Here is a 114,067-nt window from a genome sequence, read left to right as displayed (position 1 = left end):
TTTTGCAACGGCTATTCGCGACAACGATGCGCTGACGCTGAAGGACTCTCTTCGCAATATCGATCTCTTGATCATCGACGACATGCAGTTCCTGCAAGGTAAGATGATCCAGCACGAGTTCTGCCATCTCCTGAATTCCTTGCTCGACAGTGCAAAGCAGGTGGTCGTCGCGGCTGACCGCGCGCCCTGGGAGCTTGAATCTCTCGATCCGCGTGTTCGCTCGCGTCTTCAAGGGGGCGTTGCCATTGAGCTTGATGGCCCTGATTACGAGATGCGGCTTGAGATCCTGAAGCGCCGGCTTGCTGCTGCGCAGCAGGAGGATCCTTCCTTGGACATCCCGCTCGATATTCTTTCGCATGTTGCCCGCAGCGTGACGGCAAGCGGCCGTGAACTTGAAGGCGCCTTCAACCAGCTCGTCTTCCGCCGGTCGTTTGAGCCCAATCTCAGCATCGAGCGGGTCGATGAACTCTTGGCTCATCTGGTCGGTGCGGGTGAACCTCGCCGCGTCAGGATCGAGGACATCCAGCGCATCGTGGCTCGTCACTACAATGTCTCGCGTCAGGAGCTGGTTTCGAACCGGCGCACCCGCGTCATCGTCAAGCCGCGCCAGATTGCGATGTATTTGTCGAAGACGCTCACGCCGCGGTCGTTCCCGGAAATCGGCCGTCGCTTTGGCGGTCGCGACCACACGACGGTTCTGCATGCGGTGCGTAAGATCGAGGAACTGATCTCCGGCGACACGAAGCTGTCGCATGAGATCGAGCTTCTGAAGCGCCTCATCAACGAGTAGCAGTCTGCATATTGCTGAATGATGAGCGGCGTTTGCGCACTTGATTGAGTGCGCAAACGCCGCTTTTATTTATTTTATCCGATCTTTGTTCGCTTCGTTCGACAGGCATGAACTGCGCAACGCGCTGAAGTGTGCTTTTTCATCTCGACAATGGATAAGGCATGGCCGCTGCTCATCGGTTTTTCACCCGCAATTTGTCCGAATCTAGATCAGTGCCTCAATCACAGCGAGCAGCGCTTTCCCACAAGCCCTAGGCGACGCACCTATGCCGGACGCGTTTTCCTCCGTACTTCTTCAGGGCCGCAGAAATGAGGTCCCCGCATCTGCAAATGCAATCGCTTAGACGTCGGCACGAGTGGCGCGAGAGCATATGCCAATAAATTCAAAGAAGTAGTCTGAGAGTGATGAGCGCCCGTGCAAATGGTACGGATGCGTGGAAATTCGTCTTGCTCAGGAATGATAAAGGGATATCTAAATTAAAATATACTATAAAAGGAAGTATAGATTCATTTCAGCAACCTACTTTAAGTAGTTATTCGGATTAGACATTAAAAAGTCATACTATTACAGTTATAAAAGACGTGATAACGCCTATGATTGTTTATTGATTCTTAATTACTCGGATGCTTCAAACAGAACTGTGGCGATAAAAGTATTTTAGGTTCAGCCGATACTCTCTCGCCCACCGCTTCAGGCATCCAAACATCATTTTGAGAGGTCTGGATGCTGCTGCATAAATTCCCCAAAAGCAGATTGATGGACGTGAATATGTTTTGGATCGGCAAGGCGCTTGGGCCGATCGAAGCTGCCTCCATGCGCTCCTTCCTTCAATCAGGACACCGCGTCAATCTGTTTACGTATGGCGAGGTAGAGGGCGTCCCGAAAGAGGTGTCGCGTCATGAAGCGAGCGCTCTGTTGCCTTGGGGCAAGGCTCGTAATCTGAGATATGGCAAAAACGGCTCCTATGCTCTTGCGGCCGATTATTTCAGGCTGAAGCTCCAACGCGAGGGGCTGGGCTTTTGGTCCGATGCAGACATGATTTGCTTGAGACCCATCGCGTTGAGCGGCGATTACATTGCAGGCCGACAGGACGATGAGTTCATCAACAACGCCTTCTTTTACATGGATAGGCATCATCCTCTGCTGACGGAGCTGCTTGATCTATTTGAGCGCGACGACATTCCCGAATGGTTGAGGATCAAGGCCTGGAGCCGCTTCAAGATCCGTTTGCACGTCCTGGCGGGTCGCCCCCTAGCATCCATGATGCCTTGGGGAACGCATGGCGTTACGGCCTTTACCAAACTTTCGAAGAAGCTCGGGGTCGAACCGCTCGCCCCAGCCGCTTTTTATCCTTTGCATTACCGGGATGCCGAAAAGCTTTTGGATCCAGCTTTTGACGTTGATAGCGTCATCACACCGCAATCTTATGCCTTGCACCTGTGGAATGAGGTCATAAAAAAGCACCCCTCATACAGCAAGCCGCCTTCAGGCTCGTCGCTGGACAAGCTTTTGATCCGTTTCGGTGAAGAGACTTCAAGGAATTCGGCAATCGCCAATGTCTGAAATGAAAGAAAAAGATCTTGCCGGCGACGTGACGCGCGCGACCGTACGCGCTTCCATGTGGACGGTCGCTGCAAGGTGGGCTGTGCGCGGGCTATCCTTGGCAAGCACGATCATTCTGGCGAGACTTCTTGCGCCCAGCGACTTTGGAACCTTGGTGGTTGCGATTCTTGTCGCCGGGTTGCTCGACGCATGCTCGCAGTTCGGCTTCAACGAATTGCTGATCCAAAAGCAGACGGACGATGAAGCCTATTATCACACGGCTTGGACGCTGAATGCCATTCGAGGCCTTTTGATCTTTTTGATCCTGGTCCTGATCGCGCCCTCTGCCGCCGCTTTCATGAATGAGCCCAATGCCACGGGATTGATCTATGCGGTGTCGTTTATCTCACTGCTGGATGGTTTTGGCAGCACGAAGATCATCACCATTCAAAGGGACTTTAAGTTCTCGATCTATTTCACCCTGCAGACCGCCGAAAAGGTGCTGACGTTTATTTTGACGATCGGCGCGGCCTACGTTCTGCACAGCTACTATGCCTTCGCTTTCGGATTGGTCGCAGGTGGGATCTTTCGTCTCGTGACATCCTACATCGTGGCGCCGATGAAAATCAGGCTCTCGTTCCTTCATTTTGGCGAGGTTTTCCAGTTTTCGCGATGGATCATCGCGAGCAACATCCTGCTTTATTTTTCCCAGAACTGGGATGCAGCGATCGTTGGAAAGAATCTCAGCGCAGACCAACTGGGGCTCTATAAGGTCAGCAAGGACATCGCAATCATTCCGGCCGCCGAGACGATGGGGCCTCTCTCGGTCGCGCTGTTTCCTGCCTTCGCGCATTTGCGAAACGACATCGAGGGGATGCGGACCCTGTTTTATCGCTGGCAGTCCGCCACCCATTATATTCTCATTCCGGCCATTGTCGGCATCGCTTTGACGGCCAACGAACTGGTGCCGGTCATGTTGGGCGACAAGTGGCTGGCCGCGACGCTCTCCATCAAGATCGTGTCGATCGCCTATGCGGTGAACGTCTTCTGGCTTTGGCCCACGCCGATCTACAGCGCCATCGGCCGACCAAACCTCGCTCTTTATGAGCGTGTGATCTCCGTCCTCGCCGTGCTCGTCATGGTCACGCTCGGCGTCTACTATTTCGGCCTGCTCGGCGCGTCTTCAGCCTTAATTGCTGCCAATATCATCACGGCCTCCGCCCAATATGTCATGTTGCGGCGCATCATGAAGATCTCCATCCAGGAAACCTTCGTACAGAACTGGCGCGCCTATGTGGGGCTCGCAGCACTTATCGTCGCCGTTCAGTCGGTGGCAGGCCCACAAAATGCAGTTCTTCTGTTATCGCTGAAGGTCGTGATAGGTGTGCTTGTCTATGCCGCCGTCTGCTTCCTGCTTTGGCTGTTGCGTGGAAGACCGTCTGGCTTTGAGGCTTTGGCTCTCGACCTTTCCGCCAAGTTCTTCACCAGACTGGGCCTTAGGCCGCGGGCCTTATAATATTTTTCAGGCCCGGAGCTCTACGGCCATCTCTGCTGAGGCAGTTTGAGTGCAGGTGGTCTGTCGTCAGCAGGCGAGGTCTGCGACGACGGAATCGAGAATGAGCATGCCTGAGGGCGTGCAGCGCAGCCGAGAATTGCCGATGCGCTCGACAAAGCCGTGGGACAGCAACATCTCTTCTCGCCTTGGATCGAGGTCGCGGCCGGAAAGCTGTTGCCAGCGCGCAAGATCGACGCCCTCGCGAAGCCGCAGGCCCATCAGCAGCAATTCATCTGCTTGTTCATCATAGCCAAGCCGTTCCTGATCGATGATCCCGTGGCCATGCTCTTCCACAAGCGAGAGCCAGGCTTCCGGGTTGCGCTCCGTGGCGGTGGCAATCTTTTCCGACCCCCGTGACAATCGGCCATGTCCTCCCGGCCCTAAGCCTGCATAGTCGCCATAACGCCAATAGGTGAGATTGTGACGGCTTTCTGCGCCGGGTTTGGCATGATTGGAAACTTCATAGGCCGGTAAGCCATTGGCCGCCGTAATCGCCTGCGTCGCTTCATAGAGCAGAGCGGAGTGATCGCCATCGGGAACGATGAGCTTGCCGGCCTTGTGCAGACCGTAAAACGGCGTGCCTTCCTCGATGGTCAATTGGTAGAGCGAAAGATGATCGACCGCATAAGACATGGCCTCGATCAATTCAGCCTCCCAGTCAGCCACCGTCTGGTTGGGCCTGGCATAGATCAGGTCGAACGACATGCGCGGAAAAATCTCGCGGGCGAGCCGGATGGCTTTCAGGGCATCTTCGACATTGTGCAGGCGACCGAGAAATTTCAGATCCCGGTCATTGAGAGCCTGAACGCCCAGCGACACACGATTGACCCCAGCAGCACGGTAGCCACGGAAACGCTCTGCTTCCACGCTGGAAGGATTGGCCTCCATAGTGATCTCGATACCGTCTGGAACATGCCAATGTTCCGCAATCGATTGCAGAATGGTGTCGACCGTCTCCGGCTTCATGAGTGACGGCGTTCCGCCGCCGAGAAAGATGCTCGTGACGGTTTTGGGGCCGCTCATCTGCCGGGCAACCGAGATTTCCTGCTGGAACGCCCTGGCAAAGCGTTCCTGATCGATGGCCTGATGCCGTACATGGCTGTTAAAGTCACAATAGGGGCACTTAGCGGCACAAAATGGCCAGTGGACATAGACACCAAAGCCGGGATCGCCCGTGTCCTTTAACAAGCCGCCGTCTAGCACCGTATCTTGCGGCATATCCAGAATATCCACTGCTCGTTCAAAGCTCCAGGCAGGTCTCTACAAAGATCTTGAAGGCCCGCGCACGATGCGAAAGAGCGACGGGATCGCCGGGCCGCCAACCATGCTTTTCCTCCGCACTCATTTCGCCGAAGGTTCGTTCATGACCGAGAGGTTGAAAAACGGGATCATATCCAAAACCCTGCGTGCCTCGCGGCGGCCAAACGACCAGACCTTCGACCTCACCCCGAAAAAACTCAGTATGGCCGTCCGGCCAGGCAAGGCAAAGCACACTGACGAATCGTGCCGTCCGCTGTTCCGGCTTCGTTGCGCCGGCATCCTGCAAAGCGGTTTCGACCTTTTGCATCGCCATCGCGAAGTCGCGCGTGCCGTCCGCCGTCTCGGCCCAATTGGCGGTGTAGACGCCGGGTCGGCCACCCAGCGCATCGATAACGATCCCGGAATCATCCGACAAAGCCGGCATCCCGGCGGCCTTGGCCGAGGCGAGTGCCTTGATGGCAGCGTTCTCTTCGAAGGTCGTTCCCGTTTCGTCAGGTTCGGCGAACTTCAGCTCTGCGGCAGACTTTGCCGAAAACCCGAGAGGTCCAATGAGATCTTCGATTTCACGGATCTTGCCGGCATTGTGACTGGCGACAACGATTGTTTTGGTATCGAGTTTGCGCATTCCAGTTCCTATACGATGCCCCAGATGCGGGCTTCAGCGCATTCCAGGCTATTGCCGGCCGGGTCGCGGAAATAGATCGACCGGCCGCCATTTGGCCATGATACGCGCGATTCAATGAGAATGCCCGCAGCTTCGAGCCTTATTGCAATCCGATCGAGGTTTTCGGCCGAAACGCGAAAACATATATGCCCCTGGCCTCTTGTGCCGTGAGGAGGGACCTGAAGCGCATCTTGTTCCGGCGGCTTCACCGTTTCGTTCGGATTGAAGATCAGCAGCATACCGTTGCCGCTGCGGTAGAAGACATGTCTATCGTCGGCGCGGCTGACTTTCTCAAGCTCCAGAATATGTCCGTAGAAATTTTCCGCCGCATCGAGATCTTCGGCATAAAGCGCCGTCTCCAGAATGCCTTCCAGCATGTCCCGCATCAGCCAATTGCCTGCTTCTGCAGATCGACCAATTCACGGATACCCGCCTTTGCCAGGCCCATCAATGACGAAAACTGATCTTCGCTAAAAGGCGCGCCCTCGGCCGTTCCCTGGATTTCCACGATACCGCCGGCCCCTGTCATGACAAAGTTCGCGTCCGTTTCTGCCGCAGAATCTTCCAGGTAGTCGAGATCGATGACAGACTGTCCTGCAAAGATACCGCAAGAGATTGCTGCAACGTGGTCCTTCAAGACCCGATCGATCTTGATCATGTTGCGGTTTTCCATCCACTTCAGGCAGTCGTGGAGCGCGACCCAGCCGCCGGTGATCGAGGCCGTGCGGGTTCCCCCGTCAGCCTGCAGCACATCGCAATCGATCGTAATCTGCCGCTCACCCAATGCTGTGAGGTCGACGACTGCGCGCAGCGAGCGGCCAACCAGGCGCTGAATTTCCTGCGTACGGCCGCCTTGCTTGCCGGCGGCTGCCTCGCGCTTAGTCCGCTCGCCTGTCGCACGGGGCAACATGCCATATTCGGCAGTGACCCAGCCCTTGCCGGAATTGCGCAGCCACGGCGGCGTTTTTTCTTCCAGGCTTGCGGTGCACAGCACGTGCGTGTCGCCAAATTTGACGAGACAGGAGCCTTCGGCATGTTTGGCAAAGTTGCGCTCGAACGAGACTTTGCGCATTTGGTCGGTCTTTCTGCCTGATGGCCGCATCCGTCGTCTCCTTATTTCGTTGCGTGCCTTCTACGATTGAGCGCGTTCATTTGCAAATTCCCTTTTCATCGGCGGCCGCGAATGACTATATTTCGTGGAAACAACAAAAGGAGTTCCAAAGGCCTCATGGGTTTTAGAACGACGCAGGGTTCGGAGACTGTGATTCCGCTGGACGAGCGCTCAAGGGAGATCTTTCGTCGTATCGTTGAAGGCTATCTGGAAAACGGGGAGCCGCTCGGTTCGCGCAACCTTTCCCGCCTCCTGCCCATGTCGCTCTCGCCGGCATCCGTGCGCAACGTGATGAGCGATCTCGAGGAATTGGGCCTCATCTATTCCCCTCATATCAGCGCCGGGCGTTTGCCGACGCAGATCGGTTTGCGCTTCTTCGTCGATGCCTTCATGCAAGTCGGGGACCTTTCGCCGGAAGAACGGGCAACTATCGACCGGCAGATGCGGATCGACGGGCGTGATAAGCCTCTTGAATCGGTGATGAACGATGCCAGCAGCATGTTGTCGGGCATTTCGCGCGGTGCGGGCTTGGTCATCACGTCAAAAAGCGATCCGGTTCTCAAACATGTCGAATTCATTCGGCTCGAGCCAACGAAAGCGCTCGCCATTCTTGTCGGTGACCATGACCAGGTCGAAAATCGTATTATCGAGCTGCCGGCCGGAACGACGTCGGCGCAGCTCGTTGAGGCCGCCAACTTTTTGAATGCCCACATGACGGGGCAGACCTTGTCCGAGTTCCGGCAACAGCTCAGTCGGCTCAAGGACGATGTGCGCCGCGAGCTCGATACGTTGTCCCAGGAACTGATCGAGCGAGGGATTGCTGTTTGGGCCGGAAGCGCTGAGAAAGAAAAGCCGGCCCAACTGATCATCCGCGGCCGCGCCAATCTTCTGGAAGGGCTCGACGGCGCTGAAGATATTGATCGCTTACGCATGCTGTTCGACGATCTCGAACGCAAGGATAGTCTGATCGAGCTCCTCAACTTGGCCGAAAGCGGATCCGGAGTACGCATCTTCATTGGCTCGGAGAACAAGCTGTTTTCCCTGTCCGGTTCCTCGCTGATCGTTGCGCCCTATCGCGACGAGGATGAGCGGATCGTTGGCGCCGTTGGCGTGATCGGGCCGACGAGGCTCAACTATTCGCGCCTCGTTCCCATGGTGGACTATACGGCGCAGCTTATTTCACGCCTGTCGAGAGGCGGGCATTAGCGTCAATTTCACGCTTGTTCCGTCTTCTTGCTCACGCGGACTTGATTTTTCGAAAATGAAGCTCGATATCGGGCCCAACCCCTTTGACATCTGATAACCGGAGAGCGTCATGACTGACGAAACGACGAAAAACGGACCTGATGCCGCCGCGGCGGAAGCTGCAGCCGACGCGGCCGCGAACGTCGAGCAAGAAACTGCTGCACAGGAACCTGAGGCGGCGAGTGAACCCGATCCGCTGGATGTCCTGAAAGCGGAAAATTCCGAACTCCGCGATCGCTATCTTCGCCTTGCTGCCGAGATGGATAATTTGCGTCGGCGCACCGAACGCGACGTGAAGGATGCAAAGTCCTATTCCGTCGCAGGTTTTGCACGCGACATGCTGGCGGTTGCCGACAATTTGCGTCGTGCGCTTGATGCTATTCCCGCTGAGGCAAAGGAAGCTGGCAATGCCGGTCTTCAAAGCTTGATCGAAGGCGTAGAGATGACGGAACGCTCGATGTTGGGCGCCCTTGAGAGACACGGCGTCCGTCAATTGGACGCTGTCGGACAGAAGTTCGACCCGAACTTCCATCAAGCCATGTTCGAAGTGCCGAACCCGGATGTGCCGAACAATACGGTCGTTCAAGTCGTCCAGGCCGGATACACCATTGGCGAGCGCGTGTTGCGCCCCGCCATGGTCGGCGTCGCCAAAGGCGGCCCGAAGATCGACCAGGATGCGGGCAACTCCTACCTCGATCAGAAAGACGCGTGATCATTTAAGATCAAAGCAAGCTTAAAGCCAGAGCGCGATCCGGCGAGCCCGGCTCGCGCTTTTTTCGTAACGGCTCGTCAGATCCGGGCAAATCGCTCGATCAAAAGATCAAAGAAGCCGTCCGCATCGACGAACCGCATCACCTTGGCATTGCGCTTGCGATCGGTGACATGCCACCAGTCGACGACGGTCATGCCTTCAGTGAGTTCCGACTTAGTTTCAATTTCGACATTGCACTCACGTCCGCTGAACAGCTCAGGTTTCAAGAGATAGGCAATGACGGTCGGATCATGCAGTGGCCCGCCGTCCGAGCCATACTTCTCCACGTCGAAGCGCTCGAAGAATTCGAGCATCTCCACCATGGCCTTGGCTGGCGGCGTTCCAATCTCCGCCATCCGGCCTACGCGGTCCTTGCGGGTGAGAAGCTGATGTGTCACGTCGAGCGGCATCATCACGATCGGGACCCCAGATCGGAAGACGATATCGGCAGCTTCCGGATCGACATAGATATTGAATTCCGCAGCGGGCGTGATGTTGCCCCCTTCAAAAAAGCCGCCGCCCATCATGACGAGTTCCCTGATGCGCGATACGATGTCCGGTGCCTTTTCAAAGGCAAGGGCGATATTCGTTAAAGGCCCAAGCGTGCAGAGCGTGACACTCCCCTCTTCCTCGCGGCGGATCGTATCAACGATGAAATCGACGGCATGGCCTTGCTGAAGCGCCATGGTCGGCTCCGGCAGAACAGGACCATCGAGACCCGTTTTTCCGTGCACATGCTCGGCGGTCACCAGTTTGCGCTTGATCGGCTTGTCGGCCCCGGCAAAGACTCTCGTATCGGTGCGCCCGCAAAGTTCGCAGATGATGCGCGCATTGCGGCTCGTATAAGAAAGCGGCACATTGCCGGCAACAGCCGTAATCCCGAGTATCTCGATTTCGCTCGGGCTGCCGAAGGCCAGCATGATTGCGGCTGCATCGTCCTGACCGGGATCCGTATCGATAATGATCTTCCGCAAACTGCTCATAGTTCTCACCCTTTCATCGATTTCAACGCAGCCACGCCATGCATGATCATCTTGATTGAAAGGCACCGAAGCCTTTGTCAAGGCGCGCTTCCTGAAAGGGATATCTTGCGCTGGCGACTCAAGCTTCCCATATTGGTCCGGTCTGGATGCTTGCAGAAAGGTCCGGAAAGGTCGCTTGGATCAAGGACTTGAAAAATGAGCCGTATGACACCTTTTGCCAGCCCGCTGCTGCTGGGCTTCGACGCCATGGAAAAGACGCTTGAGCGGATTTCCAAAGCGAGCGACGGATATCCTCCGTACAATATTGAACGCGTTTCTGCAAATCCTGAAACAGGTGCGCCTGAACGGCTTCGCATCACCTTGGCCGTTGCAGGCTTTTCCGAGGATGAGCTTGAGGTCACCACCGAAGAAAACGAGCTTGTCATTCGCGGGCGTCAATCTGACCAGACCGAACGCGATTACCTTTATCGAGGTATCGCATCGCGCCAGTTCCAGCGCATATTCGTGCTTGCCGATGGCATTCGCGTTTTGGGTGCAAGTTTGAAAAATGGCTTGCTGTCGGTTGATCTTATTCGACCCGAACCGGCACGTATGGTGAAGAAAATTAACATTTCAGTTCCACAGTAGGACGATGGTTGCATTTGCGCCGTCCGATGCATAGTCGATCGCCGTGGTGGCGACGCTATGCGGGAAACAAAGAATACTGCGCCGGTGTTTCGGCGCAGATGTCCCTCTGGTGGAGGTGAAGGAATGTTGATGAAACACGCAAATGCCGGTCTGACCAAGGCCGAGCTCGCCGGAATTGGCAATGGAGAGGTTGCCTATATCCGCAAAATCCGCACAGAAGACGTATCCCGTTGCTTTCCTGAGGCTCCGGATATCGAACCAGGCGTCGATTTGTGGGCCCTGTTCGGCGCAGATGGCACGCCCATCCTGCTGACGGATAATCGCTCCAGCACCTTCTTCAAAGCGGCAGAGGACGAACTGAAAACTGTCAGCCTGCACTAATTCTGATATTGCGTGCGAATGAACGCGGCGGTCTCTCGCCGCGAGCATTTTGCGCGGCGATCGCGCAGCATAAGGCGTGGTGCCCTCAAGTTTCAGGGAGATGACCGTATCAGCCAACGTGTGAGCGATGTGAGATCGTCAGCAACAAAGTCCGCGGCCCTTGCTGCTTCCTCATGGCGAAGAAGGGCGGCCCACGGACCGCGACGCAGCCAAACAGCTGTCATTCCTTCTTGTTTTGCAGGCCCAATGTCATTGACCGGATGGTCGCCGACATAACATATTTCCCTTGGTAGAAGGCCGCTTTCCTGCGTAATACGGTTGAAAAACTCCAGGGACGGCTTTTGAAAGCCCCATCTTCCAGACGAACCGACAAGATCAAGCTTGATGTTCATGCTGGAGATGCACGTCTCGCATTCTGCTGGCTGATTGCCGGCAATGCCGATCTTGAAACCGGCGGTTCGCAGGTCCGATAAGCACGCCGCAACATCAGGATAGAAATCCTCGGCAACGATCTTGTACGTCCAGCCCGACGCCGAACGTCGTGCCACAGCCTCTGGGTGGCTGATCTGAGCAAGAAGCGGGAAAACCTCGCGATGCGAGCGACCGGTGGCAATCATCCCGCCAAGAACAGCGGAAAAAGTAAATTCCGGCACCCCGAGCCAAGCAGCCCATTCGCGCCAGTGCCGTGTTTCGTTGACGAGCGTTTCGCCGACATCAAAGACGATGAGCTTGATCATGCCGAGATGTCTATCCCAAAAACGATCAGCCCGGCGGACTATTGAGCAAAGCTTGAACGTATCAGAGGCGACGGAATGTCAAATAGGCAGAAGAGCGACCTTCACGCCTTGCCTTGGCTTCATAGCGCGTGCTCGGCCAGTTCTCGTAAGGTGTCAACCAGTCGGCAGAGTTGCGCGCCATCCATTCGAAGCCCTCATGGGCGTCGCACTTCAGCAAGGTCCAGTTAACGTAAGTATCGATGTCCGATGCAAAGCAAAAAAGCCCGCCCGGCTTCAGGACGCGGTGGAAACGATCGAGGTTTGTCTTCGAGACAAACCGGCGCTTCCAATGTTTCTTTTTCGGCCAGGGGTCGGGGTAAAGCAGATCGATATGATCGATCGAATTGTCCGGTAGCCAATCGAGGAGTTGCGTTGCATCATCGTCATAGACGCGCAGATTGTCGAGGCTATGAGATTCAGCCGATGCCAGCAGCTTCTGCATCGAATTGACGAAAGGCTCAACGCCGATGAAACCGGTGCGAGGCAATTCGAGAGCGCGATGGATGAGATGCTCGCCGCCGCCAAATCCGATTTCGACGCGCACATGTTCGACATCGGCGACGAACAGCGTTTCGATCTGTCCGGGCGATGGCTCGGACAAATCGATGCGGAAGCGTGGGAGTAGCGTTGTGAGCTTTTGCGCCTGTTGATCACGCAGAGCTTTGCCTTTGCGGCGACCGAAGAAAGCTTCGGTCGCGCGCCCACGACGCTCCATATCCGTCATGCTGCTTCCTTGGTCTTCACAGCTTCCTTCAGGGCCTTTACGAGATCGGTCCGTTCCCATGCAAAGGAGCCGTCACGGCCTGCCTTGCGGCCGAAGTGGCCATAGGCGGAGGTCTTTGCATAGATCGGCCGGTTAAGATCGAGGTGTCGACGAATGCCCGTTGGCGACAGATCCATATTCTTGCGGATTGCTGCTTCCACCTGATCCTCAGACACCTTGCCGGTTCCGTGCAGGTCGACATAGATCGACAGCGGCTGTGCAACGCCGATCGCATACGAGAGCTGGATCGTGCACTTGTCGGCAAGGCCGGCGGCAACCACGTTCTTGGCAAGATAACGCGCCGCATAGGCAGCCGAACGGTCAACCTTCGTCGTGTCCTTCCCGGAGAAGGCACCGCCACCGTGCGGGGCTGCGCCGCCGTAGGTATCGACGATAATCTTGCGGCCTGTGAGGCCGGCGTCACCGTCAGGGCCGCCGATGACAAATTTACCGGTCGGATTGATGTACCATTTGCAGCTGTCCGAAATCGGCAGATCGGCCAGAGCCTCTCGAATGTAAGGCTCTACGACCGCACGGACTTTCTTGGAGTCCCAGCTATCATCGAGATGCTGTGTCGAAAGAACGATCGAAACAACTTCAGCGGGCTTGCCGTCGGCATAGCGTACTGTAACCTGGCTCTTGGCATCGGGGCCGAGCTTTGCGACCTCTCCGTCGCCCTTCTTGCGCGCGGCGGCGAGAAGCTGGAGGATACGATGTGAATAGTAGATTGGAGCCGGCATCAGTTCCGGGGTCTCGCGGCAAGCATAACCGAACATGATGCCCTGGTCACCAGCGCCTTCATCGCCTTGCTGGTCGGACGCGTTGTCGACGCCCTGTGCGATGTCGGCAGACTGCGAATGCAGGAGCACGTCAATCTTGGCCGTCTTCCAATGGAAGCCGTCCTGCTCATAACCAATGTCCTTGATCGCACGGCGAGCGGCGGTCTTGAACTTGGCAGGATTGATGACGTCGTTGCCGTTCTTGTCCTTTTTCATAAGGCTGGGAGGCAGACGGACTTCACCGGCGATCACGACCCGGTTGGTCGTGGCCAAGGTTTCGCAGGCAATGCGCACCGACCATGGATTAACGCCCGTCTTTACCGCTTCCCGATAAACCAGATCGACGATCTCGTCTGAAATACGGTCGCAAACCTTGTCAGGATGACCTTCGGCTACGGATTCACTGGTAAAAAGATAATTTGCGCGCATTCCGGGATTTCCCTCAAAGAACAAAAAGCACCGCTGTAGGTACCGACTCCCGAAGTAAAATACAAGGACATAAATATATCTTTATATCAATCGCGGGTTTCCGATCTTCCTTGCTATGGTTGGATAAGTTCGTGGCCGTATGGTTGACAGAAGATTTCATGCGCATCGCACGCTCCCGGCAGGAAAGATCGCAGTGTTTCCAGCGCATAAAAAAAGCCGGTCCACGGTGTGGGCCGGCTTAGGAGAAAGAGCGCAGGAGAAATAAGCACCCGCGGTGGGTGTCAATCGGTCTCTGCCTCTGTGCCCAAAGCTTTCACAAGTTCCACGATGCGACGACGCACCTTGGGGTCGTTGATCTTGAGAAAGGCCCTGTTGAGCTGCAGTCCTTCGGAAGAGGACAGGAAGTCTACGACATGATTTGATCCGCTCGGACCGTCGGTCTGAGCGTTCATCATCTCGGAGGTTTCGCCGGGCGCGTTTTCAAAGAAAAAAGAAACCGGAACACTCAAAATGCTTGAAATATTCTGCAAACGGCTCGCGCCGACGCGGTTTGTGCCTTTTTCGTATTTTTGAATTTGTTGGAACGTGATCCCAAGGCTTTCGCCAAGCTTTTCCTGGCTCATGCCAAGCATTGTACGCCGAAGCCTAATCCGACTGCCGACATGAATGTCAATGGGATTTGGCCTCTTCTTATTTTCAATCATTTGTGGTGCCCTAGCAGTAATATGAACATGAGAGGAAGGGTCATCCATATGCGTGATTACCTTTTCCCGTGGCCAGCAGGACCCCCGGGCCTGCCTAGCACTACAAAATCACTATGCAATTTTAGGGTATTTTGGTCAATTCGCTCTCGAAATAAACCCGAAACGCCCGAGCAGTGCTCCAACCGTCAAAAAGACTTCAATCAACCCAAAATTGAGTCCACGATTGGTGTTGAGAGAGTTGGGCGCCGATAATCCCCTCAAGGTTGCGTCTGCATAGCCTGTCTCGTTCAGCGGCAAACCTGTTGATATCTCGCCGTACTTATCGACAAGGGCCGAAATGCCGTTGTTCGCATCGCGAATCAACGGCAACCCCGTCTCGACGGCTCTCAAACGCGCCTGCAGAAAGTGCTGATACGGTCCCGGCGTATCACCGAACCAAGCATCGTTCGTTACGTTCAAGATGGCGTTGGCCTGCTGAATTTCAGGACCAAATTCACCGGGAAAGATCGCTTCGTAGCAGATGACAGGGTAAAGCTTCAGGCCGGACGGAAGGGTCAGAAGATGCCGGCTCGCCGCAGCGGAAAACCCGCCAGGTATCTCCACGATGTTTCTGATGCCGAAAGCATCGAGCAGGTTCTCGTAAGGCACGTACTCCCCGAACGGGACAAGATGGACCTTGTCGGACGCGCTCAAGATCTGGCCGCGCCCATCGATGACATAGATGGAGTTGTAGTAGCGCGCCGGGGCGCCGGGCATCGGTTCTTCGACACGTACCGCACCGGTGATCAAAATTTGATTGTCATCCAGCGCATCGGCAATCATCGTCAGCGCGTCCTTATTATCCGTCAAGATAAAGGGTAGGGCGGTTTCCGGCCACACGATGATATCGGGCTTGCGCCCGCCGTTTGCCGGTTGTGCCGTGGATAGTTTTAAGTGCTTTTCGAAGATGGCTTTCCGGTCAGCATCTGTGTCCATTTTATCGGACTGGTCGATCGACGGCTGAACCAGCCGTATGACGGTCTCGCTGCCGGATTCATCTGATTCCGGCTTTGCGGCCAGATGAAGCCTGAAGAAACCGTAGCCGATATGGGCCGCGAGCAGGATCACGGCCACGGTCATTCCAACACGGACCCCTTGCCGCGTCCACAACAAGGCAGGGGCAGAAAAGACGAAAACCGCCAATGACGTAATGCCAAGGATCCCGACCAAATGGGCCGACTGCATCATGATTGGAATTGGCGTCATCCCATAGCCGATCATGTTCCAGGGAAAACCCGTCAGTATGAAACTGCGCAGCCACTCGCAGATCCCGAAAGCTGCAGCAAGCGAAGCGATGCGGCCGGCGCCCTCCGACCAAAATATGCGCGCCAGCATCGCTGCGAGCCCATAAAAGATCGCCAGGATCGCTGGCAAGCCGAGGATCGCGAGGGGTAGCGCCCAAAGAAACTCATCGGCATCGATCAGCAGGGCATGTCCCAGCCACCAAAGTCCCGCCACGAAATAGCCGAAGCCGAACAGCCAACCGGTCGAAAAGGCTGAGCGAAGATTGCCGAACGCACCGCTGTTGGGCGCGGCAGCCGTGCCATCCATCAGCCAGACCAGCAAGGTAAAAGAGACGAACATGGCGGCAAAAAAGCCGATTGGCGGTAGGGCGAGGACACCGACAGCGCCCGCGAAGATGCATAAAAGTACCCTCTTGGCTCCCCAAGCAAGGATTACCCTATCAGACAGCCGCCGCATCCTCGCCCCTTCAAGATCGAATCATTTTGGCCGCAGTCTTTCAAAAAACCGGTCGTTTGTCCTCAACTCGGGATCTGTTGCATGGACGTGCCTCTACTTGCCGCATAATGCGCGACCGCCGGACGGTTGAGCCGAGGCAAGCAAAACAATCTGCACAAATCTTGGCAAGAAAAATGCCGCTCCAAGGATGAAGCGGCATATGATGATTGAACGAACTGCCTCGCCGGACGTCTCTTGGCAAGGACGACCAAGCTAGTTGATCGTCGGACGTGAGACCTTGTCTTCCGATGCGGCGAGGTCGGCTTCCGGTTCGCCGGAACCTTGATTTTCGCCTTCCACCTTCGCTCGGCGACGCAGGATGGCATGACGCTTGCGGATAATGCGCACGCGTTTGATCCGTCTTGGATCGGCATCGAGAATATTGAACTCGAAATCAGGCACCGCCTGCACGACTTCACCACGCACCGGAATACGGCCAAGTTCCGAAAAGATCAGACCGCCAAGCGTGTCGACGTCGTCGATTTTGTCGCTGATATCGAAATCGGGGCCGATAGCCTCGGCGATTTCCTCAAGCTCGACACGCGCATCGGCGACGAAAATATCGTCGGAAACGCGTTTGAACATGACTTCTTCGTCGTCATGCTCGTCGTCAATATCGCCAACGACCATTTCGACGATGTCTTCGTGAGAGGCCAGTCCGTCGGTGCCGCCATATTCGTCGATTACGAGCGCCATCTGTGTTCGGTTTGCCTGCATGCGCCGCAGAAGGTCTGACGCTAACATCGAGGGAGGAACAAACAGAATTTTTCTGATGATGCCGGCCTCGACGAGCGTCTTCTGCAAGTCGACTCGAGCCAGATCAAAATCGGCCTTCGGTGTGCGCGGCGCGCGCACCGGCTTCGGCGCCACGGTTTCGCCCACAACCTTTTCGGCTTGCGCACCATTAGCTTTGGTCGCCCGGCCTCGCCTTTTGTTGCGTGCCTGCCGGGCGATGTACGACATCAGGTCGCGAATATGGACCATGCCGCGCGGATCATCGAGCGTTTCGGAGTAAACCGGCATACGTGAGCGCCCGCTTTCTTCGAACAGGATCATCAATTCGCCGATAGTGATATTCTGCTCGACGGCTTCGATGTCGGCCCGGGGCACCATGACGTCGGCCACGCGGACCTCCCGAAAACGAAGGATATTGTTGAGCATCGCCCGCTCTTCGGGCGAAAAGGCGTCGTCACCGGTTGAGGTGGCCATCAAGGCGTCAGCAAGATCCTCACGAATGCGAGATCCGTGCTGTGGACGCAGGATGCGGGCCGCGCGTGCCCAGAAAGAGGTTGATTTACCGGGTTGCCGGCTACTACTGCCAACCTCATCAGAGGAGGCTTGATCGGATTCCCGGCCTTCAGTCGCCGGTTTGATGGTAAAGTCGCTCATGGTTCCATTTTAAGGTCTTGACCCTCGTATGGGTCAGATAGGCCGAGTTCCGCGAGAATGCGAGTCTCCAGCCGCTCCATAATCTCGGCTTCGGCATTATTCATATGGTCGTAGCCGAAGAGATGCAAGAAACCGTGCACCATTAGATGCGTCAAATGATCATCGAAGCTCTTGTCCAGCTCCGCGGCTTCGCGCTCCACGGTTTCCCGGGCAATAACGATATCGCCAAGCATAGGCCCGGGCTTTTCTCCAGGCGCAATCGGAAAGGCGGGAAAAGACAGGACATTGGTCGGTTTGTCCTGCCCGCGCCATTCGGTATTGATCGCGCGAATGGACACGTCATTCGTAAAGACAAGCGAAAGCTCAGGCGAGACATCAGGAAATTTTTGCTTTTCCTGGAGCCTCAGATGACCGGCAGCTGTCTCAAGGACCTTTACGGCCATCGCTTGAAGATGCTCTTCCGGTGGCCAGCCATCTTCTTCGATGCTCAGCTGAATGTCGAGAAGCGCCATCAGCTCTCTCCGGCGCCGCCCTCTGGACCGCCGATCGGCGTAGCGTCATAGGCACGCACGATGCGCGCGACGAGCGGATGACGCACGACATCGGCATCTTTAAATCTGACCACCGATATACCCTCAACGCCGGAAAGAAGCTGAAGCGCTTCGACCAATCCCGACTTAACGCCGCGCGGCAAATCGATCTGGCTCGGATCGCCGGTAACGATCATTCGGGCATTCTCGCCAAGACGCGTCAGAAACATCTTCATCTGCATGGACGTGGTGTTCTGAGCCTCGTCGAGAATGACGGCGGCATTGGCAAGGGTACGACCACGCATGAAGGCCAGAGGTGCAATTTCGATGACGCCAGCAGTAATTGCGCGTTCGACCTTGTCGCCAGGGATCATATCGTAGAGCGCATCGTAGAGCGGACGCAGATACGGGTCGACTTTCTCCTTCATATCACCTGGCAGGAAGCCGAGGCGCTCGCCTGCTTCCACGGCGGGCCGAGACAGAATGATCTTTTCAACTGCGCCACGTTCCAGAAGCTGGGCTGCATGGGCAACCGCAAGATAGGTCTTGCCGGTACCGGCCGGTCCCACTCCGAAGACGAGTTCGGATCGCTCAAGCGCGCGGATGTAAGCGTCCTGGGTCGGCGTGCGCGCAACGATCGTCTTCTTGCGCGTGGAAATCTGTCCCATCGTCAATTTGGCTTTTTTCTCCATTGTTGGCAGGCTCAGCTGATCGTCAGCCGCGACTGCCATGCGGATGGCGCCTTCCACGTCGGATCTTTCGACGCTGCCGCCTTTTTGCAGGCGATCATAGAGGTAGTCGAGAGTGCGTCTGGCCTGATTGGTGGCCACGATATCACCGGTAATGACCACCGAATTTCCTCGGGCGCGAGCATCGATATGAAGGCGCTCCTCGAGTAGTTTCAAGTTTTGGTCGAACTGACCGAACAACTCGCTCGCAAAGCGATTGTTCTCGAACGTCAGGACGAATTGGTTGGCGTCGGGCGAATTGCGGGAATTGCGCGGTGATGAAGAAACCAATTCCTGTCCGTTCAAGCGGTCTTGCTCCTCGATTAGGCTCCCAGCGGTTCGGCGAACAGACTGTTCGTTCCGATTCCCGTGATTCGCACTTTAATAATCTCACCGATTTGAGATGCTTTTGCATCAACATTCACGGACTGCAGCCAGGGAGAGCGCCCAATAATTTGGCCAGGCATCCGGCCGGGCTTTTCGAGAAGCAGGTCGATTTTTTTACCAACGCAAGATTCGTTGAATTCGCGCGTCTGCTTCAGAAGAAGCGCTTGCAACCGATCCAGCCGCTCTGCCTTTTTCTCTTCCGGCACTTGGTCCTTCAAATCCGCGCCGGGCGTTCCTGGCCGCGTCGAATATTTAAAGGAGTAGGCTTGCGCATAGCGCACCTCCTCCACAAGCCGCATTGTATCCTCAAATTCCTGATCTGTCTCCCCAGGAAAGCCAACGATAAAATCGCCTGCCATGGCGATGTCAGGCCTTGCCTCGCGGATGCGCTCGATTAGCCGCAGATATTCATCCGCGGTGTGCCGTCGGTTCATTGCCTTGAGAACCCGGTCGGCTCCCGCCTGGACCGGAAGGTGAAGATAGGGCATTAAGGCGCGCAGCTCGCCATGAGCGGCAATCAGCCGGTCATCCATGTCACGCGGATGGCTCGTCGTATAGCGAAGGCGAGCAAGGCCGGGAACGTCGGCGAGGCGATAAAGGAGGTCGCCCAGGCTCCAGGCTTCGCCTTTCGGGCCAGTTCCATGCCAAGCATTCACATTTTGGCCGAGAAGAGTGATCTCTCGCACGCCTGCCGCAACCAACTGCTCAGCTTCGGCGACAATTTGATGAACCGGGCGAGAGACTTCAGAGCCGCGCGTATAGGGCACGACACAGAAGGTGCAGAACTTGTCGCATCCCTCCTGAACGGTCAAAAAGGCCGTAACGCCGCGCGCCCGGATCTTTGTGGGTTCAGCCGCCGGCAGGTGCTCGAATTTATCTTCGATCGCATAATCGGTATCAACGATCCGCTCACCTTGCCGGGCCTTTCGCAGGGCTTCGGGCAACCGGTGATAAGTCTGCGGGCCGATGACGACATCGACTGCCGGCGAGCGGCGAAGAATTTCCTCACCCTCGGCTTGCGCAACACAGCCCGCGACACCGATGACGACGTCACGACCTTCGCCGGCCTTGCGCTTCTTCATATCGCGCAGGCGCCCGAGCTCTGAATAGACCTTGTCAGCCGCCTTTTCACGGATATGGCATGTATTCAGCAGAACAAGATCCGCATCTTCTGGATCGCTCGTCGGTTCGTATCCGTCACGCGCGAGCGCATCGCTCATCCGGGTGGAGTCGTATACGTTCATCTGACAGCCGTAAGTCTTGATATAGACTTTGCGGCTGTTCGAAAGGGGCGTCGCGGACGCCTCGTTGATGGTTGTCTGGTCGGTCATGGCGGCTATGTATCGTTTTTTCAGGGCTAGAAAAACGGAAATCTGCTGGAGCCGGTGCGAAAGATGCCGAATCCCGAGGGCAGTATTTCAGTCATGTCAATGGTGCGCGACCCCGTAGCATGTTCACAAGCATGCCGTTGATGCGCTGTGCGATCGTGGCACTCACCGCTTTGCGGTTCGAATCCTTTTTGTATTCAATCGCATCGCCGAAAGCGACTTCAACGTCGATGGCGCCGTGGCGCAGGATTTCCTTGAGGTGGGGCCACATCTCTACGTCTCCCGGCCAGGCGGCTATAGGCCGGTGATATTTTCCCATCGGCAGTCCCTGGACACGCGTATAGGCGACGGCAACAGGTTGAACGGCAACGAAAGCACCTTTGGCCGGAGGAATAGCCATGGCTGCTGCCCCGAACAGCGAGGACTTGACCTCGAGAAGGCGGTTTCCATCCGAGGTCGTTCCCTCCGGAAACAGCACCACGATCTCACCTGCCGCCATACGAGAGGCAATTTCGCTCGCTTGCTGACCCGTCTTGCGCTTTTCCTCTCGCACGATGAAGACGCTTTTCTGCAGTTTTGCCAGCGTTCCGAAGATCGGCCAGCCACCCACCTCGATTTTGGCGATAAAGGCTACATCGGCCACGGCCGATAGAACGAGAATATCCATCCAGGAGGAATGATTGGCGCACAGCATTAACGGACGGCGGTGATCGGGCGAGCCATGAACGTGAATGCGGATCCCCAGACTGGAGCAGACGATGCGATGCCAATAGCGTGGCAAATAGCGCCGCAGACGCCAGTCAAATCGCAGAGCCAACAATTGCCAAGGCATCAGCAAAAGGCTGGCAAGACAAATGATGATCCCTGCAAAGGCAACGCGCACCCACGCAATCAAGAATGAGACTCCTGCACCGGCATGGGATCAGGCTTCATCCTTCTTGAGCGGCACGCCATAAAGTTCGAGCCGATGATCGATCAGCTTGAAACCGTACTCGCGGGCAATCCGCTCTTGCAGCGCTTCGATTTCCGGTGAGCGAAATTCTATAACGGCACCGGTTTTGAGATCGATAAGATGATCGTGATGTTCCTCGGGTACCGTTTCATAGCGAGAGCGGCCATCGCGAAAATCGTGTCTGGCAATAATGCCTGCATCTTCAAAAAGCTTGACCGTGCGATAAACGGTGGAAATGGATATGCGAGCGTCTACCTTGACCGAGCGACGATAGAGTTCTTCGACATCAGGATGATCTTCGGATTCCTCGAGAATCCGAGCGATGACGCGGCGCTGATCGGTCATGCGCATGCCGCGTTCCGCGCAAAGCTCCTCAAGGGTCTTGGTCGCCTCAGTCATGTGAACTTTCGCTCGTCCTTCGTTCAAGAAGGCACTAGCGAAGAACGCGGCGCATGACAAGCGCGGTGGAGACAGCACCACTGGCATCCTTGTAGTAGCCCTTGCGTTCTCCCACCTTTTCAAAACCAAGGCGATGATAGAGGCCGAGCGCGGCGACATTGCCGGCATCGACCTCAAGAAAAATCGTCTCAGCACCCCTTGATCGGACTTCCCGAAGCGCGGCCTGCATCAGACGCCAGCCGAGCCCGCACCGAGCGACCTTTGCCTGAACGGCAAGCGTCAGGATTTCGGCTTCGCCAGCAGCTTCCCTGCACAAGACGAAGCCTGGCAATGGCTTCTTCAACAGCGCGTTCGTCTGCCGTGCAACATAGCCGAACACGCCTTCCTGGCTAAGCAGGCCGTGGAACTCACCGTCTCCCCAGCCGCGTGCAAAGCGTTCCGCATGCAGTGCGGCGATCGCAGAGCAATCCGCCTTGTCGATAGGGACGATTTCAAACTCAGGTTTTAGTGTCAGATAGGCTTCCAGCATGCTTCACACTCGCGCAACTGCGAAGCCGTCTTGCGGTTTTGCATCGGGTCCTCGCAGATAAAGTGGCTTCGGCTTTTGCAAGACCGGCGCGACAGCGCCAAGTCTGGCAACCACCGAAATTGGAAAGCGGTCCAGATGGTCAACGCTTTCATCAGGGCGCAAGAGAGAGGTGGCCGATCCAACGATTTCGCCATCGAATCCGTCGACCAGTGCTTTTGCCTCATCGAGAAGAACAGCCCGAGGCGCGCTTACGGCAACACCGTCGGGGCTAAATTGCTGAAGATAGATTTCGCCGCGCTTTGCGTCCATCGCGGCAATGACCGGTCGTCCGGGCTTTTCATCAAGACGCGCTGCAGCCATTGTTTCGAGCGTGGTAACGCCAACGGCTGGCACTCCAAGCGAAAGGGCAAAACCGCGAGCAGCAGCGACGCCGACCCGAATGCCCGTGAACGAGCCTGGTCCAACCGTCACTGCAATCCTGCCGATAGCCGATGGCGCCATGTCCGCAGCGTCGAGCACGCGGTCAATGATGCCCATCAAATGTTCGGCATGCCCCTTACCGATCATATCCGATGCCTCCCCCAGCATCGCTTTGCCGCCGCTGTCGTAAAGCGCGGCGGCGCACGCCACCCCTGCGGTATCGAGCGCCAAAATGATCATGTCACAAGTTTCCGAATGATTCATTGACGCTTGTCATAAATCGACAAAACCGAACCGCAGATGAACGGGCGGCTTTATCGATGATCAGGCAGCGATGACTTCCTGCACTTCGGGCACGAAATGGCGCAGAAGGTTCTGCACGCCATGCTTCAGTGTCGCTGTGGACGATGGGCAGCCCGAGCAGGAGCCCTTCATATTCAGATAGACCTTGCCGTCGCGATAACCCCGAAAGGTGATATCGCCGCCATCTTGCGCAACGGCCGGGCGAACGCGCGTGTCGAGAAGTTCTTTGATGGTAAGAACGATCGATTCATCGCCATCATCGAAAAACTCGTCGCCGGCATCGAGATCCTCGGACAGACGCGAAGCTTCGCCCATAACGGGCTTGCCTGACATAAAGTGCTCCATGATGGAGCCGAGAATGGCCGGCTTCAGATGCTGCCATTCCTGGCTTTCCTTGGTCACGGAGATAAAATCGTAGCCGAAATAAACACCGGTAACGCCGTTGATTTCGAAAAGGCGCGCTGCCAGCGGCGAGACCTTGGCCTCTTCGGCGCTACGGAATTCGGCCGTTCCGTTTTCCATCACCACACGACCCGGCAAGAACTTTTGCGTGGCCGGGTTCGGGGTCGTTTCCGTCTGGATGAACATAACTTTCTCCGTGTCGGCCGGAAGCTTTCGGCCTCTTTAGAATCTTTAAAAAGAAGATAAAGCCAACGCCGCTTCTATTCAAGATATTTATAGTCAAGAATCCATCACGATGTCTGGTTTCGCGGGCATTCCTACTCAGGCCAATGCGTCAAGTTCCTCATTGGTCAGTGTGTCGGGAAGGATCGTGACCGGAATTGGGAAAGTGGCTGCTCGCCCGGCGACGGAGGACACCAAAGGGCCGGGGCCATCTTTGGCAGAGCCGGCAGCCAGAACGAGAACGGCGATGTCGCGATCTTCTTCGATCAGCGCATTGATTTGTTCGGTCGCCTTGCCTTCGCGGATTACCGTTTCCGGCTCGATGCCGGCCGTTTCGCGAACCGATTGGGCCGCCTTTGCGATAATTGCTTCGGCTTCTTCGCGCGCTTCCGCCCGCATGATCTCTTCCACTCCCAGCCACTGCTGGAAGTCGCCTTCCGGGATCACATAGATCAGGACGAGGCCACCATTGGAATTTTTAGCGCGTCGTCCTGCATAGTGGACGGCTCGTTGACACTCGGGCGTTCCATCGATCACAGCGAGGAATTTTCGTCTGTGACCTTCAAGGCGGGAAAGTCGTGTTGAAACCATGGCAGCAAGTCTGACATTCGTTCTTGCCGCTGGCAAGGGGAGGCGCAGCCTTCCGGCTGCGGCCGGAAGGCTGGTTTATCAGGTCAAACGTCTGCTCTCAGGAAAGGAAGCCGACGATGTCTCGCACGTCCTTCATGACCGCCTCTGCCCGTTCGCGCGCGCGTTCGCCACCTTTGCGTAGGATCGCGTCGATATGGGCGGTATCGTCCATCAAGCGGCGCATCTCGCTCGTGATCGGCGCCAGATGGTTGACTGCAAGATCCACGAGCGCCGGCTTGAAGTCTGAGAACTGACGCCCGCCAAATTCCTGTAGGACATCCGCCTTCGTCTTGTCGGAGAGCGCAGCGTAGATGCCGACAAGATTGTCAGCCTCCGGGCGACCTTTCAGACCCTCGATTTCGGACGGTAGGCCCTCCGGGTCGGTCTTCGCCTTGCGGATCTTTTTGGCGATCGAATCGGGATCGTCCATCAAGTTGATGCGCGAAAGATCGGATGGGTCGGACTTCGACATTTTCTTCGTCCCATCGCGCAGGCTCATGACACGCGGCGCAGGGCCGTCGATCAGGGGCTCGACCATTGGGAAATATGCATGGACCGGCTCATCGCCGACAGTGATATCCGTGCCAAGTCCAGCCTCCCGAATGCGATCTGCATAATCGAGGTTGAACTTCATTGCGATGTCACGGGCGAGTTCCAGATGCTGCTTCTGGTCGTCGCCGACAGGCACATGCGTGCCGCGGTAAACCAGAATATCTGCCGCCATCAGGCTCGGATAGGCGAGAAGACCGAGCGAAGCGTTTTCGCGGTCTTTGCCGGCTTTATCCTTGAATTGCGTCATGCGCATCATCCAGCCGATTCGGGCGACGCAATTGAAAACCCAGGCAAGCTCGGCATGCTGCGGAACCGCGGCCTGATTGAAGACGACATGTTTTTCCGCATCGATGCCGGAGGCGATGAAGGCCGCTGCGATCGAGCGCGTCTGTGCCTTCAGATCCGGATGCACCAGTTGTGCCGTGATGGAATGCAGATCGACCACGCAATACATGCAGTCATTGCCGTCCTGCAGGGCAACAAACTTTCTGATAGCGCCGAGATAATTGCCGAGATGGAGGTTTCCGGTCGGCTGGACGCCGGAGAAAACGAGCTTTTTAAATTCGCCCATGTCATTTGTCCTTGTCAGGCTTGTGGAGGGCCCCAGGCCCAATGGGCCATGTTGCTGGCGGCGTCTAAGCACGCGGTTCTTGGCGGATCAAGAGGCAGATCTATCGCTATGTTCGATAAGGTCCCATTTGTTTCCATAAGGATCTCGGAAAACGGCAACTGTGCCATAGGCTTCATGACGCGGCTCTTCGAGGAAGTCTACGCCCTTGGCGACCATCGCTCTATAATCGCGCTCGAAATTATCGGTCGATAGGAAAAAGCACACGCGGTCGCCGCTCTGTCGGCCTAAAGCAGTTTTCTGCGCGGACGTTGTCGCTTCGGCGAGCAACAATGCTGCGCCGTTCGATGTCGACGGCTTGACGACCAGCCATCGCTTATCTTTTGCCAGCGGTTGATCCTCGACGCAGACGAAATCCAGCATATCGCAATAGAAGGATTTTGCCGCGTCATAATCGTCAACGAGGAGCGTCACGAGAAAAAGCGAGCGATCTGGCATAATTTTCTCCGCGAAAAATTCAGTGAGAAAGGTTGCACGTCCGCCGTTGCATTAACGATTGTGTAGCTTTTGGCTAGTCCCGAAGTTGTTGAAAACAATGAGTCAGTTGGTAGCATTTACTAATAATTCCGCCACGCATTAAGGAAATTGGCGGAAACGTGCCGTGTTGGTCACGAATCGAAAGCAAAGAATTTCATAAAATTGCTACATTTGAGATGATTTTGCCGATCCATCGGCTGGTGGGCATTGAGCTCTGCCAGATCCCGCAGAGTTGTTTCAATCTCTGAGATGGCTCCGCTTCTTGAATAAAGCACGAGTGACATCCTGCCAGTCCCCTACTGTCGGGCATGGCTGCCTTGTGCCCGCATGAAGGACTTATGTAATGCGTCGTTTTGTTGCTGTGGCTGTCACCGCCCTCCTTGCCCTTTCCTCCACTGCCAATGCAGGCGAAGGGAAAAGTTTTAGAGCAAAACTTCCCACCCATACGACATCCGCCGCCTATAGCGTCCAGACGGTCAGTGTTCGCACCGGCTGCTTTTCGGAAGAACTTGAGGGAATTCTCGTCCATATTGCAGCCAAAACGGGACGCAAGCCTATCGTTACCTCCGGATACCGGCCGCATGCCAGCCGCGCCCATTCGCAACATCGCCACTGCGCCGCTGCCGATATTCGCGTTCCAGGCGTTTCCGAAAAGACCGTCATCGCTGCGGCAAAAAGTGCCCCCGGTATTGGAGGCATCGGCCGCTATTGCAATGGCATCATTCATGTCGATACCGGCCCGCGCCGCACCTGGGTGGATTGCTGATCCGGGGGCAGCGCGGTCATCGATCAAGCGGAACGAGCAGCGATGCGCAGACTGCGGCTTATGAAGAAGCCGTCTTGCGACCACGCTTTAAGTTTCGCCTGATCATGCCGATATCCGCGCCACCGATGGCGAAAGCTGCGACGAAATAGACCAGCATCGAAGCGACAATGATCAAACCAAGTGCTGAGACCTTGGTCAAAAGGCCGCTGGACGAGGCAAGCCATGGCGCAAGAACATGACGTAAATAGATAATGACGCCGCCCATGATGGCAGATGCGATCATCAGCAGCAGTGTCCGCTTCGCCAGCGCCCATTCCCAGGCGAGATGCCCGCGCCTCAGAAGCGTCGTGAACAGAAGCAGCGTGCTGATCCAGCCGGCCGTCGCCTCCGCGACAGCAATGCCTGGTGCGCCGAGGAAGGGGAATAACGTCAGTGCCGTCGCACAGTTGACGCCGACTGCGACGGCGGAAAAGCGCATCGGCGTCTTGGTATCTTCGCGGGCGTAGAAACCGGGCTGAAGCGCCTTGATTAGCACGAAGGCGGGGAGGCCGATACCATAAATCGCAAGGATTGCCGCCACGACGGATGTGTTTTCTGCCTTGAAGGCGCCGCGCTCGTAAAGCACGCGGATGATCTCGTTGGACAGCAGGAAAAGCGCGAACGCGGCCGGTATCGTCAAAAACAGAACGAATTCGATCGATCGATTTTGCAGATTGCCAGCTTCTTTCAGATTGCCGCCTTTGAGCGCGCGGGATAGCTCCGGCAAAAGAACGACACCAACGGCAACGCCCACCACACCGAGGGGAAGCTGATAGATGCGGTCAGCATACTGCAGCGCCGCAATCGCTCCTTCCCGTGAGGATGCGATGGCTTGGCCGATCATCTGATTGATCTGGGTAATACCCCCGGTCACAGCGGCCGGAACAGCCAAAAGAAGAAGCCTGCGGACATTCGGTGTAAAGCGTGGAAAACGCAGGCCGATGCTCATGCCGGCATGCAATACGCCCATATAGACGACGGCAAGCTGCAAGATGCCGGCGGCCAGAACGCCCCAGGAAAGATACCAAGCCGTGTCGAGCGGCGGGGCGCCTGTGTAAAGGGCATAAAACAGCGCGCCGATCATCACGACATTCAGGAACACCGGCGCCACGGCGGCCGCAAAGAAGTGATGCAATGAATTGAGCATACCGCTCATCATGGCGGTCAGCGACATGCACATCAGGTAGGGGAACATCACTGCCGCCATGCGGACCGTGATGGAAAATTTTTCCGCATCATCCGCAAATCCCGGCGCGATGATGAACCGCACCAAGAGCGGCATGGCGAGTTCCATCGCGATCGTGAGGATCAGCAAGACGGAAAACAGAACGCCAAAGACTTCTTCGGAAAATCGCTTGGCACCCTCGGTGCCATTGGCCTCTATTTCCTTGGCAAACAGTGGAACGAATGCCGCATTGAATGCGCCTTCGGCAAAAAGCCGGCGAAATAGATTGGGAAAGCGGAAGGCGGCATAAAAGACGTCTGCCATGGGGCCGGTGCCGAGTGCAGCAGCCATCAACGTTTCGCGTGCGAAGCCGAAGATGCGGCTCCCGAGGGTGGCGCCACCCACGGTCATGAATTTCTTGGCAAGGCTCATCAGCGGGAATCCGTCATCATTATGAAGTTTGGCCAGTCTTGGAGCTGGCCGTGATCGTGGCCGGCTTGAGAGCAGGCATTGCTGTTGCCGAGGCTGTGCGGCTGCGCTCTTCATCGGCTTCATCACCAATAACGGCTTTCAAGCGCGTCATGATATTGGCGCGGCGGCTGTCGCCAGAGACTTTCTGGCCGACGAGATCGGTCACGTAGAAGGTGTCGATCACCTTTTCGCCGAAAGTTGTGATGCGGGCAGACTGGATGTCGAGCGACAAATCGGCGATTGCCGCAGTCACTTCGGACAGGAGACCGGGGCGGTCAAGGCATTCCACCTCGATGACGGTGAACTTGTTCGACAGGCTATTGGTGATGCTGACGGACGGCGGTACGATAAAGGCCTTGCTCTTGCGGGCCTTCTTGGCGCGCGTGGCAATAACTTCTGGTAGGCGCTTACGCCCAGACAGCACGTCTTCGATCATACGGCTGATCGTTGCGCCGCGCCGCAACTCGTCCTCGTCGTTCGGAAACTCGCGGCTGACATGGATCGTGTCGAGAGCGCGTCCGTCGGATGTCGTAAAGATCTGCGCATTGACGATATTGGCGCCGGCAGCCGCGCAAGCCCCTGCGATCACCGCCAGCAAGCGCGGATGGTCCGGCGACAAAATGGTGATTTCTGTGATTGCTCGGAAACTGTCGGTCCTAACCTCGGTCGATAGAACGCGCCCCGCCTCATCTGTCGCCCGCAGAAATTTTGCATGGCGAACCTGATCTTCAAGTGGAACAGACAGGAGATAGGGCTCGTAGTGAAGCCGCGTATAGGTGCTACGGTCTTTCTCTGACCAATCAGACAAGGCAGCGTAAAGCTCCTGCGATGCAATCGCTGCGCGCTCCTTGCGAGAGGTTTCCGAGAAGCCGCCGCCCAGGAGTAATTCGGTTTCATAATACAGCGTTCTGATCAGCTGGCCTTTCCAGCCGTTCCATACGCCGGGACCGACCGCCCTGATGTCGCAGACGGTCAGGATGGTAAGCATCTTCAAGCGTTCGAGCGATTGGACCCGATCGGCAAAGTCGATGATCGTCTTTCGATCCGTCAGATCGCGGGTCTGCGCCACCATCGACATGATCAGATGTTCTTCGATCAACCAGACCACGGTTTCGGTTTGCTTATGGGAAAGGTCGAAGCGAGCACAGAGTTTGCGTGCGACGCGAGCACCGGCAATCGAATGATCCTCAAGACGGCCTTTGGCGATGTCGTGAAGGAGCACGGCAACATAAAGCGCGTCTCGGTCTTCGATAGTCGGCATGAGCTTATTGACGAGCGGATGCAGGTCATCGGCCTTACCCTTGTCGATTTCCGCAAGCACGTCGACGGCGCGGATCAAATGTTCGTCCACCGTGTAGTGGTGATACATCGAAAACTGCATCATCGCGACGATCTTGCCGAAATCGGGGATGAAGCGTCCGAGAACGCCTGCCTCGTTCATCCTGCGCAGCATCAGTGCTGGGTCATGACGCGAGGTCAGGATCGACATGAAAAGCCGGTTTGCCTCCTCGCTTTCGCGCAGTGTGTTGTCGATCAGGCCAAGAGAACGGGCAATCCGCTTGAGCGCTTCGGGATGAAATTCCAGTCCATGGATATCGGCAATGTGGAAGAGCTTGATGATGTTGACGGGATCGCGCTTGAAGACCTCCGGATCTGCCGGTGCAATGCGACCGCGGTCATCGACGAACTCGGTTGCGCCGGCAATCTTGCGCGCGCGATGTGCAAACCGGCTGATGACGCCGGTAATTCCAGGCGCAGACTTTGCCTGCTCATCTTCCAGTGCCGCGCAGAGAATGCGCGTTAGATCCCCGACATCCTTTGCGACAAGAAAATAGTGCTTCATGAAGCGCTCGACGGCGGAAAGGCCCGGACGCGAGTGATAGCCGAGCGCAGCAGCAATTTCGGGCTGAATATCGAAGGAAAGCCGCTCTTCCGCCTTGCCGGTTACAAAATGCATATGGCAGCGCACGGCCCAAAGAAAATCGTCTGCCTTGCGGAAAAGCTGCAGTTCCTGTTTCGACAAGACGCCGCGATTGACGAGTTCAGCGGCGCTGCGCACGCGGTAGTAATATTTTGAAATCCAGAAAAGGGTGTGCAGGTCGCGCAGGCCGCCTTTGCCCTCTTTGACGTTGGGCTCGACGAGATAGCGTGTATCACCGGCTTTGCGATGTCGCTCATCTCGTTCGGCAAGCTTCGCAGCGACGAATTGCGGCCCGGTCCCGGCGACGATTTCTTTGTCGAAACGCGTTTCCAGTTCTGTGGCCAAGGCTTGGTTGCCGCAGATATAGCGCATTTCCAGAATTGCCGTTCGAATGGTCATGTCGCTCTTCGACAGCGCAATGCATTCATTGATCGTGCGCGTCGCGTGCCCGACTTTAAAGCCCATATCCCACAGGATATAGAGCATGAATTCAACGGCCTTATGGGTCTCTTCGCCCGGATTGGGCTGAAAGATGAAAAGTAAGTCGATATCAGACCCCGGCGCCAGCGTGTTTCGTCCGTAACCGCCAACGGCTGTGACGCAGAATGTCTCGCGCTGTTTGGGAAAGACATGCTGGGTGGTAAAATCGAAAAGGACTGTCAGGATTTGATCCTGCAGCCAGGATATCCGCTGTGCGCAATTAAGCCCGCTTCCGTCTGTGAAGAGCAGATCGTGGATCTTCTTGCGGCCTTCGCTGCTCGCTCTTTTCAGAAGCGCCAAAAGATCGGCACGAAGCAGGTCCGGCCGGTTACGATTTGCCGCTAGTGCGGCCCCGCATTGCTGCTCAAGGTAAGCTCTGTCAATCAAGCCGGAGAAGTCGATATCGCTGCTGGCCATCCGCGCGCTACGGTCCTGTTCTCGCGACCGGTCGCGACCGATCTGATGTTTCGTCAGCATGCGCTATAGTCCCTTCCGGTGGCCATTGACACGCGGTTTGTAACGCATGAACCTTTAAATTTGGCGAAACGGTGTTGTACTGCTGGGAAAGAGTAATTTCACCGGATAGGCGCGGTGCCTTCCACGTCCCTTACATGCCTTAAACGACATGGTTCTAAAAGGATTGTCGGCCTTACCAAGGCACCCGATATCAGGCAGCTTCGTCGCGCGCGCAAACCTCATGTAGGATATCGAAGGTCTCGCGTTTGATCTCATCCAGCGTTAAGGCGTCGCATTCGCGATAGCCAGCCTTTGCGACAGCGCTCGCCAATTCCAGGATCGAAAAACAGGACGATGTGATGCGCAGCCTCGAATAAGGCATGCCCCAGCTCAACTCTCCGCGATCTTCTTGTGGGATTTTCTCCAGCATCTGCAGGACAGACACAGCACTTGCAAGCTTACTGGCTTCCAGTTCAAGACGCTCAATGAACATTGTGTTGTTTCCCGCAAAATCCCCGAAAAGGAGCTATCGGAAAGGGAGCGACTTTGAAAGCCTGCCAGGTGCCCGCCGCTCTCTTTTCCAAAGCTCATCTTTGAGCGCAAGTGCAGTTTGTCAGGACAACAAGGATTTTAGACGATAGAGCGTTTCCATCGCCTCGCGCGGCGTCATGTCGTCGAGATTGAGGCTCTTCAATTCCCCCTCCGCCTTCGAGGGTGCCGCGCGTGCCGCCTCTTGGCGACGCACGGCAACCTGGAACAGCGGAAGATCGTCGATCAATTGGCTTGCCGGATTTTTTCGATCAGCATCTTCCAGCCGCGAGAGCACGTCGCGTGCACGCGCCACGACGCTGTCGGGCAGCCCCGCGAGCCGTGCGACCTGGATACCGTAGGATCGATCCGCAGCCCCAGGCCCGACCTCATGCAGGAAGATCACATCGCCATCCCATTCCTTGACACGCATTGTCGCGTTCGCGAGGCGATCAAGCTTTTCTGAAAGCGCTGTCAGTTCGTGGAAATGGGTGGCGAACAGGCCACGGCAGCGATTGACTTCGTGCAAATGCTCGACAGCGGCCCACGCAATCGACAATCCGTCGAAGGTTGCCGTGCCGCGGCCGATTTCGTCCAGAATGACCAAAGACCGGTCGCTCGCCTGATTGAGAATGGCGGCCGTCTCGACCATTTCCACCATGAATGTCGACCGTCCGCGTGCCAGATCGTCCGAGGCGCCAACCCGCGAGAAGAGGCGGTCCACGATCCCAATATGTGCCGAACCGGCGGGCACGAAAGAGCCCATCTGCGCCATCACGGCGATCAAGGCATTTTGCCGTAGAAAAGTAGATTTACCGCCCATGTTGGGGCCTGTCAGCAGCCAGATGGCCCCGTCTTTGCCATTCTGCGCTGGGGATAGATCGCAATTATTCGCGACGAAAGGGCCAATCGATTGACGACGAAGGGCTTGCTCCACGACCGGATGGCGCCCCGCTTCGATCGCAAACATCTTGGAATTATCGACGAGTGGTCGGCTATAAGCCTGTTCTTCGGCAAGAACGGCAAGGCCGGCCGAAACATCGATAACTGCGAGTGCCCGTGCACCAGCCTTGATCGCCTCAGCCTCCGATACGACGGCCGAGCGCATCTCCTCGAAAGCCGCGATCTCGATGGAAAGCGCTTGCTCTGCAGCGTTGGCAATACGGCTTTCAAGATCGGCAAGCTCTGTCGTGGTAAACCGCATGGCGTTCGCCATCGTCTGACGATGAATGAATCGGCCCTTTGCCTCCGCGCTTTCAGTCAAAGGGCCTGCCGTTCCTGCCGTGACCTCGATGAAGTAGCCAAGCACGTTATTATGTTTGATCTTCAGGGACTTTACGCCGGTCCCTTCGGCATATTGCAGCTGCAGGCCTGCAATGACGCGTCGCGATTGATCTCGCAGAGCGCGCGCCTCGTCCAGATATGCATCTGCGCCATCGCGCAGAAAACCGCCATCGCGCTTCAATAATGGTAGTTCCTCGCCGAGCTTTTCCTCCAGCATCTGCCAAAGCGGGTGGGGCAGGGCCTTTAACTGCTCCCGCTCTTGCGCCAGTTCTTCGGGAAGGAGAGCTTCGCCCAGAAGGCCGGCAATCTCTCTTGCCGCTGCCAGCCCTTGGCGAATGGCGGCGAGATCGCGAGGGCCGCCGCGGTCAAGCGCCAGGCGAGACAATGCACGCGGCATATCCGGGACTTGCTTGAGCCGCACACGCAGATCGGCGACAAGTGAAGGCTCTTCGAGAAGAAAGCCGATGGAATCGAGGCGGCAGCCGATTTTTACCGGATCGGTCAGGGGTGACATTAGCCGCTCTGATAGGAGACGCGCCCCGCCGCCCGTGACTGTCCGATCGATTGCCTTTAGAAGAGTGCCGTCGCGTTCGCCGGACAGCGTTCTGGTCAATTCCAGATTGGCCCGGGTCGCCGGGTCGATGAACAAAGTGGATGCGCCACTCTCGCGCTCAGGCCTGCCGAGCGGCGGCCTTTCGCTGATCTGCGTTTTCTCGACATAGGCAACGGCTGCTGCAGCTGCCGACAGCTCGGCCCGCGAAAAGCCGCCAAAACCATCAAGCGTGGCCACGCCAAAATAACGCGCGATACGCTCGGCGGCGGTTGCGCTGTCGAAGAGGACCGCCGGCTGCGGCGTGGCGACCCGCCCAATCACATCGAGAACAGGCCTCAATTCAGGATCATGGAAAAGCGTGTCGGGCAAGATGAGTTCGCGCGGATCGATGCGCAGGATATCTGCCAGCAGTCGCGAAAGCTCGGTTTCGGCAAGGCGGAAGACGCCTGTAGAAATATCGATCCAGGCAAGCGCAAAGGCAGGCTCGCTCGCACCGCGGATCCGCGACAGCGTCATCAGGTAGTTCGATTCCGATGGAGAAAGCAGCTTTTCCTCGGTGATCGTTCCCGGCGTAACCAAGCGGATGACGTCGCGCCGCACGACGGATTTAGAGCCGCGCTTCTTGGCTTCCGCCGGATCTTCCACCTGTTCGCAAACGGCAACGCGGTACCCGCGGATGATCAGTTTTTGCAGATAGTCGTCGGCAGCGTGGACAGGCACGCCGCACATCGGAATATCCTGACCCATGTGCTGGCCGCGTTTCGTCAACGTAATGCCAAGCGCGCGGGAAGCCTCGACGGCATCTTCAAAGAACAGCTCGTAAAAGTCGCCCATGCGATAGAACAGCAGCGAGTCCGGGTTGTTCGCCTTGATCTCGATAAATTGCTCCATCATAGGCGTCGCCTGCGCACGGCTTTCTGGTGTCGCAAGTTCGGATGCCGAGAAGGCTTCAGTGGTCATATCGATGCGCGCGTTCAAAGGTTCGAGGCTTTTCCAAAAAAACAGGTGCCAACCCTACCTGCGGCTGTCTATAGATGACAACCGCTATTGGGGGAGGGGTGAGGCTTCCCCACAGAACTTGGAGGAACTATGGCCGATATCGAGAAGAAGGACCGTCCTATCCGCACGGTGACCGACAGCGAGGCGCTGGAATTCCACGCCATGGGTCGTCCCGGCAAGCTGGAAATCACGCCAACGAAGCCGATGGCAACGCAACGCGATCTATCCCTCGCTTACTCGCCAGGCGTTGCAGTTCCGGTCAAGGCAATTGCTGCCGATCCGGCCACCGCCTACGACTATACGACGCGGGGAAATATGGTGGCAGTCATTTCCAACGGAACGGCCATTCTCGGTCTTGGCAATCTTGGCGCATTGGCGTCCAAGCCGGTCATGGAAGGCAAGTCGGTGCTCTTCAAGCGATTTGCCGATGTCGATTCCATCGATCTTGAGATCGACACGGAAAATGTCGATGAATTCGTCAACTGCGTTCGTTTTCTTGGTCCTTCCTTTGGGGGTATCAATCTGGAAGACATCAAGGCGCCCGACTGTTTCGTCATCGAAAGCCGGCTTCGCGAATTGATGGATATCCCGGTTTTCCATGATGATCAGCATGGCACAGCCATCATCGCGGCAGCCGGATTGATCAATGCGCTTGCTCTCACCGGCCGTGATTTGAAAACGACGAAGCTCGTCTGCAATGGGGCCGGCGCCGCAGCGATTGCTTGCGTCGAGTTGATCAAGGCGATGGGTTTTGCGGCTGACAATATCATCCTGTGCGACACCAAAGGGATTATCTATCAAGGCCGCGTCGAGGGTATGAACCAGTGGAAGTCGGCACATGCGGCAAAGACGGACCTGCGAACGCTGCAAGAGGCGATGAACGGAGCAGATGTCGTCTTCGGTCTGTCGCAGAAAGGCGCGTTCAGCGAAGAGATGATCCGCTCGATGGCGCCGCGCCCGATTATCTTCGCGATGGCCAATCCAGATCCGGAAATTACGCCCGAGGAAGTTGCACGTATTCGCGACGATGCCATCATGGCGACTGGTCGCTCCGACTATCCGAACCAGGTCAACAACGTACTCGGTTTTCCCTATATCTTTCGTGGCGCACTCGATGTGCGGGCAACCACCATCAATGATGCCATGAAGGTTGCAGCAGCGCGCGCTCTTGCCGACCTTGCGCGTGAAGATGTGCCCGACGATGTCGTTGCTGCCTATCAGGGCAATCGCCCTCATTTCGGTCCGCAATACATCATTCCCGTGCCGTTCGATCCCAGACTGATTTCATCCATTCCCGTTGCCGTTGCAAAGGCGGCGATCGAAAGTGGTGTCGCGCAACGTCCCGTTGCTGACATGGAGGACTATGCCCGTTCACTCTCGGCGCGCCGCGATCCGATCGCAGCGACGCTGGCCAGCCTGTACGAGCGCGTACGCCGTCGGCCGAAGCGAATGGTGTTTGCCGAAGCCGAGGAAGAGCAGGTCATGCGCGCCGCCATGTCCTATGCCAACCAGCAGCTCGGAACGGCTATCCTGCTTGGGCGCGAAGATCTCATTCGTGCGACAGCCGAGCGCGCCAATCTCGATCTGGAACGGCCGGGCATCGAAATCGTCAACGCGCGTATCTCCAACCGCGTTGAGGCCTATATCGACTATCTCTACGCCCGGCTGCAGCGCCAGGGATATCTGCATCGCGACGCACAGCGCCTCATCCATACGGATCGAAACCACTTTGCTGCCACGATGGTGGCGCTCGGCGATGCCGATGGCATGGTGACGGGGATCACGCGCAACTATTCGACCGCGCTTCAGGACGTGCAGCGTTGCATTGATCCGAAACCTGGGCATCGGGTCATCGGCGTCTCGCTCGTTCTCGCCAGAGGACGCACGGTATTTGTCGCCGATACGGCCGTGCACGATATGCCGACAGCCGAGGAATTGGCGGATATCGCCGTTGAAGCGGCAGGGCTTGCGGCACGTATGGGCTATCGGCCAAGAGTAGCCATGCTGGCTTACTCGACCTTCGGTCACCCGCAAGGCGAAAGATCCGATCGGGTGCGCGAGGCGGTCAAAATCCTCGACAGCCGGCGGCTCGACTTCGAATATGACGGTGAAATGGCCGCGGATGTCGCGTTGGATCATCGCAAAGCCACGGAGCTTTATCCCTTCTGCCGTCTCTCGGGACCAGCCAATGTGTTGGTAATGCCAGCCTTTCACTCGGCTTCCATCGCCACCAAGATGCTGCAGGAATTGGGCGGCTCGACGGTGATTGGTCCGATCCTCGTCGGATTGGACAAGGCCGTTCAGATCACGGCGACGGGATCGAAGGATTCCGACATCGTCAATATGGCGGCTATCGCAGCTTACGGCGCCGGCGCCTAAAGCGGCAAAAACAAAGAAAATCAAGAGGGGGCCCGATGTCTCGCCCCTCAGATTTTCGCGTTAATCGCTTGCGTCTCAGCCGCCCCGCCCATATCCTAGAGGCTATCGTCATCGACCCAATGGGCCAAGCTTGTATCTCGAAATTGTCATTGTCATCTTGCTCACCGTGATCAACGGTGTGCTTGCCATGTCTGAACTCGCGGTTGTTTCTGCTCGCGCCGCTCGTCTCAAAGTTCTTGCCGATCAAGGTAGCCGCGGAGCAACGCAGGCGCTAAAACTGGCCGAAGACCCTGGACGTTTTCTGTCTTCTGTTCAGATCGGCATCACTCTGGTCGGCGTGCTTTCAGGCGCTTTCTCAGGAGCCACGCTTGGATCCCGTCTCAGCCACTGGCTGACGATGCAGGGGCTCTCCGAGAATGCCGCAGATGCGCTCGGCGTCGGTTCCGTCGTCGTTGCGATTACCTATCTATCCCTGATCATCGGCGAACTGGTTCCCAAGCAGATCGCATTGCGCGCACCAGAAGCCGTCGCGGCACGCGTTGCACCGGCCATGGTCTTCCTGTCTCGCCTTGCTCTTCCGCTGGTCTGGCTGTTGGATACATCTGGCAAGCTCGTCCTGCGTCTGCTTGGCCAGTCCGGCAAAACAGCCGACGGCGTGACGGATGAGGAAATCAAGACGGTTTTGGCCGAGGCCCAGAGCGCCGGCGTGATCGAAAGCGAAGAATCCGCGATGATCTCGGGCGTCATGCGGCTTGCCGACCGTAGCGCTCGCGCTTTGATGACACCGCGCCGCGACGTCGAGGTCATCGATCTCGAGGATTCCTACGAGGAAATCACCGTCCAGCTTCGCAAGACGGAGCATTCGCGCCTTCCTGTTCGCCGCGGCAGTTCGGATGAGGTCATCGGCGTCCTCTTTGCAAAGGATTTCTACGATGTCCTGACTTCGGGCGGCAAGGCGAACATTGAAGGGCTCGTTCGGGAAGTCCCAGTTGTCTCCGATCTCTCCAATGCGACGCAGGTCATCCAGACGCTACGCCGATCGACTGCCCACATGGTGCTGGTGTATGATGAATACGGCCATTTCGAAGGCGTCATCTCGTCCGGCGACATCATGGAAGCGATCATGGGCGCTTTCCAGGAAGGACTCGGCGAAGAACCTGGGATCGTTCGTCGGCCGGATGGTTCCTATCTTGTCTCGGGGTGGATGCCGATCGACGAATTCGCGGAGTTCATGAACCTGCGCCTTGACGACGATTTGGAATACCAAACGGTAGCCGGTCTTGTTCTGGAGGAGCTCAAACATCTACCAGAGCTGGGCGAGACTTTTGACATGGAAGGCTGGCGCTTTGAGGTCATCGACCTTGATGGGCGTCGCATCGATAAGCTTTTGGTGACACCGTTGGTCCAGCCGGAAACTGACGGCGCCGGCATATGACATCCCAACTCGGTCTGAAGTGCGAGCGGTCAAAGGAGCTCGCTCTTCGATAAAGAAACGATGTGAGGCGCTTCGCGCCTTACCAGGCGCCTCAACGGTACTCAGATCTTCCCCGATACCGCCGCAACCGTAATGTCGGCCGCCGCATTTGTCTGTCTGCACTCAGCTTGCAAAGCGGCCGGCATCGACGCCATAGTAATTCAGATAGCGATCGGAAATGCGCGCAATCGGCAGGACGATGAGCACGTCGGTCGTGTTGAACGCCTTGTCGATCACGGCATCCGATCCCACGGATGCGCCCAGGCGCAGGTATCCCTTCACCAAAGGCGGCAAAGCAGAGAGCGCTTTCTTCGCGTTGATCTCCTCTGCTGGCATCAGGTTCATGCTTTCGGCGAGTTCAGGGCGCGCCTTGACGGCCCACTCATCCTTGGCTGCCACATTGTGGTAAAGAAACGAGAGCGCCAACGCATGCTCTGCTGGATCGATGCCGGGGAAAGAGGCACAGCCAAACATCGCGCCCATGCCGAATCGCAGTGCATAGGCCCAGTTGCCCTGCCAGAGCAGCTCAAGCGTCCGCTTGCTGCGATATTCGGGCAGAACGCACGAACGGCCGAGCTCCATGAAGCGTGTTTCGGGGTGGCGCGCCAGAAGCGGCTGGATATCGAATTCGGAAGCCGAGTAAAATCCGCCGTTCGCCACGGCGATTTCCTGCCTCAGAAGGCGGTAGGTGCCGACGATCTGATCTTCAGTATCGCCTTCGATCGAGCGATCAAGCACCAGTAGATGGTCGCAAAAACTGTCATAGGCATCGAAGTCGCGTTGGCGGCGCATGGCGTCCTGCGGCAACTGCGCTTTCATTTCGTCCACAAAGACACGATAGCGAATGGCCTGCGCAGCATCGACTTCACGGGCAGTGCGCGCCAGTCTCGTTTCAAAATTCCCTATGCGGCCGAGAACGTCGCTGTCGGCGCCAGCTGCGCCTGTTGGGGACAGGGCGGCTCCGCGGTTAAGGTCACGATCAAGAATGTCAACTGACATGGCGCTTCTCCGGTTGCCGGCTCATGACACGCCATAAACCACTTCTCTACGACAGGAAAGTGACATTTGATAAGCAAGAAGCGTGCCGATCGACATCATTTAACGCGCTTGTGCGCGCGGGACCGAAACCGCTGCAACTGCTCGAACCTCCGTGAGCAGTCTCATCGGATCGACGGGCTTTACAATGACGCGGTTTGCTCCGTTGAGCAAGACTTGTCTGCGCGTTTCGTCGCGTGTGTCCCCTGTCAGTACGATAATCGGAAGGTGGGGCAACGAAAGCCGACGTTCGTGAGAGCGTAGCCGGCCAAGAATAGTTTTGCCGTCGCCGCCGGGCATGGAAAGATCCGTGATGATGATATGCGGGCGCATCGTCGGGTCATCCGTGAGCGCAATGTCAAGAAGACTTTCAAAATCAGCAACATGACGGATCTTATGGCCGGCCTTTTCCAAGATCGCCTTTGCGAGGATGGCATTGATCGGATCATCTTCCCCGACCAGAATATCCAATCCTTCCTCAATGTCCTGATGTGGCGGCACGATGGCAAGACCGGGCGCAAGATCGGTCGTAAGATCGCGACGTTCTACGCCGTGCATGCGTCCACGCAGGACATCGATGAGGGATTGTTCCCGCAAAGGCCGAATCAGCCAGGCATCGAAGATATCGGGCGAGTAGGCGCTTCGCTCTTCCGGATTGACGAGAAAGATCTTGCGCAGAGGTGTTCCGGGCACAGCAAGTTTCTGGCCGGCAAGATGGGCCGTGAATTCACTGGATGATCTATGGTCGACGATGAGATCGGTGGCGGGCGTTCCATTGCCCGACATGGTGTCGAGAAGCTGCTTTGCAGTGCGACCATCGGCAGCGAAATGACAGGTGCCACCAAGTTGTTGGATGGTTTCGGCAATGGCCGCCGCACCGGGACCTTCCGGTGCAAAAAGAATGACGTTGCTCGAACTGAGAAGACGGGGTCTGTCTTCATCGGCTTTGCGACGGATTCCCGATTGATTGATCGGGAAGCGGATTGCGAACGTGCTCCCTTTGCCTTTTTGGCTGATAACCGTAATCGATCCGCCGAACTCCTGGATGATCCGTGCCGAGATGGATAGTCCAAGACCCGTGCCGTCACGTTTGGATGTTAGCGTACCCGCCTGTTCGAATTCCTCGAAAACGCGCTCTTGTTCTTCCGCGGTCATCCCAGGGCCTGTATCGATGACGTCGATTGTCAGCGCCTCGCCGGCGTCCATGCCGACGCGTACGAGAACGCCGCCCTTTTTCGTGAACTTGACTGCATTACCCACAACGTTGAAGAGAACCTGACGCAAGCGCGCCACATCAAAGTCAAGCCTTTCGGGGATCTCCGCGGCAAAGGTTGCGCCTATTTCGATCTGCTTGTCGTGCGCACGATGGGCAAGCATCTCGACAACGCTCTCCAGCAAAGCGCGTGGCGATTCCAGACTTGTGCGCAGGTTGAAGCGACCAACTTCGATAGTCGAAAAGTCAAGCAGGTCTTCAACGAGCTGCGTCAATGCGTAACCCGACTGACGGATGCTGGTCAGATAACTTTCCTGCTCCCGCGTCAGCCGAGTTTGGGCCAGAAGATGTGTCATCCCCAAAATGCCCGAGAGTGGCGTGCGGATTTCATGGCTGACCGTCGCCAACAAACGCGATTTGGCGGCACTGTGGAACTCCGCCTTGCGGCAGGCCTCTTCCACGGCAAGAACTGCGGCCCGCTCGCCCGTTACGTCGCGCGCAACGCTTTGGATAACCAGTTTTCCCGTGATCTCGTTGCGTGTGATGACATCGTGCCAGTCAAAAATCCGCTGTCCGTCCGGAGTGGAAATCTCGACATGATAGCGATGAGGTTCTCCGCTCGGTCGAAAGGCGATGCCGATTTCCTCGCAGGTCAGTCCGACAGGGCGCAGGCAACCAGTGAGTTGTCGGAACGTCTCATTGGCCGCAACAATGCGCTGGTTCGTCCCGCGCGTGACGGTAATGTCACCCAGGACGTCATGGATCCCGGCGAAAAGACGGACGTTCCCATGATCGAACTTGGTTTCCGCGATGGCCGCTGCCTTACGATGCTTCGTATCCAGGAGATACAAACTGATTGCGATGGTTGAGCCTACGATTGACGCGGCGGCGATGATGCTAGCCGCTACCGCGGCCGAAAAAAGTGCAAGAAGCAGAAGGGCGCCGAACGCGATCCCGAAGCCGCCGAGCCAACATGCCGCGACCTTCGGGACGAAGCCGCGCCCGATGGTCAAGCGTGGTTCAACCAATTCAAGCGGGGATGCCTCGGCCTGTTGTCCGAAAGCCTTCCGAAATTTTTCTCGCAGAGAGGCATAGGTCATCATGGCTTTGCTATAACACAAAGCCCGTTCCCATTATCTTTGAGAGAAGCCTATAATTTTACTGATCGGCTTTTTTCGTTTTGATGAGTTCGTCCAGGATCACGGCGCCAGCACCAATCGTGATGAAGCTATCGGCCAGATTAAAGACGGCGAAGGACCAAGTTTCGGTATGGAAGAGGACGTAATCAATCACATGGCCGTACGCGAAACGGTCGATCAAATTGCCAAGTGCCCCCGAGATAATCAGCGCGTACCCGAGATGGGCAAGGTGCCGATCCTTGGCGGTGTGCCGCCACATCCATAAGACAAAGCAGACAATGACGATACGCAGACCAACGATAAACCATCCATGCGCATCGGACAGCATGGAGAAGGCGACGCCGAGATTGTAGGTGCGGTAAAGCGCCAACATCGGAATGACCGGCACCGCTTCCTGCAAGGGCAAAAGGTGGTCGACCGCAACCTTGACGATCTGGTCCAGAACAACCGCTATAAGAACAAAAATGAAGATCGGCGCTGGACGCGAAAGAAGCGCTATCCTCGGCGCATCAGCCGATCGATCGCCGTTGTCGTTGATTTTATCAGTCATGAATCCTCAGAAAGCGAAAGAAGGTGACGCCGTGCTTCAAACAGCATCACGCCGCTGGCCACAGCCAGATTGAGCGAATCGGCGCGCCCTTGTTGGGGAATTCGCGCCAAGGCATCGGCTTGTCGGGCAAGCGTTTCGGGTAGACCGGATTGTTCGTTGCCCATCAGAAGGACCGTCGGCTTTTTTCGATAGTCAATACGGCGATAATCGATCGCCCCCGCAAGATGCGTCGCTACGAGATAGGCACTTACTTTCTTTTTCCAAGTGACAAAGTCCTGCTCGCTGGCGCGCGCGATCTTCACGGCAAAGATGGAGCCCATCGTCGCACGTACCGTTTCAAGCGAAAAAGGATCTGTCGTTTCACCAACCAGGATAACGCCTGCCGCGCCCGCAGCATCGGCCGTCCTGATGATCGTACCAAGATTGCCGGGATCGCGCACACGATCGAGGGCAATCCATGTGTCATCCGCTTCGAGCGTGATGTCGCTGAGGTTTGTCCACTGGCTCTGAAAGATGCCAACTACCATCTGCGGATTGTCACGCCGCGTGATCGCCGACAGTACCTTTTCACTGACCTCAAGCACAAGTCCGCCGGCGGCAACGGTCTTGGCCGCCATTTGCTCCACAAGGGGCTTGCCTTTGGCTGCCTTTGCATAAACGAGCGTGCGGATCGACCATCCCAGCTCCATGGCATCGATGATCAGCTTCAGGCCCTCGGCCATGAACGTGCCGGTCTCCTCGCGCGACTTTTTGGCCGAAAGCGCCTTGATGTCCTTGATGATGGGGTTTGTCAGCGACGTGATTTCTTTGACCTGCCCGACACGGCGCGGGCCATCGCGGTAATCCTGGTTCATGCCGGCACCCAGCGAGAAAAGAGAGAAGTCGAAAGAGCACGCCCGCGGCTATTGCCGTCCGCCCCGGTTTCCCGGATCACCAATTCGCCTGACTCGACAACGCCGCCAGCTCCGCGCATCGTCTCGCGCATGAGTTCGTGGATGGAGTAGAAGCTGGCGCGGATCGAATAGGCCGTCAGTACAAGGCCCAGAGCCTTGGGATCGAGCAAGTTGCGGCATATATCGAGCATAAGGGGGAGGTGCTCGAAAAGATGCCAGACCTCGCCATTTGGGCCTCGGCCAAACTTCGGAGGGTCTGTCAAAATGATATCGTAACGATGCCCGCGCCGCTCTTCGCGCAGAATGAACTTCATCGCGTCCTCGCAAATCCACCGGATCGGCTTTTTATCGAGGCCCGATAGCGCCTGATTCTCGCGCGCCCAGCCGATTGCCTTCTTTGACGCATCGACATGGGTCACCTCCGCGCCGGCGGCTGCCGCTACCAGAGAGGCAACGCCCGTGTAGCCAAAGAGGTTTAAAACTTTGAGCGGCCGGCGTGATTGCTCGATCTGCTCGCTCATCCAACGCCAATGAACGAGCTGTTCCGGGAACACGCCAACATGGCGAAACGAGGTAAACCGACCAAGGAAATCGACGCCCAGGAGTTGAAGCGGCCAGGTTTCACCGAGCGCCTGGCGAGGAAAACGCCAGCGTCCCGTGCCTTCTTCGTCCACGTCGCCGGTAAAAACCGCGTCGACCTTTTCCCACATATGCGCGGGCAGGCTGGGTTGCCAAAGTGCCTGTGCCTCAGGTCGAACGATGAGGTAGTCCCCGTATTGTTCAAGCTTAAGGCCATTGCCGCTATCGATGAGGTTAAAATCCTTCTCGCCCGCCGTTTCCAGAATAATGGGAACACGCTCCTGAGGAACGGGACCCTGACGCTGCGAAAGGATGCGTTCCGCAACCGCTGCGGATGATTCTATTTTTTCCGGGGGCGCAGATTTCTTCTGGGGCGTGACGGCCGCTTTCTTGCTGCGGCCGTCTTTTCGTCCTCTGTCGGACGCCGCCCCCGGTCCCGGCATTTTGCCGTTCCGGTTCTCTTTCTGCTTCAAGGTCTCACTCGCCTCTTGATTTCGCTTTTCAATGAGCAAATAGCATCCTGTCTTACCTTGGCAAAGCGCTTTTGGCTGCTGCGGTCATGACGGTGTCGCAGGAGGAGGCCTCATGGATATCACGGGCGGTGAGTTTGACGGCGAGGAGCGCATTAATGCGCCGCGGCTTACAGTGTGGGCTTGCCTGAACGATCCGGATCTTCTGCGTGAGTGCATTCCGGGCTGCCGTAGCCTTGAATGGATATCGGACAATGAGCTTTCTGCCGCGATCAAGATCAGTTTTGGGCCGCTATCGGCAACGTTCAAGGGCGTGATCACACTGTCCAATGTCGTCCCCGGTCGAAGCTACACCCTTTCTGCCGAAGGCAAGGGCGGACTGGCCGGCTTTGCCAAAGGGGCTTGCGATGTCGACCTGGTAGACGATGGAGATGATACGCTCCTGCGTTACCGGGCGCGGGCTGAAGTGGGCGGGCGAATAGCAAAGCTTGGCATGCGCCTCGTCGATTCCACGTCGACAGCACTTGCATCCCGTTTCTTCTCCGATCTGAACGAAGCCATCATGAAAAGGGTTTCGATGTGATTGAGGCAGATAAAGACATTAAAGCTGCAGCCCCATCCATATTTGTCAGGCCTGCGGTTGAACAAGATTGTCAGCGTCTTTGCGACATCTATCTCGCGGTGCGCCGTCAAACCTTTACGTGGGTCTCGCCAGACCATTTCCGGCGCGACGATTTCCTCATGCATTCCAAGGGCGAAGAGCAGCTTATCTGCGAGGTAGATGCGAGTGTCGTCGGCTTCATCTCCGTCTTTCGGCCAGAGAACTTCATTCACATGCTCTTCGTCATGCCAGCTTTTCAGGGGTACGGCGTCGGTGGCGCACTCCTTGCGGCTTTGCCAGGTTGGCCGCAACAGTCTTACCGCCTCAAATGTCTCGTCAAAAACCAGCGCGCCCGCGGATTCTACCTCTCGAAAGGCTTCAAGGTAACCGGATCGGGCGCATCGACTGAAGGCGATTATGAAGAACTGACCTTTGCAGGTCAGCCCTAACGGACAGCGCTTTCAGTCTCAACGTCGCCGTGTTCATAGAAATTGCGAATGATCGCCCAGGCTTCCTCAGCCGTATCCACAAAACTGATCAAATCGAGATCCTCCGGAGCGATCGTCCCGAATTCCGCCAGGGCAGCGAAGTCGACGATCCGGTGCCAGAACTCTTTCCCGAACAGGATAAGTGGCAGTCTTGCCATCCGGCCAGTCTGAATGAGCGTCAGGCATTCGAAGAACTCGTCCAGAGTTCCAAATCCGCCCGGGAAGACGGTAATCGCCTTGGCGCGGACCATGAAGTGCATTTTGCGAATGGCAAAATAGTGGAAGTTGAAGCTGAACTCCGGTGTGACATAGGGGTTTGGCGCCTGCTCGTGCGGCAAAACGATGTTGAGGCCGATGGAGGGGGCGCCTTCATCCGCAGCGCCGCGATTTCCTGCCTCCATGACTCCAGGGCCGCCGCCGGTCACGATCACATATTCGCGGAAGTTGAAGCGCGCTGAATAGCGAGAGCACAGCTGCGCAAATTTGCGAGCCTCATCGTAATAGACCGAAGCTGCCTCCAGATTTTTCCGCTGAGTTTCGTTGCGCGCAGCCCAAGCGCTTTGCCCGGGAGCTGGAATACGCGCGCCGCCGAACATCACGACCGTCGAGGTGATACCTTTTTCCGATAGGAACATTTCCGGCTTCAAAAGCTCGAGCTGTAGCCGAATCGGCCGCAACTCCTCACGGCAAAGGAATTCTTCGTCGGCATAGGCAAGACGATAGGCTGGAGAGGCGGTTTGCGGCGTTTTTGGCACGGCCTCCGCACGAGCCTTGTCCGAACTGCTCGTTTTTAGCGGATCCCAGACGCCGTCTTTGCGCCGCATGCCGCCATTTCTTGCCTTTGCCATTTCCATGCCTTTCATGCGAGTGTGCCCGTGGGGCAGGTCGCCGTTCCAGTTCACTATCTTCGGAACGGAAAATCGTTCCATTTCGCTCGCGCTTGCGATACAGCAAACGGCGTCCGACCACTACTCGTCCGTCCAAGCTGCTTGCCTCGATCATAACGTTCGACATTTAAGGATTTCCGATGACCGCCAGCGATATTTCCTCTCTTGAGAAAACGATTGAAAACGCCTTCGATAACCGCGATGGCATCAACACGTCGACCAAAGGTGAAGTTCGCGACGCAGTGGATGCGGCGCTTTCATTGCTGGATTCGGGTGAGGCGCGGGTTGCGGAGCGTGGACATGACGGCGCCTGGACGGTCAATCAGTGGCTGAAAAAGGCTGTGCTTCTTTCGTTCCGGCTCAACGACATGGATGTTGTCAAAGGTGGGTCCGGCAATTCTACCTGGTGGGACAAGGTCCCCTCGAAATTCGAGCATTGGGGTGAGAATCAATTCCGCGCCGCGGGCTTCCGTGCGGTGCCAAATTGTGTAGTGCGCCGCTCTGCCTACATCGCCAAGAATGTCGTGTTGATGCCTTCCTTCGTCAATCTGGGTGCTTATGTCGATGAGGGCACGATGGTGGACACCTGGGCAACGGTCGGTTCCTGCGCCCAGATCGGCAAGAATGTCCATCTGTCCGGCGGTGTCGGGATTGGCGGCGTTTTGGAGCCGATGCAGGCCGGCCCGACCATTATCGAAGACAACTGCTTTATCGGTGCGCGTTCTGAAGTCGTCGAGGGTTGCATCATCCGCGAAGGCTCTGTGCTTGGCATGGGGGTCTATATCGGTAAGTCGACGAAGATCGTGGACCGCGCGACGGGCGAGGTCATGTACGGCGAAGTGCCGCCCTATTCAGTCGTTGTTGCTGGCTCCATGCCGTCCGGCAGCGGTGTGATGGGCAATGGCCAACCCGCCCCGCATCTTTACTGCGCCGTGATCGTCAAGCGCGTGGATGAGAAGACGAGGTCGAAGACCGGGATCAACGAACTTCTCCGCGATTGATCTTGAGGGATGGCAAGCCCTGATCGGTTTGCCATCGACCTGCCACTCCCGTCGCATAAGATCCTAGGTCATGACGATTACCGATCCCGTCCTCAATCTCCAGACTCTCATCCGTTGCCCATCGGTTACTCCGAACGAGGGCGGCGCCCTTACGGCCTTGAATGATATGCTCGGCTCCCTCGGTTTTTCGGTTGAGAGAATGACCGCGAGCAGCGACGGTACGCCCGATATCGAAAACCTCTATGCGCGGCTCGGACAAGACAGCCCACATCTGATGTTTGCCGGGCATACCGATGTCGTTCCGGCCGGCGACGAGAGCGCATGGCGTCACCCGCCCTTCGCCGCTATTCTGGAAGCGGGCACGTTGTTCGGCCGTGGCGCGGTCGACATGAAGGGAGGCGTGGCCTGTTTCGTGGCGGCGGTTGCGCGTCATCTGGAAAAGCACGGTTCCCCGAAGGGTTCGATTTCGTTTCTCATCACCGGAGACGAGGAGGGGCCGGCGATCAATGGAACGATAAAACTCCTCGAATGGGCTGCCGCCAAGGGAGAACAATGGGATGCGTGTCTCGTTGGCGAGCCGACCAATCCAGATCAGCTCGGCGATATGATCAAGATCGGCCGTCGTGGCTCGCTGTCCGGGCGCATCATCGTACACGGCGTCCAGGGTCATGCGGCCTATCCGCACCTTGCCGACAATCCGGTGCGAGGTCTCCTGCAGTTGTGTGATGCGCTGTTAGCGACGCCTTTCGATAATGGGACCGCCGACTTTCAGCCATCCAACCTTGAAATTACAACCATCGACGTTGGCAACAGCGCGACGAACGTCATTCCGGCGCGCGCCACAGCAGCTTTCAATATTCGCTTCAACGACACCTGGACGGCACAATCCCTGCAAGCTGAGATCATTCAGCGCCTGGAGCGTGCAGCGGCCGATCAGCACTTGCGGCAGGGGCGTGAGCCGGCTCGCTTTGACATTGTGTGGGCAGAGCGCCCAAGTCACGTCTTCCTCACGCGTGACGATGCACTGATCGATTCGCTTTCCTCAGCCGTTGAAAAGGAAACGGGCCGACGCCCGACGCTCTCCACCAGCGGTGGAACCTCCGATGCGCGGTTCATCAAGGACTACTGCCCTGTCGTCGAGTTTGGCTTGGTGGGTAAGACCATGCATATGGTCGATGAGTGCGTTGAGGTCTTGGATCTTGAAGTGCTTACGCGGATCTACGAAACATTTATCCATCACTGGTTCCAGAATGCCCAGCTTTAGAGAAGTCCAGTACTATCTCGCCGGACTTTGGCTGCTGATTTGCAGGGATGTGCGCGGCTTTCGCTTCCTCGATATAACGGACCGAGGATTGTCGAGATCGTTCTGGGCCATCCTCTGGTGCTTGCCACCGACGGGCATTTCATGGCTATGGTGGCGGCGGGCTTTTTTACGCTCCATGCCAGCAGATGTGGATGTCGGCTCGCTGTTTTATTTTCGGCTCGGTCTCATTGAGCTATCGAACTGGGTCGTCCCCTTCATTTTCGCCGGCTTCATCTTGCTCTTCTTTCGATTGGAGGACAGGTTCTCTCCTATCGTCGTGACCATGAACTGGCTTGGCGTTCCGCTTGCCTATATCAACGGCCTGCTGCTCGCGCTGCTCTTTTTCCTGCCTGATCTCGCTGGGCTCATATCCATCTTGATGCTCGTCTTTACCATCGGACAGGTCTTTATCGTTGCTCGGATGATGAGAATGATCTTCAAAGGTCAGGGATTGATGGCCGGAGCTATGACCTTATCCCTATTGGTGCCGTCGTTGATCCTGTCGGAGTATCTCCAGCGCTTTCTGGATGTGTATCCTGCCTGATACCCAACGGACGGCGCGGCTTCGCGTTCGGATCAAAGGCGCGTCACGAGAGATCTTCGCTTTCCGGTATGGCCTGCCGCTGGGTAATCACCTCGGGATAATCGACCTGCATGAAGTAAAGACCGTCGGGCGGTGCGACGGGGCCGCACGCCTTTCTGTCTCGCGCATCAAGGGCGGCACGCACATCGGCTGGCGTCCATTTGCCTTCCCCGGCAAGCTTTAGCGTTCCGGCAAAGGAGCGGATCTGGTTATGCAGGAAACTTTGCGCGGTGGCCCGGATTTCAATCAGATCGCCCTGCCTTGTCACATCCAGCCGATCGAGCGTTCGCACCGGGCTGTTGGCCTGGCAATGGGCAGATCGAAAGGTGGTGAAATCGTGCTTGCCAACAAGGGTCTGGGCCGCTTCATGCATGGCCTCGTGATCGAGCGACTTTGCCACCCACCAGGCCTTTCCCGATTCGAGCGCCAGGGGAGCTCGTCGCGTGATAATCCGGTAAAGGTAATGACGCCGCAACGCGGAAAAGCGTGCGTCGAAAAATTCACTGACCGGTTCGACGCTTAAAATCGCAACGCGTTCACCACCAATTTTTAGATGGGCATTCAGCGCATTTTGCAGCTTAAAGGCCGACCATGGCTTTTCGAGATCAACATGCACAACCTGCCCAAGCGCGTGAACGCCGGAATCGGTGCGGCCTGCTCCGCGGATCGAAACCACTTCCCCGCTCGCCGAAAGCACCGCCGCCTCGATCGCACCTTGCACGGACGGGCCGTTATCTTGACGCTGCCAGCCCACATAAGGTGCGCCGTCGTATTCCACGGTCAGTCGATAACGTTGCATCAAGCCAATCTCATGCCAACCGTGATCTGTGATCCGCGAAGGAACTCCGCCGCGGGAAGGGGCCGTCCACCAGCCTTTTGCAGCAGCGTCAATCTCACCGCGTCGCTGCCGCAGGCAACGACCAGTTCACTGCCACTTTCTAAAACGAAGCCCGGTTCGCCCGCGCCAGATGCTCGCTCGCTGCGCAGCACCTTGATACGCTCCTGTTTACCGCCGATTTCCACCTCGCACCAGGCGCCAGGCGCAGGTGATAGGGCGCGGATATGGTTGTGAACCTCTTCGGCCGCTTTACCAAAATCGATGCGTGTTTCGCCTTTTTCGATCTTGGACGCATAGAGCGCGCCTTCCTCAGGCTGCGGCGTAAGCACAATGCTCCCAGATTCGAGCCCGACCATTGCCTCAGCCATAGCACGCGCACCGACATGCATCAGCTTGTCATGCAGTTCGCCTGCGGTCATATCCGGCCCGATCTCGACTTCACGTGTCAAAGCCACGGGTCCCGTATCGAGGCCTTTGTCCATCTTCATGATCATCATGCCGGTCTTGTGGTCGCCAGCCATGATTGCCCTTTGAATGGGGGCAGCGCCGCGCCAGCGCGGTAGCAGCGAAGCATGACCGTTGTAGCAGCCATATCTGGTGCCGTTTAAGATCGCTTCGGGCAGGAGCAGTCCGTAAGCAACGACAACGGCTACATCGGCCTTTATCTCGCGAAACTGCTGTCGATCCTCGTCCGATTTAAAATTGACCGGCGTGAAGACGGGAATGCCGAGAAGCTCGGCGGCCTGATGGACCGGCGATTTTTGAAGATCGAGGCCCCGACGGCCGCCAGGACGGGGCGGCTGCGTGTAAACGGCGGCGATCTGATGACCCGCATCCTTCAGAAGACGCAATGTCGGAACGGAAAATTCCGGCGTTCCCATAAATACGATGCGAAGCGACATCAGCTACCTGCCGTTAATGCGATGGGTCGAAGAAGGCCGCAAAGGCGGACCGAGCGTCCGGCTCGAAGGTCACTTTAGATAGCCTTGGTCTTTGCAGCTTTCGTAAACTTCTTGACCACCATATCACGCTTCAGCCTTGAAATATGGTCGATGAACAGAACACCGTTCAGATGGTCCATCTCGTGCTGCAGGCAGGTCGCAAGCAGACCGTCGGCATCGACTTCTTGCTGTTTACCGTCGCGATCGAGAAACTTCACCTTCACTTTGGCCGGGCGTTCGACTTCGGCATAGTAATCCGGAATGGAAAGGCAGCCCTCTTCATAAACAGATCGTTCGTCGGAAGACGTCACGATCTCGGGGTTGATGAAGACCTGCGGCTGTTTCTCTTCCCCTTCGCGCGCCACATCGATGACGAGAAGACGGCGGGGTACACCAATCTGGATCGCAGCCAAGCCAATGCCAGGCGCGTCATACATGGTCTCCAACATGTCATCCGCCAACCGCTTTACGTCTTCGTCAATCGTTTCGACAGGCTTGGAAACCTGGCGCAGCAGTGGGTCGGGCAGAATAATCAGGGGCTTGATGGTCATGGCGTTCCCATAACGCATCTTTTCGGCCGATGGAATGGGGCGGCATCGTCAAAACATGTGCCGCCCTTTAAAAACCATCAAGCGACCTTGCGGGCCGGGCGTGCATAGCCTCCCGCGTGGCTCGTTTGAAAGCTGCGCAGCAACGAAATAAGTTTTTCGACGTCGTCTCTGAGGCGCTGGGTTTCCAGCGAGGTGCGTTCGACCATGCCGGAGTTCTGCTGCGTGATCGAATCCATGTTGCGAATGGCCACGCTGACTTCATTGACGCCTGTTGCTTGATCGCGCGCCGCGCCGGCAATTTCCGCAACGAAACTGTTGATGCTGTCAATCCGTCCGATCATGTCCTTCAGCGCGTCGCCCGTACTGCTGACGATATCGACGCCTTCATTGACCTGGGTGGAGCTTTCGGAAATCAGATGCTTGATTTCCTTGGCGGCATCGGCGGTGCGTTGTGCAAGTTGGCGCACTTCCTGCGCCACCACCGCAAACCCTTTGCCAGCCTCTCCGGCACGTGCGGCCTCGACCCCGGCGTTGAGCGCCAGAAGATTAGTCTGGAAGGCGATCTCGTCGATGACGCCAATGATCTTCTTGATCTCGCTCGACGATTTTTCGATTTCCGCCATAGCGGAAACCGCGCTGGTCACCAACTCGCCGGAGCTACGCGCCTTGCCTTGCGTCTCGCGCACGGCTTCCGATGCTTTTTGAGCATTGGCAGCGGTCTGGTTGACGCTCACGGACAGTTGTTGAAGCGCGGCAGAGCTTTCCTCGACGCCCGCTGCTTGTTGGGCGGTTCGCAGAGACAGGTCTTCTGTCGCCTTCGATATGGTGGCTGTTCCTTCAAGAATGTCGGCGGACGTCGTTCGCACCGAGTCCATGGAATTGCGCAAAGCTGCAACCGCACGGTTGTAGTGGCTTGCCATGGCGCCGAATTCGCCGGGCAGATCCGTGGGTAACGTGGCGTCAAGATCGCCGTTTGACAAGGCTTCGAGACCGCGGCGCAGATGATCGAGGGCAAGCGCCTTATCCGCCTCTTCCTTCGCGCGGCTTTCCTCTAGCTGTCGGCGCTTTTCCTCCACTTCATCGAGATAAACGGTAACCGCATAGTCCATATCGAGCAAACTGGCGCGGATCACGTCGGCGACCTTCTCCGGCAAAGCCTCATCGCCGCGGCGCCCAAGGAAGTTCTTTTTCTGCGGCGTCAGGAGGGCTTTGACGATCTCGGAAATGATCAGTGCATATCCACCGATATACCAGCGTGGTTGCAGGCCGATTTTCGCGTGAGCCTTGCCAACCGCATTCACGCCGGAGACGTACTTCTCATCGAAGCTGCCGTTGATCAAGTTTCCCCAATGGGTGGCTTGACGTTTCTTGGCATGATCCATGAGGGCGCGGTCGGGGAAAAATTTCGCCGCTGCCGGCGTACGGGCGAGCTTGGCATAAAATTTCTCGAGAGCTTCGACGGCCATCGGCATGACCTGCGGCGCCATTTCACGCAATCTATCACGCGCCGGTCCATCGAGCTCAAGAAAGGCAATGCGCTCCTTGAGGTCGCTGTCAGTTGGCTGAGCCGTCATCCGTATCTACTCCAAAGCATTCATTACATCGCGGGCACTTTCACCGAACATGGTTCACAATCACTTAAGGTTATGGCTTCCCAGCTCTCAGTGCGCGAATAAAGCTACAGTCGGTTGGTGGCGGCCGTTCACGTTTTGATCTAGCCATTTGCGGGATCTTTGTTATGGTCTTTGCATGAACGCACGCATTGAGTCGTTTCCGCCCGCCGATCTCAGTCCCTATTTGATTGGCGCTTCTATCTTCGTGGTCCTGCTTGCAGGCCTTTTTATTTACGTTGCCAAACAAAAGCGGGCTCAGGTTGAGGCTGCCGCGCGCGCTGCAGAAGCCGATGCGCGGCTGTCGGAGCTTTTGAAGGTTCAGTCCGAAATGCAGGGCCGCATTGCGACGATCGCTGACGTCTTTGGCAGCACGCAGGCCGAGTTGACGCGGACGCTGAACGAGCGGCTCGATGGCATGACACAGCGGGTCAGCACGACAATACGCGATCAGACCCAATCCACCCATGAAAATCTTCTTCAGTTGCAGGAAAGGCTTGCGGTCATCGATGCCGCCCAAAGCAATATCCAGACGCTGGCAAAGGATGTCGTTGGCCTGCAGGCGATTTTGTCGAACAAACAGACACGCGGCGCCTTCGGTCAAGCCCGAATGGAAACGATTATCGCCGATGGGCTGCCGATGGGTGCCTATTCGTTTCAGCCGACGCTTTCGAACGGCGCACGTCCTGACTGTACGGTTCACATGCCGAACGGCGCACCGCCGCTTATTATCGACGCAAAGTTTCCTTTGGAAGCGTGGAACGTCAGCCGTGACGCCGCCGGCACCGATGCCGGACGTGCCGCCATTCAGCAATTCCGGCGGGATATGGAAGTCCACATTCGCGATATTGCCGACAAATATCTCATACAGGGCGAAACGCAGGAGACAGCTTTCCTGTTTGTGCCCTCTGAGTCTATCTTTGCTGAGATCCACGAGAATTTCGAAGGACTGGTTCAGCGTGCACATCGCGCCCGCATCGTGATTGTGTCGCCGTCGCTACTGATGCTGTCTATCCAAGTGATCCAGGCCGTACTGAAGGATCAGAAGATGCGCGCGCAGGCGCATGTCATCCAAAACGAAGTCGCGACGTTGATGGTCGATCTAGGCCGCCTGGATGAACGTGTCCGAAAGCTCCAGGGACATTTCTCCATGGCACAGAAAGACGTCGACATGATTGCGACGTCTGCCGACAAGCTGACCAAACGGGGCGCAAGAATAGAAGCGCTGGAGTTCGAAGGCAGCGAGAGCGCCAAAGCCGTGCGCGACGCAGAACTGGCCGCCGCAAAAGCGGCCGAGCAAAGAGCCGGTGTTTTGAAGCTCAGAGTGGTTGACGACGACTAATGTGATCGGGCAGTGTCCCGGCGCAAATGACATTAGTTGGAAGAGCCGCATGATCACTGTCTTAGGTTCCATCAATATGGATCTGGTCGCAACCACAAGCCGGCTGCCCAAGGCGGGCGAGACCGTATCCGGCATGAACTTTTCGACAGCTGCGGGCGGCAAGGGCGCTAATCAGGCCTTGGCGGCACGTCGCGCCGGATGTGATGTCCGTATGGTCGGAGCGGTCGGCAAAGATGGCTTTGCAGCGCCTGCAATTGAACTGCTTGCCGAAAGCGGCGTCGATCTCAGTGCAGTTCGCCATATCGATGGCTCTACCGGCACAGCAAGCATTTTGGTCGATGCGACCGGTGAGAACGTCATCGTGGTCGTTCCCGGGGCAAATGGTGCTGTCGATGGCGCGGACGTCGAGACCGCGCTTTCCACCATGAGCGCCGGCGATATCCTCATGCTTCAATTCGAAGTGCCGGAGCCAACGGTCGAGCAGGCGCTCAAGCTTGCAAAACAACGCGGCGTGACGACGATCCTGAATCTTGCCCCGCTGGTTCCAGCAGCCGAGCGTCTCGGACGCATGGCTGATATCGTCGTTGCCAATGAGACCGAGTTTGAAAGGCTTGCCGGGAAAGACGACATGGACGGCGCAACGCGCGAAAGCGAAATGAAGCGTCTCAGTGCCGAGACGGGACAGTGCCTGATCGTGACCCTCGGAGCTGACGGCGTCGTGGCTATCCGCGATGGAGAGCTCTATCGTGCCAGCGGTCTTGTCATTGAGCCCGTCGATACGGTCGGCGCGGGAGACACGTTCTGCGGCTATCTGGCAGCCAGCCTCGATAAAGGTCTGGATTTTTCGGATGCCTTGCGCCGCGCAGCCGTTGCCGGCTCATTGGCCTGCCTGAAAGCAGGCGCTCAGCCTGCTATTCCCGTAGCTGGCGAGGTTGCCGGCAGACTGTAATTCCAGCTTTCAATGCTTGGGGAATCGTCAGGGTATATGAGCTTACGCAGCACACATTGCCATCTTACTGCGCGTGTCAGTAAAGTGCGGGTGTGGGGATGTCACTATTCTGAGGGATTTTCGTTGTGCTCGCATCAATCCATCCGAGCACAACCTCAATCAGGCCGCGTTTGAGGCTTGCTCTTCATTGAGGAAAGCATAGATCGCCGATGCTGAATCGGTCGCGCGAAGCTTTGTAACAAGCTCATGATCACGCAGCACGCGGGCAATGCGCGAGAGCGCTTTCAAGTGATCCGCGCCCGCCCCTTCGGGGGCCAGCAGAAGAAACGCCAAATCGACCGGTTGGTCGTCCAAGGCTTCGAAATCCACCGGTTGATCCAAGCGGGCAAACACGCCAACGATAGAGGTAATGCTCTGGAGCTTGCCATGCGGGATTGCGATGCCGTTGCCGACACCCGTCGATCCAAGGCGCTCGCGCTGCACCACGACATCAAAAATCTCGCGTTCAGGAAGACCCGTTACTTTGGCTGCCTTGGCAGCCAGTTCTGTCAAAAGTTGCTTTTTCGAGTTTACCTTGAGGGCGGGGATAATTGCGTCCTGCTGCAGCAAGTCTGCCAAAGCCATATGATCTTCCTTCTGTCGCCGCCACGATCGGCCGAAGAGCAGAATGCTGCCCTCCGGATCAGATCGTATTCAGCCTTTTATATTGGCGGAGTCGATCCAGCCAATATTGCCGTCCTGCCGGCGATAGACGATGTTAAGGTTCTTGTCCGGGCTGCGAAACAGTAGAAGCGGCTCGTCCGTCATATCGAGCGCCATAACTGCCGTCGCAACGGACATTGTCTTGAGCTGCTTGGTGCTTTCGGCCACAATGGCGGGTGCGAAATCCTCTGGAATTTCTTCCTCGGCATCGGGCACGCCGTCCATCACCGTATAAGCAACCTCTTCCGAGCCATTCGCATGGTTACCGGCATGGTGGTCTTTCAGTCGGCGCTTGTAGCGGCGCAGACGCTTTTCGATCCGTTCTGCAGCAGCATCGAAAGCATTCTGCGGCTCCATCGCTTCTCCAGCTGCGTGAAGCACCACGCCACTATCGAGATGAAGCTTACAATCAGCGGCAAACCGCGATCCCGACTTCGTCACGATGACCTGACCTGAATAGCCTCCGTCAAAGTATTTCGTGATCGCCGCGGAGACCTGGTCTTCAATTCGCTGACGGAACGCATCACCGATTTCCATCTGCTTGCCGGATACACGCACACTCATGGAGTTTCCCTTCTTATAGTGTTTCTGCGGTATCAGTTTACGCCAAGCGCGGACTGCATCCAAGCATTTCAAGTGTCGAGCGACAATTAGGTTTACCTTCTTGCCGCTGCGGCCTCTGATAGCCTGTCTTTCAAGGCAAATGTTCGGTTGCGGCGGGCTTCTATCGGTCGGCCATGTAAAAGTCAACTATAGTTGCTTTAGACCCTCCTCATATAGACTGATCAAAAGCCTGCGTCGCGGGGGTGCTCGATCAGCCTGACGCCGCTTTCGCAAACGCCTTCTTCTCGCGGCGGCGCTGGACGGATGAGGCGATATTCATCGATTCCCGATATTTCGCGACGGTTCTTCGGGCAAGGTCGACACCGCTCTTCTTTAAAATGTCGGCAATATCGTCGTCCGACAGCACCTTGTCGGGCTGCTCGTTCATGATCAATACACGGATCCGATGGCGCACCGCCTCTGCCGAATGGCTATCACCGCCTTCCACTGCACCGATGGAAACGGTGAAGAAGTATTTGAGTTCGAAAAGCCCGCGCGGTGTGAGCATGTATTTGTTGGTCGTGACGCGACTGACCGTCGATTCGTGCATCTTGATCGCTTCGGCGACAGTCTTGAGATTGAGCGGGCGCAAGTGATCGACGCCGTGCATCAAGAACGCATCCTGTTGCCGAACGATCTCGGTCGCAACTTTCAAAATTGTTTTCGCACGCTGATCGAGGCTGCGTGTCAGCCAGTTCGCATTTTGAAGGCATTCCGAAAGATAGGCATGCTCTTCGCCATTTTTGCGCACGGAGGTAAAATAAGACTGGTTGACGATTACCCTCGGCAGAGCCTCCGGATTGAGCTCGACATGCCATCCGCCGTCCGGTGCGGCACGCACAACGGCGTCCGGAACAATGGCTTCCAGCACATCGGTCTCAAACGAATTTCCCGGCTTGGGGTTCAGTTGCCGGATTTCGGCAAGCATGTCGAGAAGATCCTCTTCGTCGACGCCGCAAAGACGTTTGAGTGAGGAGAAATCCCGCCTTGCGATCAGATCGAGATTGCTGATGAATGCCTGCATGGCCGGATCAAGGCGATCCTTTTGGTGGAGCTGGATTGCCAGGCACTCCGAAAGGGATCGCGCAAAGACGCCTGGCGGATCCATCGTCTGCAGGAGTAGCAGAACCTTTTCTACCTCGGTTGCAGGAGCGCCGATCTGTTCTGCGACAATCTCGATGTCGGCATGAAGATAGCCCGCGTCATCAAGCTGATCGACGAGATGCTGAGCAATGAAGCGCTCCCTCGCTCCTGTCACGGCAAAAGGCAATTGCTGATTAAGGTGATCGCGCAGCGATGTCCGACCGGCGACGAAGTCGTCGAGATCGTAGCCGTCGCCACCTTCGCTGGCGCCAGGCATCGATTTCCACTGGCTAAGAAGTTCGGGGGCGTCAGCGCGTGCCGGCTGTCCGTCATCAGTAAAGACATTTGCATAATTCACATCGAGCTCATCGCTCAAATGCGCAGAACGATCGCTTGAGTTTTCGTCGTACCAATCGGATGCGAGATGATCGGTTTCCTGGACCTCTGCGGCCTCCGGTTCGGCGGCGTGATGCTGATGATCCTGCCCGCTGTCGCTGCCGCCTTCTCCATCATTTGCCGGAAATTCGAGCAGCGGATTTTTTTCAACTTCCTGCTCGATGAACTGATGCAATTCGAAATGCGTCATCTGCAGCAACTGAATCGATTGCATCAGTTGCGGAGTCATCACCAGTGACTGGCTTTGGCGCAGAAAAAGGTTGGCTGATAATGCCATCTCGGACGCAAAACTCCCGTGATTTAGCGGAAATTCATGTCCAGCAGCAGCATTTCGCAGGCCACGAAGTTCAACTGGCCCAAAAATTGCTTTTTTATCTTATTTGGTCAAGTGCCAACCTGTTACTTTAGCGCTTCAAGATCTCTTATTAGAGACTGAAGTTATCGCCAAGGTAAAGACGACGTACGTCTTGGTTGTTGACGATATCATTTGCCCTACCATGGGTAAGGACTTCGCCAGCGTGTATAATGTAAGCGCGATCAATTAGTCCGAGGGTTTCGCGAACGTTATGATCCGTAATCAATACACCAATTCCGCGCCCCGTCAGGTGATGAACGAGATTTTGAATATCGGACACCGAGATCGGATCGACGCCTGCGAAAGGCTCGTCTAGCAGCATGAAGGTCGGATCGGTGGCCAGTGCTCTGGCAATTTCCAACCGGCGACGCTCGCCGCCGGATAAGGAAACGGCCGCCGCCTTGCGCAGCTTGGAAATATGAAATTCCTCAAGAAGCGCATCGAGCTTGGTTTCCCGTTCCGCCTTGTTCTTCACATGGACTTCAAGGACGGCACGGATGTTTTCCTCGACCGTGAGGCCACGGAAGATCGAGGCCTCTTGAGGAAGATAGCCAACCCCGAGGCGGGCCCGACGATACATCGGCATGCGCGTCACGTCGTTGCCGTCGATCTCGATCGTTCCTTCGTCGACAGGCACGAGGCCCGTGATCATGTAAAAGCACGTGGTTTTCCCCGCGCCGTTCGGTCCCAAAAGCCCGACAGCCTCACCTCTGCGCACAACCAGAGAAACGCCGTTGACGACGCGTCTGGTATTGTAGGTCTTTGTAAGGCCGCGCGCGATCAGCGTTCCCTGATAGCGCGTTTTATCGGTCTCTTCCGACTGTTCATGTGACTGCGGAGCGGACCGGTCGGCCCGCACTGATGACAGGGAAAGTTTCACGTGGCTGCCGCGTTAGTTCTTTTTCTGGGATTTAGGATCAAGTTGAATCTGAACGCGTCCGCCGCAGCTGTCGAGCTTGGCTTGGCCGGTATCCATGTGAACAGTCAGCTGGCAACCTGTGAACACATTCGGACCGTCCGTCAGAACCACCTTGTCCCCTTTGAGGGTAATGAGCTGTTGCGCCATATCGAAGGTTCCATTGTCGGCAGACGCCGTCTGCGTCCCGGAGGTCACATAGACTTTGTCGGTGACGACAATATGGTCGATATCCGCATTGCCCGACGTAACTGTTGACGGGGCTTCTTTTGCCACGGCAGCTCCGGTCGGATTGTTCGGCTTGCTGTCGGTCGTCGACTTGTCGGCCTTTGGCTTGTAGAACACGGTCATATGACCGGCTTGAAGGGTCGTGTTGCCTTGAACCACTTTGACGCTTCCGCTGAAGTCTGCGGTGTGTTCCTGGTCGTGAATCTCCAGGCGATCGCTCTCGATCTGGATGGGCTCGTCGCGATTGAGCTTGAGACCGGTCATCTGACTGGTCGTGGACTGTGCAATTGCTGCCCCCGCAAGAAGCGAGAGGCTCGCGGCAGAAAGCAATACCAAGCGACCGGCGCGGCTGCTCAGGCGATATTTGCCGCACGCGGCATTGAAGCGATTATAACCCATAGATTCCCGGCCCTCAGGTCCCTTGTTTGCGAACTGCGCTTGGATCGATATTCATGCGCACGTTCCCCTCAAATGCAATGGTCCGACCCTTATCCGTCATCTTCAGCGACTGTGCAACAATCGAGCTGCCCTCTTTCTTGATGGTAACGGGGTCTTTCGTCACAAGCGTTCCGCCCTTGACGTCTACCTGGCCGGACTGAAAGTAGGCCGAGATCCCATTGCTGAGATTAACCGTGAAAGGAGTTTGGAGATTGAGTTTATCGCTTGATCGGTCGTAGTCAGCTGACTTGGCATCGACGCGTGCGATAACCTGGTCATTAATGGGAACTGCTGCCTTGATGGTCTCCAAGGTCAGCAAATTTTGGTTCTTTATGTCTTGAAGCGCGCGGTCGGCAAACATGGAATAATTGATGCCCGCTGCGTTACGTCCTGAAATGGCCGGCTTTTGCATCACGACCTTGCCATCCTCGATCGTTGCTCCTTCGAACCGGACATTATCTGGCAGATGGGTTCGGATGATCGAAACAGTAATGAAGGCCAGCGAGACGACAACGGCCGCGGCTGGCAAGATGACCTTTAAGCGACGAACTCGAGCAGAGTGATGCCGGGCAGCGCCATAGGCGTTGCTCGGAGCGCCGCCCCTCGTGCCGGAGTTCAGTCTGTCTAACATAGGTTTTTCCGTAAAATGTGGCGTACACAGCTTAGATAGATACGTGTCTGCCGTTATCACAGTTCATTTCGCATTATTACATTGGCTTGCCAATATGGATTTTTTTCTGCAACAAGCAACACAGACGTGAAAATCGGGTCGCAAGAGGCTGATGCCAGTAAACATTCGGTGCATTTGAGCCACATGTTCAGGAGAGACAGATGGACAGTTCGATGATCGCCGATCGGCGCAGCCTCCGACGCAAAGTCAGTTTCTGGCGGATTGCGGCCGCTTTGCTGCTGGTGGTCCTTGGTTTTGCCCTTTATTGGACCTTTGCCGGAGACGCAGGCAAGGACAGTCCCCATGTGGCACATATCACCATTTCCGGTCTCATCACCGATGACGAGGAACTCCTCGAACGCCTGAAAAAGATCGAGACCTCCAGTTCGGTGAAGGCACTGGTCGTTTCCATCTCTTCGCCGGGTGGAACAACCTATGGCGGAGAAAAGATCTTCAAGGCTCTGCGTGCCATCGCTGCCAAAAAGCCCGTTGTCTCCGACGTGAGAACGCTTGCGGCATCGGCTGGCTATATGATTGCGACCGCTGGCGACACGATCATCGCCGGCGACACCTCGATCACCGGATCGATCGGTGTGATCTTCCAATATCCGCAGCTTCAGCCGCTCCTCGATAAAATCGGCGTCTCGCTTCAGGAGATCAAATCGGCTCCCTTGAAAGCAGAGCCGTCGCCTTTCCACAATGCAAGCGATGCCGCCAAGACCATGATCAACAATATGGTGATGGATAGCTACGGATGGTTCGTCGACCTTGTTGCGGACCGACGCAAGCTCCCTCGCGAGGAGGTGTTGAAGCTTGCTGACGGCACCATCTTTACCGGCCGACAGGCCCTGAAGGTAAAACTGGTGGACCAGATCGGCGGCGATAAAGAGATCCGGGCCTATCTCGAAACGAGGCAGGTTCCAAAGAATCTACCGATGATCGAGTGGAACCAAAAAGACAACACGCCCTTCCTGCTCGCAAAATCATTATCGCAAATCGCCGGTTTCTTTGGTTACGACGGGTTGGCAAATAGCGAAGGGCTTTCCGATTTCCTTCATCGAAACTTGCTCCTTGACGGGCTAGTCTCAGTTTGGCAGGTTGGCGCCGATCGGTAAGAAATCAATAATTTACAGGGGTTGGCTGTGATTAAGTCCGAATTGGTCCAGATTGTTGCCGCACGCAATCCGCATCTTTATCACCGCGATGTCGAGAATATCGTCAACGCGGTTCTGGACGAAATCACAGACGCTCTTGCAGCGGGTAATCGCGTCGAGTTGCGCGGCTTCGGTGCCTTCTCGGTGAAAAATCGTCCGTCGCGGTCCGGCAGGAACCCCCGCACCGGCGACACCGTTTTTGTCGAAGAGAAGTGGGTGCCATTCTTTAAGACGGGCAAAGAGCTGCGCGAGCGGCTGAACCCTGGCCAGCCCGATATTGATGACGGCGATGCTGATTAAGAGCATCTACTAAGCGTCGACCCTTGAAGTGCCATATGGAAGTTCTATTCTTGAAGCACGCCGCAAGAAGCGGCTTGAAAGGATATGGAGCAACGGTAGATGGCGAAGAAGATATTCAACCTATTGATTTTTCTTCCGATCGGCATCCTCCTGATCATGTTCTGTGTCGCCAACCGGCACAGCGTAAGCCTGTCGTTCAATCCATTTAATCCTGACGATCAGTTCCTGTCGCTCTCGGCGCCATTCTTTCTCATCGTTTTCGTCGCGCTCATCATCGGGATACTGGTGGGTTCCGTCGTGACCTGGTTTAGCCAGGGCAAATATCGCAAGCGCGCACGGATCGAGGCGAAGGAAGCTGTAAAATGGCATCAGGAGGCTGGTCGGCATCAAAGCCGGGCTGAAGAAATGGAACGCGGACTTACCGCCGTCACGCATCAGGCATCTGGTAGATAACAGACTTAGTTGATGAATCGGCTAAGGGCTTGAGAGCAACGGGTTCGACCGTCTGCAAGGTTAGTCCTTCTGACCCAAACGCCGGAGGCGCGATAAGGCGGCCTGAATGAAGCCATTCAAGCCGCCCGCGCAAAGCCCTATAGTTATATTTTCTCAGAGAAACGGACGGTTCGGCAGGTCATCGATCGAGATGAAGCCGTCTTTATTGGTGTCCATTCTGGCAAAGAGCTTGTCAAAGGCCGCCATTGCTTCCTGTTTGGAGATCTGACCGTTTTCATCGGTATCGAGCATACGGAAGAGGCGGGATGCCATCATGCCGCCATGACGCATTGGCCCATGTCCCTGCCATTTTCCGTGACCTTCAGGCCCTGGACCCTTGTCCTTGCCGCCATTCTGGCCATCGCCAGCGGCATCATCTGCGCTTTCCGCCATGCCTTTCATCTCCGCCCGCATCGACTTCATTTCCGCTTTGCGGTATGCGCGGAATTCGCCTGGCGTGATCGAACCATCATGGTTTGTGTCGATGGCATCGAAGATTTTTTCGACGCCAGCAGTGCCTTCCTCCTTCGAAATCTTTCCGTCGTGATCGGTGTCGAACTGCTTGAGCATGCGTACGAAGACAACGTCGCGCCAGACTTCTCCGCGCATACCGTTCATCCCCATCTCCTGATGACGACGAGGCTGTTCCTTGGCAATAGCAAAGGCGCCGCCCGTCAGAATTGTTCCGGTTGCCAATGCACCTGTTAACACCGCAGTGAGGAGCTTGTGACGATACATGATGTTTCCTTTCGGTTCCTGTCCCTTCATGTCCAGAAGGTAGGCCGCGGAGACCTTCGTCACCAATTAAACATCGGTAAGCTCGGTGAAACTTTCGTAACCTTGCGGCAAGCGACCAGTTTTCTGCGCTGTAATGGGACGAAGACGAACGCCGTCAACTTTCCGTACGAGTGGACGAAATCTGCGTCAGAAAGCTCGTTAGGTCATCCGTGACGAAATCGATATGGCCTTCATCGCCATTCGTCTTTTCCCACCACTCGACGACGGTGTCCTCCAGATTGTTGGGAATGATCAGAATGGTTTTCATACCGAGTGCTTTCGGCACCAGGAGATTTCTCGGCAGATCCTCAAACATGGCAGCTTTGCTCGTCTGGACGCGATGGAGCGCCATGAACTTGTCGTAGGTTGCCTGCGCGGGCTTTGGAGTGAATTCGGCAGCGACGATATCGAAAATATCGTCAAAGTGCTCCAGGATACCAAGCGCTGCGGCGGTCTGTTCCGCATGCTTCACGCTTCCATTCGTGAAGATGAATTTTCTGCCCGGCAGAGCTTTGATTGCCTCGCCAAGCGCTGGATCCGGCAGCAAGATCGAATAATCAATCGCGTGTGCCTGTTGAAGGAATTCGTTCGGATCGATCCCATGATGGATCATCAATCCCTGCAACGTTGTTCCGTGTTCCAGATAATATTGCTTTTGCAGCTTACGCGCCTCGTCTTTCTCCATCTGCAGAAGCTGTGAGACAAAGGCCGTCATATTGCGGTCTATCTGCGAAAACAGATTGACGCGGTGCGGGTAGAGCGTGTTGTCGAGATCGAAGACCCATTCGGTGACATGGGCAAAATCGGCGGGGGATACGTCGCGTTTCAGGTCGGTCATGCGGCTCTTATGTCACAGGCGCCAACCATGGGAAACTCCCCGAGGACGTCATCGCGGAAAATTTGGCGTTGAGTTGTTCCGCAGGAATGACGGAAGGAAGCGGTCTTTAAAAGGCCGCTTCGCCTCTTTCGTCTTAGGGCACGATCAGTGTGCCAGCCCCATGTTCCGTGAAGATCTCAAGAAGGACGGAATGCGCTGTCTTGCCGTTGAGAATGACAACGCCTTGAACGCCTGCTTTGATCGCATCAATGCAAGTTTCCACTTTAGGGATCATGCCTCCGGAGATCGTGCCGTCGGCGATGAGCGCATGCGCCTGGGCAACGGAGAGTTCCTTGATCAGTTCGCCATTCTTGTTGAGGACACCCGGCACATCTGTGAGGAAGAGGAGACGCGTTGCGTGTAGAGCCCCGGCAATCGCGCCGGCAAAGGTATCGGCATTGATATTATAAGTTGCCCCATCCCGGCCAGGAGCGACCGGCGCAATGACCGGGATCATCTCCGACCGTGCAAGAAGGTCGAGAAGCGTACGGTCGACTTCCACCACATCGCCGACAAAACCGAGATCGAGAACACGTTCGATATTGGAATCAGGGTCCTTGATCGTCTTGCGTGCCTTTTCGGCGAAGACCATGTTGCCGTCTTTGCCGCAGAGCCCAATCGCCCATTCCCCGGTCTGATTGATCAGGGCAACGATCTCCTTGTTGATCGACCCTGCCAGCACCATTTCGACGATCTCGACCGTCTTGGCATCGGTGACCCTGAGGCCGCCTTCGAACTTCGATTCAATTCCCATCTTATTCAGCATCGCGCCGATTTGCGGACCGCCGCCATGAACAACGATGGGATTGACTCCGGATTGCTTGAGCAGCGCGATGTCGCTCGCAAAGGCTCGTCCGAGATCCGGATTACCCATGGCATGACCGCCATATTTCACCACGATCGTCTTATTTTCATAGCGCTGCATAAAGGGAAGCGCCTGTGCGAGAAGACGTGCTTGCGTTTCGCTTTCGGCCTGGTTCATCGACATCCTCGTCTCGTTTTGCGCCTTTTATCGCAAGTTTTTGACAGATGGAATAATCCGGGGACGAGAAGTTTTTGTATAAGAGGAAAGGGCGGTATCCCGCCTTGCTGAGTTTGATGGGAGTTGTGGATGGCCGGCAATGCCGATCCCGCGGAGCTTATTGCACGCATCGCTTTGGGCGATCGTGCCGCGTTTAAGTCCCTTTATGATGTCACAAGCCCGAAACTTTTCGGAATATGCCTTCGTATCTTGAAGGATAGAGCCGATGCCGAAGAGGCGGTTCAGGAAGTTTATGTTCGCATCTGGCAGCGCGCAGGTCGCTTTTCTGAAGCCACGGGCGGAGCGACGTGTTGGCTTGGCGCCATAGCGCGCAATCATGCCATCGATCTTCTGCGTGCGAGAAGGCCAGTGCATGACGAGTTGGACGAGGCGATCGATGTCAAGGAACCCGCCCTTGATCCGGAGCAAACTGCGCTTCATCGCGATGATGCAAGGCGCATTGACACATGCCTGCAAGAGTTGGAAGCTGATAGAGCCGCGGCGGTAAAAATGGCTTATGTTGATGGACTGAGCTATCAGGAACTGGCCGATCGTTTCGCAGTTCCGTTGAATACGATGAGAACGTGGCTGCGGCGCAGCCTTTTGAAGCTGAGAGAGTGCATGGAACGATGACGACGCCCGATAGAAGCAAAGGAGATCGATCCCGAGACGAGGTCCTTGCCGGGGAATACGTGCTTGGCGTTCTGTCTTTCAAGGATCGGCGCGTCGTCGAAGAGCGTATGCGGCGTGACCGTCAATTCGCCGCCATCGTCGGCCGTTGGGAGGCAAATCTCTCCTCGATGAATGAGGAATATAGCCACGCGTACCCCTCCAAGGAAGCTTTTCGTCGGATCGAGACGCGGTTGTTCAGCGATGCCATGTCGTCGTCGATTAGGGGTGGTCTTTGGGGTTCCATCATTTTTTGGCGTGCCCTGGCATTTGCATCATTGTCTGTCGCGCTTGGCGCGCTGTTGTTCACGGTGACGCCTGGTGTGCGCAGCACCGTCCGGATGCCTATGGTCGCCGATCTCTCGTCTACGCAGAGCGGTGTCAGCCTACGCGCCTCCTATGATGACCGTAATGGATTGATACGTATTGTTCCCGTCGCCTCCGGCAGGCCCGAAGAAAAATCGCTGGAGTTGTGGCTTGTCCCGAGCGATGGGAAGCCGAAGTCGCTCGGTGTTTTCCAGTCCGGCAAGAACGGTGAACTAATCGTGCCCAACGAGTTGCGCCAGTCGATTTCTGAAGGAGCTACGCTCGCAATCAGTCTAGAACCTTTCGGTGGATCGCCAACGGGCCAGCCGACAGGACCAGTGATCGCAAGCGGTGCGACAAAAAAACTCTGATTTCGGCGAAACCAATTTCTCTCCTCTTCCGTACATCGCATGTCCGGTCACGCATTTTGAGCGGTGGGCCGGTCGTCTAGAGGAGAGATAGTAATGAAAAAATTCTCAACCCTACGCACAGTGGCACTTGGTCTGGCTCTGTCTGTCGCCGTTGGCGCAGCCGCACAAGCCAAGAATCCGATGGTCGGCGGCGCTGCCATGTACCCGACGAAGAATATTGTAGAAAATGCATCTCATTCGAAAGATCATAAGACGCTTGTTGCAGCCGTGAAAGCTGCCGGCCTTGTCTCCACCTTGGAAGGGAAGGGGCCTTTCACGGTATTTGCCCCGACAGACGAAGCCTTTGCTGCCCTGCCAAAGGGCACGGTAGACACGCTGTTGAAGCCTGAGAACAAGGACAAGCTTACGAAGATTCTGACCTGCCATGTTGTGGCCGGCGATGTCATGTCCAAAGCCCTCGACAAAATGATCAAAGACGGCGGCGGCGAATACGATGTCAAGACGGTCGGTGGCTGCGTTGTGAAGGCCAAGGAGAATAAAGGCAAGATCACGCTGACGGACGAAAGCGGTGGAACGGCCCATGTGACAATCGCTGACGTGAAGCAGTCGAACGGCGTGATCCACGTGGTTGACAAGGTCCTGCTGCCGAAAAGCTAAGGCTGCCTGATTTTCTGGTTCTCACAAATAAAGGATGCGCTCCGTTCCCCGGAGCGCATCTCGATATCAGCATTTACCCCATAACGGATCGAAGCGATTTTTCAGTATCGTAGCGTCTTGAATACCCGGTCCGATACAACGGCGCTTTGTTAAGGCGCGACTGTTTCGACAATAGCCTCACGTAATTCGTCGAGACCGTTTCCTTTCTCAGACGATGTCGCAAGCACCTGAGGATAGGCAGCCGGCCTTTTCCGGATTTTTTCTGTTGTCGCGGCCAGCAGATGCGGTACTGCACCAGCCTTGATCTTATCCGTTTTCGTCAAAACAATCTGGTAGGAAACCGCAGCTTTATCGAGAAGCGTGAGCACTTCTTCATCATTCTTCTTGATGCCGTGACGGCTGTCGATCAGCACGTAGACGCGCTTCAAAGTGACGCGGCCGCGCAGATAATCAAAGACCAGCTTCGTCCAATTGTCGACTTGCTCCTTCGGGGCCTGGGCATAGCCGTAACCGGGCATGTCCACCAGTGCCATCGGCGGCAGGTCGCCCTCTTCCCCCGAATACCCGTCCGGCACGAAGTAGTTTAGTTCCTGTGTTCTTCCAGGCGTGTTCGATGTCCGCGCCAGGCCCTTTTTCCCGACAAGGGCATTGATGAGGGAAGACTTACCGACATTGGATCGGCCGGCAAAGGCGATCTCCGGTGGTCCTTCCGGCGGCAAAAAATGCATGCCGGGCACGCCACGAATGAAAATCCATGGTCTGCCGAACAGAGGTTTGTCGTTGCTTTCGCTCATTGCACTTCACGCTTCTGCAGTCTTAAGGTTGGGATCAACAATCTGGGACGTTTTGTCAACCAACAGGTTTTCAGCTTGCCTTCCTTGAGGGCGGGACGCTAGCCGCAGGAATGTCGCCAAGCCAAAAAAGAAGGCCCTGCCGAAGCAGGGCCTGACATCATTTGCTTGTCGCCGGTTTTCGTCGGAACATCTTTTTCACATTGTCGAAAAGCTCAATCTTCACGCCATGGCGCTTCATGATGAGTGACTGCTGGATGACCGACAGCGTATTGTTCCAAGCCCAGTAGATCACAAGACCAGCCGGGAAGCTCGCCAGCATGAACATGAACACAAGCGGCATCCAGTTGAAGATCATCGCCTGTGTCGGATCCGGCGGGGTCGGGTTCATGCGCATCTGCAGGAACATTGTAACGCCCATGATCAACGGCCAGATGCCGAGATGCAGGAAAGTTGGCGCATCGAATGGCAGAAGACCGAACAGGTTGATAATCGAAGTCGGGTCTGGGGCAGAAAGGTCTTTGATCCATCCAAAGAACGGCGCGTGACGCATTTCGATGGTGATGTAGATGACCTTATAGAGCGAGAAGAACACCGGAATTTGCAGGGCGATTGGCCAACAACCAGCAACCGGATTGATCTTTTCTTCCTTATAAAGCTGCATCATGGCCTGCTGCAGTCCCATTCGGTCATCGCCGAACTTGGCCTTCAGTTCCTCCATCTTCGGCTGAACGCGCTTCATGTTTGCCATGGAGGCATACTGCTTGGAAGCAAGCGGGAAGAAGAGTGCCTTGACGACGATCGTGGTCAACAGGATCGCAACACCGAAATTGCCGAAGTAGCGGAAGAAGAAGTCCATCAGCTTAAACATCGGCTTGGTCAGGAAGTAGAACCATCCCCAGTCGATCAGTCGGTCGAAACGCGGGATCTGATACTGCGTTTCGTAACGGTCAATGACCGGAACTTCCTTTGCGCCCGCGAAGACGAGACTTTTCAACTCGACCGACTGGCCCGGCGCCACGGTCACGGCATCCTGCTTATAGTCTGCCTGATAGCGCGGTTGGCCATCCGTGAAATGTGAGAAGCGAGCATCATAGGCGGTCTGCTGCGGTGGAACGATGGTCGCAGCCCAGTACTTGTCGGTAATGCCAAGCCAACCACCGCTGCTCTTGGCGGGCGTAACCGCCTCTTTTTCAACCGCAGTATATTTGCTTTCAATCAAGCCATCAGAGCCGATGACGCCGATGAAGCCTTCGTGGAGAACATAAGTCGATGGCGTGACGGGCTTATTGTAGCGTGTGACGCGACCGTAGTTCGACAGCGCCACAGGCGCCGAACCGGCGTTTTCGATCTTGTCGACCACGGTAAACATGTAGCGGTCATCGACTGAAATCGTGCGCGTGAAGGTGACGCCCTTGTCATTCTTATAGGTCAGCGTCACAGGGGTCTTATCTGTGAGTTTCGCGCCCTCTGGGGCCGTCCAGACCGTGGCCGAGCTAGGGACGCTTCCCGTGGAGGCGTCGCCGATATAGCCGATTTCGCTGAAGTAGGCGTCTTTCGTATCGGCCGGACTGAACAGCGTAATGATCGGGCTCGTCTTGTCGACGGTCTCGTGGTAGCCCTTCAGCTTCAGGTCATCGAGGCGTGCGCCAGCAAGATTGATGGAGCCTGCCAGCGCGGGCGTATCGATCTGTACGCGCGCAGCTTGCGCCTGGGCTTCGACACCCGATGGCGTCGCACCCGCTGGCGAGGCAGCTGTTTGCGCGGGTGTCTTGGCCACCTGCTCGCTCTGCTGCGTTTGCTTTTGCGCCTGTTGCGCTTCCTGAGCCCGGCGTTGAGCCTCAAGCCTCGGGTTCATATAGAAAAACTGCCAGGCTAAGACGATGAGCACAGACAGGGCGATAGCAATGAAATAATTGCGATTGTTTTGCATCTATACGTTCCTGGCGCGATCGGTCTGCGACCGCCCCTGTTTCGGCTTGGCGGCCACGCGCGCTACAAGCTCGTTGGCCAATTCTTCAAAGGATGCGCTCAGCACGTCCCTGCGCGCGACCACCACATAGTCGTGTCCGGGCTGCATTGCAAATGCAGCCTTCAGTCTCACGGCTTCTTTAAGCCGGCGGCGCATGCGATTGCGTTCGACGGCATTGCCATGCTTCTTTGTGACGGTGAATCCGACGCGGGGTTGGGGATCTGAATCTTTGCGATCGAGAACCTCAAGAAGGAAATACTTCCCGGAGCGCCTATGTCCATTGCGGACAGCAAGAAACTGCGGGCGGCTTTTCAGCCGCCCGGCAGTTGTGCTTCCAGTATCTATCGTCTCATCGCCCGCCATAATGAATCGGGCAATCCGGCATTAAGCCGACAGGCGATTGCGGCCGCGTGCGCGGCGAGCTGCGATGACCTTGCGGCCACCTTTGGTTGCCATACGAGAACGGAAACCATGGCGACGCTTGCGAACAAGCTTCGAGGGTTGGTAGGTACGCTTCATTTATTTAAACACCGCGGAGTGCGGCCCTTCTTAAGTTTGCAATTTGCAAGGAGCGTTGTTGTCGCACGGAAGCTGGCCTTAAAGCCCAGACCGAACGTGCGGCGGCTTATAGGGACGAAAAGCCATAAAGTCAATTATTGCTTACAGCGCTGGAACGTCGGCGCTTGTCCGCGGCCAGGCGGATGTTTCAATATGATCTTAAGTTTTATTAGCGACCATGGAAGGATCGTAGTGCATTTGGGTGCGCGTTGGGAGGAATAAATTGAGAATTCGCGGAAAAATAAACATGTTGGTAGCCGCGTTGACTGCGGTTGTGCTGGCAACAGGCGCGACTGCTCTTTACGCGCTGCGCCAATATGATGAAAAACTCACTGATTATCAGCGTGCGTCGGAGCGAGTGTACTACGGCGAGCACATGAACCGTTTGGTGACGGCGGTGGTCATGGATGCGCGTGGCATTTACGCATCGGCGACGAGTGCCGACGCGACACAGTTTGCGAAAGGTCTGAAAACATCTCTCGGCAGCATCGATGAGACGATCGGTGCCTGGACCAAGATCGTGCCTGACGACCAAATGCCTGAATTTCGGAAGATGACGACGCGCGCGCAAGAATTTAAGGCGTTCCGTCTTGAAACGGCGAGGCTCGCCACGGAGGTGAATCCTGCCGCTGCGGCCGTTCAAGGAAACAATGAAGCAAACCGCGCCAATAGGAAGGCGTTCCAGGGCGAGATCGACACGATTGTGAAAGCTGATAAGGATCAGCTTGCCGTTATTGTCGACGACATGGGCGACTTCCGCGATGGCATTTTCTGGATCGTCCTGTCCGTCTGTGCCCTCGGTACCTTCGGTGGCCTGGGCTTCGGTCTTTATATAGCGTCTCGCCAGTTGAGCAGACCGATCAATCATATGATCGATGCGATCAAGGCTGTGGCAGCTGGAAGGTTTGATGTCGAACTGCCCGAGGCGAGCAGCGTCGATGAGATTGCCGAAATGTCTGCCGCCGTGCGCGTGTTCAAATCCAACGGTTCGGAAAACCAGCGTCTGCATGCCGCCGAAACGGTCTTGCATGCAAAAAGCACCCGCCTGCAGGCGAGCCTTGAAAGCGTCGTCGCGGCCGCCGTTGCCGGAAATTTCGATAAACGCATTGAAGAACGCTACGGCGAAGAAAACCTTGACCGCGTTGCCGCTAACGTCAATTCACTTCTTGAGAGCGTCGATAGTGGATTAAAAGAAGTTCGTCGTGTGATGGCCCGCGTTTCCGACGGTGACCTTAGCGACAAGATGGCGGGTACCTTCCAAGGAGCTTTTGCAGAGCTTCAGTCGAATGTCGGCAATGCTCTGCGCACGCTGAGCATGGTTGTCAGCGAAGTGCAACAAACGACGGGCACCATCACGCTCGGTGCCGACGAGTTGCGTATGGCCAGCGACGACCTCGCGCGTCGTACCGAGCAGCAGGCGGCGGCACTGGAGGAAACGGCTGCGGCTCTGGAAGAGATCACGACGGGCGTTCGCGGCTCTACGGATCGTGCGCAGGAGGCAAGCAAGATGGTGGCTGCCGCCAAGCAGGACACAACACGTTCGCGCGTCGTCGTGCATGATGCCATCGAAGCAATGGAGCGTATTGAAAATGCATCGCGTGAGATCAGCAAGATCATCAACGTAATTGACGAAATTGCATTTCAGACCAATCTTCTTGCGCTCAATGCGGGTGTGGAAGCGGCGCGTGCGGGCGAGGCCGGAAAGGGCTTTGCCGTCGTCGCCCAGGAGGTGCGCGAGCTGGCTCAGCGTTCGGCAACTGCTGCAAAAGACATCAAAACGCTGATCGTCAAATCGGGAGATGAGGTGCAGGCTGGCGTGCGTCTGGTTCAACAGACCGGAGAGGTGCTGACCGAAATCGGTGGTCGCGTCAACGCCATCAACGACGACATTCAGTCAATCGCAACCGCAACCCGCGAGCAGGTGACAGGACTGAAGGAAGTTGGCGATGCAGCCAACCAAATGGATCAAGTCACGCAGCAGAATGCCGCCATGGTCGAGCAGACCTCAGCTGCGATCCATAAACTCTCTGCTGATGCGCAGCGTCTGAGCGGCCTCGTCCAGCGCTTCCGGATTGCTGAAGAAGTGGGGGGTGCTCACCACGCCGCTTCAAATCATCGGAAAATGGGATCATCTGTGCGCGCATATGACAAGGTCGCCTGACGTATAAGCATATGCTGGGTTAAAGACAGCTGCGCGCCAGGCAGGGCGCGCAGAAGAAATGACGGAAGACGCAACTTTGTTGATTGGCTTCCTCTTAAACAATGTCCCGATGTCGTGCGCCGCTCCGGGTGGGAACTGCGAGCCTCGGAAGGACTGCGATCCAAACGATGCGCGGACGCGTAAAGTCGTTTGAAACTCGCAAAGCAAACGTTATAATCCTGTCTCACACCGACAAGTTTTGCTTCGGCTCAATGAGAGATGCCGCGCTGTGCATATACAAAGCGAAGAAGCCGAGAGCACTGCAGCTCAGGGATGCCGCCCCAGTCGTTTTGCAGGCCTGTCCGGGAAGCTGCTTTGGCTGACGGTCATCTGCATCATGCTTGCCGAAGTTCTGTTCTTCTTCCCTTCCGTCGCCAATATGCGGTTGCGGTGGTTGAACGACAAGCTGAACGCCGCTGCCGCTGCTGCCATCGTCATCGATGGGCTCCAGCCGGTGGAACTGCCTCGTTATCTCCAGAAGGAAACCTTGGAGGCGACCGGTACGAAGGCCATCGTGCTGCGCAAAGATGGCACGGCACGCCTGCTTGCCATGAGCGGAGAAATGCCGAATTCGGTCGATCAGCAATATGACCTGAGCGACGTTCCGCTGATGACCGCCATCGGCGATGCGCTGGACACACTGGTCTTCGGCGGCCATCGGATTATCCGGGTTTACGGCCCTGTCCAGGACAGTGCGACGACCGTCGAGATCCTGATGAAGGACGAAAGACTGCGCAGGTCCATGCTGATCTACTCGCGCAACGTCTTTCTCATCTCCGTCATGATCTGCCTGTTTACGGGTATCTTGATCTTCTTTGCTTTGAACAGCATCCTGATCAGGCCCATCCGCCGCTTGACGCGCAGCATCCAGTCCTTCTCTGGAGATCCGGAGGATCCGAGGCACATCTTCGTGCCGGATGAGGGTCATGACGAGCTGTCCGTGGCAGGGCGCCATCTCGCGGCGATGCAGGGGCAATTACAAAAGACACTGAAGCAGCAAAAGAATCTTGCGGCCCTTGGCCTTGCCGTCTCCAAGATCAATCATGACATGCGCAATATCCTGGCCTCGGCACAGTTGATGTCCGACCGCTTGGTTGGCGTCGACGATCCCGTTGTGAAGAATTTCGCGCCGAAGCTGCTGCGCACGATCGATCGCGCAGTCGGCTATACGACGGAGGTTCTGTCTTACGGCAAGGCGAACGAATCCGAGCCGCGCCGAAAGCGCCTGAAGCTGCATGACCTGGTGCACGAGGTGCGGGATATGCTGGCTATTGAGCCGCAGAGCGGGATCGAGTTCGTCATGGATATTGCGCCGGACCTTGAGCTTGATGCCGATTCTGAGCAGCTTTTTCGCGTCATCCACAATTTGTGCCGAAATGCGGTTCAGGCGCTCACCGCCCCAGGCCGGACGCCACCTGAGGAAAACCGCATCACAGTGGCAGCGCATCGTACCGGAAGTGTCGTGAGCATCATCGTCGATGACACAGGGCCGGGAATGCCAGCCAAGGCACGTCAAAACCTCTTCGAGGCATTTCGAGGCGCAGCGCGTTCGGGTGGAACCGGTTTGGGACTTGCTATTGCACGTGAGCTGATCCTGGCCCATGGCGGCACGATTGCTCTGGTTGAAAAGCCCTCCGCCGGCACGCGTTTTCGCATTGAAATCCCCGATCGGCCGGTATCCCTCGACGATTATCGCATTCGTTCTGTTCGGGAAAATTGAGAACTACCCATCGAAGGCCTCTTAGGAAAAAGAAACCGCTTTTTTCCAAATTGGCACTTGCATTCGCCCAAAGGACGCTTTAGAGAACCGCCCACGCAAGCAAGACGACTTGGTTGCAGACGCACCCGTAGCTCAGCTGGATAGAGCACCAGACTACGAATCTGGGGGTCAGGAGTTCGAATCTCTTCGGGTGCGCCATTCTCTCATGTGACTCTTATCAAAGTGACTGGCTTCGAGGGGGCAACCCTCTCTGTCCGCCTGCTTACTTCCGCTCAGCACAAGCCCAAAGCGCATCGGCCGCGGCTGAAGATTTTCTCAGCTTTGCTATAATCCGCTCATCTCCCAATCGAAATTCCACGGTTGAGCTTTTGCGGAAGAGTGATTCTGGTCCTTCTTCTTCCGCGCCGTCGTGAAGCGTCAGGACCTTCGGGTTTGTAACTTCTATTGAGCTAAGGGGATAGCGCGAGCCGTTGAACAGAAGCGCACCATCTATCTTATCGTTCTTTTTGAAATTCCAAGTTTCGTTGCGAAGGCTAATCGTGAAAGCTTCGTTGCGGTTTGCATAAACCATCAGAAGCGCCTTGGCACTGACCTTCATCGACATTGAGCACCCATGATCCTCGTCATTTTCGACCGGCGATCCGGTCCACGGCCCTATCTCGAAGGCCGTGGATGCCCGAAGGCCTTGAGCAGCAATCGGATTGACGCCGAGCCACACGACCAAAAGCAGCATCAGTTGTGTGCGCAAGAAGAACATGTCCAATCCTCCTCGTGAAATATCTTCTATCAAGGCGTCTTAAGCTTTCGCCCAGATAGCGACAATAATTGTGCCGGATAGAAAAGCAACGCTCCGGCGTAGAAGGAGGCGGGCAAAGGCGCGCCTCCTTTTTTGGTCACTACTTCGATAGATCGAGTGCGGCAGTCAGGTCGCCCATGGGTGGCTCGTGATTTTCGGCAAGAGCCTTATCGCGCAGTGCGACGCCCGGAAGTACCGGAAGATCATAACGTGCCGTGATGAAGCGAATGATCGACGTCGTGTCATATTGGGTGTGGTCGACCGTTCCCGCCTTTGCGTAAGGTGAAACGATGATCGCGGGAATGCGGTTGCCTGGACCCCAGCGATCTGCTTTTGGCGGCGCGACATGGTCCCAGTAGCCGCCATTTTCGTCATAGGTGACGACGACGAGCATATGCGGCCATTGCGGGCTCTTTTCGAGATGTGAGATCAGATCTGCCAGATGTTCGTCGCCGCTCTTCACGTCGGCATAGCCGGAATGCTCGTTGAGGTTCCCCTGCGGCTTGTAGAAGGTCACGGGGGGAAGTTTCCCGGCATCGATATCCTTGATGAAGGAGACGCCATCAAGGCCGCCATCCTTCAGATGTTCCGCGCGGGCGGGCGTTCCAGGGGCGTAAGCTGCGAAGTAATTGAAGGGCTGGTGGTGAAACTGGAAGTTCGGCGCAGATTTGGCGTTTTTCCCATCGAGGGTCGCTTGCCATGCGCCGCTATACCAAGCCCACTCGATGCCCTTGGCACTGAGAAGGTCTCCGATGGTGGCCTCCGTCTGCGGGGGTAGTGTGGTTGCTTTGGCCGGATCCGCGAACGCTTTGTCACCGCCCTCAGCCGGCGCATTGGCGCTTGGCTGGTAGGGAGGCTGCATGGTGTTGACGGCATAGAAGTCCGGCGTCAGGTTGCCGTCCTGGACGAACTTGGGCACGCCGCCCAAGGCCGATGGTGGCGAGTTTGTCGCAACCTTGAGTGTTTTTCCATCCGCTTCGACAGCGGCGATCGAATCCTTTGCCGGGCTTTTGTCCGCATTTGGATAGAAAGGCGCGCAAGCGCAGATCAATTCGAAGTGATTGAAGAACGATCCACCAAAGCCGGCTTGGAAGAAGTGATCGGCCAGAACATATTTCTGTGCTACCTTCCACATCGGAAGATTGGCGCCGTCGTAATGACCCATGACGAGGCCTCCGGAATCGGCCCAGGCCGCGAACTTGTCGTTCTTTCCGTCGTCGATCTGCATCTGCTCTTGATAGAAGCGATGCCAAAGGTCACGCGTTGTCACGGAAAGAGGCTGGGCAAAACCCTTGGGGTCATCGATGCCGAACGCCACGTTGCTCAGGTGCGCACTCTGCGCCTCTGTGACGGCGGGCGTCACGCCCTTAGCAGTGAGACCCTCCCAGACGGGAGGCAGTTCGCTTAGCGGCTTTCCATCGCGATCAAGCTGCTTGCTTGCATCCGCGGAAAGATTGTCGAGGCCGTCCGCCCCGGGGAAATGTCCGTAGAGATTGTCGAAGCTGCGGTTTTCGGCATAGATCACGACGACAGTATCGATCTTGTCGTAGCCGGCCGGGGCCGCCTGCGCATAAGTGACGGGCAGTGACAGGCAAGCCGTACCGGCGATCAGACAGTGAGAAATGCGTTGAAGTATTGTCATGAACGACCTCGTAAAGTGGGGCAATGAGCGGTCGTCGTCGTGAGGCATGCGCGCCGGCGCCGCATAGGGCACAGGCATAGTCGCGATGCCTGTCAGCTTTGTGACAAAGAAATAACCAAAAAGGGCTGTCATCAATTTGTCGCTCCGCTTGCCGAAGATCATGACCGAATGCCGGTTTTCTGGCTAGATCATTCGAGCAGGAACGATTTGATAAAATGCCATTTCCGAAAGTCGCCATGTCGATGTCAGCAAGAGCCTTTCTCATTGCGGGCATTTTGCCCGCTTTCGTTGCCATTCTTGTCTTTTCCTATGTGCCTATCGGGCATGCAGGCCAGGGTGAAGGTATCAACCCTGGGCCGATGTCGCGTCAGGACGCTTTCAAACGTGCCGCTGCACTGGCAGAACTCGGTCGCAAGATGTTCTTCGATCCGGCCCTCTCCGCATCAGGACAGCAATCCTGCGCATCCTGCCACGATCCAGCTCATGCATTTGGATCGCCCGATGCAGGCCCTATCGAATTTGGTGGCCCTGACCTGCATCTGCCGGGCAACCGCGCCATACCCTCTCTTCGCTATCTCCAGGCCGTCCCGCAATTCACGGAGCACTACTTCGAGTCGGAAGATGAAGCCGATGAGAGTGTCGATAACGGCCCCACTGGCGGCCTGACCTGGGATGGCAGGGCGGATAGCCGCACGGCGCAAGCCGCTATTCCACTCCTGTCGCCATTCGAAATGGCGAACAAGAACAAAGCGGCGGTGGCAGAGACGCTCTCGAAATCCTCGTATGCCGATGAGATGGCCGCGCTCTTTGGGGACGGCATCTTTAAAAGACCCGATGACGCCTTTTCTGCAGCTCTTCAGGCTTTCGATGCTTTTCAGGAAAGTCCCAAAGACTTTTATCCCTATTCCAGCCGTTATGATCAGTGGCTGGCGGGAAAGCCGATCCTGACGCAGCAGGAGCTGCATGGGCTTCAACTCTTTCAGGATGAAAACAAGGGAAATTGTTCGAGCTGCCATGTCAGCGAAATTGCCAATGACGGTAGCCCCCCGCAATTCTCGGATTTTGGGTACCTTTCGCTCGCGGTCCCGCGCAATCCAGCCATTCCAGCCAATGCCGATACGGCTTATTATGATCTTGGTCTGTGCGGTCCGTACCGAACGGACTTCAAGGACCGGCCGGAATATTGCGGGCTCTTCCGCACGCCGAGCTTAAGAAATGTCGCCTTGAAAAAGAGCTTCTTCCACAATGGCGTTTTTCATTCGCTGCGTGATGCCGTGGCATTTTATGCGACGCGCGATACCGATCCGGGCCGCTGGTATGGCAAAAACGCCGACGGAAGCGCGCGCTCTTACAACGATCTTCCCGAACAATATTGGAAAAATATCAATCAGGATCCTCCTTTCGGCCGCAAACCTCAGGGACAACCGGCTCTCACTGATTCTGAAATTGACGATGTTGTCGCTTTCTTGAAGACGTTGACCGACGCCGACTTGGAAAGACACTAGTGCGGTTTTGTCAGGGAAATCGCTGCTTCGCCACGCGGCGGTTGCGTTTTGCAGTCCTCGGAAGCGCCTTTGCCCGCAGAAGTGTTGTAAAAATATCGTTAAAATGGCCTCTCACAAGTTATTGTTCATCTCCCGTTCAGAAAACTGTTCAGGAAGGGTCGCTTTCTCGGCGCGTTCAGCCTATGTTCAGAATACAGAAACTGGAGAGATTCGATGATTTCAAAGACTGTGGCTGTATCCACGTTATTCGCAATGTATATCTTTACGATGTTTTTCATTGCCGCTATTCCGCAAGAAACAATGCAAACCGCAGGGAACGAAACCGTCGAGACCTCGATGGTCAAGTAACAAGATGGTGTACAGCCATGAGGTATCATGGCTGAGTGATGCGATAGCTTGGCGCAATATTCGCGCTTTAGAACGTCCGCGCGTCGGTTGGGAAGATGTTTAACGTCCCGACGCCGGAGATTTAGAATGAGAATCGGGTTCAGCCGTCTTTTGGCTGTCGTGGTTGTGTCCACCTCTATGGCCGGCTGTATTGACCGAGCCAATACGCCGATCCTTGTGCCGGTTGGAACCCCTGTCAATCCTCCTTTGGTCGCGCATAGCCTTTGCATTGCCGAAGGCAATTCGATGTTCGATGAGGCCAAGAGCCAATATAAGCTGCGTGCGCAAATGACTGGCTACGTAAGCCAAGATCCCTTGCAGGCCGATGCAACAGCGCAGGCCGCTGCCCGCCGTCAATATACCGCTTGTTTGTCCTCGGAAGGTTATCGCGCCTATTATTCGCAATAGCGCGCTCTCGTATTCACCTTCAATGTTGCCCTAATCGCGATAGAAGATCACACCTTCAGGGCGTGGATCGAAGGACTGCATTGCATTCTTTCTCGGGATGCTGGTTGCGTTGAGGTAGTCAATATACGTCTTGCCCTTCTGGAAGAATGCACCATGTGAAGACCTCGAATTCGCCAAGCGGCGATCGCGAAGTCCTTCAGCAGCTTCGATCGAAGCGGAAAGGGTGCTTATGTCCGAAGATTACGCAGGCAAAACAGGCACGTTTCACATCGGTGGTGATCTTAAGATCAATCGTCTCGGCTTCGGTGCTATGCGCGTCACCGGGCCGGGGATCTGGGGGCCGCCGGCAGATCATGACGAGTCCATCCGTACCTTGAAGAAACTACGGGACTTTGGTGTCAACTTCGTCGATACAGCCGATTCCTACGGCCCTGATATCTCCGAATGGCTGATTAAAGAAGCGCTTCATCCATATAATGGGATCGTCATCGCGACCAAGGGCGGCTTGACCCGCCATGGGCCTGAGAAATGGCTGCCCGTCGGTCGTCCAGAATATCTTATCCAGCAGGCGCACAAGAGCCTTCGCAATCTTGGAGTTGAGCAAATCGACCTTTGGCAGTTACACCGCATCGACCCGAAGGTTCCCGCGGACGAACAATTCGATGCCATCAAGTCCTTGATCGATGACAAGATCATCAGGCATGCTGGCCTCAGTGAGGTCTCAGTAGCCGAAATCGAAGCGGCGTCCCGCTACTTCAAGGTTGCGACCGTTCAAAATCGCTACAATTTGGTGGACCGCACCAGTGAAGAGGTTTTGGATTACTGCCAAGCAAAGGGAATTGGTTTCATTCCTTGGTTCCCGCTCGCAGCGGGCGAACTCGCCAAGCCCGGTACGCTCTTGAGCCGAATTGCTGACGAACATCATGCTGCCCCGGCGCAGATTGCGCTTGCATGGATCTTAAAGCGCAGCCCCGTTATGCTCCCTATCCCAGGAACATCCAAAGCCTCGCATCTGGAAGAGAACATGAAAGCAGCGGAGATCTCGCTGACAGACGAACAATTCCAAGCGCTAGATAAAGAAGGAAGGGACGCGTTCCAAAAAGCGAAATGAGGACATTCAGCCGTCCGTCCACGGCCGAAGTCTAAAATCTGCCTATTTAAAAGGCTGCAAAAACGGAAAGCGCCGAGAGTTATGTCGGATATGCATTGCTGCCTTGCGGTATTGCGTCTGGAACCCTCGTGCTGCAGCCTGTACATATTACGCCTGTAAGCAGCGTTATCCTCCTCCCAACGCGCTCACATGGACTGGCAACACTCCTCCTCCCAGTTGTCAGTCAGAATCAGAGCCCGATGCACCTCCTCCCGCATCGGGCTCTTTTCTTTTTTGCTCAGCTGAAAACTGGATTGATACGCCTGCTGCGGATGAAGGAAGTCCTTGCGATAGAGCAGCCGTCAACGCATCATCCTGTTTGAAAAATGCCCGGTTCGCTTTATGTAGCGCGCCGAGCATGGGGCAGAGCGGATCGAGGCATCACATGACGGCCAAACTGCGAATGGGATGCCGAGTGGCCGCCGTGGCTCTCTGCGCACTCCTTCTCGGCGCCTGCGGGCATCTGATTGGCGTCATGAAGCCGACGGGTGAAGCCGCCAAAGGCACATCACTCGTCGATCTGCTTGTGGCAACAACGCGAGCGCCCGACTCAGATCCGGCGATTTTATTTTCAGGCGAACGCGGCACGGGCCTGATGGTTAATGCGGTTACGGTTTCACTGCCACCAGACGCAAACAGGAAGATCGGCGAAGTGCAGTGGCCTCGGCGTTTGCCAGCCAATCCGCAGAAGGACTTCGTCACAGTCTCCGTCGATCCGCTGAGCGGCGAGAAAGCCGGCGAACAATGGCTAAAGCGCAAGGTACCGAAGAACCGCCGCGTATTAATTTTCGTTCACGGGTTCAACAATCTCTACGAGGATGCCGTCTATCGCTTTGCGCAAATCGTGCATGATTCTCATGCCGACGTTGCGCCTGTGGTTTTCACCTGGCCGTCGCGCGGCAGCATCTTCGATTATAATTACGACAAGGAAAGCACCAATTATTCCCGTGACGCTCTTGAGGAGCTGCTGACCCGCACAGCGGACAATCCTGCTGTGGGAGAGATTACGGTTATGGCGCATTCCATGGGAACATGGCTGACAGTGGAGGCGCTGCGACAAATGGCGATCCGTCATGGACGCGTTGCGCCTAAAATCTCCAACGTGATCTTGGCTTCCCCTGATATCGATGTTGATGTGTTTGGGCGCCAATTTGCAAGCCTCGGCAAGGACAAGCCGCATTTCACGCTTTTTGTGTCGAGGGATGATAGGGCATTGGCCTTGTCACGTCGGATTTCCGGAAGTGTCGATCGCCTCGGGCAAATTGATCCGTCCGTCGAACCCTATCGCAGCAAGCTCGAAAGCGCGGGAATCACGGTACTCGATCTGACGAAGCTCAAAACCGGGGACAGGCTGAACCACGGCAAGTTTGCGGAAAGTCCTGAAGTTGTTCGTCTGATCGGTGATCGTCTTATTGCAGGGCAAGCCGTTAGCGAGGACAATGTCGGCCTGGGTGAAGCCGTGGGCGCTGTGGCGCTCGGCGCGGCACAAACCGTCGGCAGTGCGACGAGCCTTGCCGTCAGCACCCCGATTGCAATCTTCGATCCACGAACACGTCGCAACTACAATGAACAGATCGGCCGCCTAGGGCGTTCGGTTGAAAATACAGCCGGATCGGTGGGAGACACGGTCGATGCGGGACTGCCCGACCGCTGAGCGGAGTCGCTTCGTGAATGCGGGGAACGACATGCGCGAAGCCTACTCGCTTCCTACCGGGAAGTTCCGCACAAAAATTCCGCTGGTTCTTGTTTCTCATGTGATATATCAGAACTGGCGGTATCAGAATCGCTACATGGGCAACGAAGAATGACTGATGGTGCAGGATCGACCGTAGCGGTTATCGGTTCGGGAATTGTTGGCGCGGCATGCGCGCTTGAACTTCAAAAACGTGGTCGACAGGTAACGCTTATCGACCGCTCTTCACCAGGAAGAGGCACCTCTTTTGGCAATATGGCGAGCATTGCGCTCGATTTTGCTGCAGGCTCCGGACCCTCGACCTGGCGCAAACTGCCACGCTGGCTGATGGATCCGGAGGGACCGGTTTGGTTGCGTCCGGCCTATGCACCGAAAACCTTGCCCTGGTTCCTACGTTTCCTTGCGGCCGGCCGTCCAAGTCAGCTGCGAGCTATCGAAGATGCGGGAATGGCGCTCACCAGACCGGCGCTAGAGGATTTGCGCCGCATGCTCGCCTTTGCCAACGCCTCCGATCTGATGACGGAGGAGGGTTGTCTCGCGATTTATGAAAAGGATGAGGAGTTCACAGCAGACCGCGCTCATATCGAGTTGATGCGCCGGTATGGCTTTGATTTTCAGGTTCTGAAGAAAGACGAGATCCGTGACCTCGAGCCCGCGCTATCGGCCCATGTCGCCGGTGCGGTGCTGCTGCCGGATAACAAGTCCATTCGTGATCCCTACAAGCTGGTGGTTACCTTGGTGGAGGCTGGCCAGGCAGCGGGTGCGCGGTTCTTATCGGGCGAGGTGGTAACCGTCGGAAAATCCACGGAAGGCTGTACGATCATCCTGAAAGACGGTGAACGCCTGCAATTCGATGATGTTGTGGTCGCCGCGGGTGTTCATAGCGGCGCGATTGCGCGCGCAGTCGGCGAGCCAATTCCTCTTGAGACGGAGCGCGGCTATCACACGCAGATCATGAAGCCGGGCATATCGATGCGATATTCGATCATCTGGCCGGCTCGCGCCTTCATGGTAACGCCAACAGCGGGTGGCATTCGTGTCGGCGGAAATGTGGAGCTTGCCGGCCTTCAGGCTGCTCCCGATTTTCGGCGGGCGCGTGTCCTCGTTCGTCATGCCCAACGCGTACTTCCTGGTCTGAAGGTTGAAGACACCAGTGAATGGTTGGGGCATCGGCCGGCGCTTCCCGATACGATCCCGATCATTTCACCGTCATCGCGCGTTCCAAACCTCTGGTATGCGACGGGTCACGGACATCTAGGCTTGACCTTGTCGGCAACCACGGCAAGGCTCGTTGCTGATATGATCCTGCAAGAAAAGCCGTCGCTTTCCCTCGCGCCCTATCGTATCGACCGCTACTGACGACCTGCGGCCTATGTGCTGCCAATGCTGATGTGAGGTAAACTGGAATGAGATGGAAGCGCACGATCCAGCTTCTCGACGTTCATTGTGAAGGCGAAATCGGCCGAGTCGCTCTAGGCGGCGTACCGAAGATTCCAGGCGAGAGCATTGCCGAACAACTGCATTGGCTGAATACGGACCCGAAGGGGCACGAGTTGCGGCGGTTTGTCTGCCTTGAGCCCCGTGGCGCGCCGATCGGTTCGGTCAATCTTCTTGTGCCGCCGCGCCATCCGGAGGCGGATGCGGCTTTCATCATTCTTCAGCCTGACCAGGCGCATGCCAGTTCGGGGTCCAATTCCATCTGCGTCACCACCGCTTTGTTAGAGTCCGGCATCGTCGAGATGAAGGAACCGGAAACGATCGTAACGCTGGAAACGGCAGCAGGTCTTGTCCGGGCGCGTGCTACCTGCCGTGACGGTCGTTGTGAGAAAGTCCAGTTGACCATGGTGCCGTCCTTCGTTCATGCGCTTGATGTCACTGTCGAAACGCCGCGCTGGGGCACGATCAAAGCCGATATTTCCTACGGCGGCATCTTCTATGCGCTCGTCGATGTGGCGCAGATCGGATTGACGATCGACCGCGCCAATGCCGCTGCATTGGTCGAAGCCGGCATGGTGTTGAAGACGATCATCAATAAAAGCATGACCGTTGTTCATCCTGAAATACCGGCGATCAGCGGCATCGCCTATGTGATGTTCAGAAGCGTGGAAGCCGACGGGACGATCCGAACTTGTACGACTATGTGGCCCGGCCGCGCGGATAGGTCTCCCTGCGGAACGGGTAATTCTGCCAATCTTGCCGCGCGCCACGCACGCGGACAGGCAAAGGTCGGCGACATTTTCCTGTCGCGCTCAATCATCGGCTCTCAATTTGAGGTGGGACTGGCCGAGTTGACCGAAGTCGCCGGGCGACCTGCCATTGTGCCGACCATTACTGGCCGCGGCTTTACCTTCGGTATGAGCCAATTGGCGCTGGATCCTTTCGACCCGCTGGCCGAAGGCTTTGCACTGACGGATGTCTGGGGACCCTCGGCCGGCGAAATTTAAGGCCGCTCACATGACGTGAGGCTGGCGAAAGATCCGCGCTGTCTCAGTAGACAAACGGATCTGTCTTGCCGGTCTCGGCGGCCTGCGGATAAATGACGCCCTTTCGCAGAATGACATTGGCGTAGAGGCGCGGTTCGCTGGTTTGGATGATGGCATGTGCGGCGCGCACGCGCCCGTAAAAGGCTTCTCCGATCAGCGGAACGACGCTCTGCGACGGTTCATGACGCGCGCAGCAGGCGATAATCTCTTCATGGACCGGGTCAAGCTTGTCGCGTTCCCCTTTGACGGTTGCCCGGAAGATTGCTTCGGGAACAAAGTCGTCGATCGGCATCACGCTCAAGATCGCATCGAGAACCGGAACAATCGCATGCCCATCCATACGGATCAGGCGTCGGCCATGCTCAAGGCCGGGATAGTTCCCGTCCACGATTGCCAGTTCATCGCCATGGCCCATGGCCCTGAGCAGCGCCAGCAGGTCAGGGCTCAGGATCGGGTTAATTCCCTTCAACACGTTCAATCTCCTTAAACAAGACAGTATGATCGGTGAGATACCGCGCGAAAATAGGAAGGCTTGCGCCTCCGATTGAACGCGCATGCGCTCCGACGGACCCGCCGATGATTTCGGGCATGACGACGCCTTGAAGATCAAGTCGTTCAGCCTCGTCTCTCGTGGCGCGAACGAGACGATCTCGGACCCAGCCGGGAAAGCCGCCATCGATGACGGCAGCGGAAAAATCGATGATGGAAGCTGCCGCGACGATTGCCTGGGCCAAGGCGCGGGCACTGTCCTGGATCCAGCGTTCGAGCGGTTCGCCGAAGTCGATCCACTCATCGGCAGAATACCAAAGGGGCGTCGGATCAATCCCACGCTCCCGCAGCATGTTTTCCAGAACGAAGATCGATGCGATCTCAAGCAACTGCTTTGTTTGGCCGTCGCTGCCGCGAACCGGGAGAGGGCCGATCGCGCCCGCCGTTCCGGTGCGGCCGGAATAAATGCTGGAATTCAGTACGATCCCGCCGCCGAGGAAGGAGCCGATAAAGAAATAGACGAAGTCTGGATAAGCGGTGCCGACACCGAATACCAATTCGGCGCCACAGGCGCTGGTTGCGTCATTTTGCAGGAAAACGGGGTGAGGCACCCGGGCCGCGACCTCGGCTTGAAGATCAAAGCCTCGCCAAGCCTCCATCGTCCCTTTCGGCGAGCCGACTTCTTCCTCCCAGTTCCAAAGCTCGAAGGGCGCCGCAATGCCAATACCCGCGATCTTCTGTCGCTCCGCGTCATCGAGCTCGTCTTCCAGGGCATGTATTCCCGACGTGATGAAAGACAGCAAATCCTGCGGCAAAGGATAGGGATAGGTCTGTCGCACCTGCTTCCGGATATTGCCGACAAAATCCATCAAAACGAGGTCGGCACTGCGCCGTCCCATCTTCACGCCGAAGGACAAGACTGCATCGGGATTAAGACGCATGGGCACGGAAGGCTGTCCCACCCGGCCGCGCACTGGTGCGTCTCGCGACAGCAATCCCTCGTTTTCCAGCGCGCGCATGATGACTGACACCGTTTGTGCCGAAAGTCCCGTCCGGCGGGCGATTTCGGCTTTCGACAGTGATCCATGCAGTCTGACGAGTGACAGAACCAGGCGTTCGTTGTGCGCCCTAACGCCAATCTGGTTTGCGCCGCTTCCTGCGCTCAGCATCATTGACGATGCCGGAAGCAGTCCGCGGCTGATCATAGACGACATTGGCCACTCCTCCCTATTTCCGGCCATGCCCAATAATGATGCAGAATGACAGAACAGATTAATAATTCAACCGGATTTATTTATTGACAAGAGGCAAGATTCCGAGAATTAATGCCTGCGTTATGGCGGCACGCAGCTCGGAGGAGGCTGGTCTAGCGAGCGTAATCCAGGCTGTGCTGCATTTATCGGTCCCGGAAAGGCCGGGCGTAGAGGGAGGTTCCATGAATAAATCCGTATTGGCATTTGGTGCGCTTGCGCTTGGCGTTGCTTTCTCGGCGCCGGCATTTGCCGCCAATCCAACCGCTTGCCTCATCACGAAGACGGACTCCAATCCGTTCTTTCAGAAGATGAAAGAAGGCGCGACAGCGAAGGCAAAAGAACTTGGCGTTGACCTGAAGGCCTATGCCGGCAAGATCGACGGCGATAGCGAAAGCCAGGTTGCAGCCATTGAAACCTGCATCGCTGACGGCGCAAAGGGTATCCTGCTGGCTGCCTCGGACACCGCTGGTATTGTTTCGCAGGTCAAGAAGGCGCGCGACGCCGGCATCCTCGTGATCGCACTCGACACGCCTCTGCAGCCGATCGACGCTGCCGACATGACCTTTGCAACCGACAACTTGCTTGCCGGTAAGCTGATTGGTCAGTGGGCCAAGGAAACGCTCGGCGACAAGGTCAACGATGCACGCGTTGCCTTCCTCGATCTCACCCCGTCCCAGCCATCGGTCGACGTTCTGCGTGACCAGGGCTTCATGATGGGCTTCGGCATCGATCCGAAGGATCCGAACAAGATCGGTGACGAAGACGACAAGCGTATCGTCGGACATGACGTTACCAACGGTAACGAAGAAGGCGGTCGTACGGCTATGGAAAACCTTCTCCAGAAGGATCCAACCATCAACGTCGTTCACACAATCAACGAGCCGGCTGCAGCTGGCGCTTACGAAGCGCTCAAGGCTGTCGGCCGTGAAAAGGACGTCCTGATCGTTTCCGTCGACGGCGGTTGCCCAGGTGTCAAGAACGTCGCTGAAGGCGTCATCGGTGCGACCTCACAGCAGTATCCGCTGCAGATGGCCGCTCTCGGCATCGAAGCGATCAAGAAGTTTGCCGACACTGGCGAAAAGCCAAAGCCAACCGAAGGCAAGAACTTCTTCGATACCGGCGTAACGCTGGTCACCGACAAGCCTGTTTCCGGCGTGAAGTCGATCGACACGAAGGAAGGCCTCAAGAAGTGCTGGGGCTGATGCTCTTCTGAGTTGAAGTGTTAAGGGCGGGGAGCAATCCCCGTCCGCATGCTTGTCTTCGAAAAAATAAGAATGCTGTTGCAGGAGGAGCCGGTCGGTCCGGCCCGTAGCACACGCGAGGATACACCATGAGCAAGCCTACGACGGCCGCCCCGCAGGATTACGAAACAGTCCTGAAAGATAGCTCCAAGGAGGTTGCAGCCTTCGAAGAGCAGAAAAGCGCTCTCCAAAAATTTCGGAATTTCCTGCACGCCAGCCCTTCGGCGGTATCCCTGATCGTGTTGGTCATGTCGATTGCGATCTTCGGCGTCCTGCTGGGAAGCAAGTTCTTCTCGCTGTTTTCGCTGACGCTCATTTTGCAGCAGGTTGCGATCACCGGCATCATTGGTGCAGCTCAATCCATGGTGATCATGACGGCTGGCATTGACCTGTCCGTGGGCGCAATCATGGTGCTGTCATCGGTGATCATGGGGCAGTCGGTCGTTCATTATGGCGTGCCTCCGGCGGTTGCCGTAGCACTTGGTTTTCTTGTTGGCGCATTGTGCGGCTTCATCAACGGCTTCCTGATTTCGCGCGTCAAGCTTCCGCCATTCATCGTGACGCTTGGCATGTGGCAAATCGTGCTTGCGACGACTTACCTAATCTCCGCGAATGAGACGATCCGCTCTCAGGATATCGATACAGTTGCACCGCTTCTTCATTTCTTCGGCCAGAATATACGTCTTGGGGGCGCCGTTCTGACCTATGGCGTGATTGCATCCGTGATCCTCGTTGCGGTGCTCTGGTATATTCTCAATCATACGGCTTGGGGTCGGTATGTTTACGCGCTCGGTGACGATCCAGCGGCTGCCGAATTGTCCGGCGTCAACGTCAAGAAGATCCTCATCCAGGTCTACGTTATCTCGGGCATCATCTGCGCTCTGGCGGGATGGGCGATCATCGGACGCGTCGGCTCGGTTTCGCCCAATGTCGGCCAGTTCGCAAACATCGAATCCATCACCGCGGTGGTAATCGGCGGCATCTCCCTCTTCGGTGGCCGTGGCTCCATCCTTGGTATGATGTTCGGCGCGTTGATCGTCGGCGTGTTCCAGTTAGGCTTGCGGCTGCTCGGTACCGATGTGCAGTGGACCTATCTTTTGATCGGTGTGCTTATCATTGCGGCCGTTGCCGTCGACCAGTGGATCAGAAAGGCAGGAAGATAATGGTTGAACCGCTTCTGACAGCACGCGGCATCGTTAAGCGCTATGGCCGCGTCACTGCAATCGATCACGCCGATTTCGATCTGTATCCAGGGGAAATCTTGGCCGTTATTGGCGATAACGGCGCCGGAAAGTCTTCTCTGATCAAGGCTATCTCAGGTGCCGTGCGCCCTGACGAAGGCGAAATCAAGCTTGAAGGTAAGCCCGTCCATTTTGCCTCGCCCATGGAAGCGCGTAAGGCAGGCATCGAGACCGTTTACCAGAATCTGGCTTTGTCGCCGGCTCTATCGATCGCCGACAACATGTTCCTCGGTCGCGAAATACGCAAGGAAGGCCTTGTCGGTAAGGTTTTCCGCACGCTCGATCGTCCGAAGATGGAAAAGATTGCGCGCGACAAGCTCTCCGAGCTCGGATTGATGACCATCCAGAACATCAACCAGGCCGTCGAAACATTGTCGGGCGGACAGCGGCAGGGCGTGGCGGTCGCGCGCGCCGCCGCGTTCGGATCGAAAGTCATCATTCTCGATGAGCCAACGGCTGCGCTCGGCGTCAAGGAAAGCCGCCGCGTGCTGGAACTCATACTCGATGTGCGCAGCCGCGGTATTCCGATTGTTCTGATTTCGCACAATATGCCGCATGTCTTCGAAGTTGCCGATAGAATTCATATTCATCGTCTCGGCAAGCGCCTGACAGTGATACGCCCGAAGGATTACTCCATGTCCGACGCGGTGGCTTTCATGACCGGCGCCAAGCCAGCACCGGAAGATACGGTTGCCGCATGAGTTTCCGTGTTCGGGACTTGGCTGATCAACTGGTCGAACGCGCTGGAACTTCCTCGCGATTCCTTGTCGGAATTGCGGGGCCGCCGGGCGCTGGAAAGTCGACCCTGGCCGATCTCTTGAAGGATGCGTTGACCGAGAAGGGGCAAACGGCTGCCGTCTTGCCCATGGACGGCTTTCATATGGACAACGCCATTTTGATCGAGCGCGGTCTGCTGGCTCGCAAAGGCATCCCGGAAACCTTCGATGTGCGAGGCTTCATCGACATCATCAAGGCCGTGAAGCCTGCCGATCAGGAAGTTCTTGTTCCGGTCTTCGACCGATCGCGGGAAATTGCCATCGCATCGGCGCGGCCGATCGATCCCAAAGACAAATTCATCATCGTTGAGGGTCTTTATCTCCTTCTGAAACTCGGAAAGTGGACTGAGCTGCGCGATTTGTTCGACTTCACGGTTCTTCTTTCTCCGCCGGAAGAGGTTTTAGAAGAGCGCTTATGGGATCGCTGGCGCGGCTATCGTCTTTCAGAAGATGAGGCACGGGCAAAGGTGGAAGGAAACGATTTGCCCAATGGCAGATTCATCCTCCAAAACAGCAGTGAGCCTGACCTTCTGCTCGATGTTGCCATGGACTAGTTGGTGTCGCGTCTGAGGTTATCTCGGCGCGGCTTGATCGTCAGAACTTGACGCTGGCATACTGTCAGACGCTCCAAGTGCGATCAGACCTGTCTTTCCCATGGGAACGATGCTATCCAAACCGAAACAGGGAGAGGGTGCGCTTTGCAGCCCGATATCTCACTGTCGCCCACAGGATTGTGACATGCCGGTGGGCCTTGTGCATCTGCCGGAGGTTCGTCCATGCAATCCATTACCATTCGCCGTCCTGACGATTGGCATCTCCACCTGCGCGACGGCGCAATGCTGGAAGGGGTGATCGCAGATACGAGCCGCCACTTTGCTCGGGCGATCATCATGCCCAATCTCGTTCCGCCCGTCGTGACCACCGCAGATGCAAAGGCTTACCGGGAGCGTATCGTCAAAGCGGTGCCCGACGATGATCGCTTTGAACCGCTGATGACGCTTTATCTGACGGAGCACACGCAGCCCGATGATGTTGAAGCCGGAAAGAAGAGTGGCCTGATCCACGCCGTGAAGCTTTATCCGGCCGGCGCGACGACAAACTCTCATGGCGGCGTGCGTGACATCGAAAAGGCGATGCCGGTCCTAGAACGCATGGCGAAGATTGGCTTACCTCTTTGCGTTCACGGTGAGGTCACCCATCCCGAAGTCGATATTTTCGACCGAGAAGCCGTTTTTATCGAAACCGTGCTGGAGCCGCTGCGGCGCCGATTGCCCGAGCTGAAGATAACGATGGAGCATGTGACGACCAAAGAGGGGGTTGACTACATTCGCAGTGCCCAATCAAACCTCGCCGGTTCAATCACAACCCATCACTTGATCATTAACCGAAACGCAATTCTCGTCGGCGGCATAAAGCCACATTACTATTGTCTGCCAGTCGCCAAGCGTGAACATCATCGTCTGGCGCTTCGTGCGGCGGCAACATCGGGCGATCCGCGGTTTTTTCTCGGAACGGATTCTGCTCCGCATGTCGATCCGGCCAAGGAATGCAGCTGTGGCTGCGCTGGCATTTACACGTCCATCAATACCCTCAGTTGCCTGGCGCATGTGTTTGAGGATGAGGGCGCTCTAGATAAACTTGAAGCATTTACGTCTCTCAATGGTCCTGCCTGGTATAATCTGCCCCCGAACGAGGATCGTGTAAGCCTTGTTCGACGCGACCAACCACTTTCCTTTCCAGAAAAGATCGAAACAGGTGATGGTCCAGTTACTGTATTCAACCCAATGTTTTCTCTTTATTGGGATGTCGCAATAAAGTAGTATTTAAGAAATTGGCTTGACTGGGGCTATTCTCACCAAAAGGAAACTAGGAGCAATTAACACTTTCTTCTTAAGACGTTTTTCATCTGTCCTATTATAGCGTCACCCAAAAGAGGGGTGCGACAGTTGTCGCATAAATAAAGCATGATGCTTGATTACGGTTCGTTGTTGCTGGCCCTAGGCGTGTCGGCAACCTGCTTAGCAATAACCTTGGCAGGAAGTTGGTTTGCCCGCCGCTCTGACACGTTTCTTCTGACCTGCACCTGCGGTCTGGTCGTCGTCATCGCGGGCATTTTCATTTATGGCACTTACTTCGTTCATCCTTCCAAGCTGACAGGCGTGTTTGCGCTTGCAACCTTCCAGCTGGGATTTGCCATTGTCTGGGAAGCGGGACGGCATTTCCGGACAGACAAGTTGAGCGTGTCTCGCGCCATTTTCTCTGCGATACCTGGTTTGGTTCTCTGCATCGTGCCGATGATGGCAGGCCTGGATGGCTTGGCTTTCATCGCGATGAACATACTGACCTCGGCGTATCTATTGGCAACCGCGCGGGAGTATTGGATCGCTCGCAAAGAAGCGCCTACGCCCATTCTTGGCATCGCCGCGCTCTACACGCTCACCTCTTTCTCCTTTGCTCTTTGCGCCGCTCATCTCATTTGGGATGGCAATCTTGTTCTCGGCCGTGCACCGTTAAACTGGGCCGAAGACCTGAACTTAGCGATCTGTATTGCCTCAATGACAGGGATTGGCGCGCTTTCGCTCGCGTTGCATCAGTGGAGATTGGCCGCGCGTCACCGGGTGGAAGCCATGACCGATCCGCTGACCGGTCTCCTCAACAGGCGCGCGCTGTTCGACCTTTATGGCAACAAGCGGATGTCACCCAAGACTGCTGTGCTGATTTTCGATATCGACCACTTCAAGGCGATCAACGATACCTTTGGTCATGCCAGCGGTGACGAGGTTCTTCGGATATTTGCCAGAAAACTGCAGAAGCATTGTCGCCAAGGCGATGCGGCCGCAAGGTTGGGTGGCGAAGAGTTTGCTCTCGTTCTCCATGGAATGATGCCGGGGCGCGCCGAAGTCGTTGCAGAATCCATCCGCCAATCCATCGAGCTCAGAGAAATTGAGGTCGACGGCAATAGCCTGAAATGCACGGTGAGCGTTGGCATTGCAGCCGGTCTCGCGGCCGCGAAAGACTTTGAGATTGCGCTTTCTGCCGCCGATCAGGCTCTTTATGCTGCCAAACGTGCGGGCCGTAATCGCGTCATGACGTCAAGCCACTTGCAGGCCGTCGACGGCCATGGTGCCCGGTCTGCATCCTAGCAAGGCAATACCGGACTTTGTCTGGCGTCTCGTAAATCTTCTTGTTATGGGCACTGTCAAAGCCTCTGGCATCGCGCTATGGACAGCGTGATGCAGGGGTTGAGATTAAGCGTCCTGCCTGCGTCCATGGGGCGAAAGGGCGCGTGAGGAGAGAGCGATGATCCAGACGACGTTTCCCGACCGCGAGATGATGGCCGAGCTATTTGCGAAAATGCTCTGGGAGATCAAGGCCGTTCACTTCAATGCGGCGCATCCCTACAAGCTGGCTTCGGGGATGGCGAGCCCGGTCTATATCGATTGCCGAAAGCTTTTATCCTATCCGAAGATCCGCTCCACCATCATGGACTTTGCCGCGAGCACACTGCTGCGCGAAGCAGGCTTCGAGCGCTTTGACTGTATTGCGGGCGGCGAAACGGCAGGCATTCCCTTTGCCGCTCTCTTGGCCGATCGCCTGAGCCTGCCGATGATCTACGTGCGCAAGCAACCGAAGGGACATGGCAAGAATGCGCAAATCGAGGGCGAACTCAAGGAAAGTGCACGGGTCCTGGTGATCGAGGATCTGACGACCGCCGGCGGAAGCATGTTCAAGTTCATCGATGCGATCCGGGCGGCAGGCGCGACAGTCGATCATGGCATGGCACTCTTTTACTATGATATTTTTGAGGACGGCGCGCTGCGCTTTGCCGATGGGAAAGTAAAGCTGCATTATATTTCGACGTGGCGTTACGTCTTGTCGGTGGCGCGCTCGGAGCGTCTTTTTGACGATGAAACGCTTTCCAGCGTCGAGGCCTTCCTCAATGCTCCGCTGGAGTGGTCCGGCAAACATGGCGGCGTATCCCAGTTGGGATAAAATCTGAGCCGGGGCGCAGGCAAACAAGATGGCATCTGCCGTCTATGTAATGCCCAAATGCCATATCCGTTCAGGCCTATAGCTTGCTTTTGCAGGCGAATGATCTAATCCGGATATCAGGAAGCAGCTCCCAACCAACGGGTGGAGGTTTGAATGATTTTGTGCTGTGGCGAAGCTTTGATCGACATGCTGCCGCGTGAGACCACGCGGGGCGAAAAAGGCTTTGCGCCTTATGCTGGTGGCGCGATTTTCAATACGGCGATTGCCCTTGGACGGCTTGGTGTACCGTCTGCATTCTTCACTGGCTTGTCCGATGATATGATGGGCGATGTGCTGCGGGAAACACTGCGCGACAGCAAGGTAGACTTCAGTTACTGCGCAACGCTGTCGCGCCCGACGACCATTGCCTTCGTCAAGCTTGTCGATGGTCATGCCACGTATGCTTTCTATGACGAGAACACCGCCGGTCGGATGATCACCGAGGCCGACCTGCCAAAACTCGGCGATGAGTGCGAAGCGCTGCATTTCGGCGCGATCAGCCTGATCCCGGAACCTTGCGGATCCACCTATGAAAGTCTGATGCAGCGTGAATATACCAAGCGCGTCATTTCGCTCGATCCGAACATCAGACCGGGCTTTATCAAAGACAAAGCGTCCCACTTGGCTCGTATCCGCCGCATGGCGGCCATGGCCGACATCGTGAAGTTCTCGGACGAGGATTTGGCCTGGTTTGGCTTGGAGGGCGATGAGGAAACATTGGCGCGCCATTGGCTCCACCATGGGGCAAAACTTGTGGTTGTCACGCGCGGCGCCGAAGGAGCGACCGGGTTTACCGAAAATCTGAAGGTAACGGTTCCCAGCGAGCGGGTCGAAGTTGTCGACACGGTGGGTGCAGGCGATACATTCGATGCCGGCGTGCTGGCTTCGCTGAAGCTCCAGAACCTTCTGACAAAGGCGCAGGTTGCCAATTTGTCAGAGGTGCAGGTTCGCAAGGCTTTGGAGTTGGGCGCAAAATCGGCGGCCGTAACGGTCTCGCGCGCCGGTGCAAATCCGCCTTGGGCTCATGAGATCGGGCTCAGCGCCTAACGCGCCCGCAGACAGAACGTTGAAGCCGAACCGTGCGACCGGTTCGGCTTTTTTGTCAGGACTTCTTTGTCTTCAGCAAGATGTTCACGAGACCCTGTGTCGAGGAGTCGTGACCTTCTGCACTTTCCTTGCCTTCGACGATCGGAAGCAGGCCGGTCGCCAACTCCTTGCCGAGCTCAACGCCCCATTGATCGAACGAGTTGATGCGGAAGAGCACGCCTTCGGTGAAAACGCGGTGTTCGTAGAGCGCGATCAAGCGACCAAGCGCAAATGGCGTCAGTTGATCGTAAACGAAGGTGATCGACGGACGGTTTCCGGTGAAGACGCGATGTGGCGCAATGAAATCTGCTTTCTTGTCGTCCATGCCTTTCGAGGTCAGCTGCGCCTTCGCCTCCTCGAAAGTACGGCCCCTCATCAGCGCTTCCGACTGCGCAAGGCAATTGGACATCAAAAGCTCGTGCTGACGACGCAGTTCCGGTTCGAAACCGTTTGCCGCAATCATGAATTCAGCAGGGATAATGCTCGTTCCCTGGTGGATGAGCTGATAAAAGGCATGCTGGCCATTGGTACCTGGCTCGCCCCAGGCAACAGGACCGGAATCGCCTTCAACCGGCGTGCCATCAATCGTGACGCCCTTTCCGTTCGATTCCATGTCGAGCTGTTGGAGGTAGGCAGGGAAACGTGACAGCCTTTGATCGTAGGGCAAAATAGCGCGGGTTGCATAACCGAGGACGTTTCGGTGGTAATAACCGATCAGTCCGAGGAGCATCGGCAGGTTCTTGGTGATTGGCGCCGTGCGGAAGTGGTTGTCCATGGCATGTGCGCCATCGAGAAACTTGCCAAAATTCTCGGGTCCGATCGCCAGCATCAACGGCAGGCCGATCGCCGACCAGATCGAGTAGCGACCGCCGACCCAGTCCCAAAAACCAAAAACCCGCTCACTATCGATGCCGAAGGCGGCGACTTTGTCGAGCGCTGTCGACACCGCCGCGAAATGGTGCTGGACGGCGGCTTCGCCCAAAGCATCGGCGATGAAGCGGCGTGCCGTCTGCGCATTCGTCATGGTTTCGACGGTCGTAAACGTCTTGGACGCCACGATGAAAAGCGTCGTCTCCGGTTTTACCAGCTTCAGAATGTCGGCAATATGGGCGGGATCGATATTTGAAACGAAATGGGCGCGGGGTCCATCGTGATATGGCGCCAGAGCGAGCGTCGCCATCACGGGGCCGAGGTCCGAACCGCCAATGCCGATATTGACGACGTCGGTAATTGCCTTGCCGGTTGCGCCTTTCAAGGTGCCGGAGCGAACGCCATCGGCAAACTTGCCCATCGCTGTCAGCACGGCGTTGACATCAGGCATGACATCCTTGCCATCGACGTAGACCGGCGTGTTGGAGCGATTGCGCAGCGCGGTGTGAAGAACGGCGCGGTTCTCGGTGAAATTGATCGCCTTGCCGGAGAACATTTCATCGCGCTTTGCCTCGACGCCGCCAGTCTCGGCAAGTTTTACAAGAAGCGACAAAATCGTGTCGTTGACCGCGGTCTTCGAAAAATCCATGACGAGATCGTCGAACGACACGGAGAAGCGAGAAAAGCGCTCAGGATCTTGTGCGAAGGCTGCGCGAATGTCGGTTGCCTTTGTTGCGGCTGCCGTACGCTTCAGATCGTCGACAATGGCTTTCATGATAAGCTCCCTTAGGGCAATCGGGGCCGCTCCGGCCCAGGTTGCGTCAGAACAAGATGAATCAACAGTCACGGCTCTTCCCGCGAAAGCGCCGTCAGCTGGTAAAAGAACTATTCGGTTTCTAGGGCGCAAATCAAGTTCGGCCAGCCTTTGTCATGGAAAAACAATCTTCCTCAGGCGCCGACATCCGCTCTTGATGATCAGCCGTTTCTCAATTCCTTACGCAGTATCTTTCCGACTGCCGATTTTGGCAATTCGTCGCGAAATTCGACATAGCGCGGACGTTTGTAATTCGTCAGGAGCTGGGCGCAATGCGCCTTGACCTCGGCTTCGGTCAAGGCGGGATCTTTGCGAACCACGAACAGTTTAACGGCTTCACCGGAATGAACGTCGCTCACCCCAATCGCAGCGGCTTCACTGATGCCGGGATGGCTGACGGCGACTTCCTCGATTTCGTTAGGATAGACGTTAAAGCCGGAAACCAGGATCATGTCCTTCTTGCGATCAACGATTTTGGTGTATCCGCGCTCGTCCATGAAGCCCATATCGCCGCTGCGGAAAAACCCGTCTTCGGTCATCACGCGAGCTGTCTCCGCAGGTTTATTCCAATAGCCAGCCATAACCTGCGGGCCGCGGATGCAGATCTCGCCTACCTGCCCAAGCGGAAGGGAGCGGCCATCGTCATCGCGAATATCGATGTCGGTCGAAGGCAGAGGAAGGCCGATGCAGCCGGAGAACTCCTTTGCGTCGAAGCGGTTGGCAGTGGCGACCGGAGATGTTTCGGAAAGGCCATAGCCTTCCGTAATATTCGAACCGGTGACCTCCCGCCAACGATCGGCAATCGGTTTTTGAACCGCCATACCGCCGCCGAGCGCCAGATACAGCGAGGAAAAATCGAGCTTTCGAAAGGTCTCGTTGTTCAGCAATGCATTGAAGAGGGTGTTGAGGCCCGGGAAAACATGGATCTTCGACTTTTCGAATTCCTTGACCAGAGCGGGAATATCACGCGGATTGGCAATTAGAATATTGTGACCGCCGAGCGCAATTCCCACCAGTGCGTTCGCTGTCAAAGCAAAGATGTGGTAAAGGGGCAGGGCACAAAGAAAATTGAGTACGTCCGGCTGTTTTCGCTCCAGAAAGGCAGATCTCAGCCACAGCAGAACCTGCTGCGTGTTGCTCAGGAGATTATGGTGCGTCAATACAGCGCCTTTGGCAATGCCGGTCGTTCCGCCCGTGTATTGAAGGAATGCGATATCCGAAGGCTCGACTTTAACCTGCTTGAAGCCGCGTTGCCGCCCCCTTTTCAGAGCCTCCTTGAAGAGAATGTGATTGGGGATAGACCAGGCGGGAACCAGCTTTTTCACCTTGCGAACAATGAGGTTCACGATCAGGCCCTTGGCGCCCATCAGCTCTCCAAGGGATGAAACGACGACATGCCGTACTTCCGTTCTCGTGAGCACCTGCTCCAAGGTGTGAGCGAAATTCTCCAGCACGAAAATGGCCTTTGCTCCGGCGTCGCGAAGCTGATGTTCGAGTTCGCGTGGCGTGTAAAGTGGATTGACATTCACCACTGTCAGCCCTGCACGCAAGATACCGCATACAGCTATGGGATTTTGTAGGATGTTCGGCATCATGACGGCGACGCGGTCGCCTTTCGATAAACCCAGTCCTTGCAAAAATGCGGCGATGTCGCGCGTATCTTCATCAAGCTCGCGATAGGTCAGAGTGCGCCCCATGCTGGAAAAGGCAATTCGTTGAGGATGGCGCGCGCAGGCATCTTCCAACAGCTCGGCAAGGGAGTTGAAGGGCAGCGGCGACATTTCGGCTGGAATGACATCCGGGTAGCTTGTCAACCATGGCTTATCAGCCGACATCTTCTCGTGCGTTGATGAGATGCTCATAGGTTGCTCCTCCTGCCTACTAATCTGCTCTGCATCTGCGGACTGTGTCCGCATTTCTCCCTAAGGCAAAGCACCTCTCCCAAGGTGCTACAACCCAGCAAATTTATAAAGTAACTTTGACGTAAACGTCAATGTACTTCTCCGTTTCAACTTTGCATGTCGTCCTGTTTCCGATGATGACAGATCGCGGGGATATCACGGGAAAAATATCGAGGTGTTTCTATCGTCAGGGAACCCCGCGCATCGATTAACGTTCGGAATGTATGGCACTCGTATGAAAAGGAGATGCACCATGCTGAACGAAAACGTCAACGCGATGAACAATGATCCAAACGTCAAAGAAACACCGTCTCTGATCGCCAGCGACCGGGTGGAAGGCACCAAGGTCTATGGCGTCGATGGCAAGCACATCGGCTCGGTCGAACGGCTCATCATCGGCAAGCGTGATGGTCGTGTTGCCTATGCGGTCCTGAGCTTCGGCGGCTTCATGGGAATTGGAACCGACCATTATCCCCTGCCTTGGGAGAAACTGTCCTATGATACGCAGCTGGATGGCTATCGTATCGATTTGACAAAAGATCAGATCGAAAACGCTCCAAGCTATTCGGATGATGACGACAGCTGGTACCACGACAACGGCCGGCGTGTTTATGATTACTACGGAATCCCACCTTATTGGATGTAAGGCGATTACTGCCAGCTTACAGACCCCCGAGAAATCGGGGGTTTCGCGTTTTTATCCCTATCAGAGATAGCGTCCGCGTCTTTGCAAGACTTCGATCTTGTAGCCGTCTGGGTCGGTAACAAAGAAAAATACCGCTAGCGGTTTTCCATCTCGATTGAGCTCGACAATCTTGCCGGGGTTTAGGCCTTCCTCCGTAAAGCGACGATGCTCCACCTCCAACTCGTCCACAGACAAAGCAAGATGCCCGTAGCCGTCACCAAGGGAATAGGGAACGGTGCGTCCCTTGTTGACCGTCAATTCGAGCTCGAAACCCGTTTCGTCGTTGCTCAGATAGATCAACGTGAAGGTATCGAAATCGAGACGCTCTGCAACCCGGAGCCCAAATGCCTTTTGGTAGAACGCAAGCGATCGGCTCTCGTCGAGAACGCGGATCATGCAGTGGATCATTTTTGCCAAGTGTTCCTCCTGTTCCGTCGCATCCGATTCAGATCGAATTCGGGACACGTACTGAGTTTGAATGAGCAAGAAATCCGGTTAGGATGCCGATGGCATCGTAGACGAGCATCGCGAGCAAGCCGACAATCAAGCCGCCTTGTAGAATGAAAGCGGTATTGTCGGAAATAAGTCCTGCGATAATGACCTCACCCAATCCTTTCGCTGCGACCGTCGAGCCGATGGTGGCCGTCCCAATGTTGATGACAGTCGCTACCTTCAGGCCTTCTATGATCAAGGGAGCAGCAAGCGGGAGCTCCACTTGCCATAGTCTTTGCAAGGGGCTCATTCCCATGCCGACGCCGGCTTCGACAGCCTTTTCCGGCACCTGCTGAAGTCCGGCAATGGTATTTTCGAAGATCGGCAGCAGGCCGTAGAAGAAGAGAGCAATCAGGGTTGGGGTTGCGCCGAAACCGGTTGCCGGAACGGCAAGTGCAAGGACAGCGACGGGTGGAAAAGTCTGGCCGGCATTGGCAACAGCCCTTGATAGCGGCAGGAAATCAGAACCGCTGGGGCGCGTGACGAAAATGCCGGCAAGCACTGCGACGAGCCCGCCTGCCGATATCGACAGAACAACGAGGCCGAGATGAGCAAGAGCCAGCTGAGGAAGACTGTTCTGGTTGTAGACGAACGGTCTCCCATCCCCCGCCAAAGGCGCCAGCAGGAACGCGAGCCATTCTGGACGGAATAGCAGAACGAGTAAGAGCGCGAGCGTGGTCGCCCTGAAACTGATTGCAGCCCACTTCACGGCTGCCGTCCCATCGAAACGAGCGCCTGTAACGAGATGGAGCCAACAATATCGCCCTTGCCATTCTGGACCGCGGCTTGATCGACCCCTCGCCACAGCAGTTCAGATAATGCTTCCCGAAGGTTCAGGCTTTCAGGAAGCGCGGATGCGAGACCAGGCTTGACCGGCTCCATCCTCTGGTTCAGGGCGGTAAGGGCCATTTTCTTCAACGCGCGCTCACCCGTTCCCGTTAGGCTTTCCACGAACCTGTCGGCGGGCTCTGAGATGACAGCTTCTGGGGTATCGTACTGCAGGAGCCTTCCATGGCTCATCACCGCGATGCGATTGCCGAGGCGAAAGGCCTCGTCCATGTCATGGGTGACGAGGAAAATGGTGGTCCCGAGACGGCTTTGAATATCTTTCAGGTCATCCTGCGCTTTGCCGCGGATAACGGGATCAAGAGCTCCAAAAGGTTCATCCATCAAGAGCACTTCAGGATTAGCGGCAAGGGCGCGGGCAACGCCGACGCGTTGCTGTTGTCCGCCTGAAAGCTCATGGGGATACTTTCCGGCATATTCACGTGGCGCAAGTCCGAAAATGTCGAGGAGTTCGTCTACCCGGCTTTCTATTTTCGCTGCGGTCCAACCAAGGAGTTGCGGCACGGTCGCGATGTTTTGTCTGACGGTCCGGTGCGGAAATAGCCCGTTGCCCTGGATGACATAACCGATGTGGCGACGAAGCTCGGTCTCGGGAACATCCATGATATTTCGGCCACCGATCCTGATTTTTCCCTCATCGAGGGGAACAAGACGGTTGATCATCCGCAGCAGCGTCGATTTGCCCGAGCCGGAGGTGCCAACGATCGCCGTAATCGACCCACGTTCGACCCGCATCGACACGTCGTTCACCACGGTCGTTGGGCCATAGCGCTTGGTGACATTGAAGAGTTCTATCATGATGGCCGTTCCTTCATCATGTCGATGATGCCGTCGAGAAAGATGGCTGACGTAAAGGCAAGCGCGATGGTGGGGATTGCTCCAAGAAGAACAAGATCCATGGCTGTCTGCCCGAGGCCCTGGAAAATAAAGGTTCCGAAACCACCCCCGCCAATAAGCGCTGCCACCGTCACCAAGCCGATCGTTTGCACCAGCACGATTCGGATGCCGGTCAGGATGACGGGCAGAGCCAGCGGTATCTCCACTCGCACCATGACCTGGCGCGTGGACATTCCCATGCCAAGCGCTGCATCGCGCACGGCGAGATCAACGCTGTTTAGGCCGACAATGGTGTTTGCGACGATGGGAAGTAAGGAATAAAGGACAAGCGCGATCAAAGCTGGCGCCGCCCCGATGCCGCGAATTCCCATGGCTGCAGCACCTGGAACATGGGCAGCGATATAACCGAGAGGCAGCATCAGCAGGCCGAAGAGGGCAAGGCTCGGAATTGTTTGAATGAGGCCGAGGATACGAAGCAACGCCGCGCGCACCGCTGCCCGGCGATAGGCGGCAAGCCCAAGCGGAAACCCGATGACAATCGACACGATGAGCGCGCCGAATGAAAGGATGATGTGCGTCAGCCCTTCCTTCCAGAACTGCGGCGCTCTGGTCGCGAATTCCTTCATGATCGAGAGGTTGTCCAGAAGTCCGCTCGCAAAACAGGACAATATGAAGACAATGCAGACGATCACAGACGCAAGGCGCTGCCAGGGCTTCAGCTGCAGCTTTACCAGGGCGTCGGAGGCCAGCAAACATAGAACAGCCAGCAATAGCCAGAAGCCTGATCCTGGCGAAACACGCCCCGCACTGCTCTGCGGGGCGTGCGAGGCCGACACCAGACCAAGCCCGACAATAAGCGTGATAAGGGCACCTGCCGAAATGATGAGACGAAGAAGGGGATGGCGACTGAAGAGACCGACGATGGCGGCTGCCAGCAGGAACGCCGCAAGGCAGACGATGACTGGTTCTCCGACAAGGTCGAAAAGCCACAGCGCCTTTCCGGCGGCAATTCTGTTAGGTTTGACGCTCAGGAAGGGCATAAAGACGATTGCTATCAGTCCGATAGCTGCGAGAAGGCCGCCCAACTTGTCCGGTCGGGCGATCCTTATTTTTCTCTCTGCCTGATCTTTCAACGCTGCGGCGAAAATCGGCTTGGCCCTCAAACCTACTTCAGAAATCCTTTTTCTTTCAGGTAGGCTTCGGCAACTGCTTTGGCGGGCTCGCCGTCAACCTGTATCTTGCCGTTGAGGCTGCGCAGGTTTTCCGCGGTCAGGCTTTTGAAGATAGGAGCGAGAACCTCTTCGATCTTCGGATTTGCCTTCAAAACGGCTTCGCGGATGATCGGCGTCGGCGCATAAACCTGCTGAACATTCTTGTCGTCGTCCAAAACCACGAGCTCCGCCGCTTCGATGGCGCCATCTGTCCCGTACACCATCGCCGTATTGGCACCATTCGTCTGTTCTGCTGCAGCCTTGATCGTGGCTGCGGTATCGCCGCCCGACAGGACAATCTCCTGCTCAGGCTTGAGCGTAAACCCGTAGGTCGTTTGGAAAGCCGGCAGCGCCCCGGCAGAATTCACGAACTCTGCTGAAGCGACCAGCATCGCCTTGCCACCGCCGGAAACCCATTTTCCGAAGTCGCTCATCGTCTTCAGCTTGTTGGGTTCTGCAACATCCTTGCGCACGGCAAGAGCCCAGGTGTTGTTCGCAGGCGATGGTGTCAGCCAGACGATTTTGTTGGCGTCATAGTCGAGCTGCTTTGCCATGGCATAGCCCTTTTGAAGGTCTTTCCATGCAGCGTCGTCAGGCTTGTTGAAGAAAAAGCCCGCATTACCGGTATATTCCGGATAGATGTCAATTTCGCCGGCTGTAATGGCCTTGCGTACGACAGGGGTAGTGCCGAGGGCGACGCGATCCTGTGTTGAGATGCCATTTGCATTCAAGGCAAGAATGATCATGTTTCCGAGCAGAGTTCCCTCGGTATCGATTTTAGATGCCACCACCACATCGGCAGCATGAGCGGCACCGACAGTGAGCAGAGACAGGCTGGCGGCAAAAGCGAATTTAACGAACATGCGGGGTCCCCCAGATGATGCGCGACGCAGAAAGAACAAGCACTGGAACAGAGCCCACAGTGCTGGAAGGCTTGCCGCGAAGCATATAGAGCGGGTGAAGTAAAAAGCGACCGCGATACTTTCGGATCTTCTGATATTGCATGTTTCGCTTTGGAAGGCAGCTCTCGTATGTCTGGCATCTGTTGGCAGGGCATACGAAAAGGTAGGAAAGATTGTCGAATGGGCGTTTTGCTCGAAGTATGCGTCGATAGCGCGGAAGGACTTGCTGCTGCCCTGCAGGGCGGGGCGGACCGTATCGAGCTTTGCTCGTCTCTAGCCCTTGGCGGGCTGACTCCTTCCCACGGTTTAATGCGTCTGGCCGCACAATCGTCTGTTCCCGTTTACGCGATGATCAGGCCGCGCGCCGGTGATTTTTGCTACGTGGCCGACGAAGAGAAGGCGATGTTGGCTGACATCGATGCTGCGCGACAATGCGGGTTGGCCGGTGTTGTCCTGGGCGCAAGTCATCGCGATGGTACGCTCGATCGCGCTCTTCTCACTCGATTGAAACGGCACGCGGAAGGGCTTGGATCGACACTTCATCGCGCCTTCGATCTGGTGCCCGATCCCGCAGTGGCGCTGGAGACCGCGATCGATCTCGGTTTCGAACGTATTTTGACTTCGGGCTGCGCCATAAAGGCTATTGATGGTCTTGCCGTTCTTCAGGATCTGGCAGGGCGCGCGCGTGGCCGCATCTCCCTCATGCCGGGAAGCGGCGTGCGGCCCGATAACGTCGCTGCGATCATAGAGGCAACGCATGCCTTCGAGGTTCATGCATCCTGCAGCATGCCGGCCGTAGAGACTAACGCCCGTGCCATCGCCTTTGGCTTTTCGCAGGATGTCATCCAGAAGACGGATGCAGATCGGGTGCAAGCTATGCGGAGAGAGCTGAACCGACTCGCGACACAGCGCGTTTGACTGGACAAGCAAACGTCGCGTTAGCTTCTTCATTCAGGTGAATGCATCGCGCGCTCAAAAGAAACCATTGAGCGCGCGATGTTGTCATGAGCCGATTTCAATCACAGCCTTGATCAAACCATGTTTCTGCGTTGCCCAATGCGCGAGATCGCGCGGTGCATCCGCAAGTGTGGTGCGATGCGTGATCAGCTTATCGACCGGAACAAGTCCCCGTCTGATGGCATCTGCGACATGTTCGAAATCGGCGCGCAACGCGTTGCGGCTCGCAATCACCATCATTTCACGCTTGTGAAATTCAGGATCGGAAAAGCGCAACTCATCTTTTACAACACCGATGAGAGCGAGAACGCCGCCATGCGCAACGGCGCCGAACGCCTTTTCCATGGAACCGGCATTGCCCGTGGCGTCGAAGACGACGTCGAATCCGTCACCGCCGGTCACCGAAGCAATAGCCTCGGCCGCGCCTTCGCCGACCTGAATGCCAGAGGTGAAACCAAAGTCGCTCGCTGCCATGGCGAGACGTTCGGCACTTGTATCCATGATCGTGACGGAATGACCCGCAACGCGGGAAAAAAGAGCCGCGCCAAGCCCGATAGGGCCGGCGCCGATCACCAGCGCACGAGACCCTTCAGGGGCGTTAGACCGGCGCACCGCGTGGGCACCGATGGCAAGAAACTCGACCGTCGCGGCGGCTTCAAGACCAAGATCGCCGGCAGGATAGAGATTGCCTGCCGGCAAAGTGATTTCCTCACAAAATGCGCCATCGGTATGAACGCCCAGTACCTGGATGTTGGTGCAGCAATTTGGCTTGCCTTTCCGGCAGGCGATACATGTCCCGCAGGAAAGATAGGGATTGACGATAACGGGAGTGCCTACCGCCAGTTCGACACCTTCACCAGTTTCGAGAACCGTCGCCGAAATTTCATGTCCCATAACGCGGGGATAGACAAGGAAAGGATGCTTTCCTTCAAAAATATGGTAGTCGGTGCCGCAAATTCCGACATGGCTGACGGCAAGACGAACCCAGCCGGCCTGCGGCTTTCCAGGGGCTGGCTGGTCGATGAGCTCAAGCTGGCCCGGTTCGCGACAAAGCACCGCTTTCATGTTGTTTTTCCCGTTTTCCGTAAAACTGTGAAGCCGGCACGAGGCCGGCTTCCTTTCTATCAGACGCTGCGTCGACGGCGCAGCTGGTCGAAGTAGACGATGACAATAATCAGGACGCCAGTAATGACACGTTGCCAGAACGAGTTGAGGTTCAGCAGGTTGGCGCCATTGTTGATCGTCGCAAGAATGAACGCGCCGATAATTGGACCATGGACCGAGCCGACGGCGCCGAAGAGACTTGTGCCGCCAATAACCGAGGAAGCAATTGCTTGGAGCTCCCAACCGTCGGCCTGCGTTGCGTTACCGATTGCGATACGCGATGCCAGCAGAACGCCGACGAAGGCCGCCATTGTGGCCGACAGGATATAGGCCATGTAAATGATGGCATTGATCCGTACGCCCGACAGTCTGGCCGCTTCCGCATTCGATCCGACTGCGAACAGGTAGCGTCCGAAACGGCTGAGATGCAGAAGAATGAAGGATGGGATTGCCACCAATATCACCATCCAGAAAAGACTGGGCACCCCGAGAAAGTCCGCACGGGCGAAGTTCGAAAAGCTGTCATTGACGATATTGATCGACGAGCCGTTGGTAATCAAAAGGCCGATACCGCGCAGCGAGGTAAGCGTCGCAAGTGTGATGATGAAAGGCGGAAGCCCCATGTTGACGATGCCAAAGGCATGAAATGCGCCGATCGCAACACCAAAGGCCAGCGTTATCAAAATCGCAGCCCAGATCGGAACACCAGCCTGCAGAAGCCAGGCAATGATGACGCCGCTGAAGCCGACGATCGCGCCGACCGACAGGTCGATACCGGCCGTGATGATGACGAAGGTTTCGCCAAGCGCCAATATCGCCGTCATTGCACCTTGGCGCAGAAGGTTTTGGATGTTGAGCGGCGTCCAGAAGCTGTCGGTTGCCAGGGCAAGCGCGACCCACAGGCCAACCAGAAGGCCGATCAAGGTAAGGCCGAACAGGAAATTGGCCTTGCGGCGTGGCGGCGGCGCGGGGATATCGCTGGGGGTGACTGTCATTGGTTTCTTCCCTCTTCTTATTATTCGTCAGACGCCGATAGCTTCAGCGAGCACTTCTTCGTGTGTCGCCTCGTGGAAGCCGTGGCTTGCAACAAGTTTGCCGGCACGGAATACATGCAACCGATCGGCAAGTTCATACACTTCCGGCAGATAGGACGAGATCAGGATGATGCCGGCTCCTTCCTTCAGAAGGCGCGAAAACAGCCGGTAGATCTCGGCTTTCGTGCCGACGTCGACGCCAACAGTCGGTTCGTCAAAGATGAAAAGCCGCGCCCCGTGGCTCAGCCATTTGCCGATGACGATCTTCTGCTGGTTGCCGCCCGACATGCTGGATGCCGGCACACGCCGGCTCGGCGTCTTGATGGCAAGATCCTTGATTTGGCGCTCGGCATTGGCCACCTCCTGGCGGTGGCTGATTACCGGACCGGTACTGAGGCGTTTGAAGACCGGCAGATTGATATTAAGGCCGATCGGCAGGTTCAGGCAAAGGCCTTGGTCACGGCGGCTTTCCGGTGCAAGCGCAATACCAAGTTCCATGGCCTTGCGCTCGTTCTTGATCTGAACGTCCTTGCCCATCCAGCGAATATTGCCGCCGGTGACTTTTTCCCGGCCGTAAAGACCAAGAGCGAACTCGCTGCGTCCCGCTCCGATCAGCCCGTAAAGACCAACGATCTCCCCTGCGCGGACGGTGAGTGATATATCCTCGAAGCCAGGTCCGGACAGACCATTTGCTTCCAGGATCGGTTCGCCGATCGGAACGGCTTCCTTGTGATAAACCTGTTCGATCGACCGGTTGATCATCAGCTTGATCAACTCGGCATCATTGGTCTCGCTGGTCAGCCGTGTCCCGACATGCGTTCCGTCGCGCAGCACGGAAATGCGATCGGCAAGTTCGAAGACTTCTTCCATGCGGTGGCTGATGTAGACGATGGTGACGCCTTCGCCTTGCAGGCGACGGATCAGCTTGAAGAGCTGCGCGGATTCCTGCCGGGTGAGATAAGCCGTTGGTTCGTCGAAGATAAGGAATTGGGTACCGCGCATGGCAGCACGGGCCGTTGCAACCAGTTGCTGCTGGCCGATCGTAAGCTCGGAAAGGAGGACCGAGGCCGGCAAGCCGAAGCCAAGATCATCAAGCACGGCTTGCGCCATCTTGACCATCTGGCGCTTGCGCATCAGCCCGAACTGGTTGACCTCGTCCCCGAGAAAGAGATTTGCCGCGACCGTCAGGTGCGGGCACAGCACCACCTCCTGGTGAACCGCATTGATGCCGCGAGCAATCGCTTCGTTCGGCGAGGCGAGCGCTACTGGTTGCCCGCACCAGATGACTTCGCCGGCAGTACGGCGGATAACGCCGGTCAGTAATTTGATGAGGGTTGATTTTCCAGCCCCGTTCTCACCGACGATCGCGTGGATCTCACCGGCAAGGAAGGTGATCGTTGCTGGCTTTAGGGCCTGAACGTAGCCGTAGTTTTTCTGCAGGCCCTTCAATTCGAGAATCGGTGCGCCGGCTGGAACACGGGTCGCTTCGCGTAACATCTCGTTATCGTGGCGGTGAGCGACCTCTTCGAGTTTGGCCATATTGCCTCCTCCTGCCGGCTTCAATGAAGCGGCGTACCAGTCTCTGTGACGAAACCCCGGAAAGGGCCGTCGTATCAATGTGTTTGAATATCGATCACGATCTACCGTGAGGCAATTGCCGCGCGGTCGCCCGCGCGGCAAGCATGATTACTTAAGCTTCGGGTTCAGCAGAGCATCGATCTTCGGATCGCTCATGTTCGCCTTGGTGACGAGATTTGCGCCCGTATCAACGTTCTTTTCGACCTTTTCGCCCTTAGAGACGGCCAGTGCAGTCTTAATGCCGTCATAGCCCATGCGATAAGGATCCTGAACGACGAGACCGGCAAGAGCGCCGTTCTTCAGGAACGAGATCGTCTTGTCGTCGCTGTCGAAGCCGATGACCTTGACCTTGCTGCCGAGGTTGTTTTCGGCAATCGCCTGACCAACGCCTTGTGCCATGATCAGGTTAGATGCAAAGACGCCAACGATCTTTGGATTTGCCGTGATCAAGTCGGTCATGATGTTGAGGCCGGTCGTTGCCTGGCCGTCGGCATATTTGTCGGCAACAACCTTCAGGCCCGGATACTTGGTCTTGACCTGATCCAGGAAGCCTTCGCGACGCTGCTCGAGCGAGCCCGCACCTGGGGTGTTGGTGATGATGACGACATCGCCCTCGACCTTGCCGGTCATTTCCTTGATGGCGGCAGCAAGACCGTCGGCAGCGATACGTCCGCCTTGGACGTTATCGGTGGTCAGGAACGAGCTGAAAGCCTTGGAATCGGCGCCGGAATCGATACCGATGATCGGAACGGACTTAGCAGCCTGATCGATCGGCTTGCCAAGTGCCTTGAATTCGGTCGGCGAGATAACGATCGCAGCCGGCTTGCTGGCAACGGCGTTTTCAAGAATGCTGATCTGGCCGTTTACGTCTGTTTCAGCCTGAGCGCCCAGCTCAGGAACGTTAACGCCAAGATCCTTTCCTGCCTTGCGAGCGCCAGCAAGAACGATCTGCCAGTAGAAGGACGTCGTGTCCTTCACGATGATCGGAATCGTCACGTCGGCCGCAAAACTTGGCATCGGAACAGCAGTCGCAATGACGGCCGCACCAGCCAGTGCTGTGAAAGCGCGACGCGAAAATAGTGACTTCATGCGCATAGGGTCTCTCCTCCCAGTAACGCGTTCTCCTCAAGAAAATCCTTAGCCGAACGCAAGCTGAAGATTTTTATCGATAAAAAACATTTAAAGGTCAAGTAACGAATTAGGCAAGTGAAATTTCAGATTTCTGAGGGGTTTTATGCCGTTCTTCCATCTCTCCTGCCAAGATGAACTGCGCAGAATATGAAACATCCATTCCGCACAATGTCAATACGGAATGTATGTTCCATTTTCCGGTTTGTTCATCAACCTTTGAAGACTTCGTGGGGATGTACGACGCCCTTTTTCAGGATCAGGTTGCCATAGAGGCGGAATTCTGTTGTAGCGACGATGTAAGATGCCTTCCTGGCATACTCGTAGAAGGCAAAGCGCTCCAGCGAGGCGATCGAAAAGTCGCCGGCGCGTTTGTTGACGATGGCCTGAAACTCCGTGCAGACCTCGGGACATGCATCGGGGTCACCGACAACCTGCATCCGCCAAGCCGTCTGCGGAACGAAAGTGTCGAGCGGCATATGCGTCAGGATTGCTTCAGCCATGTTAGTAGCCGTTACGCCATCCGCTCTAATGACTTTCGGGCCAAGGCTGGACGAGGGGAAATTCGCGTCAGCGATAACAATGTCGTCCCCATGGCCCATCAGCGCCAGCGCTTGCAAAAGGTCGGGACTAAGAAGGGGGTGAATGCCTCTGAGCATTGTCAATCCTATACGCGTACGGCTTCATCGCCGAGCGGTGGCGCGACGAGAGTGAAGGGTTCAAATTCGGAAAAGACTTCTGTCGGAACAGGCTTTTGCAGCGATTCCATATTACGCATCACGCTCGATGCCTTCGCCGTTCCGATCAAGACCGTGGAGACCAGCGGGTTTGTCAGCGGAAACTGCATGGCGGCTGCCGCAAGGGGAATGCTGAGACACTCGGCTACCTTCTCCATCGAGCTGACCTTGTCGAGAACTTCTTGCGGTGCCGGGCCGTAATCGAAGTTGGCGCCCGCCGTCGCTCCTGTTGCCAAGATGCCGGAGTTGAATACGCCTCCGACAACGAGCGATGTTCCCTTCTTCTCGCAAAGAGGCAGAAGTTCAGCCACCGCACTGCGGTCGAGTAGTGTGTAGCGCCCGGCCAATAAGATGCAGTCGATATCGGCGTTGCGCATCACATCGAGACATACAGGAACCTCATTGACGCCAAGCCCAAAGGCGCGGATTGCACCGGAAGATTTCAGCTCCTCAAGCGCTTTGATCCCGCTGTCGAGCAACTGGCGGAGATAGACATCATTCTTCTGGCGGCCATGCGTGTAAACACCGATATCGTGAACGTAGAGAATATCGATGCGGTTCAGCCCAAGCCGGGCATAGCTGAAGTCGACGGACCGCATAATGCCGTCATAGGAATAGTCATAATTGGCATCGAAAGAGAGCGGATCGAAGTAGCTGTAATCGGGAACGGTTCCGGTGGGAACCGGATGTAGCAATCTGCCGACTTTGGTCGACAGCACCCATTCCTTTTCCGGCTTGTCACGGAGGAAGTCGCCCATGCGCCGCTCTGCCAGGCCTAATCCGTACCAGGGAGCGACATCGAAATAGCGGATGCCGCTCGTCCAGGCGGCCTCCAAAGTTTCCATTGCCTGTTCGCGCGGGCATGCGCGGTAAAGACCGCCGAGAGCGGCGGCGCCAAAACTGATCTCGGTAACGTCAAGATCGGTTTTGCCGATTTTGCGAGTTTTCATGTCCTACCTCCTGAGAACTCTGGGGCGCGTTACGTCAGAGCGTCGCGCCAAGGTGCCAAGGCACGAACTCGTTGTCACCGTATCCGAATTCCTCGCTTTTGCTTTTACGTCCGGAGGCAGTCTCGATAATGAGTTCGAAGATCTCGCGCCCTTTCGAACTGATCGTGTGGCCACCGTCCAAGATGGTGCCGCAGTCGATATCCATATCTTCCGGCATTGCCGCATAGAGTGCCGAGTTGCTCGACAGCTTGATGGAAGGCGCGGGGCGACAGCCAAAGCAGCTGCCGCGCCCCGTGGTAAAGGCAATGACATTGGCGCCGCCAGCGACTTGACCTGTCGCCGAGACGGGATCATAGCCGGGCGTGTCCATGAAGACGAGCCCAGGCGCAGTAACGCGCTCGGCATAACCGTAGACGGCCGTCAGCGGCGAGCGGCCGCCTTTCGCTACTGCGCCCAGAGACTTTTCGAGAATGGTGGTCAAACCGCCGCGCTTGTTGCCCGGAGAAGGGTTGTTATCAAGCGAGGCGCCATGCATGGCGACGTAATTCTCCCACCATGCAATTCGCTCATCGAGTTTGTTCGCGACCTCTTCAGAAACAGCGCGGCTGCGCAACAGGTGTTCAGCGCCATAAATTTCCGAGGTTTCCGATAGGATGGACGTTCCGCCCGCTGCCGCCAGAAGATCGGCGGCCACACCCAATGCCGGATTGGCCGTGATGCCCGAAAAGCCGTCCGATCCGCCGCATTGCATGCCGACGATGATTTCCTTGATGGAGATCGGCTCGCGACGAGCCTGACCCACTTCCTCGGCGATTTCGCGCAGCACGCTAAGCGCACGCTCAACTGCCCGCCGTGATCCGCCAGCATCTTGGATGTTGAAGTGTCGCTTCGAGCTTCCCGCGCCACTTTGACCATACAGTGTGAGCTGGTTGACCTCACAGCCCAATCCTACCATCAGAACGCCGCCGAAATTGGCGTGACGCGCGTAACCGGCAAGTGTCCTGTGAAGGATCGTCATGCCGTCGCCGGTGCCGCTCATCCCGCAGCCCTGGTCGTGGACGATCGGCACAAATCCGTCGATCCCCTCGAAATGCGGGAGGATCGTGCGGTTTGCCGCTTCTGCAATCGCTCGGCAAACGGTGGTGGAACAGTTCACGCTGGCAATGACGCCGATATAATTACGAGTGGCTGCGCGCCCGTCCGCCCGCCGATAGCCCATGAAGGTACGGGCCCTATCCGCTTCGCTCGCTGGCTCCGGCGCAGCGGTTGCGGTGACGCCAAGGCGGTCGTTTTCGAAGTGCAGATTATGGCTGTGAACGTGCTCGCCGGCTTTCACATCCATCGTCGTGCGACCGATCGCCTGGCCGTATTTGACAACCGGCGTACCTGTCGGCAGGTCGGTTAGCGCAACTTTATGGCCAGGATCAATTTTCTGCCGTGCAACGATCGAACCAACCGTCGCTCCTTCGCTCACAGGGGCCGTCGCCACAGCCACATTATCGGCCGACGACAAAATGATCCAAGATTCTTTAGGCAAGGTGCTCTCCCGAGGCAGTCTCGGACATACATGTGAAACTGCATTGATTTTGTTTTTTATCTACAATAAACAATTTGAAGTCAACAGGATTTGAAATGTCGGCTGAAAAATGCGAATGGCATGGTCAAGTCTTTGATGTTGATAGAGAAAAAGACAATTTTTAAGGGCCTGTGATCCGGCTTTGCAGGGTGGTAGCAACACGTTTCGTTGGCCGAGGGAATGTCGTAGTTGCGCTGGGCGGCGCATCTACGAATGGCGGGTAGGGCAAGATGGCAAGACAAAATACGGTATTCAAAGAAGCCTTCAACCGCTATGCAGCAGCCCTGGATGCGGGGCAGGCTCTGCCATCCGAGCCCGAGATCGCGCTTGGGCTAAACGTCAGTCGCAGCACGGCGCGCGCTATCCTTAGCCGCCTCAGTGATCTCGGTATCGTTCAGTGGAACAAGCGGCAGAAAGTCGTTCTGCGCCGTCCCGCCGATGAGGATTTTTATCCGCAAGAAGAGACCGACTCGCTACATGATATTATCGAGCGCAGCTTTATGCGCCGCATCCTCGCGGATGATGCTGCGCCGGGGACACAAATCAATGAGTTGGAGCTTGCCCGCGAAATCGGCACCGGCACGACCAGCGTCCGCGAATTCCTCATCCGTTTCTCCCGCTTCGGCTTGATCGAGAAGAGGCCAAACAGCCATTGGACGCTGAAAGGCTTCACACGCGACTTCGCCCTTGAGCTTGCTGATGTCCGCGAAATGTTCGAGCTCCATTCGGCGGCGCATTTTGGACGCTTGCCTGATGACAATCCGGCTTGGCAGAGGCTTGCGGAGATCAAGGCCGAGCATTACACGCTCCTGGAGGATTTCGACGCGCGCTTCAGGGATTTTTCGGCGCTCGACGAGCGTTTCCACCTCTTGATTCACAAGGCGGCACGCAATCGCTTCATTGCCGACTTTTACGACGCGATCGCCATCATTTTCCATTACCATTACCAATGGAACAAGGCCTTTGCCCGAGAGCGCAACGAGCGCGCCGTCCATGAACATCTGGATTACATTACGGCCTTGGAATCGCGAGATCTGGCGGCGATCGACAGGGCATGCCGCCTGCACCTCGCCTCCGCCCGCCAAACTCTCCTGCAGTCCTTGCCGCAAATTGCCGACGAAGCGGGTTAGGTTTTCACTTCGGTGAATCAGGCGAATTGGAAGTGATCACGCAGGCGCCGATATCGAGCATCTGAGGCACCATTCGCTGCACGCCAATGCTTCGACGACACAGCGATACAATCGGCGGACTTTGGACAAGACGAGGGAAGTTGCGCGGCTGCGAGTCGCGAAACGGTTCAGCGAAAACAAGTGAGAAAAACCCGCATGGCACGGCGTAGTAATGCGTTGGAACGCGAGATCACTGAAATGCCAATGAAGTGCTGGTGTGCGACCTGAGAGATAGGTGACAAATCGTACCGGAGACATGGGTTACACTTTCCGACTTTATCGGGAGGTGTAGATGCCGTGGAGAGAGACTTCGGTCATGGATGAGCGTCTTCGAT

General features: G+C 56.3%; 110 protein-coding genes and 1 tRNA gene (1 of these 111 cut by a window edge). 44 read left to right on the top strand and 67 right to left on the bottom strand.

All coding sequences use genetic code 11. From position 1 onward, the window contains the following. From dnaA to VQ830_RS10400, 3 genes are all read left to right on the top strand, one after another. On the top strand, positions 1-790 hold the 3' portion of the coding sequence (dnaA, locus tag VQ830_RS10410) for a chromosomal replication initiator protein DnaA (RefSeq protein ID WP_337268033.1). 764 nt of this gene lie to the left of the window's left edge; 790 of the gene's 1,554 nt are visible here — the last part of the coding sequence; its start codon lies beyond the left edge, outside the window; it ends in the stop codon at positions 788-790. A gap of 723 nt (positions 791-1,513) precedes the next feature. Continuing rightward, the gene (locus tag VQ830_RS10405) at positions 1,514-2,353 is read left to right on the top strand and encodes a hypothetical protein (protein WP_337268032.1); all 840 of its coding nucleotides are present in this window, start codon (positions 1,514-1,516) and stop codon (positions 2,351-2,353) included. Continuing rightward, on the top strand, positions 2,346-3,848 hold the full coding sequence (locus VQ830_RS10400) for an oligosaccharide flippase family protein (protein WP_337268031.1): 1,503 nt from the start codon (positions 2,346-2,348) through the stop codon (positions 3,846-3,848). The genes VQ830_RS10405 and VQ830_RS10400 overlap by 8 nt, the downstream gene beginning before the upstream one ends. 66 nt (positions 3,849-3,914) lie before the next feature. Here the strand turns inward: VQ830_RS10400 and hemW are convergent, their stop codons facing one another. From hemW to rph, 4 genes are read right to left on the bottom strand one after another with little or no spacing between them, the layout of a single operon-like run. Then, positions 3,915-5,105 (bottom strand): radical SAM family heme chaperone HemW, encoded by a 1,191-nt coding sequence (hemW, locus tag VQ830_RS10395; protein WP_337268030.1) that lies wholly within the window; start codon positions 5,103-5,105, stop codon positions 3,915-3,917. Between the two features lie 22 nt (positions 5,106-5,127). After that, positions 5,128-5,772 carry an RdgB/HAM1 family non-canonical purine NTP pyrophosphatase gene (rdgB, locus tag VQ830_RS10390; protein WP_337268029.1) on the bottom strand — a complete coding sequence of 215 codons (645 nt, stop codon included), beginning with the start codon at positions 5,770-5,772 and terminating at the stop codon, positions 5,128-5,130. An 8-nt stretch (positions 5,773-5,780) separates the two neighbouring features. Next, positions 5,781-6,197 carry a VOC family protein gene (locus VQ830_RS10385; RefSeq protein ID WP_337268028.1) on the bottom strand — a complete coding sequence of 139 codons (417 nt, stop codon included), beginning with the start codon at positions 6,195-6,197 and terminating at the stop codon, positions 5,781-5,783. After that, a complete protein-coding gene (gene rph, locus VQ830_RS10380; RefSeq protein ID WP_337268027.1) occupies positions 6,197-6,913 on the bottom strand; it encodes a ribonuclease PH in 717 nt (238 codons plus the stop codon). Before rph ends, VQ830_RS10385 begins: the two co-directional genes overlap by 1 nt. Before the next feature lie 126 nt (positions 6,914-7,039). Here rph and hrcA point away from each other — a divergent pair, with 126 nt between their 5' ends. Next, on the top strand, positions 7,040-8,128 hold the full coding sequence (hrcA, locus tag VQ830_RS10375) for a heat-inducible transcriptional repressor HrcA (RefSeq protein ID WP_337268026.1): 1,089 nt from the start codon (positions 7,040-7,042) through the stop codon (positions 8,126-8,128). A gap of 109 nt (positions 8,129-8,237) precedes the next feature. Beyond that, positions 8,238-8,879 carry a nucleotide exchange factor GrpE gene (grpE, locus tag VQ830_RS10370; RefSeq protein ID WP_337268025.1) on the top strand — a complete coding sequence of 214 codons (642 nt, stop codon included), beginning with the start codon at positions 8,238-8,240 and terminating at the stop codon, positions 8,877-8,879. 77 nt (positions 8,880-8,956) lie between these two features. On the opposite strand, the gene VQ830_RS10365 is transcribed toward grpE, so the two are convergent. Beyond that, positions 8,957-9,901, bottom strand: a complete 945-nt coding sequence (locus tag VQ830_RS10365; RefSeq protein WP_337268024.1) for a nucleoside hydrolase — start codon at positions 9,899-9,901, stop codon at positions 8,957-8,959. Positions 9,902-10,096: 195 nt separating this feature from the next. On the opposite strand from VQ830_RS10365, the gene VQ830_RS10360 reads away from it, so the two are divergent. Further along, positions 10,097-10,528 carry an Hsp20 family protein gene (locus tag VQ830_RS10360; RefSeq protein ID WP_337268023.1) on the top strand — a complete coding sequence of 144 codons (432 nt, stop codon included), beginning with the start codon at positions 10,097-10,099 and terminating at the stop codon, positions 10,526-10,528. 123 nt (positions 10,529-10,651) lie between these two features. Further along, the gene (locus VQ830_RS10355) at positions 10,652-10,909 is read left to right on the top strand and encodes a BQ00720 family protein (protein WP_337268022.1); all 258 of its coding nucleotides are present in this window, start codon (positions 10,652-10,654) and stop codon (positions 10,907-10,909) included. A gap of 92 nt (positions 10,910-11,001) precedes the next feature. Here VQ830_RS10355 and VQ830_RS10350 read toward each other — a convergent pair whose 3' ends face one another. From VQ830_RS10350 to VQ830_RS10270, 17 genes are all read right to left on the bottom strand, one after another. Further along, a complete protein-coding gene (locus VQ830_RS10350; RefSeq protein ID WP_337268021.1) occupies positions 11,002-11,646 on the bottom strand; it encodes an HAD family hydrolase in 645 nt (214 codons plus the stop codon). Between the two features lie 61 nt (positions 11,647-11,707). Continuing rightward, the gene (gene trmB / locus VQ830_RS10345) at positions 11,708-12,409 is read right to left on the bottom strand and encodes a tRNA (guanine(46)-N(7))-methyltransferase TrmB (RefSeq protein WP_337268020.1); all 702 of its coding nucleotides are present in this window, start codon (positions 12,407-12,409) and stop codon (positions 11,708-11,710) included. Beyond that, positions 12,406-13,656, bottom strand: coding sequence for a methionine adenosyltransferase (metK, locus tag VQ830_RS10340; RefSeq protein WP_337268019.1), 1,251 nt, complete (start codon positions 13,654-13,656; stop codon positions 12,406-12,408). Before metK ends, trmB begins: the two co-directional genes overlap by 4 nt. Positions 13,657-13,937: 281 nt before the next feature. Beyond that, the gene (locus VQ830_RS10335) at positions 13,938-14,360 is read right to left on the bottom strand and encodes a helix-turn-helix domain-containing protein (RefSeq protein ID WP_337268018.1); all 423 of its coding nucleotides are present in this window, start codon (positions 14,358-14,360) and stop codon (positions 13,938-13,940) included. Between the two features lie 135 nt (positions 14,361-14,495). Continuing rightward, a complete protein-coding gene (gene lnt, locus VQ830_RS10330) occupies positions 14,496-16,100 on the bottom strand; it encodes an apolipoprotein N-acyltransferase (RefSeq protein WP_337268017.1) in 1,605 nt (534 codons plus the stop codon). A gap of 252 nt (positions 16,101-16,352) precedes the next feature. Further along, the gene (locus VQ830_RS10325; protein ID WP_337268016.1) at positions 16,353-17,528 is read right to left on the bottom strand and encodes a transporter associated domain-containing protein; all 1,176 of its coding nucleotides are present in this window, start codon (positions 17,526-17,528) and stop codon (positions 16,353-16,355) included. Next, positions 17,525-18,040, bottom strand: coding sequence for an rRNA maturation RNase YbeY (gene ybeY / locus VQ830_RS10320; protein WP_337268015.1), 516 nt, complete (start codon positions 18,038-18,040; stop codon positions 17,525-17,527). The genes VQ830_RS10325 and ybeY overlap by 4 nt, the downstream gene beginning before the upstream one ends. Continuing rightward, positions 18,040-19,092 carry a PhoH family protein gene (locus VQ830_RS10315; RefSeq protein WP_337268014.1) on the bottom strand — a complete coding sequence of 351 codons (1,053 nt, stop codon included), beginning with the start codon at positions 19,090-19,092 and terminating at the stop codon, positions 18,040-18,042. The genes ybeY and VQ830_RS10315 overlap by 1 nt, the downstream gene beginning before the upstream one ends. Positions 19,093-19,109: 17 nt before the next feature. Continuing rightward, positions 19,110-20,504, bottom strand: a complete 1,395-nt coding sequence (miaB, locus tag VQ830_RS10310; protein WP_337268013.1) for a tRNA (N6-isopentenyl adenosine(37)-C2)-methylthiotransferase MiaB — start codon at positions 20,502-20,504, stop codon at positions 19,110-19,112. A gap of 91 nt (positions 20,505-20,595) precedes the next feature. Further along, on the bottom strand, positions 20,596-21,396 hold the full coding sequence (olsA, locus tag VQ830_RS10305) for a lyso-ornithine lipid O-acyltransferase (RefSeq protein ID WP_337268012.1): 801 nt from the start codon (positions 21,394-21,396) through the stop codon (positions 20,596-20,598). Positions 21,397-21,423: 27 nt separating this feature from the next. Then, the gene (locus VQ830_RS10300; RefSeq protein WP_337268011.1) at positions 21,424-21,852 is read right to left on the bottom strand and encodes a Fur family transcriptional regulator; all 429 of its coding nucleotides are present in this window, start codon (positions 21,850-21,852) and stop codon (positions 21,424-21,426) included. A 34-nt stretch (positions 21,853-21,886) separates the two neighbouring features. Further along, positions 21,887-22,381 (bottom strand): GNAT family N-acetyltransferase, encoded by a 495-nt coding sequence (locus VQ830_RS10295; RefSeq protein WP_337268010.1) that lies wholly within the window; start codon positions 22,379-22,381, stop codon positions 21,887-21,889. A gap of 3 nt (positions 22,382-22,384) precedes the next feature. Then, positions 22,385-23,041: a tRNA (adenosine(37)-N6)-threonylcarbamoyltransferase complex dimerization subunit type 1 TsaB gene (tsaB, locus tag VQ830_RS10290; protein WP_337268009.1), complete on the bottom strand. Its 657-nt coding sequence runs from the start codon at positions 23,039-23,041 to the stop codon at positions 22,385-22,387. 84 nt (positions 23,042-23,125) lie between these two features. Beyond that, on the bottom strand, positions 23,126-23,692 hold the full coding sequence (locus VQ830_RS10285) for a NifU family protein (RefSeq protein WP_337268008.1): 567 nt from the start codon (positions 23,690-23,692) through the stop codon (positions 23,126-23,128). Positions 23,693-23,827: 135 nt separating this feature from the next. After that, positions 23,828-24,319: a universal stress protein gene (locus tag VQ830_RS10280; RefSeq protein WP_337268007.1), complete on the bottom strand. Its 492-nt coding sequence runs from the start codon at positions 24,317-24,319 to the stop codon at positions 23,828-23,830. Between the two features lie 97 nt (positions 24,320-24,416). Next, positions 24,417-25,481 (bottom strand): tryptophan--tRNA ligase, encoded by a 1,065-nt coding sequence (gene trpS / locus VQ830_RS10275; RefSeq protein ID WP_337268006.1) that lies wholly within the window; start codon positions 25,479-25,481, stop codon positions 24,417-24,419. A gap of 87 nt (positions 25,482-25,568) precedes the next feature. After that, positions 25,569-25,976 (bottom strand): VOC family protein, encoded by a 408-nt coding sequence (locus tag VQ830_RS10270; RefSeq protein WP_337268005.1) that lies wholly within the window; start codon positions 25,974-25,976, stop codon positions 25,569-25,571. A 382-nt stretch (positions 25,977-26,358) separates the two neighbouring features. Between VQ830_RS10270 and VQ830_RS10265 the strand changes: the two genes are divergently transcribed. Beyond that, entirely contained in the window at positions 26,359-26,781 is a 423-nt protein-coding gene (locus tag VQ830_RS10265) for a YcbK family protein (protein ID WP_337268004.1), read from the top strand. 58 nt (positions 26,782-26,839) lie between these two features. Here the strand turns inward: VQ830_RS10265 and murJ are convergent, their stop codons facing one another. The 4 genes from murJ to mutS all read right to left on the bottom strand — a co-directional run bounded on the left by murJ (position 26,840) and on the right by mutS (position 34,656). After that, positions 26,840-28,417: a murein biosynthesis integral membrane protein MurJ gene (murJ, locus tag VQ830_RS10260; protein ID WP_337268003.1), complete on the bottom strand. Its 1,578-nt coding sequence runs from the start codon at positions 28,415-28,417 to the stop codon at positions 26,840-26,842. A 19-nt stretch (positions 28,418-28,436) separates the two neighbouring features. Further along, entirely contained in the window at positions 28,437-31,334 is a 2,898-nt protein-coding gene (locus VQ830_RS10255) for a [protein-PII] uridylyltransferase (protein WP_337268002.1), read from the bottom strand. Between the two features lie 190 nt (positions 31,335-31,524). Then, positions 31,525-31,806, bottom strand: coding sequence for a hypothetical protein (locus VQ830_RS10250; protein ID WP_337268001.1), 282 nt, complete (start codon positions 31,804-31,806; stop codon positions 31,525-31,527). Between the two features lie 120 nt (positions 31,807-31,926). Beyond that, positions 31,927-34,656, bottom strand: a complete 2,730-nt coding sequence (mutS, locus tag VQ830_RS10245) for a DNA mismatch repair protein MutS (protein ID WP_337268000.1) — start codon at positions 34,654-34,656, stop codon at positions 31,927-31,929. 111 nt (positions 34,657-34,767) lie between these two features. Here mutS and VQ830_RS10240 point away from each other — a divergent pair, with 111 nt between their 5' ends. Both VQ830_RS10240 and VQ830_RS10235 read left to right on the top strand, forming a co-directional pair. Next, a complete protein-coding gene (locus VQ830_RS10240; RefSeq protein ID WP_337267999.1) occupies positions 34,768-37,056 on the top strand; it encodes an NADP-dependent malic enzyme in 2,289 nt (762 codons plus the stop codon). Positions 37,057-37,186: 130 nt separating this feature from the next. Continuing rightward, on the top strand, positions 37,187-38,491 hold the full coding sequence (locus VQ830_RS10235) for a hemolysin family protein (protein ID WP_337267998.1): 1,305 nt from the start codon (positions 37,187-37,189) through the stop codon (positions 38,489-38,491). A gap of 162 nt (positions 38,492-38,653) precedes the next feature. On the opposite strand, the gene olsB is transcribed toward VQ830_RS10235, so the two are convergent. The 5 genes from olsB to VQ830_RS10210 all read right to left on the bottom strand — a co-directional run bounded on the left by olsB (position 38,654) and on the right by VQ830_RS10210 (position 44,412). Beyond that, entirely contained in the window at positions 38,654-39,529 is an 876-nt protein-coding gene (gene olsB, locus VQ830_RS10230; protein WP_337267997.1) for a l-ornithine N(alpha)-acyltransferase, read from the bottom strand. A gap of 99 nt (positions 39,530-39,628) precedes the next feature. Beyond that, on the bottom strand, positions 39,629-41,881 hold the full coding sequence (locus VQ830_RS10225) for a hybrid sensor histidine kinase/response regulator (protein ID WP_337268166.1): 2,253 nt from the start codon (positions 41,879-41,881) through the stop codon (positions 39,629-39,631). Positions 41,882-41,936: 55 nt separating this feature from the next. After that, positions 41,937-42,467, bottom strand: a complete 531-nt coding sequence (lspA, locus tag VQ830_RS10220) for a signal peptidase II (RefSeq protein WP_337267996.1) — start codon at positions 42,465-42,467, stop codon at positions 41,937-41,939. After that, complete coding sequence (locus VQ830_RS10215) at positions 42,464-43,321, bottom strand: TrmH family RNA methyltransferase (protein ID WP_337267995.1); 858 nt, start codon at positions 43,319-43,321, stop codon at positions 42,464-42,466. The genes lspA and VQ830_RS10215 overlap by 4 nt, the downstream gene beginning before the upstream one ends. Beyond that, positions 43,318-44,412 carry a class I SAM-dependent methyltransferase gene (locus VQ830_RS10210; RefSeq protein WP_337267994.1) on the bottom strand — a complete coding sequence of 365 codons (1,095 nt, stop codon included), beginning with the start codon at positions 44,410-44,412 and terminating at the stop codon, positions 43,318-43,320. Before VQ830_RS10210 ends, VQ830_RS10215 begins: the two co-directional genes overlap by 4 nt. A 112-nt stretch (positions 44,413-44,524) precedes the next feature. Here VQ830_RS10210 and VQ830_RS10205 point away from each other — a divergent pair, with 112 nt between their 5' ends. Then, the gene (locus VQ830_RS10205) at positions 44,525-44,992 is read left to right on the top strand and encodes an SRPBCC family protein (RefSeq protein ID WP_337267993.1); all 468 of its coding nucleotides are present in this window, start codon (positions 44,525-44,527) and stop codon (positions 44,990-44,992) included. Then, the gene (locus tag VQ830_RS10200; protein ID WP_337267992.1) at positions 44,989-45,459 is read left to right on the top strand and encodes a GNAT family N-acetyltransferase; all 471 of its coding nucleotides are present in this window, start codon (positions 44,989-44,991) and stop codon (positions 45,457-45,459) included. The genes VQ830_RS10205 and VQ830_RS10200 overlap by 4 nt, the downstream gene beginning before the upstream one ends. On the opposite strand, the gene VQ830_RS10195 is transcribed toward VQ830_RS10200, so the two are convergent. Further along, a complete protein-coding gene (locus VQ830_RS10195) occupies positions 45,456-46,346 on the bottom strand; it encodes an LOG family protein (protein ID WP_337268165.1) in 891 nt (296 codons plus the stop codon). The two genes, VQ830_RS10200 and VQ830_RS10195, sit on opposite strands and share 4 nt — an antisense overlap. Before the next feature lie 179 nt (positions 46,347-46,525). Here VQ830_RS10195 and dapD point away from each other — a divergent pair, with 179 nt between their 5' ends. The 3 genes from dapD to VQ830_RS10180 all read left to right on the top strand — a co-directional run bounded on the left by dapD (position 46,526) and on the right by VQ830_RS10180 (position 49,233). Next, a complete protein-coding gene (gene dapD, locus VQ830_RS10190) occupies positions 46,526-47,386 on the top strand; it encodes a 2,3,4,5-tetrahydropyridine-2,6-dicarboxylate N-succinyltransferase (RefSeq protein ID WP_337267991.1) in 861 nt (286 codons plus the stop codon). Positions 47,387-47,456: 70 nt separating this feature from the next. Next, a complete protein-coding gene (gene dapE, locus VQ830_RS10185; RefSeq protein WP_337267990.1) occupies positions 47,457-48,650 on the top strand; it encodes a succinyl-diaminopimelate desuccinylase in 1,194 nt (397 codons plus the stop codon). Further along, positions 48,637-49,233, top strand: a complete 597-nt coding sequence (locus tag VQ830_RS10180; RefSeq protein ID WP_337267989.1) for a hypothetical protein — start codon at positions 48,637-48,639, stop codon at positions 49,231-49,233. Before dapE ends, VQ830_RS10180 begins: the two co-directional genes overlap by 14 nt. Before the next feature lie 43 nt (positions 49,234-49,276). On the opposite strand, the gene truA is transcribed toward VQ830_RS10180, so the two are convergent. From truA to VQ830_RS10160, 4 genes are all read right to left on the bottom strand, one after another. Then, entirely contained in the window at positions 49,277-50,071 is a 795-nt protein-coding gene (gene truA / locus VQ830_RS10175; RefSeq protein WP_337267988.1) for a tRNA pseudouridine(38-40) synthase TruA, read from the bottom strand. Further along, a complete protein-coding gene (gene fmt, locus VQ830_RS10170) occupies positions 50,071-51,012 on the bottom strand; it encodes a methionyl-tRNA formyltransferase (protein ID WP_337267987.1) in 942 nt (313 codons plus the stop codon). Before fmt ends, truA begins: the two co-directional genes overlap by 1 nt. Before the next feature lie 74 nt (positions 51,013-51,086). Next, positions 51,087-51,602, bottom strand: coding sequence for a peptide deformylase (gene def / locus VQ830_RS10165; RefSeq protein ID WP_337267986.1), 516 nt, complete (start codon positions 51,600-51,602; stop codon positions 51,087-51,089). Positions 51,603-51,679: 77 nt separating this feature from the next. Continuing rightward, entirely contained in the window at positions 51,680-53,176 is a 1,497-nt protein-coding gene (locus tag VQ830_RS10160; protein ID WP_337267985.1) for a methyl-accepting chemotaxis protein, read from the bottom strand. Positions 53,177-53,351: 175 nt separating this feature from the next. Here VQ830_RS10160 and VQ830_RS10155 point away from each other — a divergent pair, with 175 nt between their 5' ends. Together VQ830_RS10155 and VQ830_RS10150 are read left to right on the top strand one after the other, a co-directional pair. Further along, positions 53,352-54,554 carry a DNA recombination protein RmuC gene (locus VQ830_RS10155; RefSeq protein WP_337267984.1) on the top strand — a complete coding sequence of 401 codons (1,203 nt, stop codon included), beginning with the start codon at positions 53,352-53,354 and terminating at the stop codon, positions 54,552-54,554. A 49-nt stretch (positions 54,555-54,603) separates the two neighbouring features. Then, positions 54,604-55,503, top strand: a complete 900-nt coding sequence (locus tag VQ830_RS10150) for a ribokinase (protein WP_337267983.1) — start codon at positions 54,604-54,606, stop codon at positions 55,501-55,503. A 159-nt stretch (positions 55,504-55,662) separates the two neighbouring features. On the opposite strand, the gene ptsN is transcribed toward VQ830_RS10150, so the two are convergent. From ptsN to lptC, 6 genes are all read right to left on the bottom strand, one after another. Continuing rightward, positions 55,663-56,127, bottom strand: coding sequence for a PTS IIA-like nitrogen regulatory protein PtsN (ptsN, locus tag VQ830_RS10145; RefSeq protein ID WP_337267982.1), 465 nt, complete (start codon positions 56,125-56,127; stop codon positions 55,663-55,665). A gap of 69 nt (positions 56,128-56,196) precedes the next feature. Then, positions 56,197-56,769: a ribosome hibernation-promoting factor, HPF/YfiA family gene (hpf, locus tag VQ830_RS10140; RefSeq protein WP_337267981.1), complete on the bottom strand. Its 573-nt coding sequence runs from the start codon at positions 56,767-56,769 to the stop codon at positions 56,197-56,199. A 250-nt stretch (positions 56,770-57,019) separates the two neighbouring features. After that, complete coding sequence (gene rpoN, locus VQ830_RS10135; protein WP_438617701.1) at positions 57,020-58,516, bottom strand: RNA polymerase factor sigma-54; 1,497 nt, start codon at positions 58,514-58,516, stop codon at positions 57,020-57,022. Positions 58,517-58,712: 196 nt separating this feature from the next. After that, positions 58,713-59,501: an LPS export ABC transporter ATP-binding protein gene (lptB, locus tag VQ830_RS10130; RefSeq protein WP_438617699.1), complete on the bottom strand. Its 789-nt coding sequence runs from the start codon at positions 59,499-59,501 to the stop codon at positions 58,713-58,715. Positions 59,502-59,534: 33 nt separating this feature from the next. Further along, positions 59,535-60,185 carry an LptA/OstA family protein gene (locus tag VQ830_RS10125; RefSeq protein ID WP_337267979.1) on the bottom strand — a complete coding sequence of 217 codons (651 nt, stop codon included), beginning with the start codon at positions 60,183-60,185 and terminating at the stop codon, positions 59,535-59,537. Positions 60,186-60,198: 13 nt separating this feature from the next. Further along, on the bottom strand, positions 60,199-60,855 hold the full coding sequence (gene lptC / locus VQ830_RS10120; RefSeq protein ID WP_337267978.1) for an LPS export ABC transporter periplasmic protein LptC: 657 nt from the start codon (positions 60,853-60,855) through the stop codon (positions 60,199-60,201). 200 nt (positions 60,856-61,055) lie between these two features. On the opposite strand from lptC, the gene sppA reads away from it, so the two are divergent. The 3 genes from sppA to VQ830_RS10105 all read left to right on the top strand — a co-directional run bounded on the left by sppA (position 61,056) and on the right by VQ830_RS10105 (position 62,801). Then, positions 61,056-62,009, top strand: coding sequence for a signal peptide peptidase SppA (sppA, locus tag VQ830_RS10115; RefSeq protein ID WP_337267977.1), 954 nt, complete (start codon positions 61,056-61,058; stop codon positions 62,007-62,009). A 27-nt stretch (positions 62,010-62,036) separates the two neighbouring features. After that, the gene (locus VQ830_RS10110; protein WP_337267976.1) at positions 62,037-62,348 is read left to right on the top strand and encodes an integration host factor subunit beta; all 312 of its coding nucleotides are present in this window, start codon (positions 62,037-62,039) and stop codon (positions 62,346-62,348) included. 99 nt (positions 62,349-62,447) lie between these two features. Further along, positions 62,448-62,801: a DUF1049 domain-containing protein gene (locus VQ830_RS10105; RefSeq protein ID WP_337267975.1), complete on the top strand. Its 354-nt coding sequence runs from the start codon at positions 62,448-62,450 to the stop codon at positions 62,799-62,801. Between the two features lie 153 nt (positions 62,802-62,954). On the opposite strand, the gene VQ830_RS10100 is transcribed toward VQ830_RS10105, so the two are convergent. From VQ830_RS10100 to argB, 3 genes are all read right to left on the bottom strand, one after another. Further along, on the bottom strand, positions 62,955-63,578 hold the full coding sequence (locus tag VQ830_RS10100; protein ID WP_337267974.1) for an EF-hand domain-containing protein: 624 nt from the start codon (positions 63,576-63,578) through the stop codon (positions 62,955-62,957). 154 nt (positions 63,579-63,732) lie between these two features. After that, positions 63,733-64,455: a pyrimidine 5'-nucleotidase gene (locus VQ830_RS10095; RefSeq protein ID WP_337267973.1), complete on the bottom strand. Its 723-nt coding sequence runs from the start codon at positions 64,453-64,455 to the stop codon at positions 63,733-63,735. Positions 64,456-64,588: 133 nt separating this feature from the next. Further along, positions 64,589-65,476 (bottom strand): acetylglutamate kinase, encoded by an 888-nt coding sequence (gene argB, locus VQ830_RS10090; RefSeq protein ID WP_337268164.1) that lies wholly within the window; start codon positions 65,474-65,476, stop codon positions 64,589-64,591. 129 nt (positions 65,477-65,605) lie between these two features. On the opposite strand from argB, the gene VQ830_RS10085 reads away from it, so the two are divergent. From VQ830_RS10085 to VQ830_RS10075, 3 genes are all read left to right on the top strand, one after another. Then, on the top strand, positions 65,606-66,148 hold the full coding sequence (locus VQ830_RS10085) for a sigma-70 family RNA polymerase sigma factor (protein ID WP_337267972.1): 543 nt from the start codon (positions 65,606-65,608) through the stop codon (positions 66,146-66,148). After that, positions 66,145-66,861 carry an anti-sigma factor gene (locus tag VQ830_RS10080; RefSeq protein WP_337267971.1) on the top strand — a complete coding sequence of 239 codons (717 nt, stop codon included), beginning with the start codon at positions 66,145-66,147 and terminating at the stop codon, positions 66,859-66,861. The genes VQ830_RS10085 and VQ830_RS10080 overlap by 4 nt, the downstream gene beginning before the upstream one ends. Positions 66,862-66,954: 93 nt before the next feature. Continuing rightward, positions 66,955-67,518 carry a fasciclin domain-containing protein gene (locus tag VQ830_RS10075; protein WP_337267970.1) on the top strand — a complete coding sequence of 188 codons (564 nt, stop codon included), beginning with the start codon at positions 66,955-66,957 and terminating at the stop codon, positions 67,516-67,518. A 149-nt stretch (positions 67,519-67,667) separates the two neighbouring features. On the opposite strand, the gene yihA is transcribed toward VQ830_RS10075, so the two are convergent. From yihA to rpmH, 4 genes are all read right to left on the bottom strand, one after another. Beyond that, positions 67,668-68,312, bottom strand: a complete 645-nt coding sequence (gene yihA / locus VQ830_RS10070; protein WP_337267969.1) for a ribosome biogenesis GTP-binding protein YihA/YsxC — start codon at positions 68,310-68,312, stop codon at positions 67,668-67,670. Between the two features lie 157 nt (positions 68,313-68,469). After that, positions 68,470-70,242 (bottom strand): membrane protein insertase YidC, encoded by a 1,773-nt coding sequence (gene yidC / locus VQ830_RS10065; protein WP_337267968.1) that lies wholly within the window; start codon positions 70,240-70,242, stop codon positions 68,470-68,472. Continuing rightward, positions 70,243-70,644, bottom strand: coding sequence for a ribonuclease P protein component (gene rnpA, locus VQ830_RS10060; RefSeq protein WP_337267967.1), 402 nt, complete (start codon positions 70,642-70,644; stop codon positions 70,243-70,245). A gap of 21 nt (positions 70,645-70,665) precedes the next feature. Next, positions 70,666-70,800 carry a 50S ribosomal protein L34 gene (gene rpmH / locus VQ830_RS10055; RefSeq protein WP_337267966.1) on the bottom strand — a complete coding sequence of 45 codons (135 nt, stop codon included), beginning with the start codon at positions 70,798-70,800 and terminating at the stop codon, positions 70,666-70,668. Positions 70,801-71,062: 262 nt separating this feature from the next. Here rpmH and VQ830_RS10050 point away from each other — a divergent pair, with 262 nt between their 5' ends. The 3 genes from VQ830_RS10050 (at position 71,063) to VQ830_RS10040 (ending at position 74,957) form a co-directional block, all read left to right on the top strand. Continuing rightward, entirely contained in the window at positions 71,063-73,000 is a 1,938-nt protein-coding gene (locus tag VQ830_RS10050) for a methyl-accepting chemotaxis protein (RefSeq protein WP_337267965.1), read from the top strand. 268 nt (positions 73,001-73,268) lie between these two features. After that, complete coding sequence (locus tag VQ830_RS10045) at positions 73,269-74,759, top strand: ATP-binding protein (RefSeq protein WP_438617617.1); 1,491 nt, start codon at positions 73,269-73,271, stop codon at positions 74,757-74,759. A gap of 121 nt (positions 74,760-74,880) precedes the next feature. Then, positions 74,881-74,957, top strand: a tRNA-Arg gene (locus tag VQ830_RS10040). A 64-nt stretch (positions 74,958-75,021) separates the two neighbouring features. Here VQ830_RS10040 and VQ830_RS10035 read toward each other — a convergent pair. Together VQ830_RS10035 and VQ830_RS10030 are read right to left on the bottom strand one after the other, a co-directional pair. Then, on the bottom strand, positions 75,022-75,516 hold the full coding sequence (locus VQ830_RS10035) for a hypothetical protein (protein WP_337267964.1): 495 nt from the start codon (positions 75,514-75,516) through the stop codon (positions 75,022-75,024). A 139-nt stretch (positions 75,517-75,655) separates the two neighbouring features. Beyond that, positions 75,656-77,197, bottom strand: coding sequence for an acid phosphatase (locus tag VQ830_RS10030; RefSeq protein WP_337268162.1), 1,542 nt, complete (start codon positions 77,195-77,197; stop codon positions 75,656-75,658). A gap of 215 nt (positions 77,198-77,412) precedes the next feature. On the opposite strand from VQ830_RS10030, the gene VQ830_RS10025 reads away from it, so the two are divergent. The 7 genes from VQ830_RS10025 (at position 77,413) to VQ830_RS09995 (ending at position 84,784) form a co-directional block, all read left to right on the top strand. Beyond that, positions 77,413-78,702, top strand: a complete 1,290-nt coding sequence (locus VQ830_RS10025) for a cytochrome-c peroxidase (protein WP_337267963.1) — start codon at positions 77,413-77,415, stop codon at positions 78,700-78,702. A 213-nt stretch (positions 78,703-78,915) separates the two neighbouring features. Beyond that, positions 78,916-79,050, top strand: a complete 135-nt coding sequence (locus tag VQ830_RS10020; RefSeq protein ID WP_337267962.1) for a hypothetical protein — start codon at positions 78,916-78,918, stop codon at positions 79,048-79,050. A 126-nt stretch (positions 79,051-79,176) separates the two neighbouring features. Next, positions 79,177-79,497 carry a hypothetical protein gene (locus tag VQ830_RS10015; protein WP_337267961.1) on the top strand — a complete coding sequence of 107 codons (321 nt, stop codon included), beginning with the start codon at positions 79,177-79,179 and terminating at the stop codon, positions 79,495-79,497. 229 nt (positions 79,498-79,726) lie between these two features. Continuing rightward, positions 79,727-80,608 (top strand): aldo/keto reductase, encoded by an 882-nt coding sequence (locus VQ830_RS10010; protein ID WP_337267960.1) that lies wholly within the window; start codon positions 79,727-79,729, stop codon positions 80,606-80,608. Between the two features lie 442 nt (positions 80,609-81,050). After that, positions 81,051-82,301, top strand: coding sequence for an alpha/beta hydrolase (locus tag VQ830_RS10005; protein ID WP_438617696.1), 1,251 nt, complete (start codon positions 81,051-81,053; stop codon positions 82,299-82,301). A gap of 150 nt (positions 82,302-82,451) precedes the next feature. Then, on the top strand, positions 82,452-83,699 hold the full coding sequence (locus tag VQ830_RS10000; protein ID WP_337267958.1) for an NAD(P)/FAD-dependent oxidoreductase: 1,248 nt from the start codon (positions 82,452-82,454) through the stop codon (positions 83,697-83,699). Between the two features lie 47 nt (positions 83,700-83,746). Beyond that, on the top strand, positions 83,747-84,784 hold the full coding sequence (locus tag VQ830_RS09995) for a proline racemase family protein (protein WP_337267957.1): 1,038 nt from the start codon (positions 83,747-83,749) through the stop codon (positions 84,782-84,784). 43 nt (positions 84,785-84,827) lie between these two features. Here the strand turns inward: VQ830_RS09995 and VQ830_RS09990 are convergent, their stop codons facing one another. Together VQ830_RS09990 and VQ830_RS09985 are read right to left on the bottom strand one after the other, a co-directional pair. Continuing rightward, positions 84,828-85,295 (bottom strand): RbsD/FucU family protein, encoded by a 468-nt coding sequence (locus VQ830_RS09990; RefSeq protein WP_337267956.1) that lies wholly within the window; start codon positions 85,293-85,295, stop codon positions 84,828-84,830. Continuing rightward, on the bottom strand, positions 85,279-86,517 hold the full coding sequence (locus VQ830_RS09985) for an ROK family transcriptional regulator (RefSeq protein WP_337268161.1): 1,239 nt from the start codon (positions 86,515-86,517) through the stop codon (positions 85,279-85,281). The genes VQ830_RS09990 and VQ830_RS09985 overlap by 17 nt, the downstream gene beginning before the upstream one ends. Before the next feature lie 230 nt (positions 86,518-86,747). On the opposite strand from VQ830_RS09985, the gene VQ830_RS09980 reads away from it, so the two are divergent. The 8 genes from VQ830_RS09980 to VQ830_RS09945 all read left to right on the top strand — a co-directional run bounded on the left by VQ830_RS09980 (position 86,748) and on the right by VQ830_RS09945 (position 94,902). Then, on the top strand, positions 86,748-87,767 hold the full coding sequence (locus VQ830_RS09980; protein ID WP_337267955.1) for a sugar ABC transporter substrate-binding protein: 1,020 nt from the start codon (positions 86,748-86,750) through the stop codon (positions 87,765-87,767). 128 nt (positions 87,768-87,895) lie between these two features. Then, positions 87,896-88,969: an ABC transporter permease gene (locus VQ830_RS09975; RefSeq protein ID WP_337267954.1), complete on the top strand. Its 1,074-nt coding sequence runs from the start codon at positions 87,896-87,898 to the stop codon at positions 88,967-88,969. Continuing rightward, on the top strand, positions 88,966-89,748 hold the full coding sequence (locus tag VQ830_RS09970; RefSeq protein WP_337268160.1) for an ATP-binding cassette domain-containing protein: 783 nt from the start codon (positions 88,966-88,968) through the stop codon (positions 89,746-89,748). Before VQ830_RS09975 ends, VQ830_RS09970 begins: the two co-directional genes overlap by 4 nt. Beyond that, entirely contained in the window at positions 89,745-90,377 is a 633-nt protein-coding gene (locus VQ830_RS09965; protein ID WP_337267953.1) for a nucleoside triphosphate hydrolase, read from the top strand. Before VQ830_RS09970 ends, VQ830_RS09965 begins: the two co-directional genes overlap by 4 nt. 222 nt (positions 90,378-90,599) lie before the next feature. Further along, positions 90,600-91,643, top strand: coding sequence for a dihydroorotase (gene pyrC / locus VQ830_RS09960; RefSeq protein ID WP_337267952.1), 1,044 nt, complete (start codon positions 90,600-90,602; stop codon positions 91,641-91,643). Positions 91,644-91,787: 144 nt separating this feature from the next. Continuing rightward, positions 91,788-92,966 (top strand): GGDEF domain-containing protein, encoded by a 1,179-nt coding sequence (locus VQ830_RS09955; RefSeq protein ID WP_337267951.1) that lies wholly within the window; start codon positions 91,788-91,790, stop codon positions 92,964-92,966. 157 nt (positions 92,967-93,123) lie between these two features. Then, on the top strand, positions 93,124-93,816 hold the full coding sequence (locus VQ830_RS09950; RefSeq protein ID WP_337267950.1) for an orotate phosphoribosyltransferase: 693 nt from the start codon (positions 93,124-93,126) through the stop codon (positions 93,814-93,816). 153 nt (positions 93,817-93,969) lie between these two features. Beyond that, positions 93,970-94,902, top strand: a complete 933-nt coding sequence (locus tag VQ830_RS09945; protein ID WP_337267949.1) for a carbohydrate kinase family protein — start codon at positions 93,970-93,972, stop codon at positions 94,900-94,902. A gap of 55 nt (positions 94,903-94,957) precedes the next feature. Here VQ830_RS09945 and pgi read toward each other — a convergent pair whose 3' ends face one another. Both pgi and VQ830_RS09935 read right to left on the bottom strand, forming a co-directional pair. Next, positions 94,958-96,586: a glucose-6-phosphate isomerase gene (gene pgi / locus VQ830_RS09940; protein ID WP_337267948.1), complete on the bottom strand. Its 1,629-nt coding sequence runs from the start codon at positions 96,584-96,586 to the stop codon at positions 94,958-94,960. A gap of 200 nt (positions 96,587-96,786) precedes the next feature. After that, positions 96,787-98,487 carry a long-chain-fatty-acid--CoA ligase gene (locus tag VQ830_RS09935; protein ID WP_337267947.1) on the bottom strand — a complete coding sequence of 567 codons (1,701 nt, stop codon included), beginning with the start codon at positions 98,485-98,487 and terminating at the stop codon, positions 96,787-96,789. Between the two features lie 292 nt (positions 98,488-98,779). Here VQ830_RS09935 and VQ830_RS09930 point away from each other — a divergent pair, with 292 nt between their 5' ends. Then, entirely contained in the window at positions 98,780-99,172 is a 393-nt protein-coding gene (locus VQ830_RS09930) for a PRC-barrel domain-containing protein (protein ID WP_337267946.1), read from the top strand. A 60-nt stretch (positions 99,173-99,232) separates the two neighbouring features. Here VQ830_RS09930 and VQ830_RS09925 read toward each other — a convergent pair whose 3' ends face one another. Genes VQ830_RS09925 through osmF form a run of 5 tightly spaced genes read right to left on the bottom strand, consistent with a single transcriptional unit; the run spans position 99,233 to position 103,460 of the window. Then, positions 99,233-99,628, bottom strand: coding sequence for a VOC family protein (locus tag VQ830_RS09925; RefSeq protein WP_337267945.1), 396 nt, complete (start codon positions 99,626-99,628; stop codon positions 99,233-99,235). A 28-nt stretch (positions 99,629-99,656) separates the two neighbouring features. Next, on the bottom strand, positions 99,657-100,412 hold the full coding sequence (locus tag VQ830_RS09920; protein ID WP_337267944.1) for an ABC transporter permease: 756 nt from the start codon (positions 100,410-100,412) through the stop codon (positions 99,657-99,659). After that, the gene (locus VQ830_RS09915) at positions 100,409-101,347 is read right to left on the bottom strand and encodes an ABC transporter ATP-binding protein (protein ID WP_337267943.1); all 939 of its coding nucleotides are present in this window, start codon (positions 101,345-101,347) and stop codon (positions 100,409-100,411) included. The genes VQ830_RS09920 and VQ830_RS09915 overlap by 4 nt, the downstream gene beginning before the upstream one ends. After that, on the bottom strand, positions 101,344-102,549 hold the full coding sequence (locus VQ830_RS09910) for an ABC transporter permease (RefSeq protein WP_337267942.1): 1,206 nt from the start codon (positions 102,547-102,549) through the stop codon (positions 101,344-101,346). The genes VQ830_RS09915 and VQ830_RS09910 overlap by 4 nt, the downstream gene beginning before the upstream one ends. A 2-nt stretch (positions 102,550-102,551) precedes the next feature. Then, entirely contained in the window at positions 102,552-103,460 is a 909-nt protein-coding gene (gene osmF, locus VQ830_RS09905) for a glycine betaine ABC transporter substrate-binding protein OsmF (protein WP_337267941.1), read from the bottom strand. A gap of 219 nt (positions 103,461-103,679) precedes the next feature. Between osmF and VQ830_RS09900 the strand changes: the two genes are divergently transcribed. After that, a complete protein-coding gene (locus tag VQ830_RS09900) occupies positions 103,680-104,417 on the top strand; it encodes a copper homeostasis protein CutC (RefSeq protein ID WP_337267940.1) in 738 nt (245 codons plus the stop codon). A gap of 84 nt (positions 104,418-104,501) precedes the next feature. Here the strand turns inward: VQ830_RS09900 and VQ830_RS09895 are convergent, their stop codons facing one another. The 7 genes from VQ830_RS09895 to VQ830_RS09865 form a co-directional block, all read right to left on the bottom strand. Continuing rightward, positions 104,502-105,521: a zinc-binding alcohol dehydrogenase family protein gene (locus VQ830_RS09895; RefSeq protein ID WP_337267939.1), complete on the bottom strand. Its 1,020-nt coding sequence runs from the start codon at positions 105,519-105,521 to the stop codon at positions 104,502-104,504. Positions 105,522-105,580: 59 nt separating this feature from the next. Continuing rightward, the gene (locus tag VQ830_RS09890; protein WP_337267938.1) at positions 105,581-106,555 is read right to left on the bottom strand and encodes an ABC transporter permease; all 975 of its coding nucleotides are present in this window, start codon (positions 106,553-106,555) and stop codon (positions 105,581-105,583) included. Between the two features lie 27 nt (positions 106,556-106,582). Further along, the gene (locus VQ830_RS09885; RefSeq protein ID WP_337267937.1) at positions 106,583-108,133 is read right to left on the bottom strand and encodes a sugar ABC transporter ATP-binding protein; all 1,551 of its coding nucleotides are present in this window, start codon (positions 108,131-108,133) and stop codon (positions 106,583-106,585) included. Positions 108,134-108,280: 147 nt separating this feature from the next. Continuing rightward, positions 108,281-109,267: an ABC transporter substrate-binding protein gene (locus VQ830_RS09880; protein ID WP_337267936.1), complete on the bottom strand. Its 987-nt coding sequence runs from the start codon at positions 109,265-109,267 to the stop codon at positions 108,281-108,283. Between the two features lie 245 nt (positions 109,268-109,512). Further along, entirely contained in the window at positions 109,513-109,959 is a 447-nt protein-coding gene (locus tag VQ830_RS09875) for an RbsD/FucU family protein (protein WP_337267935.1), read from the bottom strand. Between the two features lie 8 nt (positions 109,960-109,967). Beyond that, positions 109,968-110,987, bottom strand: coding sequence for an aldo/keto reductase (locus tag VQ830_RS09870; protein ID WP_337267934.1), 1,020 nt, complete (start codon positions 110,985-110,987; stop codon positions 109,968-109,970). 34 nt (positions 110,988-111,021) lie between these two features. Then, a complete protein-coding gene (locus VQ830_RS09865; protein WP_337267933.1) occupies positions 111,022-112,524 on the bottom strand; it encodes a UxaA family hydrolase in 1,503 nt (500 codons plus the stop codon). A gap of 269 nt (positions 112,525-112,793) precedes the next feature. Here VQ830_RS09865 and VQ830_RS09860 point away from each other — a divergent pair, with 269 nt between their 5' ends. Beyond that, entirely contained in the window at positions 112,794-113,693 is a 900-nt protein-coding gene (locus VQ830_RS09860; RefSeq protein ID WP_337267932.1) for a GntR family transcriptional regulator, read from the top strand. Positions 113,694-114,067: the final 374 nt, after the last annotated feature.

This window comes from Oryzifoliimicrobium ureilyticum, assembly GCF_037199735.1.
Taxonomy (GTDB): domain Bacteria; phylum Pseudomonadota; class Alphaproteobacteria; order Rhizobiales; family Rhizobiaceae; genus Rhizobium; species Rhizobium ureilyticus.
The sequence above is the reverse complement of the archived record's forward strand: the minus strand, read 5'-3'. Positions and strand labels throughout refer to the sequence as shown.

Excerpts from the sequence above, each read along its gene's own strand:
- VQ830_RS10405 (WP_337268032.1), top strand. The coding sequence starts at position 1,514 with ATGCTGCTGCATAAATTCCCCAAAAGCAGATTGATGGACGTGAATATG.
- VQ830_RS10400 (WP_337268031.1), top strand. The coding sequence starts at position 2,346 with ATGTCTGAAATGAAAGAAAAAGATCTTGCCGGCGACGTGACGCGCGCG.
- hemW (WP_337268030.1), bottom strand. The coding sequence starts at position 5,105 with ATGCCGCAAGATACGGTGCTAGACGGCGGCTTGTTAAAGGACACGGGC.
- rdgB (WP_337268029.1), bottom strand. The coding sequence starts at position 5,772 with ATGCGCAAACTCGATACCAAAACAATCGTTGTCGCCAGTCACAATGCC.
- VQ830_RS10385 (WP_337268028.1), bottom strand. The coding sequence starts at position 6,197 with ATGCGGGACATGCTGGAAGGCATTCTGGAGACGGCGCTTTATGCCGAA.
- rph (WP_337268027.1), bottom strand. The coding sequence starts at position 6,913 with ATGCGGCCATCAGGCAGAAAGACCGACCAAATGCGCAAAGTCTCGTTC.
- hrcA (WP_337268026.1), top strand. The coding sequence starts at position 7,040 with ATGGGTTTTAGAACGACGCAGGGTTCGGAGACTGTGATTCCGCTGGAC.
- grpE (WP_337268025.1), top strand. The coding sequence starts at position 8,238 with ATGACTGACGAAACGACGAAAAACGGACCTGATGCCGCCGCGGCGGAA.
- VQ830_RS10365 (WP_337268024.1), bottom strand. The coding sequence starts at position 9,901 with ATGAGCAGTTTGCGGAAGATCATTATCGATACGGATCCCGGTCAGGAC.
- VQ830_RS10360 (WP_337268023.1), top strand. The coding sequence starts at position 10,097 with ATGAGCCGTATGACACCTTTTGCCAGCCCGCTGCTGCTGGGCTTCGAC.
- VQ830_RS10355 (WP_337268022.1), top strand. The coding sequence starts at position 10,652 with ATGTTGATGAAACACGCAAATGCCGGTCTGACCAAGGCCGAGCTCGCC.
- VQ830_RS10350 (WP_337268021.1), bottom strand. The coding sequence starts at position 11,646 with ATGATCAAGCTCATCGTCTTTGATGTCGGCGAAACGCTCGTCAACGAA.
- trmB (WP_337268020.1), bottom strand. The coding sequence starts at position 12,409 with ATGACGGATATGGAGCGTCGTGGGCGCGCGACCGAAGCTTTCTTCGGT.
- metK (WP_337268019.1), bottom strand. The coding sequence starts at position 13,656 with ATGCGCGCAAATTATCTTTTTACCAGTGAATCCGTAGCCGAAGGTCAT.
- VQ830_RS10335 (WP_337268018.1), bottom strand. The coding sequence starts at position 14,360 with ATGATTGAAAATAAGAAGAGGCCAAATCCCATTGACATTCATGTCGGC.
- lnt (WP_337268017.1), bottom strand. The coding sequence starts at position 16,100 with ATGCGGCGGCTGTCTGATAGGGTAATCCTTGCTTGGGGAGCCAAGAGG.
- VQ830_RS10325 (WP_337268016.1), bottom strand. The coding sequence starts at position 17,528 with ATGAGCGACTTTACCATCAAACCGGCGACTGAAGGCCGGGAATCCGAT.
- ybeY (WP_337268015.1), bottom strand. The coding sequence starts at position 18,040 with ATGGCGCTTCTCGACATTCAGCTGAGCATCGAAGAAGATGGCTGGCCA.
- miaB (WP_337268013.1), bottom strand. The coding sequence starts at position 20,504 with ATGACCGACCAGACAACCATCAACGAGGCGTCCGCGACGCCCCTTTCG.
- VQ830_RS10300 (WP_337268011.1), bottom strand. The coding sequence starts at position 21,852 with ATGACTGAGGCGACCAAGACCCTTGAGGAGCTTTGCGCGGAACGCGGC.
- VQ830_RS10295 (WP_337268010.1), bottom strand. The coding sequence starts at position 22,381 with ATGCTGGAAGCCTATCTGACACTAAAACCTGAGTTTGAAATCGTCCCT.
- tsaB (WP_337268009.1), bottom strand. The coding sequence starts at position 23,041 with ATGATCATTTTGGCGCTCGATACCGCAGGGGTGGCGTGCGCCGCCGCG.
- VQ830_RS10285 (WP_337268008.1), bottom strand. The coding sequence starts at position 23,692 with ATGTTCATCCAGACGGAAACGACCCCGAACCCGGCCACGCAAAAGTTC.
- VQ830_RS10280 (WP_337268007.1), bottom strand. The coding sequence starts at position 24,319 with ATGGTTTCAACACGACTTTCCCGCCTTGAAGGTCACAGACGAAAATTC.
- trpS (WP_337268006.1), bottom strand. The coding sequence starts at position 25,481 with ATGGGCGAATTTAAAAAGCTCGTTTTCTCCGGCGTCCAGCCGACCGGA.
- VQ830_RS10270 (WP_337268005.1), bottom strand. The coding sequence starts at position 25,976 with ATGCCAGATCGCTCGCTTTTTCTCGTGACGCTCCTCGTTGACGATTAT.
- VQ830_RS10265 (WP_337268004.1), top strand. The coding sequence starts at position 26,359 with ATGCGTCGTTTTGTTGCTGTGGCTGTCACCGCCCTCCTTGCCCTTTCC.
- murJ (WP_337268003.1), bottom strand. The coding sequence starts at position 28,417 with ATGAGCCTTGCCAAGAAATTCATGACCGTGGGTGGCGCCACCCTCGGG.
- VQ830_RS10255 (WP_337268002.1), bottom strand. The coding sequence starts at position 31,334 with ATGCTGACGAAACATCAGATCGGTCGCGACCGGTCGCGAGAACAGGAC.
- VQ830_RS10250 (WP_337268001.1), bottom strand. The coding sequence starts at position 31,806 with ATGTTCATTGAGCGTCTTGAACTGGAAGCCAGTAAGCTTGCAAGTGCT.
- VQ830_RS10240 (WP_337267999.1), top strand. The coding sequence starts at position 34,768 with ATGGCCGATATCGAGAAGAAGGACCGTCCTATCCGCACGGTGACCGAC.
- olsB (WP_337267997.1), bottom strand. The coding sequence starts at position 39,529 with ATGTCAGTTGACATTCTTGATCGTGACCTTAACCGCGGAGCCGCCCTG.
- VQ830_RS10225 (WP_337268166.1), bottom strand. The coding sequence starts at position 41,881 with ATGATGACCTATGCCTCTCTGCGAGAAAAATTTCGGAAGGCTTTCGGA.
- lspA (WP_337267996.1), bottom strand. The coding sequence starts at position 42,467 with ATGACTGATAAAATCAACGACAACGGCGATCGATCGGCTGATGCGCCG.
- VQ830_RS10215 (WP_337267995.1), bottom strand. The coding sequence starts at position 43,321 with ATGAACCAGGATTACCGCGATGGCCCGCGCCGTGTCGGGCAGGTCAAA.
- VQ830_RS10205 (WP_337267993.1), top strand. The coding sequence starts at position 44,525 with ATGGATATCACGGGCGGTGAGTTTGACGGCGAGGAGCGCATTAATGCG.
- VQ830_RS10195 (WP_337268165.1), bottom strand. The coding sequence starts at position 46,346 with ATGGCAAAGGCAAGAAATGGCGGCATGCGGCGCAAAGACGGCGTCTGG.
- dapD (WP_337267991.1), top strand. The coding sequence starts at position 46,526 with ATGACCGCCAGCGATATTTCCTCTCTTGAGAAAACGATTGAAAACGCC.
- dapE (WP_337267990.1), top strand. The coding sequence starts at position 47,457 with ATGACGATTACCGATCCCGTCCTCAATCTCCAGACTCTCATCCGTTGC.
- VQ830_RS10180 (WP_337267989.1), top strand. The coding sequence starts at position 48,637 with ATGCCCAGCTTTAGAGAAGTCCAGTACTATCTCGCCGGACTTTGGCTG.
- truA (WP_337267988.1), bottom strand. The coding sequence starts at position 50,071 with ATGCAACGTTATCGACTGACCGTGGAATACGACGGCGCACCTTATGTG.
- fmt (WP_337267987.1), bottom strand. The coding sequence starts at position 51,012 with ATGTCGCTTCGCATCGTATTTATGGGAACGCCGGAATTTTCCGTTCCG.
- def (WP_337267986.1), bottom strand. The coding sequence starts at position 51,602 with ATGACCATCAAGCCCCTGATTATTCTGCCCGACCCACTGCTGCGCCAG.
- VQ830_RS10160 (WP_337267985.1), bottom strand. The coding sequence starts at position 53,176 with ATGACGGCTCAGCCAACTGACAGCGACCTCAAGGAGCGCATTGCCTTT.
- VQ830_RS10155 (WP_337267984.1), top strand. The coding sequence starts at position 53,352 with ATGAACGCACGCATTGAGTCGTTTCCGCCCGCCGATCTCAGTCCCTAT.
- VQ830_RS10150 (WP_337267983.1), top strand. The coding sequence starts at position 54,604 with ATGATCACTGTCTTAGGTTCCATCAATATGGATCTGGTCGCAACCACA.
- ptsN (WP_337267982.1), bottom strand. The coding sequence starts at position 56,127 with ATGGCTTTGGCAGACTTGCTGCAGCAGGACGCAATTATCCCCGCCCTC.
- hpf (WP_337267981.1), bottom strand. The coding sequence starts at position 56,769 with ATGAGTGTGCGTGTATCCGGCAAGCAGATGGAAATCGGTGATGCGTTC.
- rpoN (WP_438617701.1), bottom strand. The coding sequence starts at position 58,516 with ATGACTCCGCAACTGATGCAATCGATTCAGTTGCTGCAGATGACGCAT.
- VQ830_RS10125 (WP_337267979.1), bottom strand. The coding sequence starts at position 60,185 with ATGGGTTATAATCGCTTCAATGCCGCGTGCGGCAAATATCGCCTGAGC.
- lptC (WP_337267978.1), bottom strand. The coding sequence starts at position 60,855 with ATGTTAGACAGACTGAACTCCGGCACGAGGGGCGGCGCTCCGAGCAAC.
- sppA (WP_337267977.1), top strand. The coding sequence starts at position 61,056 with ATGGACAGTTCGATGATCGCCGATCGGCGCAGCCTCCGACGCAAAGTC.
- VQ830_RS10105 (WP_337267975.1), top strand. The coding sequence starts at position 62,448 with ATGGCGAAGAAGATATTCAACCTATTGATTTTTCTTCCGATCGGCATC.
- VQ830_RS10100 (WP_337267974.1), bottom strand. The coding sequence starts at position 63,578 with ATGTATCGTCACAAGCTCCTCACTGCGGTGTTAACAGGTGCATTGGCA.
- VQ830_RS10095 (WP_337267973.1), bottom strand. The coding sequence starts at position 64,455 with ATGACCGACCTGAAACGCGACGTATCCCCCGCCGATTTTGCCCATGTC.
- argB (WP_337268164.1), bottom strand. The coding sequence starts at position 65,476 with ATGAACCAGGCCGAAAGCGAAACGCAAGCACGTCTTCTCGCACAGGCG.
- VQ830_RS10085 (WP_337267972.1), top strand. The coding sequence starts at position 65,606 with ATGGCCGGCAATGCCGATCCCGCGGAGCTTATTGCACGCATCGCTTTG.
- VQ830_RS10080 (WP_337267971.1), top strand. The coding sequence starts at position 66,145 with ATGACGACGCCCGATAGAAGCAAAGGAGATCGATCCCGAGACGAGGTC.
- VQ830_RS10075 (WP_337267970.1), top strand. The coding sequence starts at position 66,955 with ATGAAAAAATTCTCAACCCTACGCACAGTGGCACTTGGTCTGGCTCTG.
- yihA (WP_337267969.1), bottom strand. The coding sequence starts at position 68,312 with ATGAGCGAAAGCAACGACAAACCTCTGTTCGGCAGACCATGGATTTTC.
- yidC (WP_337267968.1), bottom strand. The coding sequence starts at position 70,242 with ATGCAAAACAATCGCAATTATTTCATTGCTATCGCCCTGTCTGTGCTC.
- rnpA (WP_337267967.1), bottom strand. The coding sequence starts at position 70,644 with ATGGCGGGCGATGAGACGATAGATACTGGAAGCACAACTGCCGGGCGG.
- rpmH (WP_337267966.1), bottom strand. The coding sequence starts at position 70,800 with ATGAAGCGTACCTACCAACCCTCGAAGCTTGTTCGCAAGCGTCGCCAT.
- VQ830_RS10035 (WP_337267964.1), bottom strand. The coding sequence starts at position 75,516 with ATGTTCTTCTTGCGCACACAACTGATGCTGCTTTTGGTCGTGTGGCTC.
- VQ830_RS10030 (WP_337268162.1), bottom strand. The coding sequence starts at position 77,197 with ATGACAATACTTCAACGCATTTCTCACTGTCTGATCGCCGGTACGGCT.
- VQ830_RS10025 (WP_337267963.1), top strand. The coding sequence starts at position 77,413 with ATGCCATTTCCGAAAGTCGCCATGTCGATGTCAGCAAGAGCCTTTCTC.
- VQ830_RS10020 (WP_337267962.1), top strand. The coding sequence starts at position 78,916 with ATGATTTCAAAGACTGTGGCTGTATCCACGTTATTCGCAATGTATATC.
- VQ830_RS10015 (WP_337267961.1), top strand. The coding sequence starts at position 79,177 with ATGAGAATCGGGTTCAGCCGTCTTTTGGCTGTCGTGGTTGTGTCCACC.
- VQ830_RS10010 (WP_337267960.1), top strand. The coding sequence starts at position 79,727 with ATGTCCGAAGATTACGCAGGCAAAACAGGCACGTTTCACATCGGTGGT.
- VQ830_RS10005 (WP_438617696.1), top strand. The coding sequence starts at position 81,051 with ATGGGATGCCGAGTGGCCGCCGTGGCTCTCTGCGCACTCCTTCTCGGC.
- VQ830_RS10000 (WP_337267958.1), top strand. The coding sequence starts at position 82,452 with ATGACTGATGGTGCAGGATCGACCGTAGCGGTTATCGGTTCGGGAATT.
- VQ830_RS09995 (WP_337267957.1), top strand. The coding sequence starts at position 83,747 with ATGAGATGGAAGCGCACGATCCAGCTTCTCGACGTTCATTGTGAAGGC.
- VQ830_RS09985 (WP_337268161.1), bottom strand. The coding sequence starts at position 86,517 with ATGATCAGCCGCGGACTGCTTCCGGCATCGTCAATGATGCTGAGCGCA.
- VQ830_RS09980 (WP_337267955.1), top strand. The coding sequence starts at position 86,748 with ATGAATAAATCCGTATTGGCATTTGGTGCGCTTGCGCTTGGCGTTGCT.
- VQ830_RS09975 (WP_337267954.1), top strand. The coding sequence starts at position 87,896 with ATGAGCAAGCCTACGACGGCCGCCCCGCAGGATTACGAAACAGTCCTG.
- VQ830_RS09965 (WP_337267953.1), top strand. The coding sequence starts at position 89,745 with ATGAGTTTCCGTGTTCGGGACTTGGCTGATCAACTGGTCGAACGCGCT.
- pyrC (WP_337267952.1), top strand. The coding sequence starts at position 90,600 with ATGCAATCCATTACCATTCGCCGTCCTGACGATTGGCATCTCCACCTG.
- VQ830_RS09955 (WP_337267951.1), top strand. The coding sequence starts at position 91,788 with ATGATGCTTGATTACGGTTCGTTGTTGCTGGCCCTAGGCGTGTCGGCA.
- VQ830_RS09950 (WP_337267950.1), top strand. The coding sequence starts at position 93,124 with ATGATCCAGACGACGTTTCCCGACCGCGAGATGATGGCCGAGCTATTT.
- VQ830_RS09945 (WP_337267949.1), top strand. The coding sequence starts at position 93,970 with ATGATTTTGTGCTGTGGCGAAGCTTTGATCGACATGCTGCCGCGTGAG.
- pgi (WP_337267948.1), bottom strand. The coding sequence starts at position 96,586 with ATGAAAGCCATTGTCGACGATCTGAAGCGTACGGCAGCCGCAACAAAG.
- VQ830_RS09935 (WP_337267947.1), bottom strand. The coding sequence starts at position 98,487 with ATGAGCATCTCATCAACGCACGAGAAGATGTCGGCTGATAAGCCATGG.
- VQ830_RS09930 (WP_337267946.1), top strand. The coding sequence starts at position 98,780 with ATGCTGAACGAAAACGTCAACGCGATGAACAATGATCCAAACGTCAAA.
- VQ830_RS09915 (WP_337267943.1), bottom strand. The coding sequence starts at position 101,347 with ATGATAGAACTCTTCAATGTCACCAAGCGCTATGGCCCAACGACCGTG.
- osmF (WP_337267941.1), bottom strand. The coding sequence starts at position 103,460 with ATGTTCGTTAAATTCGCTTTTGCCGCCAGCCTGTCTCTGCTCACTGTC.
- VQ830_RS09900 (WP_337267940.1), top strand. The coding sequence starts at position 103,680 with ATGGGCGTTTTGCTCGAAGTATGCGTCGATAGCGCGGAAGGACTTGCT.
- VQ830_RS09895 (WP_337267939.1), bottom strand. The coding sequence starts at position 105,521 with ATGAAAGCGGTGCTTTGTCGCGAACCGGGCCAGCTTGAGCTCATCGAC.
- VQ830_RS09890 (WP_337267938.1), bottom strand. The coding sequence starts at position 106,555 with ATGACAGTCACCCCCAGCGATATCCCCGCGCCGCCGCCACGCCGCAAG.
- VQ830_RS09885 (WP_337267937.1), bottom strand. The coding sequence starts at position 108,133 with ATGGCCAAACTCGAAGAGGTCGCTCACCGCCACGATAACGAGATGTTA.
- VQ830_RS09880 (WP_337267936.1), bottom strand. The coding sequence starts at position 109,267 with ATGCGCATGAAGTCACTATTTTCGCGTCGCGCTTTCACAGCACTGGCT.
- VQ830_RS09875 (WP_337267935.1), bottom strand. The coding sequence starts at position 109,959 with ATGCTCAGAGGCATTCACCCCCTTCTTAGTCCCGACCTTTTGCAAGCG.
- VQ830_RS09870 (WP_337267934.1), bottom strand. The coding sequence starts at position 110,987 with ATGAAAACTCGCAAAATCGGCAAAACCGATCTTGACGTTACCGAGATC.
- VQ830_RS09860 (WP_337267932.1), top strand. The coding sequence starts at position 112,794 with ATGGCAAGACAAAATACGGTATTCAAAGAAGCCTTCAACCGCTATGCA.